General features: G+C 71.2%; 99 protein-coding genes and 1 pseudogene (1 of these 100 only partly in view). 50 read left to right on the top strand and 50 right to left on the bottom strand.

What is annotated here, in order from left to right; translation table 11 throughout:
- The 3 genes in view from LZ198_RS23435 to LZ198_RS23425 are tightly spaced (at most 1 nt apart) and all read right to left on the bottom strand, a layout consistent with a single transcriptional unit that may run on beyond the window.
- Positions 1-161 carry the 5' end (the start) of an NAD(P)(+) transhydrogenase (Re/Si-specific) subunit beta gene (locus LZ198_RS23435; protein WP_253974251.1) on the bottom strand. Its footprint begins 1,255 nt before the window's first position, so the window shows 161 of its 1,416 coding nt (coding positions 1-161); it begins with the start codon at positions 159-161; its stop codon lies beyond the left edge, outside the window.
- A complete protein-coding gene (locus LZ198_RS23430; RefSeq protein WP_253974250.1) occupies positions 158-451 on the bottom strand; it encodes an NAD(P) transhydrogenase subunit alpha in 294 nt (97 codons plus the stop codon). Before LZ198_RS23430 ends, LZ198_RS23435 begins: the two co-directional genes overlap by 4 nt.
- A gap of 1 nt (position 452) precedes the next feature.
- Positions 453-1,592 carry a Re/Si-specific NAD(P)(+) transhydrogenase subunit alpha gene (locus tag LZ198_RS23425; protein WP_253974249.1) on the bottom strand — a complete coding sequence of 380 codons (1,140 nt, stop codon included), beginning with the start codon at positions 1,590-1,592 and terminating at the stop codon, positions 453-455.
- A gap of 223 nt (positions 1,593-1,815) precedes the next feature.
- On the opposite strand from LZ198_RS23425, the gene LZ198_RS23420 reads away from it, so the two are divergent.
- The 18 genes from LZ198_RS23420 (at position 1,816) to LZ198_RS23335 (ending at position 22,054) form a co-directional block, all read left to right on the top strand.
- Positions 1,816-3,540: an AMP-binding protein gene (locus LZ198_RS23420; RefSeq protein WP_253974248.1), complete on the top strand. Its 1,725-nt coding sequence runs from the start codon at positions 1,816-1,818 to the stop codon at positions 3,538-3,540.
- A 192-nt stretch (positions 3,541-3,732) separates the two neighbouring features.
- Positions 3,733-4,119 (top strand): DUF4280 domain-containing protein, encoded by a 387-nt coding sequence (locus LZ198_RS23415; protein ID WP_253974247.1) that lies wholly within the window; start codon positions 3,733-3,735, stop codon positions 4,117-4,119.
- Positions 4,112-5,155 (top strand): type VI secretion system protein IglI family protein, encoded by a 1,044-nt coding sequence (locus LZ198_RS23410; RefSeq protein ID WP_253974246.1) that lies wholly within the window; start codon positions 4,112-4,114, stop codon positions 5,153-5,155. The genes LZ198_RS23415 and LZ198_RS23410 overlap by 8 nt, the downstream gene beginning before the upstream one ends.
- Positions 5,156-5,159: 4 nt before the next feature.
- Complete coding sequence (locus tag LZ198_RS23405) at positions 5,160-6,068, top strand: type VI secretion system baseplate subunit TssG (protein WP_253974245.1); 909 nt, start codon at positions 5,160-5,162, stop codon at positions 6,066-6,068.
- Positions 6,069-6,133: 65 nt separating this feature from the next.
- A complete protein-coding gene (gene tssB, locus LZ198_RS23400) occupies positions 6,134-6,748 on the top strand; it encodes a type VI secretion system contractile sheath small subunit (protein ID WP_253974244.1) in 615 nt (204 codons plus the stop codon).
- 43 nt (positions 6,749-6,791) lie between these two features.
- Entirely contained in the window at positions 6,792-8,282 is a 1,491-nt protein-coding gene (gene tssC / locus LZ198_RS23395) for a type VI secretion system contractile sheath large subunit (protein ID WP_253974243.1), read from the top strand.
- Between the two features lie 47 nt (positions 8,283-8,329).
- Complete coding sequence (locus LZ198_RS23390) at positions 8,330-8,908, top strand: hypothetical protein (RefSeq protein ID WP_253974242.1); 579 nt, start codon at positions 8,330-8,332, stop codon at positions 8,906-8,908.
- 22 nt (positions 8,909-8,930) lie between these two features.
- A complete protein-coding gene (gene tssK / locus LZ198_RS23385; RefSeq protein WP_253974241.1) occupies positions 8,931-10,181 on the top strand; it encodes a type VI secretion system baseplate subunit TssK in 1,251 nt (416 codons plus the stop codon).
- A 3-nt stretch (positions 10,182-10,184) separates the two neighbouring features.
- Positions 10,185-10,577 carry a GPW/gp25 family protein gene (locus LZ198_RS23380; RefSeq protein ID WP_253974240.1) on the top strand — a complete coding sequence of 131 codons (393 nt, stop codon included), beginning with the start codon at positions 10,185-10,187 and terminating at the stop codon, positions 10,575-10,577.
- A complete protein-coding gene (locus LZ198_RS23375) occupies positions 10,574-12,223 on the top strand; it encodes a hypothetical protein (protein ID WP_253974239.1) in 1,650 nt (549 codons plus the stop codon). The genes LZ198_RS23380 and LZ198_RS23375 overlap by 4 nt, the downstream gene beginning before the upstream one ends.
- Positions 12,224-12,253: 30 nt before the next feature.
- Positions 12,254-12,856 (top strand): hypothetical protein, encoded by a 603-nt coding sequence (locus LZ198_RS23370; protein ID WP_253974238.1) that lies wholly within the window; start codon positions 12,254-12,256, stop codon positions 12,854-12,856.
- A gap of 13 nt (positions 12,857-12,869) precedes the next feature.
- Positions 12,870-14,516, top strand: a complete 1,647-nt coding sequence (locus LZ198_RS23365) for a type VI secretion system baseplate subunit TssF (protein WP_253974237.1) — start codon at positions 12,870-12,872, stop codon at positions 14,514-14,516.
- 1 nt (position 14,517) lies between these two features.
- Positions 14,518-15,159, top strand: a complete 642-nt coding sequence (locus tag LZ198_RS23360; RefSeq protein WP_253974236.1) for a DotU family type IV/VI secretion system protein — start codon at positions 14,518-14,520, stop codon at positions 15,157-15,159.
- 8 nt (positions 15,160-15,167) lie between these two features.
- The gene (locus tag LZ198_RS23355) at positions 15,168-15,497 is read left to right on the top strand and encodes a hypothetical protein (protein WP_253974235.1); all 330 of its coding nucleotides are present in this window, start codon (positions 15,168-15,170) and stop codon (positions 15,495-15,497) included.
- 3 nt (positions 15,498-15,500) lie between these two features.
- The gene (locus LZ198_RS23350) at positions 15,501-19,373 is read left to right on the top strand and encodes a type VI secretion system membrane subunit TssM (RefSeq protein ID WP_253974234.1); all 3,873 of its coding nucleotides are present in this window, start codon (positions 15,501-15,503) and stop codon (positions 19,371-19,373) included.
- The gene (locus tag LZ198_RS23345; RefSeq protein ID WP_253974233.1) at positions 19,370-19,909 is read left to right on the top strand and encodes a hypothetical protein; all 540 of its coding nucleotides are present in this window, start codon (positions 19,370-19,372) and stop codon (positions 19,907-19,909) included. The genes LZ198_RS23350 and LZ198_RS23345 overlap by 4 nt, the downstream gene beginning before the upstream one ends.
- Positions 19,910-19,942: 33 nt before the next feature.
- The gene (locus tag LZ198_RS23340) at positions 19,943-21,604 is read left to right on the top strand and encodes a nucleotidyl transferase AbiEii/AbiGii toxin family protein (protein ID WP_253974232.1); all 1,662 of its coding nucleotides are present in this window, start codon (positions 19,943-19,945) and stop codon (positions 21,602-21,604) included.
- Positions 21,605-21,706: 102 nt separating this feature from the next.
- Positions 21,707-22,054 carry a hypothetical protein gene (locus LZ198_RS23335; RefSeq protein ID WP_253974231.1) on the top strand — a complete coding sequence of 116 codons (348 nt, stop codon included), beginning with the start codon at positions 21,707-21,709 and terminating at the stop codon, positions 22,052-22,054.
- A gap of 6 nt (positions 22,055-22,060) precedes the next feature.
- Here LZ198_RS23335 and LZ198_RS23330 read toward each other — a convergent pair whose 3' ends face one another.
- Both LZ198_RS23330 and LZ198_RS23325 read right to left on the bottom strand, forming a co-directional pair.
- Entirely contained in the window at positions 22,061-23,698 is a 1,638-nt protein-coding gene (locus LZ198_RS23330) for a hypothetical protein (RefSeq protein ID WP_253974230.1), read from the bottom strand.
- A 37-nt stretch (positions 23,699-23,735) separates the two neighbouring features.
- Positions 23,736-25,664, bottom strand: coding sequence for a hypothetical protein (locus tag LZ198_RS23325; protein ID WP_253974229.1), 1,929 nt, complete (start codon positions 25,662-25,664; stop codon positions 23,736-23,738).
- Positions 25,665-25,961: 297 nt separating this feature from the next.
- On the opposite strand from LZ198_RS23325, the gene LZ198_RS23320 reads away from it, so the two are divergent.
- Both LZ198_RS23320 and LZ198_RS43245 read left to right on the top strand, forming a co-directional pair.
- A complete protein-coding gene (locus tag LZ198_RS23320; protein ID WP_253974228.1) occupies positions 25,962-27,347 on the top strand; it encodes an OmpA family protein in 1,386 nt (461 codons plus the stop codon).
- Positions 27,344-34,864 (top strand): Ig-like domain-containing protein, encoded by a 7,521-nt coding sequence (locus tag LZ198_RS43245; protein ID WP_267145482.1) that lies wholly within the window; start codon positions 27,344-27,346, stop codon positions 34,862-34,864. The genes LZ198_RS23320 and LZ198_RS43245 overlap by 4 nt, the downstream gene beginning before the upstream one ends.
- Before the next feature lie 91 nt (positions 34,865-34,955).
- On the opposite strand, the gene LZ198_RS23300 is transcribed toward LZ198_RS43245, so the two are convergent.
- The 5 genes from LZ198_RS23300 to LZ198_RS23280 form a co-directional block, all read right to left on the bottom strand.
- Entirely contained in the window at positions 34,956-35,462 is a 507-nt protein-coding gene (locus LZ198_RS23300; RefSeq protein WP_253974227.1) for an STAS domain-containing protein, read from the bottom strand.
- On the bottom strand, positions 35,462-36,034 hold the full coding sequence (locus tag LZ198_RS23295) for a SpoIIE family protein phosphatase (RefSeq protein WP_253974226.1): 573 nt from the start codon (positions 36,032-36,034) through the stop codon (positions 35,462-35,464). Before LZ198_RS23295 ends, LZ198_RS23300 begins: the two co-directional genes overlap by 1 nt.
- Positions 36,025-36,714, bottom strand: a complete 690-nt coding sequence (locus LZ198_RS23290) for an ATP-binding protein (RefSeq protein WP_253974225.1) — start codon at positions 36,712-36,714, stop codon at positions 36,025-36,027. The genes LZ198_RS23295 and LZ198_RS23290 overlap by 10 nt, the downstream gene beginning before the upstream one ends.
- Positions 36,711-37,103: an ATP-binding protein gene (locus LZ198_RS23285; RefSeq protein WP_253974224.1), complete on the bottom strand. Its 393-nt coding sequence runs from the start codon at positions 37,101-37,103 to the stop codon at positions 36,711-36,713. The genes LZ198_RS23290 and LZ198_RS23285 overlap by 4 nt, the downstream gene beginning before the upstream one ends.
- A 337-nt stretch (positions 37,104-37,440) precedes the next feature.
- Positions 37,441-38,277 carry a class II glutamine amidotransferase gene (locus tag LZ198_RS23280; RefSeq protein WP_253974223.1) on the bottom strand — a complete coding sequence of 279 codons (837 nt, stop codon included), beginning with the start codon at positions 38,275-38,277 and terminating at the stop codon, positions 37,441-37,443.
- Between the two features lie 204 nt (positions 38,278-38,481).
- Here LZ198_RS23280 and dnaK point away from each other — a divergent pair, with 204 nt between their 5' ends.
- Genes dnaK through LZ198_RS23265 form a run of 3 tightly spaced genes read left to right on the top strand, consistent with a single transcriptional unit; the run spans position 38,482 to position 42,919 of the window.
- Positions 38,482-40,089 (top strand): molecular chaperone DnaK, encoded by a 1,608-nt coding sequence (gene dnaK, locus LZ198_RS23275; RefSeq protein WP_234063739.1) that lies wholly within the window; start codon positions 38,482-38,484, stop codon positions 40,087-40,089.
- 9 nt (positions 40,090-40,098) lie between these two features.
- Positions 40,099-42,123: a J domain-containing protein gene (locus LZ198_RS43240; protein WP_267145481.1), complete on the top strand. Its 2,025-nt coding sequence runs from the start codon at positions 40,099-40,101 to the stop codon at positions 42,121-42,123.
- Positions 42,124-42,151: 28 nt separating this feature from the next.
- Positions 42,152-42,919 carry a CvpA family protein gene (locus tag LZ198_RS23265; protein WP_253974222.1) on the top strand — a complete coding sequence of 256 codons (768 nt, stop codon included), beginning with the start codon at positions 42,152-42,154 and terminating at the stop codon, positions 42,917-42,919.
- On the opposite strand, the gene clpX is transcribed toward LZ198_RS23265, so the two are convergent.
- Positions 42,909-43,979, bottom strand: a complete 1,071-nt coding sequence (clpX, locus tag LZ198_RS23260) for an ATP-dependent Clp protease ATP-binding subunit ClpX (RefSeq protein WP_253974221.1) — start codon at positions 43,977-43,979, stop codon at positions 42,909-42,911. The two genes, LZ198_RS23265 and clpX, sit on opposite strands and share 11 nt — an antisense overlap.
- Before the next feature lie 227 nt (positions 43,980-44,206).
- Between clpX and speA the strand changes: the two genes are divergently transcribed.
- Positions 44,207-46,213, top strand: coding sequence for a biosynthetic arginine decarboxylase (gene speA, locus LZ198_RS23255; RefSeq protein WP_253974220.1), 2,007 nt, complete (start codon positions 44,207-44,209; stop codon positions 46,211-46,213).
- Between the two features lie 85 nt (positions 46,214-46,298).
- Here the strand turns inward: speA and LZ198_RS23250 are convergent, their stop codons facing one another.
- The 5 genes from LZ198_RS23250 to LZ198_RS23230 form a co-directional block, all read right to left on the bottom strand.
- Positions 46,299-46,829 carry a hypothetical protein gene (locus LZ198_RS23250; RefSeq protein WP_253974219.1) on the bottom strand — a complete coding sequence of 177 codons (531 nt, stop codon included), beginning with the start codon at positions 46,827-46,829 and terminating at the stop codon, positions 46,299-46,301.
- Between the two features lie 118 nt (positions 46,830-46,947).
- Positions 46,948-47,382 carry an OsmC family protein gene (locus LZ198_RS23245; RefSeq protein WP_253974218.1) on the bottom strand — a complete coding sequence of 145 codons (435 nt, stop codon included), beginning with the start codon at positions 47,380-47,382 and terminating at the stop codon, positions 46,948-46,950.
- A gap of 25 nt (positions 47,383-47,407) precedes the next feature.
- The gene (locus LZ198_RS23240) at positions 47,408-48,631 is read right to left on the bottom strand and encodes a deoxyhypusine synthase family protein (RefSeq protein WP_253974217.1); all 1,224 of its coding nucleotides are present in this window, start codon (positions 48,629-48,631) and stop codon (positions 47,408-47,410) included.
- A gap of 59 nt (positions 48,632-48,690) precedes the next feature.
- Positions 48,691-48,972 (bottom strand): hypothetical protein, encoded by a 282-nt coding sequence (locus tag LZ198_RS23235; RefSeq protein WP_253974216.1) that lies wholly within the window; start codon positions 48,970-48,972, stop codon positions 48,691-48,693.
- Positions 48,973-48,983: 11 nt separating this feature from the next.
- Complete coding sequence (locus tag LZ198_RS23230) at positions 48,984-49,454, bottom strand: RrF2 family transcriptional regulator (RefSeq protein WP_253974215.1); 471 nt, start codon at positions 49,452-49,454, stop codon at positions 48,984-48,986.
- An 81-nt stretch (positions 49,455-49,535) separates the two neighbouring features.
- On the opposite strand from LZ198_RS23230, the gene LZ198_RS23225 reads away from it, so the two are divergent.
- Positions 49,536-50,354: a PHP domain-containing protein gene (locus LZ198_RS23225; RefSeq protein WP_253974214.1), complete on the top strand. Its 819-nt coding sequence runs from the start codon at positions 49,536-49,538 to the stop codon at positions 50,352-50,354.
- Between the two features lie 177 nt (positions 50,355-50,531).
- Positions 50,532-51,500: a deoxyhypusine synthase family protein gene (locus LZ198_RS23220; protein WP_253974213.1), complete on the top strand. Its 969-nt coding sequence runs from the start codon at positions 50,532-50,534 to the stop codon at positions 51,498-51,500.
- 86 nt (positions 51,501-51,586) lie between these two features.
- Here the strand turns inward: LZ198_RS23220 and LZ198_RS23215 are convergent, their stop codons facing one another.
- Positions 51,587-53,152, bottom strand: a complete 1,566-nt coding sequence (locus LZ198_RS23215) for a methyl-accepting chemotaxis protein (protein WP_253974212.1) — start codon at positions 53,150-53,152, stop codon at positions 51,587-51,589.
- 257 nt (positions 53,153-53,409) lie between these two features.
- On the opposite strand from LZ198_RS23215, the gene LZ198_RS23210 reads away from it, so the two are divergent.
- Together LZ198_RS23210 and LZ198_RS23205 are read left to right on the top strand one after the other, a co-directional pair.
- Positions 53,410-53,781, top strand: coding sequence for an NADH-quinone oxidoreductase subunit A (locus tag LZ198_RS23210; protein WP_234063724.1), 372 nt, complete (start codon positions 53,410-53,412; stop codon positions 53,779-53,781).
- A 6-nt stretch (positions 53,782-53,787) separates the two neighbouring features.
- On the top strand, positions 53,788-54,351 hold the full coding sequence (locus LZ198_RS23205; protein ID WP_046712975.1) for an NADH-quinone oxidoreductase subunit B: 564 nt from the start codon (positions 53,788-53,790) through the stop codon (positions 54,349-54,351).
- Positions 54,352-54,437: 86 nt separating this feature from the next.
- Here the strand turns inward: LZ198_RS23205 and LZ198_RS23200 are convergent, their stop codons facing one another.
- Positions 54,438-54,914, bottom strand: coding sequence for a PaaI family thioesterase (locus LZ198_RS23200; protein ID WP_253974211.1), 477 nt, complete (start codon positions 54,912-54,914; stop codon positions 54,438-54,440).
- Entirely contained in the window at positions 54,859-56,931 is a 2,073-nt protein-coding gene (locus tag LZ198_RS23195) for a sulfatase-like hydrolase/transferase (RefSeq protein ID WP_253974210.1), read from the bottom strand. The genes LZ198_RS23200 and LZ198_RS23195 overlap by 56 nt, the downstream gene beginning before the upstream one ends.
- A gap of 182 nt (positions 56,932-57,113) precedes the next feature.
- On the opposite strand from LZ198_RS23195, the gene LZ198_RS23190 reads away from it, so the two are divergent.
- The 7 genes from LZ198_RS23190 to LZ198_RS23160 all read left to right on the top strand — a co-directional run bounded on the left by LZ198_RS23190 (position 57,114) and on the right by LZ198_RS23160 (position 65,010).
- Complete coding sequence (locus LZ198_RS23190; protein WP_253974209.1) at positions 57,114-58,346, top strand: adenylate/guanylate cyclase domain-containing protein; 1,233 nt, start codon at positions 57,114-57,116, stop codon at positions 58,344-58,346.
- 181 nt (positions 58,347-58,527) lie between these two features.
- Positions 58,528-59,046, top strand: coding sequence for an NADH-quinone oxidoreductase subunit C (locus LZ198_RS23185; protein ID WP_253974315.1), 519 nt, complete (start codon positions 58,528-58,530; stop codon positions 59,044-59,046).
- Between the two features lie 11 nt (positions 59,047-59,057).
- Positions 59,058-60,317 carry an NADH dehydrogenase (quinone) subunit D gene (nuoD, locus tag LZ198_RS23180; RefSeq protein WP_253974208.1) on the top strand — a complete coding sequence of 420 codons (1,260 nt, stop codon included), beginning with the start codon at positions 59,058-59,060 and terminating at the stop codon, positions 60,315-60,317.
- On the top strand, positions 60,314-62,197 hold the full coding sequence (locus LZ198_RS23175) for a 2Fe-2S iron-sulfur cluster-binding protein (RefSeq protein ID WP_253974207.1): 1,884 nt from the start codon (positions 60,314-60,316) through the stop codon (positions 62,195-62,197). The genes nuoD and LZ198_RS23175 overlap by 4 nt, the downstream gene beginning before the upstream one ends.
- A complete protein-coding gene (locus tag LZ198_RS23170; protein ID WP_253974206.1) occupies positions 62,197-63,630 on the top strand; it encodes a complex I subunit 1/NuoH family protein in 1,434 nt (477 codons plus the stop codon). Before LZ198_RS23175 ends, LZ198_RS23170 begins: the two co-directional genes overlap by 1 nt.
- A 30-nt stretch (positions 63,631-63,660) precedes the next feature.
- A complete protein-coding gene (locus LZ198_RS23165) occupies positions 63,661-64,428 on the top strand; it encodes a NuoI/complex I 23 kDa subunit family protein (protein ID WP_253974205.1) in 768 nt (255 codons plus the stop codon).
- Positions 64,429-64,656: 228 nt separating this feature from the next.
- Positions 64,657-65,010 (top strand): (2Fe-2S) ferredoxin domain-containing protein, encoded by a 354-nt coding sequence (locus tag LZ198_RS23160; protein ID WP_253974204.1) that lies wholly within the window; start codon positions 64,657-64,659, stop codon positions 65,008-65,010.
- A gap of 16 nt (positions 65,011-65,026) precedes the next feature.
- Here the strand turns inward: LZ198_RS23160 and LZ198_RS23155 are convergent, their stop codons facing one another.
- Positions 65,027-67,567: an adenylate/guanylate cyclase domain-containing protein gene (locus LZ198_RS23155; RefSeq protein WP_253974314.1), complete on the bottom strand. Its 2,541-nt coding sequence runs from the start codon at positions 67,565-67,567 to the stop codon at positions 65,027-65,029.
- 164 nt (positions 67,568-67,731) lie between these two features.
- Between LZ198_RS23155 and LZ198_RS23150 the strand changes: the two genes are divergently transcribed.
- Positions 67,732-68,598 carry a hypothetical protein gene (locus LZ198_RS23150; RefSeq protein WP_253974203.1) on the top strand — a complete coding sequence of 289 codons (867 nt, stop codon included), beginning with the start codon at positions 67,732-67,734 and terminating at the stop codon, positions 68,596-68,598.
- A 16-nt stretch (positions 68,599-68,614) separates the two neighbouring features.
- Here LZ198_RS23150 and LZ198_RS23145 read toward each other — a convergent pair whose 3' ends face one another.
- From LZ198_RS23145 to LZ198_RS23110, 8 genes are all read right to left on the bottom strand, one after another.
- Positions 68,615-69,523 carry a hypothetical protein gene (locus tag LZ198_RS23145; RefSeq protein ID WP_253974202.1) on the bottom strand — a complete coding sequence of 303 codons (909 nt, stop codon included), beginning with the start codon at positions 69,521-69,523 and terminating at the stop codon, positions 68,615-68,617.
- 107 nt (positions 69,524-69,630) lie between these two features.
- Entirely contained in the window at positions 69,631-69,924 is a 294-nt protein-coding gene (locus LZ198_RS23140; protein ID WP_253974201.1) for a YtxH domain-containing protein, read from the bottom strand.
- Positions 69,925-69,983: 59 nt separating this feature from the next.
- Positions 69,984-70,433 carry a hypothetical protein gene (locus LZ198_RS23135; RefSeq protein ID WP_253974200.1) on the bottom strand — a complete coding sequence of 150 codons (450 nt, stop codon included), beginning with the start codon at positions 70,431-70,433 and terminating at the stop codon, positions 69,984-69,986.
- Positions 70,434-70,469: 36 nt separating this feature from the next.
- Positions 70,470-70,670 carry a hypothetical protein gene (locus LZ198_RS23130; RefSeq protein ID WP_234063711.1) on the bottom strand — a complete coding sequence of 67 codons (201 nt, stop codon included), beginning with the start codon at positions 70,668-70,670 and terminating at the stop codon, positions 70,470-70,472.
- Between the two features lie 54 nt (positions 70,671-70,724).
- A complete protein-coding gene (locus LZ198_RS23125; protein WP_253974199.1) occupies positions 70,725-70,946 on the bottom strand; it encodes a DUF3618 domain-containing protein in 222 nt (73 codons plus the stop codon).
- Positions 70,936-71,397, bottom strand: a complete 462-nt coding sequence (locus tag LZ198_RS23120) for a phage holin family protein (protein ID WP_253974198.1) — start codon at positions 71,395-71,397, stop codon at positions 70,936-70,938. Before LZ198_RS23120 ends, LZ198_RS23125 begins: the two co-directional genes overlap by 11 nt.
- Before the next feature lie 143 nt (positions 71,398-71,540).
- Positions 71,541-72,305, bottom strand: coding sequence for an endonuclease/exonuclease/phosphatase family protein (locus LZ198_RS23115; protein WP_253974197.1), 765 nt, complete (start codon positions 72,303-72,305; stop codon positions 71,541-71,543).
- Between the two features lie 9 nt (positions 72,306-72,314).
- Positions 72,315-72,851, bottom strand: a complete 537-nt coding sequence (locus LZ198_RS23110) for a hypothetical protein (protein WP_253974196.1) — start codon at positions 72,849-72,851, stop codon at positions 72,315-72,317.
- A gap of 316 nt (positions 72,852-73,167) precedes the next feature.
- Between LZ198_RS23110 and LZ198_RS23105 the strand changes: the two genes are divergently transcribed.
- Positions 73,168-74,163 (top strand): M23 family metallopeptidase, encoded by a 996-nt coding sequence (locus tag LZ198_RS23105; protein ID WP_253974195.1) that lies wholly within the window; start codon positions 73,168-73,170, stop codon positions 74,161-74,163.
- 9 nt (positions 74,164-74,172) lie between these two features.
- Here LZ198_RS23105 and LZ198_RS23100 read toward each other — a convergent pair whose 3' ends face one another.
- The 11 genes from LZ198_RS23100 to LZ198_RS23050 all read right to left on the bottom strand — a co-directional run bounded on the left by LZ198_RS23100 (position 74,173) and on the right by LZ198_RS23050 (position 87,084).
- Positions 74,173-74,967, bottom strand: a complete 795-nt coding sequence (locus LZ198_RS23100; RefSeq protein WP_253974194.1) for an enoyl-CoA hydratase/isomerase family protein — start codon at positions 74,965-74,967, stop codon at positions 74,173-74,175.
- Positions 74,904-75,617, bottom strand: a complete 714-nt coding sequence (locus LZ198_RS23095) for a TetR/AcrR family transcriptional regulator (RefSeq protein ID WP_253974193.1) — start codon at positions 75,615-75,617, stop codon at positions 74,904-74,906. Before LZ198_RS23095 ends, LZ198_RS23100 begins: the two co-directional genes overlap by 64 nt.
- A 107-nt stretch (positions 75,618-75,724) precedes the next feature.
- A complete protein-coding gene (locus LZ198_RS23090) occupies positions 75,725-77,263 on the bottom strand; it encodes a hypothetical protein (protein WP_253974192.1) in 1,539 nt (512 codons plus the stop codon).
- Between the two features lie 157 nt (positions 77,264-77,420).
- On the bottom strand, positions 77,421-77,771 hold the full coding sequence (locus tag LZ198_RS23085; protein WP_141329836.1) for a helix-turn-helix domain-containing protein: 351 nt from the start codon (positions 77,769-77,771) through the stop codon (positions 77,421-77,423).
- Between the two features lie 59 nt (positions 77,772-77,830).
- Positions 77,831-80,509 (bottom strand): LPS-assembly protein LptD, encoded by a 2,679-nt coding sequence (locus LZ198_RS23080; protein ID WP_253974191.1) that lies wholly within the window; start codon positions 80,507-80,509, stop codon positions 77,831-77,833.
- Between the two features lie 46 nt (positions 80,510-80,555).
- Complete coding sequence (locus LZ198_RS23075) at positions 80,556-81,932, bottom strand: AMIN domain-containing protein (protein WP_253974190.1); 1,377 nt, start codon at positions 81,930-81,932, stop codon at positions 80,556-80,558.
- An 82-nt stretch (positions 81,933-82,014) separates the two neighbouring features.
- Positions 82,015-83,289, bottom strand: a complete 1,275-nt coding sequence (locus LZ198_RS23070; RefSeq protein ID WP_253974189.1) for an alpha/beta hydrolase — start codon at positions 83,287-83,289, stop codon at positions 82,015-82,017.
- Positions 83,290-83,434: 145 nt separating this feature from the next.
- Positions 83,435-84,739, bottom strand: coding sequence for a bifunctional folylpolyglutamate synthase/dihydrofolate synthase (locus LZ198_RS23065; protein WP_253974188.1), 1,305 nt, complete (start codon positions 84,737-84,739; stop codon positions 83,435-83,437).
- An 18-nt stretch (positions 84,740-84,757) separates the two neighbouring features.
- Positions 84,758-85,609, bottom strand: a complete 852-nt coding sequence (gene accD / locus LZ198_RS23060) for an acetyl-CoA carboxylase, carboxyltransferase subunit beta (protein ID WP_253974187.1) — start codon at positions 85,607-85,609, stop codon at positions 84,758-84,760.
- 64 nt (positions 85,610-85,673) lie between these two features.
- Positions 85,674-86,429 carry an MBL fold metallo-hydrolase gene (locus LZ198_RS23055; RefSeq protein ID WP_253974186.1) on the bottom strand — a complete coding sequence of 252 codons (756 nt, stop codon included), beginning with the start codon at positions 86,427-86,429 and terminating at the stop codon, positions 85,674-85,676.
- Between the two features lies 1 nt (position 86,430).
- Entirely contained in the window at positions 86,431-87,084 is a 654-nt protein-coding gene (locus LZ198_RS23050; protein WP_253974185.1) for a Crp/Fnr family transcriptional regulator, read from the bottom strand.
- Positions 87,085-87,224: 140 nt separating this feature from the next.
- Between LZ198_RS23050 and purM the strand changes: the two genes are divergently transcribed.
- From purM to LZ198_RS23035, 3 genes are all read left to right on the top strand, one after another.
- Positions 87,225-88,262: a phosphoribosylformylglycinamidine cyclo-ligase gene (purM, locus tag LZ198_RS23045; RefSeq protein ID WP_253974184.1), complete on the top strand. Its 1,038-nt coding sequence runs from the start codon at positions 87,225-87,227 to the stop codon at positions 88,260-88,262.
- On the top strand, positions 88,259-88,924 hold the full coding sequence (purN, locus tag LZ198_RS23040) for a phosphoribosylglycinamide formyltransferase (RefSeq protein WP_253974183.1): 666 nt from the start codon (positions 88,259-88,261) through the stop codon (positions 88,922-88,924). Before purM ends, purN begins: the two co-directional genes overlap by 4 nt.
- A 293-nt stretch (positions 88,925-89,217) precedes the next feature.
- Positions 89,218-89,655: a DUF523 domain-containing protein gene (locus tag LZ198_RS23035; RefSeq protein WP_253974182.1), complete on the top strand. Its 438-nt coding sequence runs from the start codon at positions 89,218-89,220 to the stop codon at positions 89,653-89,655.
- Here the strand turns inward: LZ198_RS23035 and LZ198_RS23030 are convergent.
- Positions 89,636-90,742, bottom strand: coding sequence for an enoyl-CoA hydratase/isomerase family protein (locus LZ198_RS23030; RefSeq protein WP_253974181.1), 1,107 nt, complete (start codon positions 90,740-90,742; stop codon positions 89,636-89,638). The genes LZ198_RS23035 and LZ198_RS23030 overlap by 20 nt on opposite strands.
- An 84-nt stretch (positions 90,743-90,826) precedes the next feature.
- Between LZ198_RS23030 and LZ198_RS23025 the strand changes: the two genes are divergently transcribed.
- The 6 genes from LZ198_RS23025 (at position 90,827) to LZ198_RS23000 (ending at position 96,771) form a co-directional block, all read left to right on the top strand.
- Positions 90,827-91,513 (top strand): HAD family hydrolase, encoded by a 687-nt coding sequence (locus tag LZ198_RS23025; RefSeq protein ID WP_253974180.1) that lies wholly within the window; start codon positions 90,827-90,829, stop codon positions 91,511-91,513.
- A gap of 103 nt (positions 91,514-91,616) precedes the next feature.
- Complete coding sequence (locus tag LZ198_RS23020; RefSeq protein ID WP_253974179.1) at positions 91,617-93,143, top strand: NAD(P)-binding protein; 1,527 nt, start codon at positions 91,617-91,619, stop codon at positions 93,141-93,143.
- Positions 93,144-93,248: 105 nt separating this feature from the next.
- Positions 93,249-93,440, top strand: a complete 192-nt coding sequence (gene rpmB, locus LZ198_RS23015; protein WP_234063689.1) for a 50S ribosomal protein L28 — start codon at positions 93,249-93,251, stop codon at positions 93,438-93,440.
- A gap of 16 nt (positions 93,441-93,456) precedes the next feature.
- Entirely contained in the window at positions 93,457-94,419 is a 963-nt protein-coding gene (gene murQ / locus LZ198_RS23010) for an N-acetylmuramic acid 6-phosphate etherase (protein WP_253974178.1), read from the top strand.
- A gap of 10 nt (positions 94,420-94,429) precedes the next feature.
- Entirely contained in the window at positions 94,430-95,584 is a 1,155-nt protein-coding gene (locus tag LZ198_RS23005; RefSeq protein ID WP_253974177.1) for an anhydro-N-acetylmuramic acid kinase, read from the top strand.
- Positions 95,581-96,771, top strand: a complete 1,191-nt coding sequence (locus LZ198_RS23000; protein ID WP_253974176.1) for a GTP-binding protein — start codon at positions 95,581-95,583, stop codon at positions 96,769-96,771. The genes LZ198_RS23005 and LZ198_RS23000 overlap by 4 nt, the downstream gene beginning before the upstream one ends.
- 21 nt (positions 96,772-96,792) lie before the next feature.
- Here LZ198_RS23000 and LZ198_RS22995 read toward each other — a convergent pair whose 3' ends face one another.
- A complete protein-coding gene (locus LZ198_RS22995; RefSeq protein WP_253974175.1) occupies positions 96,793-97,878 on the bottom strand; it encodes a DUF4388 domain-containing protein in 1,086 nt (361 codons plus the stop codon).
- Positions 97,879-97,909: 31 nt separating this feature from the next.
- Here LZ198_RS22995 and LZ198_RS22990 point away from each other — a divergent pair, with 31 nt between their 5' ends.
- From LZ198_RS22990 to LZ198_RS22980, 3 genes are all read left to right on the top strand, one after another.
- On the top strand, positions 97,910-98,845 hold the full coding sequence (locus tag LZ198_RS22990) for a metalloenzyme (RefSeq protein WP_253974174.1): 936 nt from the start codon (positions 97,910-97,912) through the stop codon (positions 98,843-98,845).
- A gap of 5 nt (positions 98,846-98,850) precedes the next feature.
- Positions 98,851-99,744 (top strand): gluzincin family metallopeptidase, encoded by an 894-nt coding sequence (locus tag LZ198_RS22985; RefSeq protein ID WP_253974173.1) that lies wholly within the window; start codon positions 98,851-98,853, stop codon positions 99,742-99,744.
- Between the two features lie 138 nt (positions 99,745-99,882).
- A complete protein-coding gene (locus LZ198_RS22980) occupies positions 99,883-101,751 on the top strand; it encodes a hybrid sensor histidine kinase/response regulator (RefSeq protein ID WP_253974172.1) in 1,869 nt (622 codons plus the stop codon).
- A gap of 9 nt (positions 101,752-101,760) precedes the next feature.
- Here LZ198_RS22980 and LZ198_RS43465 read toward each other — a convergent pair whose 3' ends face one another.
- The 4 genes from LZ198_RS43465 to LZ198_RS22960 form a co-directional block, all read right to left on the bottom strand.
- Positions 101,761-102,690, bottom strand: coding sequence for an OmpA family protein (locus tag LZ198_RS43465; RefSeq protein WP_253974171.1), 930 nt, complete (start codon positions 102,688-102,690; stop codon positions 101,761-101,763).
- Positions 102,691-102,802: 112 nt separating this feature from the next.
- Positions 102,803-104,479, bottom strand: a complete 1,677-nt coding sequence (locus LZ198_RS22970; RefSeq protein ID WP_253974313.1) for a TldD/PmbA family protein — start codon at positions 104,477-104,479, stop codon at positions 102,803-102,805.
- Between the two features lie 179 nt (positions 104,480-104,658).
- Positions 104,659-105,978 (bottom strand): nucleotide sugar dehydrogenase, encoded by a 1,320-nt coding sequence (locus LZ198_RS22965; protein WP_323382851.1) that lies wholly within the window; start codon positions 105,976-105,978, stop codon positions 104,659-104,661.
- Positions 105,979-106,048: 70 nt separating this feature from the next.
- Positions 106,049-108,040, bottom strand: coding sequence for an alginate lyase family protein (locus LZ198_RS22960; RefSeq protein WP_253974311.1), 1,992 nt, complete (start codon positions 108,038-108,040; stop codon positions 106,049-106,051).
- 360 nt (positions 108,041-108,400) lie between these two features.
- Between LZ198_RS22960 and LZ198_RS22955 the strand changes: the two genes are divergently transcribed.
- Positions 108,401-109,363, top strand: coding sequence for a histidine kinase dimerization/phospho-acceptor domain-containing protein (locus LZ198_RS22955; protein WP_253974170.1), 963 nt, complete (start codon positions 108,401-108,403; stop codon positions 109,361-109,363).
- Here LZ198_RS22955 and LZ198_RS22950 read toward each other — a convergent pair.
- The 5 genes and pseudogenes from LZ198_RS22950 to LZ198_RS22930 form a co-directional block, all read right to left on the bottom strand.
- Positions 109,349-111,889: a hybrid sensor histidine kinase/response regulator gene (locus LZ198_RS22950; RefSeq protein ID WP_253974169.1), complete on the bottom strand. Its 2,541-nt coding sequence runs from the start codon at positions 111,887-111,889 to the stop codon at positions 109,349-109,351. The genes LZ198_RS22955 and LZ198_RS22950 overlap by 15 nt on opposite strands.
- Positions 111,890-111,898: 9 nt before the next feature.
- Positions 111,899-112,432, bottom strand: a complete 534-nt coding sequence (locus LZ198_RS22945; RefSeq protein WP_253974310.1) for a chemotaxis protein CheW — start codon at positions 112,430-112,432, stop codon at positions 111,899-111,901.
- Between the two features lie 52 nt (positions 112,433-112,484).
- Complete coding sequence (locus tag LZ198_RS22940; protein WP_253974168.1) at positions 112,485-112,895, bottom strand: response regulator; 411 nt, start codon at positions 112,893-112,895, stop codon at positions 112,485-112,487.
- Positions 112,892-114,451 carry a methyl-accepting chemotaxis protein gene (locus tag LZ198_RS22935; protein ID WP_253974309.1) on the bottom strand — a complete coding sequence of 520 codons (1,560 nt, stop codon included), beginning with the start codon at positions 114,449-114,451 and terminating at the stop codon, positions 112,892-112,894. Before LZ198_RS22935 ends, LZ198_RS22940 begins: the two co-directional genes overlap by 4 nt.
- 78 nt (positions 114,452-114,529) lie before the next feature.
- Positions 114,530-115,041, bottom strand: a pseudogene (locus tag LZ198_RS22930) (CheR family methyltransferase); the annotation flags it as partial.

Here is a 115,041-nt window from a genome sequence, read left to right as displayed (position 1 = left end):
AGCAGCGTGCCCGCCACGGCGGCCACCATGCCCACCTCCGCGAGCAACACGCCCCGGCGCGCCGTCTGCGCGTCGCCCAGGTCGCGCAGGCCGAGCACGAAGAGGATGGACGCGGCCAGGTACAACAACTGGACGAACGTCTCCGCGAGCGAGAGCGTCATCGCGCACCGCCCTTCTTCTTGAACATGCGCAGCATGCGGTCGGTGATGAGGAAGCCCCCCACCACGTTGATGGAGGCCGCCAGCACCGCCACCGCGCCCAGCACCGTGGAGAGCCCCCCGTAGTGCCCCCCGGCCGCCAGCAGCGAGCCCACCAGCGAGATGCCGGAGATGGCGTTGGTGAACGCCATCAACGGGGTGTGCAGCAGGTGGGGGACCTTGGAGATGACCTGATAGCCCGTGAAGGCCGCCAGGAAGAAGACGTACAAGCCGAAGATGAGCGTCAGCGACATGTCACCCCTCCCGCATGGCCACGTCCGCCACGGCGGGATGGACGACCTCGCCGCCGCGGGTGATGAGCATTCCCTTCACGATTTCATCCGCCACGTCCAACACGAGCGCGCCGTCCTTGTCCGTCACGTGCGCCAGGAGCTTCTCCATGTTGCGCGAGTACATGGCGCTCGCGTGCACCGACAACTGGCTGGGCAGGTTCTTCTCCCCGATGATGGTGACGCCCGTCTCCGTGCGGACGCGCTCGCCCGCGCGCGTGAGCTCGCAGTTGCCGCCCTGCTCCGCGGCGATGTCCACCACCACCGAGCCGCTCTTCATCCGCCGCACCATGTCCGCGGGCAACAGCAGCGGCGCGCGCCGCCCCGGCACCTGCGCCGTGGTGATGACCACGTCCGACTTCGCGACGTGCGCCGCGAGCACCTCCGCCTGTCGCTTCTTCGCCTCCTCGCCCAGCTCCTTCGCGTAGCCGCCCGCCCCCGCCGCGTCCTCGATGTCGATGTTCACGAAGCGCGCGCCCAGGCTCTCCACCTGCTCCTTCACCACGCGCCGCACGTCGTAGGCCTCCACCACCGCCCCCAGCCGGCGCGCCGTGGCGATGGCCTGCAGCCCCGCGACGCCCGCGCCGAGCACCAGCACCTTGGCGGGGGGAATCGTGCCGGCGGCCGTCATCAGCATGGGGAACAGCTTCGGCAGCGCCTCCGCCGCCAGCAGCACCGCGCGGTAGCCCGCGATGGTGGCCTGCGAGCTGAGGACATCCATCATCTGCGCCAGCGTCGTGCGGGGAATCATGTCCACCGCGAGCAGCGTCACCCGCCGCTTCGCCACCTCCCGGGCCAACCCGGGTTGGGCCAGGGGATACGCCAGGCTCACCAGCACCGAGTCCGGCTTGAGCCGCTCCACCTCCGCCGCGTCCGGCGGCTGTATCTTCAGGAGCAGGTCCGCGCCGGAGTAGAGGGCCTCCACGCTCGGCTCGATGCGCGCGCCCGCGGCCTGGAGCTCCTCGTCCGAGCACTCCGCGCCCGACCCGGCCCCTCGCTCAATCACCACTTCGTGCTTCTTGCCGACGAGGCGTTTCACGCTCTCCGCCACGAGCGCGATCCGCCTCTCACCCGGCACCGTTTCACGGGGGATGGCGATGATCATGCCAGTGAGACTAGGCCAACACGGGTTGTCCTACTCAACCCCCTACGCCGGAAATCCCTCCAATCCCTGTCGCGTTTGCTCGCGCCCCGTAGTGGAGATCCGCGACACGCCCCCGGCTCCGACCGCTGGACGTCCGTCGAGGTTGGCCAGTCCCTTGCTTCCCGGGCGTGATGGACGGGCGTGGATGCCCGTCGCGTAGACTCCCGCCGGGAAAGCGTCCGACATGCCCTTCGACCTCCGCGACATCCTCCGACAGCTCGACGCCCCCACCGCCGAAGAGGGCCTTCCGGCGTGGCTCCAGGAGAGCTGGAGCGACCCGGAGGGCTTCGTCACGGCCCTGGCCAACCACCACGCGAGCCGGGGCACGCCCGCGCCGAAGAGCCGGCCCGGACAGCACCACGACTTCTTCCACGACCTGGTCGTCCGCCACGCCGACGCCACCGCCGTCGCGTTCCGGGGCTGGGAGCCGGTGCGCGGCTGGCAGGTGCTGGGCTACCGCGACCTGGCCGACCGCGCGTCGCGGCGCGCCGCCGAGTGGGCCGCCCAGGGCGTCAAACCCGGCGCGAAGGTGGCGCTCATCCACGCCCTGGGGCCGGAGCTGCTCGTGTCGCTCATGGCCTCCTTGAAGCTGGGCGCCTGCGTCAGCCTGCTGCCGCCCACCGGGACGCACTTCCTGTCGCGCCGGCTGGCGAAGCTGGCGCCGGACCACCTCTCCGCGGAGGCCCACCAGGCCCCCTTGTTCAAGGGCTTCGAGGCGCTCCTGCTGCGCTCCCAGGGCAACGTCGCGCCCTCGTTCACCTCGCACACCTACCGCCCCGGCGAGACGGTCGCCCTGCTCTTCTCGCCGCTGGTGGACCCGCCGGACGCGCCGGTGCCGCTCAGCGCGGAGCGCGCGTGGACCGCGGCGCTGTGCGACGGGCTGCTCACCTTCGCGCTGGGGCCCGGCGAGCACCTCGCGGCGCCGGGCTTCCACTTCCTCCAGCACCAGCCGGCGCTGCTGTTCGCCACGCTGCTGCGCGGCGCCACCTTCCTCCACGTGGAGCCCGCGGACCTGGAGCGCGCCCCCTCCCGGCTCACGGAGCACCCGCTGCGGGCGCTGGGCGTGTCCCCCGCCCTGCGGGAGACGCTGACGCGGGCGCGCGCGGGGGCGCTGCGCAACGTCGCCCACTGGTTCCGCAGCGCCGACGAGCCCCTCGACTGGGAGGCCTGGCGGGACTGGATGCGCCAGAGCGACCTGGGCGCGGTGCCTCGCAGCCACGTCCTCGTCGACGCCACCGAGGGCGGCGTGGTGCTCGCCTCCCGCCGGCGCGCGGGGGAGTTCAACGTCGGGCTCGCGCCCGCCCCGGGCCGCGCCTGGGCGCTGCGGGACGTCAACATGAGCGGCCAGGAGGCCGTCGGGGAGATGGGCCTCTTCACCCCGCTGCCCGACGAGGAGCGGCCCCCCGGCTACGTCATCCTCGCCCGCCAGCGCGGCCAGTACCTGTTCTCCGGCACCCGCGACGCGCGCCGCGAGGGCCGCGTCTACCCCGCCGCCGAGGTGGTCGACGCGCTCGGCGACCTGCCCTTCAGCCAGGGCGCCTCCGTGGCCGTGGCCCCCACGGGCGGCCCGTCCGGCCACCACCGCCACGTCCTGCTCGTCTTCACCGGCGCGGAGGAGGCCTCGCACTTCGAGAGCGAGGCGAACCCTCGCCGGCAGGAGATCCGCCGCCGGTTGGAGCTGCGCCTGGGCGCCGAACACCTGCCGGACCGCATCGAGCTGTTCCGGCTGCTGCCCCACCGCACCGAGGACGGCCGCGTCGACGACCCGTGGTGCCGGGCCCAGTACCTCACCGGCGCGCTCCACCAGAAGAACTCGGACCCGCTGTTCCAGGCGCTCACCGCCCTGCGGGACCGCGTCCGGGAGACCGCCCGCGCGCCGGGCGACGACGGCCGCTCCGGATCCACCTAGCCCGCCCCCCGTCGCGTACGGGGCGGACGCGACCGCGTCCCCGGGCAACGCGTACCCCCTCCCCCCTTTTCCGCTCCGGGCGCAACGTCCCGAGGGAAACACCGCGGAGGGGGCGCTGGCACGCGCCGCGCAATGTCGTGGATCAGCGTCCGAGCCCCATCCCGGGGCCGTCGACGCCCACGGGGTGCGCGCATGGGAGCCCAGGTCGTCATGGGAGCGGTGCTGCAATGCAGCTTCGGCGTGGCGCCGTCGTCACTCGTGGTGCTGCCGACCAACAAGGTCATGGCGCCCACGCCCGCGGCCAACATCCTCGACAACAAGCCCATGCTGAACATCCCGCCCTTCGGGATGTGCCAGTCGATGGCCAACCCCACCGTGGCCGCCGCGACGGCCGCGGCGCTGGGCGTGCTCACCCCCATGCCCTGCGTCCCCGCCACCGCGGCGCCGTGGGTCCCCGGCTGCCCCAAGCTGATGGTGGGCAGCGCGCCCGCGCTGGAGAGCAACTCGAAGCTGATGTGCTCCTACGGCGGCGTCATCCAGGTCGTCTCCCCCGGACAGATGAAGGTCATCGATGGCTGACGCCTCCGCCACCCAGGTGCCCTTCGACGGCACCCTGCTCGAGCGCGCGCTGAGCGGCGAGCCGCCCCAGGACACCTCGCCCGACGAGCCCGACGCGCGACTGGACGCCGTCACCGACGCCATCTCCAGCGGCGACTACGACCGGGCGGCGTGCGGCGCGGAGGCGCTGCTGCGCGCGGGCGTGAACGACGCGCGCATCATCGGCCCCTACCTCTTCGGTGCCTTCCGGGAGCGGGGACTGGTGGCGATGCCGAGCCTGTTCCGCTCGCTCCAGCAGGTCCTCACCACGAGCTTCCCCGCGCTGGGGCCCGTCTCCAAGCGCGACGTGTTCCTCGACACGGGGCTGCGCTGGCTGCTGCGCACGCTCAACAAGCACCTGACCTATTCGGAGCAGAAGAAGGACGCGGCCTGGCAGCGCTGGTGCGAGGCGGACATCCGCCCGCCGCTCGAGGCCGCGCTCGCGCTGACCGACGCCATCCTCACCGCGCTGCCCGTGGCCCTGCCGAAGAACGGCTGCGAGGAGCCCTTCCGCAACCTGGCCAACTGGCTCAAGCGCCACGTCGACTCGCTGCCCGCGGCCCCGGCCGCCGCGGCCGCGGCGCAGACCGCCGACCTGACGGCCGCGTCCAACGAGGACGCACCGCGCGCCGGCCAGGACGCGAAGCGCGACGCGCCGCCCACCCGCGCCGCCCCTCCGCCGCCGCCCGCGCCCGGCATCCCCCTCTCCCCCGCGCTCGAGCTGCTCCTGCGCAAGCTGGACGCATTCAGCGTCCTGCTGGCACGCGGAGAGATGACCAAGGCGGGCGTGGTGGCGGCCGACGTGCTCACCACCGTGGAGCGCTTCGACCCGCGCCTCTACCTGCCCACCCTCTTCACGCGCTTCTACGCAGGCCTCAGCACCCACGCGCGGGGGTTGGAGCCCTTCTTGCACAACTCCGACGCGTTGCCGATGCGAGCGCTGGAGCAGCTGTACCGCGTGGACCTGGACGCATTCCTCGCCCAGTCGGAGGGCGAGCCCGAGGAAGAGGAGGACTGACGCCATGCTCGACGCCACGCCCCTCCCAGAGGGAACGCCGCCCGCCGCGTCCATCGAGGAGCGCATCGCCGAGCGCATCGGCGCCTTCGACATGCCCGCGCTCGTGGAGCTGCTCGCCCAGGAGGGCTACGGCCCGGACGACCTGGAGCTGCGGAGCCACCGCGGCACCGTGCACGCGCCCCGGCTCATCCACTCCATCGAGTTCGCGCGCCAGCCGCGCCGCGCCATCATCACCGTCAACCTGGGCCTGCTCAGCGTGCAGTCCCCCCTGCCCTCCTTCTTCCTCAAGGCCATGGAGCGGCTGGAGCACGACTCGCTGGAGACGTTCCTCGGCTACTTCGACCACCTGCTCCTGCGCGCGCGCTTCGCGGGCCTGTTCCCGGAGCGGGACGCGTCGCTGCTGCCCGGCTGGGAGCAGTCCGCCGCGCACCGGCTGCGCCTGCTGCGCCCGAGCTGCCCCAGCACGCTGCACTGGCTGTTCTCGCTCGCGTTCCCGGAGGCGGACGTCCGCGTGCGCCGCTCCACCCGCCGCCAGCGCATCGACACGCGCGGCATCCGGCTGGGCGGCGCCGCGCTGGGAGACGGCACGGCGATGGGCGGCTTCGCCACCGTGCCCACCGGCGGAATGGAGGCGTGGCTCTACATCGACGAGTCCTTCAGCGGCACCGGCACGCCGTGGGCCATCGAGGCGCGCCGCCGGCTGCGCTCGCGCGTGCTGCCGCACCTGACGGACACCCCGGTGTTCCTCACGGTGATGCTGGTGCTCCGCGACCAGCACGGCCACGCCCGCATCGAGGACTCCAGCCACCTGGGCTACGAGCCCATCATCGGTGGCCCCGAGGACGTCGCCCGCCAGGTCGTCCTCTTCTCCGGCGACACGTCGCCGCCGCGCCGCGCACCCGCTTCGCAGTGACTCGCAGGACCCCGGTGTCACCACCGGGCAGGAAGGCCTTCCACCAGAGGGGAGAAACACAAGCCATGTCAATCCAGGAACAGTTGCCCAAGTCGCGCATCACGCTCACGTACCGCACCACCATCAACGGCGAGCAGGAGACGGTGAACCTGCCGCTGCGCCTGCTGATGCTCGGCGACTTCTCGCTGGGCTCCTCCGAGGACCGGAAGGTCGACCTCGAGGCGCGCAAGCTGCGCTCCGTCAACGGGCGCAACCTCGACGACCTGATGGCGGACATGAAGATGTCCCTGCGCTTCCAGGTGCCCAACCGCATCAACCCGGACGTGGAGGCCGACCTGGACGTCGAGCTGCCCGTCACGAAGATGAAGTCGTTCCACCCGGACGAGATCGTCAACCACGTCCCCAAGCTCAAGGCGCTGCGGCTGCTCAAGAAGCTGCTGCTGGAGATGCAGTCCAGCATCGACAACCAGAAGGCGCTGCGCAACCTGGTCTACCAGCTGTTCTCCGACAAGGACGCGCTCAAGGCGGTGCTCGCGGAGCTGAAGGACTACGAGTCGCTGCGCCTGCCGGCCAAGTCCGCCGCGCCCGCCAGCGACCCCCAGGGCGCGCCCGCGGCGAGCGGCGCGGCCGACGCCACCGCGAGGGCCCCGGCCCCCGCGACGGTCACCGTGAACTCGTGAGCCCCTTTCCTCCCAACCCTTTCCACTCAAGGTAATCACCACCATGGCTGAAACCTCTTATCTGCCCGGGTTGTTCAAGAGCGTGCGGCTGGAGCGTCCCGCGGACGCCAAGCCGATGATCTCCGAGAAGTTCGTCCCCGCCCTCGACGAGAAGCAAGTCACCATCGAGGCGCGCTTCATGTCCGCGCTCGCCGCGCTGGTGCAGAACGTGCCGGCGGCGCCCACGGACGCCGGCGACGCGGTGCGCTTCGACAAGGGCAAGGTGCTCGAAGTCGTCAGCCGCATCGACGCGATGATCGACGACCAGATGAACGAGATCCTCCACCACGAGGACTTCCAGAAGATGGAGTCGTCGTGGCGCGGGCTCGAGGACCTGGTCACGCACACCAACTTCAAGGCCAACGTCGCCATCGACCTGCTGGACGCGGCGCAGGGCGAGCTGGGCCAGGACTTCGAGAACAACTCCGCGGACGTGTTCGCGGGCGCGCTGTTCAACAAGGTCTACATCAACGAGTACGACCAGTACGGCGGCAAGCCCTTCGGCGCCATGGTGGGTCTGTACGAGTTCTCCTCCACGCCCACGGACATCAAGTGGCTGACGGCCATGGGCAAGGTGGCCAACGCCGCGCACTGCCCGTTCATCTCCGCGGTGAGCCCCAAGTTCTTCGGCTGCGAGAAGGTCGAGGAGATGGAGGCCATCAAGGACCTGGAGGGCGCGCTCGCCCACCCGCGCTACGGCCGCTGGAACGAGCTGCGCGACAGCGAGGAGGCCGCCTACCTGGGCCTGACCTTCCCGCGCTACGTGCTGCGCCTGCCCTGGCACCCGGACAAGAACCCCTGCGACGACCTGCACTTCACCGAGGACGCGTCGGGTGACTCCAACAAGTACCTGTGGGGCAACTCGGCCATCCTCTTCGCCCGCAACATGGTGAAGGCGTTCGAGAACTCCGGCTGGTGCCAGTCCATCCGCGGCCCCAAGGGCGGCGGCCTGCTCACCGGCCTGCCCGTGGACACGTTCATCCTCCGCGGCCAGGAGGAGCTCAAGGCGCCGGTGGAGATCGCCATCCCGGACTACCGCGAGTTCGAGTTCGCCCGGTGCGGCTTCATCCCGCTCGTGTACCGCAAGGGCACCAGCGAGGCGACGTTCTTCAGCACCCAGTCCGCCAAGGTCGCCAAGCGCTTCAAGGACCCGAAGGACTCGGAGAACTCGCAGCTGGTCACCAACATGGCCTACACGTTCTCCATCACCCGCCTGGCGCACTACGTGAAGTGCATCATGCGCGACAACATCGGCAGCACCGCGGACGCGCCCTACATCCAGCGCCAGCTGGACGCGTGGCTCGCCGGCTACGTCACCACGGTGGCCAGCCCCGACGACCTCACGGTGCGGCGCTTCCCGTTCAAGGCCACCAACGTGGTGGTGGAGCAGCGCACGGGGGAGATCGGCTGGTACGATTGCCGCGTCGCCGTCCTCCCGCACATCCAGTTCGAGGGCCTCAACGTGGAGCTGATGCTGGAGTCCCGGCTCGGCTGAAGCGGTCCTCCCCGTCGCACCATCCCCAACCCAAACAGGAGTGAGACATGCCTCAATTCTCTCGTGAGCTCGACGTCTACCAGGGCTTCAACTTCAAGAAGGACAAGCAGTCGGCGGTGGGCTTCATCCTGTCGCTCACCATCGGCGGCATCGCGCTGAAGGCGGACCAGGAGACCATCTCCGACCCGGAGCAGCCGGACAAGGCGCTGGCCACCAAGTGCGTGGCGGTGCTCAACCACTACCTGTGGGAGACGGGCGTCACCGACGCGCTGTACTTCTCCGGGCAGATCTCCACGGCGAACAAGCAGTCCATCGCGGAGATGCTGCTGGGGACGTTCTCCAACGTGGAGGTGGTGGTCAAGTACGCCATCTACGAGTACGACCCCATCGCGAAGAAGTACTTCAAGTCCAACTTCGTGGACGCGGACCTCAACGGCCTGCTCGAGAAGAACGGGGACGCCCTGAACATCGCCGTGGCGGACGACGCCTCGCGCGAGGTGCAGTCGCCCAAGAACTTCCGCTTCCAGTTCGGCGTGAAGCCGAAGACGCTGGAGCAGTCCATCAACGTCGCGGCGGCGTCGTCCAAGAACATCGTCAAGAAGTGGGGCGTCACGGAGACCGCCTAGTCTCCCCGCCCGAAAGCGAACCATGTCCCCCTTCAAGCTCGCCCGGGTCCGGTGGCACGTCGGTCAGACGCTGCTCCCGGAGCACTTCGAGGCCCAGGAAGAATCGCTGGAGGCAGACGTCCGCCTCCATGCCTCGTTGTCCGGCACGCCGGGTTACGGCGTGGCGGCCATGGCCTGGAGCGAGCCGTTGCTGGCCGGGGGGAGCCTGTCCGTCTCGACGTTGACGGCGGTGACCCCGGCTGGCTTCGTGGTGGATGTCCCCGGCAACGCCGTCCTGCCGCCCTTCTCCCTGGAGGGCACGGGCCGCGGCGAGGCCACCATCTACCTGCACGTCATGGGGGACACCGGGAACGCGGACGGGGTGCGGCTGTACGCGGAGGATCCGCCGGTGCTCGAGCGGGTCATGCGTCAGCTGCGCCTGTCCGCGGAGCCGGTCCTGGACGGAGCGAAGGACACGCTCCCCCTGGCCGTCTTCCGCCGGGACACCGAGGGCGTGTGGCAGTTGACGGAGGACCTGGTGCCTCCACTGCTGCTGGTGGGCCCCCACCCGTTCCTCGGCGCCCTGCTCCAGCGGCTGGAGGCGCTGCTCGAGCAGTCCCGGCACCAGCTCATCGCGCGGCTGTCCGACAGCTACCTGCGCACCGACCGTCTCTCCAACGCGCGCCGGGCGCTCTGCGAGGTCCACCGCCTCCATGCGATGCTCGGCGACATGCAGCGCCACATCTCGCCCCACCCGTACGAGTTCTTCGACGCCCTGCGCCGCCTGTACTTCGAGGCGTGCTGCTACCTGGAGCTGATGCCGGACGCGAAGCTGCCCGCGTACCAGCACGAGGCCCCGGGCAAGGGGCTCTCCCGGTGGCTGGAGCTGCTCACGCGCGCGCTCCAGCCGGAGTCCACCCGCGCCACGCACCGGGCCTTCACCTCGCGCGACGGGCAGTTCCTCTTCAACCCGCTGCCGCCGGAGGTGCGCGAGGCGGGCGAGCTGTACCTGCTGGTGCAGCGGCGCCAGGCGGGTGAGCCGTTGCCGGTGGACGGCGTGAAGCTCGCCGGGCCCTCGCGCCTGGCCACCGTGCGCCGCATGGCGCTCAAGGGCATCCCCTACCACCACGTCCCGCACCCGTCCTTCCCCCACGCGCTGGGGCCGGAGATCGACTGGTACCAGTTGTCCCAGGGCGAGGAGTGGCAGTTCGCGCTGCGCGAGGACGGCCTGGCCTTCTACGCCACCCCGGCGCTGCAGGGCGCCCAGGTGTCCCTCTTCTGGCGCAGGTCCTGAGCCATGGGGCGCGCGTCCTTCTTCGACAAGTTCGCCTCCCGCGACAGCCGCCCTCCCCGTGGAGGTCGCGGCGAGCTGGAGCACGTCATCCGCAACCTGGAGGCCGTGCTCAACACCAAGGAGGGCTACGGCTTCTTCCGCCGCGACTTCGGCCTGGGTGAGTACACGGAGAAGTACGGCACGCGGGAGCTGGTGGAGACGCTCACCCGCGAGCTGCGCGAGGAGATCGGCCGCAACGAGCCGCGGCTGTCCAACGTGGAGCTGACGATGCGCGGGCGCGACGCGGGGCTGTGGCTGCACTTCGGGCTGGTGGGCACCGTCGCGGGCGAGCGGCGCAAGCTGCACCTGCGCTTCGACACCCTCAGCGGACACGTCCGCGTGGAGGAGGAGCCATGACGCCGGCAACGTTCACGGACCGGCTGGTCGTGTCCGTCACCCTCACCGCGGGGGGCACCGCGCACGCCATCCCCGCCGGCGACGTGAAGTCCTTCTCGCTGGAGCTGCGCTCCTGGGGCTTCGACGGGAGCGTGTCGTTCGACATCGCGGACAACACGTCCGCGGGCGGGCTGGAGAAGGATCCGCTCAAGCAGGCCTTCCTCGAGCAGGACCTCATGGAGTGCCAGCTGGAGGTGAAGAGCGTCCACACGGACGCCGCGCCGCAGCCGGCGCTCACCTCCCTCAAGGTGAAGGGCCTGGTGGTGGAGCGCTCCCTGGTGGAGATGCCCGCGGTGCCCGGCCCCGGCGCGCCCCTGCTCCACCGCCGCTACGCCGTGACGTTCCAGGACGCGGCGCGGCACCTGTGGAGCCAGCACTTCCCCTGCGTGCTCTACACCCAGAAGACGATGAAGAACGTGCTGGACGCCCACAAGGGCTCGCACGTCGCCTTCACGTACGACTGGAGCGCGGGGCTGGACACCACCTGCCCCCAGTTGTTCCTCGGGCTGACGCCGGAGGAGGGCGCCAGCTTCTACGACTTCTTCATCTGGTACGTCGACTCGCGCAACGGCGTGCTGGCGTACGACTACGCGGCCGGCAAGTACACGCTGGCCGCCGCGAAGGCGGCCACCGGCAAGCCCGTGGACCTGCTGCCCCCGGAGGTGGACGCGCTCGCGCTGCGCTTCCCGGAGGTGCCCCGCCACGACCTGGCCATCCTCAACGCCGTGGCGGAGGGCCCCAGCAACAAGCCCATCACCCAGGAGCGCGCCGTCACCGGCATCCGCCAGGACGTGCTGGTGCGCACCCCCATCACCAACGAGGTGGACGCGCGCGTGTCCCTGGAGACCGCGCGCCTCAAGGTGCGTGGCAGGGAGGTGGAGCTGGGCTGGAAGCGCTTCCCGGCCACCGCCCTGGTGCCCGGCACGCTCGTCAAGCTGCCCACCCAGGAGGCCTGGGCGGCGGCGGGGCTGGCGGCGGGGGCCACGTACCGGGTGCGCACCGTCGCGTTGCGGGGGGACGCGGTCGCGTCCTCCCCGGACGCGACGCACCTGGCCAAGAACACCGCCTACAGCTTCTCCATGCACACCCTGCTGGAGGCCCAGGCGGAGACCTGGGTGGAGCTCCCCGCCTACACGCCCCCCACCTGGCCCCGGTACGTGGAGGGCCTCATCGTCAGCGAGGTGGGCGAGCAGAAGCACGAGACGTGGCAGGCCTACACCGACAGCCAGACGTCCCAGGACGGCTACAAGGTGAAGATTCCCCTCTGGGAGAATCAAATCGTCACCCTCCCCTTCAACCCCAACCTGCTGCCCGGCCACTTCTACTTCCCGGCCTACAAGGGGGAGCGGGTGCTCGTCGGGCTCGACTTCCAGAAGGCCTGGCTCAAGCGCTTCCTGGACTGGCGCGCCACCGGGCGCATGCCCGCGGACGGCCAGGGCACCCACCTGCTGGTCGGAAAGACACCGGAAAACGGGACGTCCATGAAGCACTCCTACGCGGAGGGCAAGCCGGTCTTCCTCTTGCAGAGGACGAACGAGAAGGACACGGCCCGCATCGAAATCAAGGAGGGGACGCTGACCATCCAGGTGAAGGAAGAGTCCGCGTAGGCACGTAGTCGGAGGCGTGAAGGACGACCCATGGGAACGCTGGTCTGCACCATCGAGCTGGACAAGGTGAAGGGCATCACCGTCACGGTGGACAACGCCGACGGGAAGATTCTGCAGACGATCACGATGGACGGCACCAGCATCACCACGAAGGTGGCCGGGCAGAGCGACACCAGCACCATCGTCCAGAAGGCGGACAGCATCGTCGTCACCGTCAAGGACTTCAAGGTGGACGCGCAGACCATCACCCTCCTCTCCAAGGGCACGTCGGAGTGGACGAGCCAGGACACGCTGAAGGTGGAGAGCACGAAGGACATGACGTTGACGACGCAGGCGAAGCTCACGCAGAGCGCCACGCAGGACGCGAGCCTGTCGTCCTCGCAGAAGGTGAACGTGGAGGCCACGGCGGCGCTGGCCCTGAAGGGGCTGTCCGCGTCGATGCAGGCCACCGGTGGCGAGGCGAAGGTGGACGGGCTGACGCTGAAGCTCGTGGGGCAGACGGACGCGGCGCTCAACGGCCTGAACGTGAAGGTCGCGGGCCAGGCGGCGCTGGACCTGGAGGCGCAGGGCATGGCGAACCTCAAGGCCTCCGGAATCACCAGCGTGTCCGGCGCCATGGTGAAGCTGGGGTGAGGAAGCACGCGTCATGACCGGCCCCACCGACCGCCTGCACCAGGACTTCCTCGAGGAGATGGCCTCGCTGGAGCGCTTCCGTCAGCGCTTCCACGAGCGCTACCCGGCCGCCCCGCTGGAGCGCGAGGACCCGGACGTGCGCCGCCTCATCGAGGCGATGGCCTTCTTCTCCGTGCAGACGCGCCACGCCACGCTGCACAACCTGCGCTCCACCTGGCGCCGCCTCTTCGCGGGCTTCTTCGACTTCCTCCTGGAGCCGCTGCCCACGCGCGCGGTGGTGCGGGCGCAGCCCACCGGGAAGATGGGCGAGCCGGTGGTGCTGCCCCGGGGCACGGAGCTGCGCCTGTCGCCCGCCGAGGGCGAGCCGGGCACCTTCCGCCTGCAGCGGGACCTGCGCGTGCTGCCGGTGGAGCTGGCCTCCACGGAGGTGCGCCCCCTGGCGCGCGGCGGGCACCGGCTCATCCTCACCTTCGAGTCGCGCCACGCGCGCGTGGACGCGGTGGGCACCATGAGCCTGCACGTGCGCCACCTGGACGAGTACCTGCCGTCGCTGGCGGTGTTCCACGCGCTGCGCCAGCACCTGCGCGGGGTGAGCGTCGTCTACGACGACCTGGCGGACGAGTACTCCACGGGGACCACCTGCGAGGTGTCCTTCGACCGGGAGCCGCCGGCGCCGGACGACTCGGAGGCGTACGCCCACCCGCTCCAGCGGCTGCGCTCGTTCTTCCTGTTCCCGGAGACGGAGCTGTTCATCCACGTCGCGGTGCCGCCCACGCGCGGGGAGTGGCGGCGCTTCAGCCTGTGCTTCGACCTGGCACAGCAGTGGAGCGTGGGCCGCTCCCACCGGCCGGACTTCCTCGTCCCCTTCGCGGTGCCGGTGGAGAACCTGCGCGCCGAGCCCGCCCAGGTCATCAACACGGACGGCACGCGCTCCGAACACCCCATCCGCAACATGAGCGCGGGCCGGGAGATGGCGCTGCACTCGGTGACGGGCGTGTACGAGATGACGAAGACGGGCCTTGCGCCCCTGCGTCCCGCGCACCTGCCGGGCACCGGCCCGGGCTACGAGGTGGAGGACGTGCCCGGCGAGAACGGCCCCTCCCCCCACCTGGTGCTGCGCATGCCGGAGGCCTTCACCTCGCCGCGCAAGCTGGTGGTGGAGGCGCTGTGGCACCAGCCGCGCTTCGCGTCGGAGGCCTCCGGCCGCATCAGCGTGGGCGTGCCGGCCCGCCACATCGAGGGCCTGGAGTGGAGCCTCGTGGGCCAGCTCCAGCCCCACCGGGACAGCCCCCTGCGCGACGACCTGACGGCGCTCACCCAGCTGCTCGCCTGGAAGGCCCAGGCCACCCTGGGCATGGACGAGCTGAGGGCGGTGCTCCAGCACCTGGGCACCCCCGCCGAGGGCCCCTTCCGCCGCGTGCTGCCGCTGCTGCGCGAGCTGAGCGTGTCGCGGGTGCCGGACAGCGCCATGCGCGGCTCGGGCCTGCGCAGCGTCTACGAGGTGGTGTTGGAGCCCTTCGAGCCCGGCTTCGAGCCGCTGGTGGTGTGCTTCCTCGGGCGGGTGAGGGACCTGCTCGACGCGTGGAACCACGAGGCGACGGTGGAGCTGCGAGCGACCATCGCGGGCGCAGGCCCGCTCACCCTTCCGGGAGCCAGCTGACATGAAGATGACGCACTGGAAAGCCATCCTCGTGATGTACCGCCAGGTGGAGGACCTGCTCGAGCGGGAGCTGGGCGTCTCCTCGCTGGCCCCGGAGCAGCGCGAGCGCCTGTCCTACGGCGCCATGGACGCGCTGTGCCGCAGCATCATCGCGGAGTTCGACCGGCTCCGGGCCACGCTGGGCGACGACATCCGCGCCGACGACGTGGAGAAGGTGCTGCAGCCCCTGGCCTTCATGGTGGACGAGAAGGTCCTGGGACGGCTGGCTCCCGACGACGCCCAGCACTGGCCGCTGGTCCAGCTGCGCCTGTTCGGCGCGGACGCGGGCGGCGACCTCTTCTTCGAGCTGGCCGACACCAGCCTGCGCCGCCCCGACACCGCGCCCCTGCTCTTCGAGGTCCTGCACTTCTGCCTCACCGCGGGCTTCACCGGCCGGCACGTGGGCCACCCGGCGCGCCTGCGCGAGTACCGCGAGCAGCTGGCCGAGCGCATCCCCCAGCCGAAGATCGCCGCGCCGGAGAGCCCCACCGAGATGGGAGGCCCACCTCCCCCCACGCTCTATGACTTCCCCTGGCGGTACTACGCGGTGACGGTGGGCGTCATCCTCGGGTTGCCCGTGGTGCTGTGGCACCTGTCGAACTGAGGCGCGCCATGCCCCCGGCCCCGGCACGAACGGACGCGGCTGCGTCTCGGAAGAACGCGGCGCCCCAGCCCCCGGCGAGCCCCACCGAGCTCCTGGAGCGGTTCGAGCGGACTCTGGCGACGTCGCTGGGAGGGCTCGCCGCGGGCCTGAAGCCCCTCCTGGAGACGGTGCGCGAGGGGGTGAAGGCCCTGGACCCCGGCCCCGGCGGCGCCCGCCTGTCTCGCAAGGAGCGCGAGGCACGGTGTGTGCAACTGGAGAAGGCTTTCGAGCGACTGGAGGACGTGATGGAGGGCCTCCAGCTCGCTGCCCGCGCGCAAGCGGGCGGGAAGAGGGACTGAGCCATGGCGGGCGAGAAGCAACCGGTCGCGGCGGCCGCGAGCGCGGCGGCGACGACGGTGGAGGCAGCCAAGCCCTACCTGACGTACATCCTGATCGGCCTCGGGGTGCTGCTCACGGTGGCCCTGGTGGTGGGACTGGTCTGGTGGTGGCGCAAGCGGCGGCGCAACGCGCCCCGGCCGGAGCCCCGGAAGAAGCTGGAGGCCCGGGCGCTCACGCGCATCCGCGAGCGCTTCCTGAGCGCGCTGCCGGTGCGCTACCGGCTGGCGGTGCTGGACTTCCCCACCGTGGTGGTGCTCGGGCCGGCGGGCGCCGGCAAGACGACGCTCATCGACCTGGAGGTGGACTGGCGCCGGCAGGAGCGGCAGTTCATGCCCAGCTTCACCGAGGATCCGCTGCTGCAGATCTTCCTCGGGCCGGACAAGGTGGTGCACGAGGTCTCCGCGTCGCTGCTGGAGGACGACACGCAGGAGGCGCGCAAGGCGCTGAGCGCGCTGTGGAAGTCGAGCTTCCGGCGTCAGCGCGGGCGGGTGGTGGTCGCGCTGGACGCGCGCTGGCTGGCGGAGACGCCGCCGGACGAGGTGCGCCGGGTCATCCAACTGATGCGCGGGAAGATCAACCTCCTGGCGGAGGTCACCCGCAACTCGGTGGAGACGCGCGTGTGCCTGACGCACATGGACGCGATGGTGGGCTTCGAGGACTTCTCCCACCTGCTGCGCAACCACGGCATCCCCCTGCACTGGGACGTGCCACCGCCGGGTGAGGAGGCCCGGCTGGCGACGGGGCTGCAGCCCATGGAGCAGTACTTCGCGCTCGGCCTGGTGTCGTTGTCGGTGGACGCGTTCGGGCGGCTGGAGGAGTTCTACGCGCGGGGTGGAGAGACGTTCGCGGCGCTCGCGCGCTTCGTCACCGGCTTGGGTGAGGGCGGCACGCTGTCGTTCCGTCCGGAGCTGTCGCGCGTGTACCTGTCCTCGCCCGTTCCGGACGCGCGCTCCGAGGGCGTCTTCGCCATCGCCCAGGAGAAGCGCAACGTCGAGCTGCGCGCCCGCTACCGGGCCAAGCACCTGACCCGGTGCGCGGTGCTGCTGGCGGTGGGGTGTCTGCCGGTGCTCGCGGCCTACGGGAACTTCTACTCGAAGCTGGAGGCCGCCCAGCGGCACATGGAGGACTTCGAGGCGACGGTGCAGCGGCTGGGGCAGCAGCACCTGACGGCCTCCGGCGAGGTGGTGGTGGAGAAGGGCCAGGGGGCGATGCAGGCCATGGACGCGATGCTGCTGGCCGCGCGCTACTTCCCCCCGCTGAGCCACAGCTTCACGGACGAGCTGGAGGTGCTGCGCGCGCAGCTGTCCAACACGGTGCGCCTGTCCTACCTCAAGCCACTGATGGAGAGCTGCCAGGAGCAGTGCCAGCGCTGCGGCACGCTCATCCCCGGCTGCGCGCCCGCGGAGATGGTGGGGAGCCGCTCGCTGTGGGCGCCGTCGCATCCGGACGAGCGCTGCGAGCGCGAGACGCTCTGCCGGCCGGAGCAGATGCTGCACCTGATGGCGGTGGCGCGCGCGTCGCGCAGCGACGACATGGGGCGCTTCATCCTCTCCGGGCTGAACGGGCAGTACCGCAAGCGCTGGAACTGGGCGGGCGAGACGCTCGGCCTGGTGGGCACGCGCGCCTCGGAGAAGGAGGCCAACTGGATGCAGGCCACCGGGCTGCGCGAGGAGGTGGTGGGCGACTACATCATCTCCAGCGACAACGCGTGGCGCGAGGGCATGCAGGCGCAGGCGCAGGTGCCGTGGATGCACTGGCCCTACGAGTGGCTGACGGCGGAGAGCTACCTGGGCCCGTGGCGCGACCACCTGCTGCGGCTCCAGATGGTGCTGGGCGCGCGCGAGCTGAACCTGGAGCAGTGGCGCACGCTCGTGGCGGAGCGCAAGCGGCTCCAGCTCACGCTGGCCCAGAGCGTCAGCTACACGTCCGCCAACAAGATGCTGGCGCTGCTGGACGCGTCCGGCGCGCCGGAGAGCCAGGCCACGCTCAAGGGCGTGGAGAGCACGCTCGACGCGCTCGACTGGCACCGGGAGCACCAGCCGATGCTGGCCGCGGTGCTGCGCATGGAGGAGGAGATCGACGCGGGCCTGAAGGCCTCCGAGGAGATGTCCACCGCGGAGCTGCTGACGCGCACCGGCGGCCTCTTCGTGCCCACCAACGGGGACGCGCGCCTGGAGGTGCGCGTGCTCCAGCAGTCCTTCGAGTTCCGGCCCAAGGAGCTGTCGCGCACGCTGCTGGACAAGCTGCTCCGGCAGATCGAACAGGGGCAGCGCCCCTTCAGCCGCCCCTCCGTGGGACTGCCTCCGGGCGCGGTGGCGTCCGCGTCGGAGATGGGGATGGGCATCTCGGTCGACGACGCGATGGACGTGGGCCGGGTGGACGCCATGCCCTCGCGCCAGGGGGTGGAGTGGCTGACGTTCGAGACGGACATCAAGCCGCTGGTGGACGAGTTCACCATGCGCATGACGGACTCGAAGCTGTCGCGGGCGGAGGCCGCGCAGCGCCAGGGCTACGTGCTGAAGAAGGTGTCCAACTTCGCGCAGCGCTACCGGCAGGACCTGCTGGTGAAGTACCGCGACTACCGCTTCACGGCGACGACGACGACGCTGGCCTCGGAGCTGTCCGCGGTGACGCAGCCCACGTCGGAGCTGGTGGCGATGCTGCGCGAGGTGTCCACGGGCGCGGGCATCGGCCCCATGGAGGGCCCCTACTACGAGCCGCTGCGCCAGGAGCTGTCCGCGTTCCGGCCCATCGTCCAGCTGATGACGCCGGACAAGGACGGGCAGACGCCGACGCTCGGGGCCTACCTGCTGCTGGTGTCGCAGCTTCACACGGAGGTGTCGGGCTTCAACGCCCCGCCCCTGCAGGGTGACCGGATGGTCGTCCCCGCGGCGCTGCGCGCCGGCGTGGAGGACACGTCCGCCTCGACGCAGGAGGGCGGCCGGCAGCTGACGGACCTGCTCACGCCGCTGGGCCGGCTGGGCCTGTCGATGCTGCTGGACGAGGAGGGCTCGTACCTGCGCAAGGTGGACGCGTGGCTGGACAAGCAGGGCATCCTCGGTGAGCTGCGGCGCCCGTTCCGCGAGCCCTTCCTGATGACGCGGGAGCTGGGCCGCGCGGAGCTGGAGCGCGTGCTGGAGGAGCAGTGGGACTGGCGCTTCCGCACGCTGCTGACGCCGCTGTTGCGCCGCTACCCGTTCACCGTGGAGGCCACGCAGGAGCTGGACCCGACGGAGCTGGAGGTCCTCAAGCGCAAGGACGGCGCCTTCTGGCAGTTCGTGAACCAGGTGCTGTCGCCGGTGGTGGAGGAGCACGGCACGGAGTGGATGCTGCGCCGGCCGCTGCGCCAGCAGCTCGCGGTGCCGCCGCGCATGCTGAGCATGATGGGGCGGCTGTCGAAGCTGGCGAAGCTGCTCTGGGACGACAACGGGAAGCCGCAGCCGCTCATGCTGCAGGTGCGCCCCCTGCCCCTGCCACCCTCGGGAGAGAACGGCTTCGTGACCATGTCGTTCCTCAAGTGCGGCGAGGCGGCGGCCTTCGGCTTCAACCAGACGCCGGCGTGGCAGGACTTCGCGGTGGCGTGGTGGGAGCCCCGCTCCGCGTCGGTGGGCGTCGAGCTGCGCGTGCCGGGCCGCGAGGGCAAGCGCTACCGCTCCACGGAGCTGTCGCGCTCCTCGTGGAACTGCTTCCGCATCCTGGACGCCGCCACCTTCGACGCCGAGCACAACGCCATCTGGCCGCTGCCGGGCCCGGACGGCTCGCAGTTGTCCGAAATCCGTCTGCGCTTCGGCATGCGCGGGGGCCCCTGGACCCTCTTCCAGGAGGTGACGCGATGAACGGGAACAGGCAGCCGGGGTGGCTCGCGCTGGTGCTGGCGGTGGGCCTGTCCGCCTGCGCTCCGACGCACCTGACGGTCAACGTGAAGTCCCCGCCGGGGACGAACCAGGGACGACCGCTGCACATGGTCGTCCGCGCGGTGGACGCCCAGCGGTACATGACGGAGTTCTACGCCGACGTGGCCGAGCGCGTGGTCCACCCGGACGACTCCGTGGTGCAGACGCTCGTCATCTACCCGGGAGAGAAGACGCAGACGCGGGTGAAGATTCCGGAGGAGATGCCGCTGGCCATCTCCTTCCTGTTCACCACGCCGGACGGCGCCTGGCAGGTGCTGCTCGACACGCCGATTCCGGGGCGCGTGGACATCGAGCTGGAGGAGAGCCGCATCCGCACGGACGCGCCCACGAAGAAGAAGAAGAAGTCGGGCAAGGGCGACGAGGCCAAGGCCGAACCGCCCAAGCTGGAGGCGCCCAAGCTGGAGGCCCCGAAGGTCGAGCCCCCCAAGGTGGAGGCGGCGCCTCCTGGCGGCAAGTGACGTTCCTCACGGCGTGACGACGGAGGGGCCGGCATGCGGTGCATCCACGGCGAGCCCGAGAAGAAGTGCGTGCGGTGCAACCCCGAGAAGGCCTACTGCAGCCACGGCATGCGGCGTTCGAGCTGCATGACGTGCAACCGGACCTCCCAGGGCAAGTCGTCCCCGGACCTGTGGCAGGGGCCGTCGCGGGGCAAGCAATCGAAGCATGGCCGGAAGGAGCGCTCCTTCCAGAAGCACCAGGAGCGCTCGAGCGACGAGATCAACCCGGAGCTCTTCCGCCTCTCCGAGCAGGTCGCCAAGGCCCGGAAGGATGGACAGCCGCTCGTGCCCAAGAAGGCCGAGGTGTCCGCGGAGCCGGACCTCATCGAGTCCGTGAGCAAGGAGGAGATCGCCCAGTTCTTCTACGAGAAGCTGATGGCGGAGGACATCCACGTCTACCTCTCCGGAGGCGCGGCCCTCTCGTGGCAGGGCGGGAGCCGGCCCATCTCCGACCTGGACTTCCGCGTCGTGGCCTCGGACCTCGAATGCGGCAGCTTCACCGAGCGCCAGGGGGCAGCCGTCTTCGACTACATCAACGAGGTGGTGCTCAAGCAGTTGCGCGAGAAGTTCAAGGAGGCCGCGAAGCGGCTCGACAAGGACAGCAGCGCCAACGAGTTCGAGGCCATCGGCGAGGACGTCATCACCATCGGCACGCCCAACTGGTTCGGCGTGGAGATCAGCCTCTCGCTCGTCCCCTGGGCTCCCTCGGAGACGATCACCCTCGAGGGTGACGACGTCCCCGAGGTCGAGGCGCTGCCGTTGCACGAGCTGCGCAACGACAAGTTCAAGGCGATGATCAGCCGCACCAAGCGCGGCGAGGACAGCATCAAGAAGGTCGCCCAGGACCTGTATGACTTCCTCGACGCCACCGTCCTCTTGGACGATGGGGGCGAGGGGCACGCGCTGAGCATGGCGGAGCACCTGGAGGCGGCCATCAGCGCCAGGACGCGGGAGTACCAGGTGGCCAACCTCGAGGGGATGCGGCTGGACCACCTGGACGAGGAGGCGCTGCGGGAGCTGATGCGCGCGCGCGCCGTGCTCACCGCGCAGGCCCACCTGGGAAGCCAAGGCAAGGGAGGGCCGCGCAAGCGGATGATGCACCAGCTCATCGAGAGCGCCCCCAAGCCGCTGAAGGCGCGGCTGTGGAAGAAGCTGGAGCGGCTGTGCGTGGTCTCGGTCCTCCCCGAGTCCAAGACGCGCCTGCGCCCCTGGATGGCGAAGTGGAACCAGGCCCCGCTCCAGGGCCCCCAACGGCAGGGCATGTCCCGCGTCAGCCTGCTCCCCAGCACCCAGGGACAGGAGGCGCACGTCGGCGACCTGCTCGAGATGTGCCCCGAGGACTTCCTGGTGGACCCGCTCGACGACTACCTGCCAGCCGCCAACGTGGACGGCGAGCTGCGGGGCCACATGCTCCAGATGATGCGCGTGCTCTTCCTCTCCGGGGGATTCCGGACGCTGGCCGACTCGAAGAGCACGGTGCAGACCCTCACCGCCGTCGGGCTCACCCAGAACCAGTTCGACAAGGCCTACAAGGCGCTGAAGAAGCACAAGCTCGTGGAGGGGCACGACGAGGGGCTGTTCCTCTCACCCACGGCCAAGGCCCTGCTCTATTCCCCCTCCGAGCAGCAGTTCCTCCGGGTCCCCGGGGAGCAATAGGAGGAGTACCGCCCGTCCTCGCGCGCTCAGACGATGCGGCGGGCCTCGTCGAACCCGAGCGCGCGTGGCTCGACGCCCACGAGCGGGCGACGGGAGTCCGGCATGAAGCGAATCGAGATCGTCTACGAGGTGACAGGCGACCTGGCCTCGCTGGACCTGGGCGAGTGGCCCACGCCCCTCTCCGTCTTCTTCCCGGAGGGCTCGCGCTGCGAGCAACTGAACTACGGGCAGGGCGAAGGACAGGTGGACATCGACGGCGAGGAGTGGGGCTTCTACTGGAGCCCCCATGGCAGCCTGCGCGTCGTGAGGCACGAGGGCCTCCGCTCCGTGGAGCAGACCCAGGAGGTGATGACGCGAATCCGCGCGCGGCTCGCAGAGCGGCTGCGCGGGGAGGTCACGTTCCGCCTGAGCTCGGTCAGCGAGGAAGCACCGTTCGACCCGCCCGCGTAGCGGACCTCACGTCGGCTTCCCGCCTCCCCTGCCCGGAGGTCCCCCGGTCCGGGGCTCCAGCTCCGCGCGCGCCGCGTCGGCTTCTCCGGCCGCCTTCTTCTCCAGCTCCGCGCGCATCGCGTCGGCGCCTCCCGCCGTCGCGGGCGCCTTGTTCTCCAGCGCCGCCCGCGCCGCGTCGGCCTCTCCAGCGGCCTTCTTCTCCAGCTCCGCGCGCATCGCGTCGGGGCTCCCCAGGGGCACCGGTGACGCCGCCGCGGCCTTCTTCTCCAGCTCCGCGCGCATCGCGTCGACGCCTCCCGCGGGCACGGGGGGAACGTTCATCCGCGCCTCGAGGTCGTCGAGCGCCGGGTTGACGCGGCCCACGGTGGCGTCCACCTGGGACTTCATCGTCGTGCGGGCCGTGGAGACCTGCTCCTCCGCGGAGGCGCTGGCCGTCTCGACCTGCGCCTGGGCGGCCTGGGCACCGGCATCGACCTGTTGCTCCAGCTCCGGCAGCCTCGCCTTCACCTGGGTCTTCACGGTGTCGACCTGTGCAGCCATCTGCTCCTGGAGGGTCGTCACCTGGGAGACGGCCTGCTCCTTCACGGTCCCCACCTGTGTGACGGCCGCGGCCACCGCCTGGTCGATCTGCGCCCCCGCCGGCTCGACTTGCTGGAGCACGGCCTGCTTCAGCGTGTCCACCTGCTGCACGAGTTGCTGCTGAATCGTCTCCACCTGCTGGAGGGCCTGCGTCTGCACCGTGTCCACCTGGGTGACGACCTGCTCCTGCAGCGTCGACATCTGTGTGGCCATCTGGCTGGAGAACGTCCCGAGCTGGGTGGTGATCTGCGTCACCACCTGCTGGATGGCCTGGAGCGCCGGGTTCACCAACGGCTTGGGGAGGTTGGCGGCGGGAATCGCGTCCAGCAGCGTACTGACGCGCGACAGGAGCGCCTCCAGCGAGCCGACCAGCGTCTGGTAGAGGGTCTGGAGCTGCTCGAGCACCGCGGGCAGCGGCGTGAACAACGCCAGGATCTGCTCCTTCACGGCGGCGAGCTGCCCCAGGACGGCATCCAGCTTCGACAGCGTGGTGTCCAGCGCCTGCTGCAAGGGCGCGCGGACGGACGTGACCTGGGTCGCCACGCCTTGCACCAGCGCATCGAGCGCCGCGCTGGTCTGGGAGATGATCGCCTCCACCCGCGCCTGCGCGGGGGCGATGGCCTTCTCGACCGTCTCCACCTGCGCCACCAGCGACTCCACCTGCCCGGACAGCGTCGCCTCCAGCGACCCCAGCGACGTCACCGCCCCCTCCTTCGCCGAGCCCAGCGACGACGCCACGCCCTGCTCCAGCGAGGTCAGGCTCGTGGACATCGACTGGGACGCCCCCTCGACCTGGGCGCGCAGCGGCGTCAGTTCCCCGCGCAGCCGCGTCACCTCCGGCGTGTCTCCGGCCGCGCCCAGCTTCGCGTCGAGCGCGTCCATCCGCCCCAGGAGCCCCGTCAGCGCGGGCTCCAGCTCCGGGCGTATCGAGGCGAGCAGCGCCTCCACCGGTCCCACGGCGCTCTCGACCGCGGTGCGCGCGACTCCGATACGGCCGACACATCCCGAGCCCGTGGACTCGACGTCTCCGCGCAGCTCCGCCAACGTGCCCAGCAAGGCCTTCACGTCCCCACCTCCTTCGACGCGCTGATTCCGGGGTGGCTCACTTCAGTCCCTCCAGGGCCGCGCGGGCCTCGGTCGCCGCGCTCGTGAGCGAGGACGTCCGCCCCTCCAGTCCGGCGAGCGCGCCGTCGAGCTCCGCGCGGGCCTCGCCGACCTTCGCGCTCACCGCGCCCTGCGCGGCCTCCAGCTTCGCCTGGGTCTGCGCCGTGGCGCCGTCCAGCTTCGCCTGGGACGTCCCCGCCGCGACGCGGTATGCGGCGGTCGTCTCCCCCATGGCGCCACCGACCCCGGCCGACAGGTCGGCCCGCGCCGTCTCCACCTGGGGCGAGACGTCGTAGGTGGACTCGGCGGAGGCGCCGCCTTGCAGCTCCTTCGTCTGGAGCATCATCACGCCCTCCGCCATGCGGACCGTCTCCGTGTCCGGGCCGGAGACGCGCCGCAGGTGCCACACGGGCCTGGCGTCCTGGAAGTCGTGGATGATGGAGGTCTGGCTGGTGTCGTTCTTCCCCAGGAGGATGCTGTCCCCCTGCCCGTCCTGCGGCAGCCGCGCGGCGTCCGCCCAGTCGAGGTGCCGGTGCAGCGCGGCCCGGTCGAAGTGCAGCGCCACCAGCACGCGCGCGTTCTTGTACGGCGGGAAGTAGAAGTGCCCGGGGAAGAAGCCGGGCTCCGAGGGCACGCTCACGACCTTGTTCCACAGCGGCACGGTGATGCGCCACGTGAGCACCGACGTCTTCTTGTCCTCCGACAGGAGGTAGATGCGGTCCTTCTCCCCGCCCCCGGGCGCGAGCATCTTCCCCTCGACGTGGATGGGGTAGCGCGGCACACGGTGCGGAGGCAGCGCCACCGTCAGGTCCGCCACGCGCTCGAGCAACACGGACATCGCCACGTCGTAGCCCGCGTCTTTCGTCTGGAGTCCCGCGTGGGGCCCCGGGTTGAGCGAGCGCGCCTCCAGGGACAGCTCCACCGAGCGCAGGTCCTCCCCCGTCCCCACCGCGACCCCGCCCCACCGGGCGCCCTCGAGGCGGATCCCCGCCCCCGGGTGCACGGCCACCGTGGGAAAATGGCTGAACGTGAGCCGCACGCGCCGCTGGGGTGCGCGCAGCCGCGCCTCCTCCAAGGTCTGACGCTGCTCCACCTGCGAGAGGATGGGCGTGCGCACCAGGTGGTCCTGGTGGACCCCCGCCACCGCGACCTTCGAGGTCAGCGGCTTCGTGGACGGCTGGACCGCGGAGGCATTGAGGACGCGCGCCCCATGACGGGGGACGGACGGGAACACCACCTCCGCCTGCCCGACCTTCTCCCGTGACAGCAGCACCGCCTTGCCCACGGGCGCCTTGCGCGCGGCCAGCGCGTAGCGGTCCTTCATGCAGTCATAGGTCCACACGCCCCCCCGCGAGGCCGCCAGCCACGCGACGAAGTCGTAGAAGCCCACGCCCGGCGCGTCCTCCCCCAACCCGAGGCAGATGAGCGGCCGCTTCTCGTCGAGCACGTCCCAGTCGCAGTCGAGCGTGAAGGCCCCGGCGGTGTGCTCCGTGAGCAGGTCGGCCAAGGAGGTATCCGTGCGCAGCTCGGTGGGACGGTGCTGGCGCCAGAGCACCCGGGCCGCGTCCTCGAACGCCACGGTGTAGCGCCGGAAGCGCACCGGGGCCCCCTCCACCACGCCGTGGGTCCGCGCCTCCATCTCCCGGGCGCGCGCCAGCCCGTGCAGCAACAGCGGCTTCGGAGGGGGCTCGGGGATGGGATAGCCCCCCGCGACGGTCAGCTTCACGTCGAGCAAAGCCGGCGTGTTGAACGCGGTGAACAGGGCCGCGTCGTCCTTCTCCAGCCCGGTCCAGAAGCTCACCGTCGCGGTGAACCCATGGGGGAGCAGCCGAACGGAGAAGGCCTCCACCTGACCGCCGGGAATGGTGAAGGACTGCCCGCCCACGGCCAGGGTGAGGGACAGCGAGAGTCGTTCCTGGAAGGCCATGCGTCCGGAGGCACTTGCCCGTTCCGTGCCAGCCAGGAGGCGGCGCCTTCCCCCGGGAGGACGCCGCCCGGGGCCACGGTTGCGGTCGCCTGGGACGCAGCCGCGTTCCACCGGCACGCACGGCGAGGGGCCCGGCCTGGGGGCGTCCGACGCGACCCCGGATGGTACGTGTCTTGCTCTCAGGCCGCCCCGGCGCGTGTCCGCGGGCTGTCTCCCGCATGAGCACGATTGGCTGTCGCGCGCCACGGGACGCGGATGAGCGGCTGGTGCGCCAGGTGGCGGCGAACATGGACGCTGGTGACCCTGCTGCTGGCACAGGGCGCCATGGCCCAGGAACCGGTGGCCTTGCCGGACTTCGTCCTGGAGCGGCTGGACGTGAATCCGGGCCCCGGTCCCCTGACGACCGGCGGTGGAACGGTGCTCCGTGGCGGCGAGCTGCGCGTGATGTTGATGGGCCACTACCAGCACCAGCCGCTGACCTTGAACACGAAGGAGGGGGAGATTCCCCTCCTGCGCAGCCGTTCGACGGGCCTTCTCTCCGTGGCGTTCGGCTTGAGCTCCCGGCTCCTGCTCGACTTCCAGATTCCGGTGATGACGCAGCGAGAGGGTGACCGGCTGGAGCGCCAGGGGCTGCTGGCGCCCACCCGGCACGGCGTGGGTTCGCCCCGGGTGGGAGCGCGGGCGGGACTGCTCAGCACGGAGAACGACGACTCCGTGGACCTGGCGGCGGAGGTGGACGTGAGCCTCCCCATGGGGACGGAGGGGACCCTGGCTCGCGGGAGGGAGACGAGCGCGCTGGCGAAGGTGATCGTCGCCGGTCAGTTCAACTCCATCCTCGCGCCCTCCTTCGAGGTCGGCGTGTTGCTGCGTCCCACGGTCTCCATCGAGTCCTCGGAGCTGGAGACGCGGGAGATCGGCAGCGAGCTGCGCCTGGGCGCGGGGCTCATGACGCTGGGCGCCCCGCTGCGCGCCGAGGTGGCCATCAACGCGGGGCTGTCGTGGAAGCAGTCGCGGACCGCCGCGGAGCTGCTCGCGGGCGCGCGCTATGCGCCGAGGGATGGCGTCGAGCTCTTCGCGGTGGGCGGCCTGGGGCTGGGCTCCGAGCCGGGCGTTCCGCTGTTCCGGCTGCTGGCGGGCGTGTCGTTCTCGTATCTGCTGGGTGAGGACACGCGGCCGGACTCGGACGCGAGCATCGTCCACGAGTCCGTGCCGCTGCCCATGCCCGACCCGGGACGGCGCGCGGGGGACTACCGGGGCGTGCAGTCCTCGCCGCTCGCGGGGCCGGACGTCTCCTCGCCCATCGCCAACGTGGCCCGGGACCGCTTCGTGTTGGAGAGCCGGGTGTACTTCACGACGGGCAGCTCGGAGCTGCCCGCGGAGTCACCCGACCTGGAGCGCACGGTGGAGATGATGCTCACCAACCCCTCCGTGACGCTGCTGACGGTGGATGGACACACCGACGATTCGAAGGCGGAGACGTTCAATCCCCGCCTGGGCCGCAACCGCGCCGAGGCGGTGTGGCGCTACCTCGTGGAGCACGGCGTCTCCCCCAACAAGCTGCGCCTGAGGAGCTTCGGGCCGGAGCATCCCGCGCAGAGCAACAGCACCCCTGAGGGCAGGGAGCGCAACCGCCGCGTCGAGCTCCTCCTCATGATTCCCTCCAACCAGGAGCCCACACCATGAAGTCCTTGGGCTGGAAGCCACTTCTCTGCTGCGCCGCCGTGCTGGGGGCGCTCACCGCCTTCGCGAGGGCAGACGTCTTCGGACTGGGCGACGGGCACGACGCTTCGCTCCTCGTCCCCGCTGGCGAGAGCCAGGTCATCAACCACTACACGGCCGTCGTGGCGCCGCTGCGCAAGGGGGACCGGGAGCTCCAGGTGGACACGCTCGCGGGCATCTCCGGGGGCGACCTGGTGGTGGTGTTGCAGACGACGGGCGTGGGTCCCCTCGCGGCCCCCGTGGACGCCGTGTTCAGCTTCAGCCCCTTCGAGCCCCTCCCGGTGGGACACTGGGAGTTCGCGCGCGTCGAGCGCGCCTGGGGCCGGACGCTGACGCTCACGCAGCCCCTGCAAGAGGACTTCGCGCTGCCCTATGCGCAGGTCATCCGCGTCCCGGAGTTCCGTGACGTCACCATCCAGCGCGGCGGTGAGATTCGCGCGCGCCCCTGGAATGGCGCCACGGGCGGGGTCGTCGCCTTCCTGGTCTCCGGAGAGATCCGCAACGACGGTGTCATCACGGCGACGGGCGCGGGGTTCCGGCCAGGGGGCGGCGGCGCCATCTTCTTCCGGGCGCAGAAGCTCCTCGGCACCGGACGCATCGAGGCCAATGGTCAGAGCTGGACCGAGGGCTTCGTGCCCGCGTTCGACTGGGAGGGAGCCCCTGGCAGCATCTCCGCGAGACTGGTCGAGGGCGCGGGCTGCGAGACGCTGACGGCCCGGCGCGGCGTCCTCCCGCCGGAGCTGGCCGCCTATTCGGGCTGGCGCGCGGAGCCGCCGAGCGGCTCGGTGCTGCTGCAGGCGGCGTCCTTCGAGGGCTGCTCGGTGCTGGTGGACGAGGGCTTCTCCTTCGACCGGGCGGCGCTCGGTGGCCCTCCGGAGGTCTTCACCTTCGTGGGCCATGGCCTGGTCATCCCGGGCGTGCCCACCCTCACCACTCCCGTCGAAGGGGCGTACCTGACCGCGGGCCACGCGCGAATCGAGGGGCTGGGCACGCGGGGCGCCACCGTCTACGCGAAGCTGGTCGACCTGGACCAGACGCCACCACGGGAGCTCTCGCTTCCGCTGACGTGGGTGAACGAAGCGGGTCGGTTCGCCATCGAGTTGCCGGCGCGACTCGCCTCGGGTCGCTACGTCGTCTCCGTGCACACGGAGCTCGAGGGGTTGGCCAGTCCTCCGAGCGCGTCCGTCCCGTTCGTCGTGGATGGCGTCTCCTTCCTGTCCCTGCTCGCGGGTGATGGCGGAGCGGAGGACGGGGGAACGGAGGACGGGGGTACGGGGACCGATGGCGGAACCCTGCTCGATCCGCCCGAGGTGACGTCGCCCACTCCCGGCCAGAAGGTGGGCAGCAACGGCGTCGTCTTCATGGGGCCTCTCGGGACCTACGCCTCGGTGGACGTCACGGTCGGTGGCGCCACCCACCTCACCACCCAACTCGACGGCGACGCGGGGACCTGGTCGACAGCCAGGTACACCCCAGGCTCGTCGGGCACCCTCGCAGTGAGCGTCACCGCTGTCGATGGTGATGGCAGTGCGACGGAGGCCAACGCGTTCACCCTCGACGTGAAGCTCGAGGCGCCTGCGCTCCCCACGGTGACGGCGCCCGCGGCCAACACCAAGGTAGGCGTCCATGGCGTCGTCCTCCGGGGCACCAACCCGGCGGGCACCACCGTCACCCTCGCCGTCAACGGCGTCGCCGTCAGCCCCGTCACCATCGATACGGCGACCTCGTGGTCGGTGGGCTCGTTCATCCCCACCACCTCGGGGCAGAACACCCTCGTCGTCACCGTCACCGACGCCTACGGCAACACCAGCACCGCCTCCCGCGCCTTCGACGTCAGCCTCACCGCACCCAGCGTCCCCACCGTGACGGCGCCCGCCGTCAACGCCAAGGTGGGCTCGAACGGCATCGTCTTCCGGGGCACCAACCCCACGGGCACCACCGTCACCCTCACCGTCAACGGCACCGCTTTCGGCCCCGTCACCGCCGACACCGCCACCACCTGGTCGACGGCCCGGTTCACCCCCACCACCACGGGCCAGAACACCCTCGTCGTCACCGTCACCGACTCCTACGGCAACACCAGCACCGCCTCCCGCTCCTTCGACGTCAGCCTCACCGCACCCAGCGCCCCCACCGTGACGGCGCCCGCCGCCAACGCCAAGGTGGGCACGAATGGCGTCGTCTTCCGGGGTACGAACCCGGCGGGCACCACCGTCACCCTCACCGTCAACGGCGTCACCGTCGGCCCTGTCACCGCCGACACGACCACCACCTGGTCGACGGGTACGTTCATCCCCCTCAGCTCGGGGCAGAACACCCTCGTCGTCACCGTCACCGATGACTACGGCAACACCAGCACCGCCTCCCGCGCCTTCGACGTCAGCCTCACCGCCCCCAGCGCCCCCACCGTGACGGCGCCTGCCGTCAACGCCAAGGTGGGTTCGAGCGGCATCGCCTTCCGTGGAACCAACCCCACGGGCAGCACCGTCACCCTCGCCGTCAACGGCACCGCTTTCAGCCCCGTCACCGCCGACACCGCCACCACCTGGTCGACCGGCACGTTCATCCCCACCGTCTCGGGACAGCACACCCTCGTCGTCACCGTCACCGACGCCTACGGCAACACGAATACCACGTCGCGCACCTTCGACGTCGGCCTCTCCGCCCCCGACGCGCCCACGGTGACGGCGCCCGCCGTCAACGCCAAGGTGGGCACCAACGGCGTCGGCTTCCGCGGCACCAACCCCACGGGCACCACCGTCACCCTCACCGTCAACGGCACTGCTTTCAGTCCCGTCACCGCCGACACCGCCACCACCTGGTCGACCGGCACGTTCATCCCCACGACCACGGGCCAGAACACCCTCGTCGTCACGGCCACCGACGGATTCGGCAACACCAGCACTGCCTCGCGCGCCTTCGACGTCAGTCTCACCGCCCCCAGCGCCCCCACCGTGACGGCGCCCGTGGTCAACACCAAGGTGGGCACGAATGGCGTCGTCTTCCGGGGCACCAATCCGACGGGCACCACCGTCACCCTCACCGTCAACGGCGTCGCCGTCAGCCCCGTCACCGCTGACTCCGCCACCACCTGGTCGACCGGCACGTTCATCCCGACCACCCCGGGCCAGAACACCCTCGTCGTCACCGTCACCGACGCCTACGGCAACACCAGCACCGCCTCCCGCGCCTTCGACGTCAGCCTCACCGCACCCAGCGCCCCCACCGTGATGGCGCCCGTGGTCAACGCCAAGGTGGGTTCGAGCGGCATCGCCTTCCGGGGCACCAACCCCACGGGCACCACCGTCACCCTCGCCGTCAACGGCACCGCTTTCGGCCCCGTCACCGCCGACACCGCCACCACCTGGTCGACCGGCACGTTCATCCCGACCACCACGGGCCAGAACACCCTCGTCGTCACCGTCACCGACGCCTACGGCAACACCAGCACCGCCTCCCGCGCCTTCGACGTCAGCCTCACCGCCCCCAGCGCCCCCACCGTGACGGCGCCCGCCGTCAACGCCAAGGTGGGCTCGAACGGCATCGTCTTCCGGGGCACCAACCCCACGGGCACCACCGTCACCCTCACCGTCAACGGCACCGCTTTCGGCCCCGTCACCGCCGACACCGCCACCACCTGGTCGACGGCCCGGTTCACCCCCACCACCACGGGCCAGAACACCCTCGTCGTCACCGTCACCGACGCCTACGGCAACACCAGCACCGCCTCCCGCTCCTTCGACGTCAGCCTCACCGCACCCAGCGCCCCCACCGTGACGGCGCCCACGGTCAACCAGCGCGTGGGCTCCACGGGTGTCGCCTTCCGCGGCACCAACCCCGCGGGCACCACCGTCACCCTCACCGTCAACGGCACCGCGTTCAGCCCCATCACCGCCGAATCGGCCACCGCCTGGTCGACGGACAACTACATCCCCACCACCCCGGGGCAGAACACCCTCGTCGTCACCGTCACCGACGCCTACGGCAACACCAGCACCGCCTCCCGCGCCTTCGACGTCAGCCTCACCGCCCCCAACGCCCCTTCGGTGACGGCGCCCGTCGCCAACACCAAGGTGGGCACCAGCGGCGTCGCCCTCCGTGGCACGAACCCGGCGGGCACCACCGTCACCCTCGCCGTCAACGGCGTCGCCGTCAGCCCCGTCACCGCTGACTCCGCCACCACCTGGTCGGTGAGCAAGTTCACCCCCACCTCCGCCGGGCAGAACACCCTCGTCGTCACCGCCACGGATGACTACGGCAACACCAACACCGCCTCGCGCTCCTTCGACGTCAAGCTCGCCCTGCCCGCGCAGCCCCAGGTGACCATCCCCGGCCCCAACGCCAAGGTGGGCGCGACGGGCACCCGCTTCGAAGGCACCAATGAGGCGGGCACGACCGTCACCCTCACCGTCGACGGGCAGAGCTTCGGCCCCATCACCACGGTGACGGCCACCACCTGGTCGACGCCCACCTACGTCCCCACCACCCCGGGAACGCACACCGTGACCGTCACCGTCACGGACGACTACGGCAACGTCAACACCGCTTCACGAAGCTTCGACGCCAAGCTCTCCCAGCCCGCGCAGCCTTCGGTCACCTTCCCCGAAGCCAACGCCAAGGTGGGCTCCACCGGGACTCGCATCGAGGGCACCAACGAGGCGGGCACGACCGTCACCCTCACCGTCAACGGGCAGAGCTTCGGCCCCATCACCACGGTGACGGCCACCACCTGGTCGACGCCCACCTACGTCCCCACCAGCCCCGGCCTCCACACCATCGTCGTCACCGTCACCGACGCCTACGGCAATGCCAACACCGTGTCGCACCCGTTCGACGTCAAGCTCTCCCAGCCTGACGCCCCCACGGTGACCTCGCCCGGAGTCGATGCCAAGGTCGGCTCGAACGGCATCGTCTTCCGAGGCACCAACCCGGCCGGCACCACCGTCACCATCCGCGCCAACGGGCAGAGCTTCGGCCCCGTCACCGCCGACACGGCCACCACCTGGTCGACGGCCAGGTTCATCCCCACCACGGCCGGGCTGAACACCGTCGTCGTCACCGCCACCGACGCGTTCAACAACGTCAGCACCGCCTCGCGCACGTTCGACGTGAAGCTCTCCCATCCCGCGACGCCGCAGGTGACCTCCCCCGCGAACGGGACCAAGGTGGGCAGGACCGGCATCACGTTCAACGGCACGAACGAGGCCGGAGCCAAGGTCACCCTCACGGTCAACGGCCAGAACGTCTCGCCGATCATCGTGAACACGGCCACCTCCTGGTCGACGAACACGTTCGTGCCCACGGCGTCCGGGACCAACAGGGTCTCCGTCATCGCCAGCGACGACTACGGCAACGAGAGCGCCCCCGCGACGCTCGACCTGGACGTGAAGATCACCGATCCGAGCGCCCCCATCGTGGTCCAGCCCGCGCACGGCGCGAAGGTGGGCAGGAACGGCACGCAGGTCCGAGGCACCGCCGACCTGGGCACCACCGTGCGCGTCACCATCGCGGGCGTCCTCGTCGGCGACAAGGAGACCAACTCCGGAAGCGAGTGGTCGTTCGGCGTCTACACGGCCGCCCCCGCCGGCTCGCCGCTCGTCAGGGCGGTCGCCACCGACGCCTACGGCAACACGAGCGCGCCCACCGAGTTCACCATCGACGTGAACCTGACGCAGCCTCTGGCGCCCGTCATCACCTCCCCCACCGTCATCGCCGGAACGTGGTGGGTGGGCAAGCAGGGCATCGACGTCAAGGGAACGACGACCCTCGACAGCACGCTGAAGCTCCTCCGGGAGACCAGCAGCGGTGACGTCACCATCGCCGAACTCCCGAAGGCCACGAGCGATCAGTGGGTCGTGTCGGTGAAGACCACGGACCCGACCGCTGCGTACTATCTGCCCGCGGGCATCCATGTGCTGAAGGCCATGGTGACGGACGCCTACGGCAACACCAGCGCCGTCTCCAACCGGGTCCCCGTCGAGGTGGACATCACGGATCCCACCGTCCCCGTCATCTCCACCCCCGCGCAAGACAGTTGGGTGGCACTCGCGCGGCCCGAGCTCGTCGGCACCGCCGACGGAAACACGGTCCAGGTGCGCGTCACCATCGATGGAATCGAGGAGCCGGCGCTCGTCCCCGTGACCACGGGGACCTGGCGGCACACGGTCTCGAAGACCCTCTCGGAGGGAGAGCACCGCGTGCGCATCAGCGCGCTCGACGGAGCCCTGAACGAGAGCCCCCTCTCCGCGGAGCGACGTTTCCGGGTGGAACTCACCAGGCCCATCGTCACCATCACCGAGCCCGCCAACGGCGCGCTCCTCATCATCAGCAGGCCCGTCTTCAAGGGCACGACGAACAAGCAGACCCAGCTCAAGATCACCCTGGATGGGAATCCGACGGTGACCATCGACTCGACGGGGGACCAGTGGAGCTACACGCCGCCCGCCGACCTGGATGGTGGCGGGCACGTCTTCACGGTGAAGGCGGTGGACCTCGCGCAACAGGAATCCGAGCCGAGGACGGTGTCGTTCAACATCGACCTCGAGGCCCCGTCCCAGCCGACGGTGACGTATCCCGGCAGCAACGAGTGGATCAGCACCCGGCAGCCGACCCTCCGCGGCACGGCGGACGCGGACTGCACGCTCACGGTGCTCATCGACAACGAGCCGCTGACCGCCAACCTCCGCCCCGGGGTGCAAGGCACCTGGACCTACCGCCCCTCGACGCTGCTGGCCCAGGGGACGCGGACCGTCCAGGTCCTCTGCAAGGACGCGCAGGGCCGCGACAGCACCCCGTCCGAACCGCGCACCTTCCGGATCGTCATCGATGGCCCCGCGAAGCCCATCATCGTCTCGCCGTTGGAAGGCGCCATCCTCGGCCCGGGCTTCAACACGCTCTCCGGCACGGCGGAGCCGGGCACCACGGTCACCGCGCAGCTCAACGGGGTGGACGTGGGCTCGTCCGTCGTCGCCGGCCCCGCCGGGGACTGGGAGCTGGAGATCCACCTGGCGCTCCGCACGGGCTCCCACGCGCTCGTGGCCCAGGCGAAGAACCTCGCGGGCATCGTGGGCGACAACTCCGATGCCCGTAACTTCCGCCTGGACTTCGACAAGCCGGTGACCCAGTTCGTGGACGCGCCCAGCGGCATCGTCAAGCGCACCTCCGTGACGTTCTCGCTCGGCGCGACGGAGGAGGTGGCCCAGTACGAGTGCTCGCTCGACGGCGCGGCGTTCGCGGCCTGCACCGCGTCCATCACCTTCCGCGACCTGGCCGAGGGCCCGCACTGGCTGGAGGTCCGCGCGACGGACCTGGCCGGAAACCTGGAGGACCCGCCGGCCCGGCGCGACTGGACCGTCATGCGCCCGAGCACCGTCGAGGGCGGCGGCGTGGGTTGCGCGGCGTCCGGCGCCGGAGTGCCCAGCGTCGTCGCGTGGCTGGCGTGGATCGGCCTGCTCGGCCTGCGCCGCCGTCGTCAGGGGTGACGCCCCCTGGCGCCGTGGCGCCCTCGGTCCGAGAGGGGGGCGCCACGCGGGGATGCGAGCCCGGGGGAGTCCTCCGGGCTCCAGCGAGCCCTCAGCTCACGGGGGAGCGGGACGTCCCCGTCGCCACCGGGGAGAGCCCGAGCATCTCGTCCGCGAGGTTCTGCGCGGCCTCGCGCTCGGACTCGACGGTGCGGGCGCCCACGGCGCGGATGCCCAGGAGCGCCAGCCCCTCCTCGAGGCCCAGCGCCGTCTCCACGCCCTCCAGTTGGATGCCCATGCTCTGGAGCGTCAGCGCCACGTCCGCGCCCATGCCGCACAGCACGGTGCGCGTGCCCATCAGTCGGGCGGAGCCCGCCAGCCGCGCCAGCACCGCGCACAGGTGGCTGTCCACCAGCCACAGCCCGGAGATGTCCACCACCATCCCCCTGGCGCCGGTGCGCTGGATGTCGCGCAGCACGTCCGAGCACAACTGCGCGGCCTGCGCGTCGGTGATGTCGCCCTGGAGCGGAACGATGAGCTGCCCCCAGAGGGGGATGATGGGGATGCGCGACAGCTCGCGCGGAACGGGAGGCTGCTCGGGGAACTCGGGGTGGCTCATCACGACTCCACGTCCGCCACCAACACGGTGGCGTCATCGGTGAGGCGACCATATCGCTCCAACAGGAGCGCGCACGCTTCTTCGGGGGACTGCATCCGCACCGACTCGAGATCGAGCCGGAAGCTCAGGCCATCCGAGAAGACGACCAGCCGGTCGCCCGGCGCCATCTTCGTGGAGACCGTCCGGAGCGAACGGTACGACTGGCCGAGGATGCCCGGCGTGGGCAGCACCGGCACGCGCGTGCCCTGGCTGCGCAGCTCCACGTTGCCCACCCCCGCGCAGTGCAGCACCTGGCCGTCGAAGAGCGCCAGCATCGCCGCGGCCCCTCGCACGTGCCGCAGCGAGGCGTGGACGGCCTCCATGAGCAGGTCCACGCCCGTCGCCAGGAGAACCTGGGAGAGGGAGCCGACCGCCACCGCGGAGGAGTGCGCCGCCGGGGCGCCGTGGCCCAGCGCGTCCACGACGGCGATCAGCGTGTACGGGCCTTCGCGGCGCACCAGGACCCCATCGCCGTTCTCCACTTCCCCTTCCTTGGGGCGACTGCGGTGGGCGACGGACAGCTTCACAGCCACACCTCGAACTCCACCTGCGTGCCGGTGGGGCCGGTGTTCACCTCGAACTTGTCCGCCAGCCGCTTGACGCCCAGCAGCCCCAGGCCCATGCCCGTCTTGCTGCGGTAGGTGCCGGACAGCACGCGCTCCAGTTCGGGGATGCCCCGCCCCTGGTCCTCGGCGCGCACCCGCAGGAGCTTGCGCGGCGTCTGCTGGGGGATGAGTTGGATGGTCCCGCCCCCCGCGTAGGAGACCTGGTTGCGCGCCAGCTCGCTCACCGCCGTGGCGACCTTCTGGCACTCGAAGCCGCGGCCCCCCAGCGCCTCGCACATGGAGCGGGCCGCGAGCCGCGCGTAGCTGGCGTCCGCCTCCGTGCGGACCAGGTACGTGGTGGGGCGCAGCTCCGCGCCGGTGACGGCCGGCATGGACTCGCGCGTGGGCGTCGCCGACAGCAGCGAGGAAGGCGCCTGGAGGAGCGTCTTCAGCTTGGAGGCCAGCTCCGGGCGCCGCAGGGGCTCGACGAAGTGCCGGGACGCGGGCTCCAGCGCCTCGAGGACCCGCGGGAGGTCCAGCGTGCTCAGCGACTCCGCCGACAGCCGGAGCGACTCCAGCGTCCCACGGAGCACCAGCCGCGCGGCCGTCTCCGACATGAACTGCTGCAACACCCCCAAGAGCTGCGCACTCGACACGCCCCGACTCACCCGGACCTCCTCGACTCGAACGTCATGCGCTTGCGGGCCACCACCTCCAGCCCGCCCCCCTCGCGATTGGAGACGTGGACGTCATCCGTCAACCGCCGCACCGCCGCGCCGCCCTCCCCCAGGCTCTCGCCGGGCAACGGCCCCGGGCGCCCCTCGCGGCCGGCGAACAGGCGCTCCGGAGAAGCCATCCCCGGGCCGCGATCCCTCGAGCGGATCATCAGCCACGCGTCCTCGCGCCACACCTCGAGCGTGCCGCCCTTGGGGGTGTGACGGATGAGGTTGGTGGCGAGTTCACTCACGACCAGCGCGACCTCCGCGCTGGAGGCCGCGGACAATCCCGCGTCCCGCGCGTAACGACGGGCCAGCGACGCGGCGACCACGGAGTCCACGGGGTGGCGGACCTCGATGGACAGCCGGGTCTCGACGGATACGGAAGCGGGCAACGGCAAAGGCAAAGGCAGTCCCAAGGACACGCTTGGAAAGACTGCGACATGAGGCAACAAGTGCTCGGGACTTGTAAAGCGGTTCACGACACACCCAGAGATTACGCTTCCCTTTCCAGGAAGTATCATCTCTGGTTCTTTGATTTCCCGGGTTGTCGATGTCTCGCATCCTGAAACCCGGGGATTGTCGCCGTGTATCACGGCGGTGTATCGAACCGAGGGTTTCACCAGACACCTGCGGGAGCCTCCGCCCGAGGGCGGACGTGCAGGCGTGAGACGCGGCTCAGACGCCGTGGAGATGGTGCAGTTGCAAGTCGGCCCCCACCGCCAGCGCGGTGCCCCGGGGCAGCTCCACCCAGCCCGCGGCGCGCTTCAGGTGGCTGGCGACGACCACGGTGCGACGACGGCGGTGCGCGCCCACGGCGGGCCAGGTCTCCGGGGTGCGGGACGTCACGCCGCACGGCTCGCACTCGGCGCAGCCCTCCAGGCGCGTGTAGAACAGGGGTGCCTCGCCGGACCGGCACGCGACGAGCAACGCGCCGTTGGTGGCCACCAGGTTGAGCGTGGGGGCCAGCGCGATGCCCGCGGCGGCCGCGCGCCTCGCCACGTCGCGGGCCGTGTCCATGAGCAGGCGTCCGGCGACCTCCGGCTCCAGCCGGGGATCATCCGTGCGCCCCAGGTCGCGCAGCCGCGCGAGGAAGCACGCGAAGAGCACCTCGCTGTCGGTGGCGCCCCGGACCATGCGCTGCAGGTGCTCCGGGAGCGAGGCGAGCAGCGGCGCGCGGAGCTGCTCGAAGCCGCTCACCTCCCCCTGGTGCGCGAACAACCAATGGCGGGCGCGGAACGGCTGGGTGTTCTCCTCCAACGACAGCCCCACCGGCAGCCGGCCGGCGTGGAACACCAGCGCCTCCGACTCGAGGGAGGGCGCGAGCGAGTCCACGGACAGCTCCCCATCCCCGCTGGCGAACCGGCGCAGCAGCACCTCCTCCTGCGCATAGACGCCCACACCCGCGGCGTTGGAGCGGGGGTCCGACTGGACGAGCACCTGCCCGGCGAGCCGGTGCAGCTCACACCCCAGCAGGTTCGGGTCGGACGTCAGCGCGGCGAGGACGACGGACATGAGGCGACAGCTCCCTTCCTGCCCTTGAGATAATGACGGCCCCTCCCCCCCTCAAGCCGGGCGGCCCGTTCTCCCGCCTCCTCGCTAAGTGCTTGAAATGGCTGGGATTTACAATGACGGAACATTGACACCTTCGCCGGAGGCTCCTAACCTCCGGGCGCTTCATCGACGGCCTCGGAACCAGAGGCCCTCACCGGAGACGGAATGTCGGACGACATCGCAATCGGCATCGACCTCGGCACGTCGTATTCGTGCGTGTCGGTGGTCCAGGACGGCCAGCCCATCGTCATCCCCAACGAGTGGGGTGAGACGACGCATGCCTCCTGCGTGTCCTTCCTCGAGGACGGTTCCGTGCTGGTGGGCAACGCGGCGAAGAAGAACATCATCACCAGCCCCGAGACGACGGTGTACTCCGCCAAGCGGCTCATCGGGCGCTACTACTTCTCCGACGAGGTGAAGAAGGCGCAGGCGGTGATGCCGTACCGGATCGTCGAGGGCGAGAACAACTCGGTGCGCATCGGCGTGCGGGAGCGCGCGTACTCGCTGCCGGAGATCTCCGCGCTGGTGCTCAAGGAGATGAAGGCGGTCGCGGAGACGTACCTGGGCCGCGAGGTCACCAAGGCGGTCGTCACCGTCCCGGCGTACTTCAACGACAACCAGCGCCAGGCCACCAAGGACGCGGGCCGTATCGCCGGGCTGGAGGTGCTGCGCATCCTCAACGAGCCGACGGCGGCGGCGCTGGCGTACGGCTTCGGCCGGGACGTCAACCAGCGCGTGGTGGTCTACGACCTGGGCGGCGGCACGTTCGACGTGTCCATCCTGGAGATCGGCAAGGACGTCTTCGAGGTGCTCGCGACGGCGGGCGACACGTACCTGGGCGGCGACGACTTCGACGACCGCATCATGACGTGGCTGGCGGATGACTTCCTCGCCAAGACGCGGCTGGACCTGCGCCAGAACAAGTATTGCCTCCAGATGCTGAAGGAGGCGGCGGAGAAGGCGAAGATCGACGTGGGCCAGACGGGCTCCGCGGACATCCTCTGCCAGGGCATCTGCCAGGACGCGCAGGGCAACGTGATGGACCTGCGCCACTCGCTCAACCAGGACCAGTTCAACCGGATGGTGATGGACCTGGTGCAGCGCACGTTCAAGGTCTGCGACGAGGCGCTGCAGAGCGCGCGCCTGACGGCGGCGGACATCGACGCGGTCATCCTGGTGGGCGGTCCCACGCGGCTGCCCATCATCCGCAACTCCGTGAAGCACTACTTCCAGAAGGCGCCGCTGGAGGGCATCAACCCCGACCAGGTCGTGGCCATGGGCGCCGCGCTCCAGTCGCACGCGCTGCTCGACAGCAAGACGGAGACGTTCCTGGTGGACGTCACGCCGCTGACGCTGCGCATCGGCACGGTGGGCGGCTACACCGAGAAGATCATCGACAAGAACACGCCGGTCCCCATCGACCGCTCGAAGGCCTTCACCACCAGCCGTGACGGCCAGGAGAAGGTGAAGATCCGCGTGTATCAGGGCGAATCCAACCGCGCGGACGAGTGCGAGATGCTGGGCGAGTTCGAGTTCGCGGGCTTCCGCATCGGCTATCGCGGCGAGGTGAAGATCGAGGTCACCTTCGAGATCAACACGGACGGATTGGTGAACGTGTCGGCGTGCGACACGGAGACAGGACAGAAGACGTCCACCACCATCACCCTGTCGTCCGGCATGACCGAGGCCGACATCCAGAAGTCCATCCAGGCGAACCGGAGCACCCGTCTGGCCGGACACAACCACAACGACCTGCCCGCCGTGGCCCAGTAAGCAACCGCGATGTCCGAGCCTTCCGACCCCAGCTCCGGCAAGCCGCCGGGAGCACCGCCAGGGCCGCCCGCCGCGCCCGCTCGACCGGCCATTCCCCGGATGACCGCGAAGACGCCCGGGCCGCTGCCCGCCGTCCCCGCGCCCGCCCCGAAGGCGCCGGGCACCGCGCAGCCGCCGGCAGGCTCGCGCTCGCCTGGAGTCGCGGCTCCGGCCTCGGCCGCCCCGCCCCGCCCCACCGTGCCGGTCATGCCCGCCGTCACGGCGGCTCCGGCCGCGCCCCAGCAGCCCGCGGGCTCGCGGCCCACCGTGTCGGCGATGCCCACCATCACCGCCCCCGGCACGCGCCCCACGCCCGCCCCGGTGGCGCCAGGAGCGCGCCCTCCCGCGCCGCCCCAAGCCTCTGGGGTGCCCGGAAGCACGGCCGCGGGCACGACACCGCCTCGGCCCCAGCCCGGCGCGCCCACGGGGCTCCCCCAGGTGACCAGCGCGGCCCAGCCGCCTCCGCCTCGCGGCACACCCGCGGGGCTCCCGCAGATGACCGGCGCGGCCCAGCCACCGCCGCCTCCAGGCGCTCCGCGCGGCACGCCCGCCGGGCTTCCCCAGGTACCGAGCACGGCTCAGCCTCTCCCAGTCACGCCCGCCGGGCTCCCGCAGGTGACGAGCGCCGCCCAGCCGCCGCCTCCAGCCGCCCCGCGCGGCCCCCCCGCCGGGCTCCCGCAGGTGACGAGCGCCGCCCAGCCTCCCCCTGGCACGCCGCGTGGCCCCCCCGCCGGGCTCCCTCAGGTGACGGGCACGGCCCAGCCGCCTCAGCCCCCTGGGACGCCTCGCGGCGTGCCCGCGGGCGCTCCCCAGGTGCCAGGTGGCGCCCAGCCTCCGCCGCCTCCCGCGGCGGCGCTCCGGCCCTCCGGCACCGTGCCCGCCGTCGCACCGGTCGCCGCGCGTCCGGGAACACCTCCCGTGGCGCCGAACGCCACCACGCGGCCCCAGGGCGTGTCCGTGCCCACGCCGCCGCGCGTCGCGCCGACCACTCCCGCCCCCGTGCCGCACCGCACCGCCCCGGAGGTCCCCCCGCGCACCACCGCGCCGGTCCCCACGGTCCCGAGCATCGCGCCGGCCGTCCCCAGCATCGCGCCCGCCACGGGCGCGCCGCCCGCCGCGGGTCGGACGCCAGCAGCGGGGACCCGGCCTCCCCCCACGCTCGCCGTGGGACAGGTGGCTCCGCCTCCGCCGCCTCCCTCCGCCGCGCAGCCCCGGCCGGGCGCCCGGCCCACCATGTCACTGCCGGCGCTCGCGCCCGCCGTCCCAGGCGTCGCCCCCGTGGCCGCGCCCAAGGTCCCGGCGATGGCCCCGGTCGTGCCCCCCATCGCCCCGGCCGTCCCCTCCGTGGCGCCCGTGGTGCCGCCGCCTCCGCCGCCTGGCGCGCTGTCCCCGCCGCCTCCACCCCCGGGCGCGAAGGGCGCGGGCCTGGACGCGAACCAGCTCGCCGACCTGCAATCGCGTTGCGCGAAGCTCGACCAGCTCGACTACTTCGAGGTGCTGGTGCTGGAGAGGTCGGCGAGCCCCGCGGACATCAAGAAGGCCTTCTACCGGGAGAGCCGCACGTACCACCCGGACCGCTTCTTCCAACTGGAGTCCAAGGAGCTCAAGGAGCTGGTGAACGAGCTCTACAAGCGCGTCACCGAGGCGTACTACGTCCTGCGCGACGACACGAAGCGCAAGAAGTACATCGTGGACGTGACGGGGCCGGAGCGGGCCCAGAAGCTGCGCTTCACCGAGGCCTCCGAGGCGGAGTCGAAGGCCGCCGTGAAGAAGGAGCAGGAGGAGCAGATCGGCACCCACCCCAAGGGGCGCCAGTTCTACCAGCAGGCCCAGAAGGACATCGACGGAGGCAACTGGGCCGCCGCCGAGCGCAACCTCAAGATGGCCCTCACCTACGAGCCCGCCAACGCGCGCTACAAGGAGGGCCTGACGGAGGCACAGAAGCGCCTGCAGGAAGAGTCCAAGGCCAAGGGCGACTCCTTCAAGATCCGCTGACGTTCCACGGGAGCGCCCTCGGGGCTTCATGGTCATCGACCTCATCATCCTGGGCCTGGTGCTGTTCTTCGGCCTCATCGGCGCCTTCACCGGCGCCTCCCGGCAGGTGGCCAACTGGGTGGGCCTGGGCCTGGGGTACTTCGCCTCGCACCGGCTGGGTCCCCTCGCCGCGCCCCGGCTCGCGGCCGCGCTGGACGGTCCGCTGCTGCTGGGCACGGTGCTGGGCACCTTCCTCGTCTTCCTCGTCGTGTGGCTGTCCGTGCGCTACGCGCTGGGGGCGCTGCTGCAGCGCTTCCTGGCCACGGGGCAGGCCAACGAGGACCGGAGCGTCGACCGCCTCCTGGGCTTCGTGCTGGGCGCGGGGAAGATGGCGGCCATCGCGTGGGTGGTGCTCAGCGCGCTCGCCTTCTTCGAGCAGCACGTCGTCGTCGCGGGGCGCCGCATCGACGTGTCCCCCCAGGACTCGCTCGCGGCGAAGGCGGCCCACCGCTACAACCTCTTCGAGATGACCCAGTTCGCCCCCATGGAGGACATGGTGGCGGTGGCGAAGGCGTCCGGGGACCCCAAGCGCGCCTCGCACCTCAAGGACGACCCGGCCTACAAGGCGCTGCGCAAGGACCCGCGCTTCCTGCGCCTGCTCCAGGACGACAAGGTGAAGCAGGCCATGCTGCGCGGGGACACCGCGGCGCTCCTGCGCAACGACCTGGTGCTCCAGCTCATCCAGGACCCGGACGTGGCCGCCCGCCTGGGCGCCGCCGCCCGGGCCTCCGAGGACGTGGACGACGTCACACGCTGAGCTGGACCGAGTCCAGGCCCGCCAGCCGCCCGCGCACCAGCTCCCCGTCCACCGTCACCTGGCGCCGCCGGCGCTCCGGCGCCTCGAACATGATGTCCGCCATGACGTGCTCCAGGATGGAGCGCAGGCCGCGCGCGCCCAGGCCGCGCGACGCCGAGTAGCGCACCACCTCGCGCAGCGCCGCGTCCTCGAACTCCAGCTCGATGTCGTCCATGGCCAGCAGCTCGCGGAACTCACGGACGATGGCGTCCGGCGGCTCCGTCAGCACGCGGATGAGCTCCGTCTCGCCCAGCAGGTCCAGTTGGACGACCACCGGCAGGCGCCCCAGGAACTCCGCCAGCATCCCGAACTCCACCAGCTGCTTCGTGCTGATGCGCCGGCGGGGGTGCCTCGCCCCGTCGTCCGCGCCGAAGCCCAGCCGCCGCCCCGGCTCGTCGCCGGAGTCGTGCAGGTCGCTGAAGGTCCCCGCGCAGATGAAGAGGATGTCCCGGGTGTCCACCTGGACGAAGTCACTTTTGTTCCACGCCTGTGTGACATTCAGGGGGACGTAGACCTCCCGCCCCTCCAGGAGCTTGAGGAGGGCCTGCTGGACGCCCTCCCCGCCGATGTCGCGGCTGCCCGCGCCGTTGCGGGCGCCCTGCGAGCGGCGGGCGATCTTGTCCACCTCGTCCACGAAGATGATGCCCCGCTGCGTGTCCTCGACGGAGTGGTTCGCCTTGAGCAGCAGGTCGGACACCATCACCTCCACGTCCTTCCCGTAGTAGCCGGCCTCCGTGTACTCGGTGGCGTCGACGGTGGTGAAGGGGACGTGGAGGATTTCCGCCAGGTTGCGGGCGATGTGGGTCTTCCCGCTCCCGGTGGGGCCGATGAGCAGGATGTTGGACTTCTTGATGAGGGAGTGGCGCCGGAGCTTTCGCGCCTGCACCCGCTTGAGGTGGTTGTGGGCGGCGATGGCCACCGCGCGCTTGGCGGCGTCCTGCCCGATGACGTAGCGGTCCAGCCGCTTGTAGATCTCCCGTGGGGTCAGCGGCGCTTCTTCCCTTCGTGCGGACGACTCCATGTACCCTTCCCTCCTGTCCACGCGTCCTCCCGACACTCCCCGGGAAGGGTAGGTATTGGATGGAAGGTCCGCCCGCCAGGACAGGGGCCCGGGGAGTCCGCCTGCTTGCAAGCTCGTCCTCCCTTCAGGCGGCTGTTGAATGCGGGGGTCCTTTCCTATAGTTCCCGCGCCCCTCCAGTGTTGACTGGAGTCAACCTCCTCATCCTTCCGGGAGCCTCGAACCACCGATGCCCGCAAACGCCCCTCCGCACCGTTGGACCCTCGCTGACGCCCACGAGCTCTATGGAATCCGGAACTGGGGCTCGCCCTATTTCGGCATCAACGACAAGGGCCACGTCTGCATCCATCCCGATGGGCCGCAGGCGCCCAGCATGGACCTCAAGGACCTGGTGGACGAGGTGCGGCGCCGCGGAATCGGCCTGCCCCTGCTGCTGCGCTTCACGGACGTGCTGCGCCACCGCGTCGTGCACCTCAACGAGGCCTTCCGCAAGGCCATGGCCGACCAGGGCTACAAGGGCGGCTACCGGGGCGTGTACCCCATCAAGGTGAACCAGCACCGCTACGTGGTGGAGACCATCATCGAGGCGGGCAAGGGCTACAACTACGGCCTCGAGGCGGGCAGCAAGCCGGAGCTCCTCGCGGTGATGGCGCTCCTGGAGAACGAGGACGCGCTCGTCATCTGCAACGGCTACAAGGACGAGGAGTACATCGAGACGGCGCTCTTCTATTCGCGCCTGGGCCGCAACGTCATCCTCGTGGTGGAGAAGCCCAGCGAGCTGCCCCTCATCGCCGAGGTGGCGCGCCGCACCGGCATCAACCCGCGGCTGGGCATGCGCGTGAAGCTGTCCACGCGCGGCGCCGGCAAGTGGGAGGCCAGCGGTGGCGACCGCTCCAAGTTCGGCCTCTCCTCGTCGGAGTTGATGAGCTGCATCAGCTTCATGAAGGACACGGGCCTGCTGCCCTCCTTCGAGCTGCTGCACTTCCACCTGGGCAGCCAGATCTCCAACATCCGCAACGTGAAGAACGCGCTGCGCGAGGTGGGCTGCTTCTATGTGGAGGTGGCCCGCCAGGGCGCGCCGCTGAAGTACCTGGACGTGGGCGGCGGCCTGGGCGTGGACTACGACGGTTCGCAGACGAACTTCGCCTCGTCCATGAACTACACCACGGACGAGTACGCCAACGACGTCGTCTTCGGGGTGATGGAGGCGTGTGATCGCGCGGGCGTGCCGCACCCCACGCTCGTCTCCGAATCCGGCCGCGCGGTGGTGGCGCACCACGCGGTGCTGGTCGTGGACGTGCTGGGCACCAGCGAGTTCGACCCCGCGCACGTGCCGGACAAGGTGGACGACAAGGCGCCGTCCGTCGTGCGCAACCTGCTGTCCACCTTCCGCGAGGTGACGAACAAGAACCTGCTGGAGGCGTGGCACGACGCGCAGGACGCCAAGGAGGAGAGCCTCACCCTCTTCTCGCTGGGCCACCTGTCGCTGGAGCAGCGCGTGGCGGCGGAGAACATCTACTGGGCCACCTGCCACAAGATCATGCGCATCGCGAAGGAGGCGGGCGAGATCCCGGAGGAGCTGGACACGCTGGAGAAGGCGCTCAGCGACACGTACTTCTGCAACTTCTCCGTGTTCCAGTCGCTGCCGGACTCGTGGGCCATCGACCAGCTCTTCCCGATGATGCCCATCCACCGGCTGGCGGAGAAGCCGACGCGGCGCGCGACGCTGGCGGACATCACCTGCGACTCGGACGGGAAGATCGAGCACTTCATCGACAAGCGCGAGGTGAAGGACGCGCTGGAGCTGCACGCGCTCAACGACGACGACTACTACCTGGGCATCTTCCTGGTCGGCGCGTACCAGGAGATCCTCGGCGACCTCCACAACCTCTTCGGCGACACGCACACCGTGCAGGTGTCGCTGGCGCCCAACGGCGGCTACCTCATCGACCACGTGGTGGCTGGCGACACGGTGACGGAGGTGCTCAACTACGTCAGCTACAACAAGGACGACCTCGTCGCGCGGCTGCGCAAGTTCACGGAGCTGGCGCTGCGCCAGGGCCGCATCTCCCTGGACGAGTCGCGCAACCTGCTGCGCATGTACGAGGACGGCCTGTCCGGCTACACGTACCTGGAGCGGGGCGTGGACGCGAGCTTCGCCTCCAACGCCAGCCAGCTGCGCCTGGTCCCGCAGCCGGACGCGAGCCGTCCGCCCGTCTCGCCCTCGGGCACCTGAGCCGCCCCGGGCCCCCGGCCCGGCCCCGTGGAAGCCCCCGCCCTCCGCCGCCCTCGCGCGTCGGGGGGCGCGGTGTTTCAGGGGGCTAGTAGCTGGCGATGGCGGGCTCCTCGCCGGAGCCCAGCGGCATGGGCTCGTCGGAGAAGGCCACGTCCGCGGCGAGCGCGCGCAGCCGCTGGAGCGCGAGCAGTTGCATCTCCCCCCGGGCGATGAGGGCCACGAAGTCGAAGCGCGCCAGCCGGGGGTCCTGTCCCTGGAGCCGCGCCAGCGTGCTCCACAGCGACAGCCGGCCCTCGATGGCCGAGCACAGCGCCTCCAGCTCCACCAGCCGGCTCAGGGGCGAGTAGCGCACCCACGTGCCGTTGAGCTTGAGCCGCGCCAGCTTCTCCAGCAGCCACGCGGCGCGCGACTTGAGGGCGTCCGCGCGCACCTCCAACACCTTCATCACCTCGACGAGCAGCGCCAGGTCCTCGCGCAGCTCCGGGAGGAGGTCCGCGAGGAAGTGGCCCACCGGGTTGCCGTGGTTCTCGCGCTCGGTGCGCCTCGCGAGCTCGAGGCCTGAGATCGCGCCCGCGTGGTGGTCACTGAGGTAGATGCCCAGCCGCTTCGCGTCCATGACGGTCCCCCAGGTCGCGCGGCGCCGCGGCGCTCGCTGGGGGAAGGGTGGACACGGGGGAGGCCCCCGGCAGCGACGGCCCGCCGGGACCTCCGTGGAGCGGCCGAGCGACCGGCCGTCAGTCCGGGTACGAGAACGACAGGGGCAGCTTCACGTCCGGGTGGAGGCTGCGCGCCACCGGGCACTCGCGGCCCACCTGCTCCAGGCGGGCGCGGTGCTCGGCGGACAGGCCCGCCGGCATCTGGATGTCCAGCACCAGCTCGCCGATGCGGCGCGGCGGCGGCGTCATGCGCTTCTCCACCCGGGCACGGATCTCCCCCAGGGCGATGCCCTCGCGGGAGGCGAACAGGTGCATCGTCGTCACGGCGCAGGACATGAGCGCGGCGCCCACCAGGTCCGTGGGCGAGAAGCTGCCGCCCGTGCCTCCGTTGTCGCGCGGCGCCTCGGTGGCGAACGCCGAGCCGGAGGGCCCGTGGGTGAGCTGCGTCTTGAACTGCGGGTGGCTGACCAGGGTCATCACCACGCCGGTGGCGGCAGGCTGCTGCTGGCTCATGTCGGTCTCCTCGCGGGGAAGCGCGTCAGCGGACGAACGCGTCGTGCTTCTTGGCGTCCTTCTGCGTGGAAGGCTCCGCCTCCTCCACGCTCCAGTCCAGCGTCTTCATGAGCGACTTGCTGCGCTTCTTCACGTCCGCGTCCAGGAAGGCGATGGCGTCCGTCAGCCGGTCCATCAGCCGCATGGGCTTGCGCTTGTTCTTCGGCTCGCTCAAGAGCGCGTGCGTCAGCCAGGGGAACACCGCCGTCACGTCGGTGTGGCAGTACACCGAACCCGACTCCACGGCCTCCACGGACACCTTGCCCCAGGTGTGGCCCTCGCCGGCCGGACAGCTGGACAGCGCGCCGTTGTCCACCGGGTCCACGCAGAACTGCACGTCGATGTCGAAGCCGGACGTGGGGACGTTGAGGATCTGATCCAGCAGCGGCTCGCCCTGGAGCGTGTAGTTCTTGGGGACGCCGCCGCCGAGGATCCAGATGGCCATCCGCTTGCTGCCGTTGTGCCGGCAGAAGTGCTGCATCGCGGCCATGGAGTAGACGTCGTCGTTGATGTCGAGCTCGAACTTGAATGAATCCCCGAGCAGGCGCTTGAGCTTGACGATGTTGAGGAAGATGGAGCCGTCCTGCACCGCGCCCACCCAGATGGGCACCGCGTGCTTGTAGCAGGTGGACAGGAGCGAGGGCTGCTTGACGCCCAGCTTGCGCTCGATCTGGTAGATGGCCTTGCCGAGCAGGTAGTGGAACTCCGGCGTGGTCATCTTCCGCTGGAACTCCGGGCCGCGGATGATGGCGGAGAAGAGGCGGTCGGTGTCGAGCAGCGCCTCCTCCCAGAAGCCCAGGTCGTAGATGCGGATGATGCGCGCCAGGCGGTACTGGAGGTCGCCCGCGTTGGGGTTCACCTCGCGGATGGCGTGGCCGATGATGCGGTGGGCGTCGTGGTACAGGTTGGCGCCCGTGGTGGTGATGGCGCTGATGACGCCCTTCTCGATGAGGGGAATCAGGCAGCTCTGGTGCAGGCCGGCGGGCGTCATCGCGCCGGAGAGCGTCAGGAAGATGGACGCGTCCTGCTCCATCGACTGGGACATGAGCTCGAAGGCCGTGCGCTCCTGGCGCCCCACGTAGGCACTGAAGGCATGGGCCAGCAGCTCCGCCGGCTTCTCCTTGCCGGTGATGGGGCGGGGGTCCGCCTTGCGAGCGCCGGAGTAGGCGGCGCGGAGGGACTTCTTCGGGTTCGAGGAGGTCTTGGCCATGGCGCTGCCATCTAGCACCGCCCGCCGGCCAAGGGGAGCACCGCTTGCTGCCCCGCCCCCTACTTGTCGCGCTTCCGACCCGGCGGCGGCGGAGGGGACGCGGGGCGCGGGGGCCTCGGCGCGCTCACGAGGCGGTCGCGGACCTCCTCCGGGGAGAGGTCCCCGGTGTCCGCCACCACACAGGAGACGAAGGCCAGCTCCGCGAGGACCCGCCGCGCGCGCTCGCGCTCCTCGGGGTCGTCGGAGCCCAGCGCCTCCGAGGCCGCCGCCACGTAGCTGCTGGCGAGCGACTCGAAGAGGTACACCCGGTTCTCGATGCTCGACGCGTCCTTCTTGCCCATGGGCGGGCAGTCTAGGCGCGGGCGGAGACGCCGGGCGAGGCGCTTTGCGTCGCGCCGCGCAGCTCCGTCATCGCCAGACGGTCCAGCGTGGTGCCCCGGTACACGTCCAGCATCCGCTGCTGGCCCAGCTTCCACACGCCGTACATGGTGCAGCTACCGGTCGCCCGGCAGCCGTCGTGCTGGGAGTCCTGGCAGACGTTGACGTTGACCGGGCCCTCCACGGCCTCGATGACGTCCAGGAACGTCACCTCGCGCGCGGGACGCGACAGCGCGTAGCCCCCGTGGGCGCCCCGGGTGGAGCGCACCAGCTTCCGGGAGACGAGGACCTTGAGGATCTTCGCCAGGAAGTCCTCGGGGACGTCCATCCGGCGGGCGATCTCCCGGAACGGCACCATGCGCTCCAGGGGCTGGGAGGCCAGGAACGTCATGGCCCGCAGCCCGTACTCAATCTTCCGTGAGATCTGGAGAGGATGCTGCGCCATCGCCCTTGACGTCGTGAGCAGGTTTGGCGCAGAGCCTAGGCCGCGACAGTGCGGCTTTCAACCGTCCGCCCGGAGCCCGACGTGATCGACCTGCACTCCCACACCACCGCCAGCGACGGGCAATACACGCCGGACGGGTTGATGTCGCGCGCCGCCGCGGCCGGCGTGACGGTGCTCGCCGTGACGGACCACGACACCGTGGCGGGGCTCGGGGCCGCGAGCGAGGCGGCGCGCGCGCACGGCGTGGAGCTGGTACCGGGCATCGAGGTGTCCGCGTTCGTGCTGGGCAAGGAGGTCCACATCCTTGGGCACTTCGTGCGGCCGGACGACGAGGACCTGGCGCGGTTCGCCACCCGGCTGCGCGCCGAGCGCGAGCAGCGGATGGAGGCGATGGTGGCGAGGATGCAACAGCTCGGCTTCCCGGTGCGCATGGAGCACGTGCGCCGCGTGGCCGGGGACGCGCAGCTCGGCCGGCCGCACCTGGCGCGCGTGCTGGTGGACCAGGGGTGGGCGGTGGACATGAAGGCCGCGTTCGACCGCTTCCTCGGCACGCGGGGCATGGCGTGGGTGGACCGCTTCAAGCTGGAGGGCGCCGCGGCCATCCGCCTCATCCGCAAGGCGGGAGGCACCGCCACGCTGGCCCACCCGGCCGCCTCCAAGGTGGAGCGGCTGGAGCTGCGCGAACTGGTGAAGGCGGGGCTCGCGGGGCTGGAGATGCAGCAGGGGGACCCCAACCCCGGCATCCGGAAGAAGTACCTGGGGTTCGCCCGGGAGTTCGACCTGGTCCCCACCGCCGGCAGCGACTTCCACGGCGAGGCCGTGGCCCCCGAGCACACGCTGGGTTCGGCGGACATGCCGCGCGAGCTGTTCGAGAAGCTCAAGGCCCGCGCGAGCGCCTGAAGCCGGCGGGCCGCGACGCGGGTTGCGGCCCCCGACGCGAGCGTCTATACCCGCCCCCAGCCGAGCCACCCGACGCTTCGATGGCGGTGCCCGTCTGGACCGTAGAGCGTTCAGGCGTGGTGTGTCCCTGGCGACAGCTCCCGTGCCTGTACCTCGTGGTCGCCGGGAGCATCGCTCGTGGGAATCAGGGACTTCTGCAGGACACACTTCCGCCACTTCAACGCCGCCGCGCTGGTGGACGCGGCCGAGGGCTACCGCCGCCACGTCGACGGCGGCGGGAAGATGCTGGTGACGCTGGCGGGCGCCATGAGCACCGCCGAGCTGGGCCGCTCCCTGGCGGAGATGATCCGCCGGGACCAGGTGCACGCCATCAGTTGCACGGGGGCCAACCTCGAGGAGGACTTGTTCAACCTCGTCGCGCACGACGCCTACGAGCGCGTGCCGAACTACCGGGACCTGACGCCCGCGGACGAGCTCGCGCTGCTCGGCCGGCACATGAACCGCGTCACCGACACCTGCATCCCGGAGATGGAGGCGATGCGCCGCATCGAGGCCGTGGTGATCAAGGAGTGGATGGCGGCGGACGCCTCCGGCGAGCGCTACTTCCCGCACGAGTTCATGTACCGGGTGCTCCGGAGCCGGAAGCTGGAGGGGGCGTATCAGATCGACCCGCGGAATAGCTGGCTCCTGGCCGCGTGCGAGAAGGACCTGCCCATCTGGGTGCCGGGCTGGGAGGACTCGACGCTGGGGAACATGTACGCCGGCCACTGCATCGGCGGCGACGTGAGGAACGTCCACACGGTGCGCACCGGCATCGAGGCGATGCAGACGCTCGCGGGCTGGTACACGCACACCGCGCCCCGGTCCTCCGTGGGCTTCTTCCAGATTGGCGGCGGCATCGCGGGCGACTTCCCCATCTGCGTGGTGCCCATGCTCCACCAGGACCTGCGCCGCACCGGCGTGCCGCTGTGGGGCTACTTCTGCCAGATCAGCGACTCCACCACGAGCTACGGCTCGTACTCGGGCGCGGTCCCCAACGAGAAGATCACCTGGGGCAAGCTCGGCGTCGACACGCCGAAGCACATCATCGAGAGCGACGCCTCCATCGTCGCGCCCCTGCTGTTCGCCTACGTGCTCGACCAGTAGCCGCGCGCACCAAGGCGCGGGCGGGCTCGTCGGGGAGGGCCCGTCCTCGCCCCGTGGCGCGTCGACGCGCGGGGGGAGCCGGGGCGTCAGGTGCGCGTCGTCTTGAAGCGGCCGGTGACGGCGGTGAGCCCCTCGGCCACTGCTTGCAGGTCCTGGGCGATGCGCGTGGTGCGCCCGGTGGCGTCCACGCCCTGCTTCACCAGCTCCGCCACGTTGCGGGCGCCCTGCACCGCCTGCTCGCTGGACTGCCGCTGCTGGCGGGTGGCGATGGTGATCTGCCGCGCCGCCTCGCTGGTGCCGCGCGCCAGCTCCACGATGCGCTGGAAGACGGAGGAGGCCTGCTCGGCCACCTCCACGCCCCGGTCGCTGGTGGCCATGCCCACGCGGGCCTTCGACGCCGCCTCCTCGCCGGAGTCCTGCACCTTCTCCACGATGCGGCCGATGTCGCGCGCGGACGCGGACACGTTCTCCGCCAGCTTGCGCATCTCCGCCGCCACCAGCGAGAAGCCCCGCCCCACCTCGCCCGCCTTGGTGCCCTCCAGCGCCGCGTTCAGCGCCAGGAGGTCCGAGCGCTCCGCCACCTGGTTGATGACGTGGGCGATCTTCGACACCTGCTGGAGGTCCTGGTTGAGGCCGACGATGGCGTCCGCCACGCCCTTTGACTCGGTGCGGATGTCGTTGATGCCCGCCACCACCTGCGCCACCACGGCCATGGCCTCGGCCACCGCCTCGTGCGTGCGCCGGGCGCTCGACTCCACCACCTCCGTGGAGCTGGAGATCTGCTCCGCCGTGCGGCTCAGCTCCTCGAACGTCGCGGCGATCTGCTGCGCGTACGCGGCCTGCTGGCTGATGACGTGCTCCTGGTCCGCCGACGCGCCCATGAGGCCGCGCGACGCGCCGGACAACTGCTCCGTGCGCGACACCAGCTCCAGCACCGTCAGCCGCAGCGTGCCGAGCATCTGGTTGAAGGACTGCGCCATCAGCCGGACCTCGCCCGTCGCGGGCACGTCCAGCTCCGCGCGGGACACGTCGCCCCGGGCCACGTCGCGCACCACGTCCGTCACCTGCGCCACCGGCTCGACGAGGGTCCGCCCGATGAGCGCCGCCAGCAGCAGGCCCAACAGGAGCGCTCCCACCAGCCCCACCACCACGGAGCCCTTCAGCTCCGTCACGGTGGCGTTGGCCTCGTCCAGCCCCAGCCCCATCACGAACGTGCGCCCGCCGCTGGCGCACCACACCACCACCTCGCGGTGGGGGATGAGCGAACTGGCGCACCCCTGGGCCAGCACCACCGAGGGCCCGCGCGAATGCTCGGGCACCCGGCCGAGCGGCTCGTAGACGGGCTTGCCGTCCGCCCCCAGGAGTCCCTGGTAGTTCACCGTGAAGCCACCGCCGCCCTCGAGGCTGCGGGACTCCAATTGCGCCAGGACCTGCTCCAACCGCTCCTTCGCGGTCGCGGAGCCGTCCCAGTCCTGCGTCGCCGGATGCGACGCGACGAGCGAGCCCAGCACCCGGGCGCGCCGCTGGAGCAGCTCCAGGGCCACCTCATGCTGCCGCGCGGAGAAGTTCCAGATGCACAGCCCCATCACCGCGAGGCAGGGCACGAGCACCGCGATGGCCACCTGCATCCGCAAGCCGAGCCGGCCCCACATGCCTGTCATCTCCCGGTGAGACTGATCGCCGGCGCCGCCGGCGTGCGCCGACGGTAGGCGTGTGTGGCCAGGAGCGTCAAACCCCGGGACCGGCCCCAGGCCCTGCGGGCGACCTGAATCCGGGGCCTTGGCGCCCGCCCGGCCGCCGTCGCGGAGGACAAGCCCCGCTTTTCGTCGTCATCTCAAGGGGTTGCGGCGCCAGCCAGGGGACTTTCCCTTTGACATGGCGCAGTCACTGTCATTAGGTTCCGCGCGCGATGACTCCCTCTCCCCTCTCGCCCTACCTGCCCCTGGCGGTGGTGCTGCTGCTGGCCGGCATCATGGGCGTCGCGATCCCGTTCATCACGTCGCTGCTGGGCCCCAAGCGTCCGAGCGCCATCAAGTCCACCAGCTTCGAGGCGGGCTCCGAGTCCAGCGGACCGGCGCGTCAGCGCTTCGCGGTGAAGTTCTACGTCGTCGCGCTGTTGTTCATCGTGTTCGACGTGGAAGCGGTGTTCATGTACCCCTGGGCGGTGAACTTCCAGGCGCTCGGCTGGTTCGGGTACACGGAGATGGTGGTCTTCGCGGCGACGCTCGTCGTGGGCCTCATCTACATCTGGAAGAAGGGCGCCCTGGATTGGGAGAGCTGAGACACCATGGCTGATGCAGACATCGCTCCAGTGCTGACGACCCGCCGCGACGAGGCCATGGGCTTCTTCCAGCGGATGGTCTCCAAGGGCCTGGGCTGGGCCCGCAAGTATTCGCTGTTCACCTACCCGTACGCGACGGCGTGCTGCGGCATGGAGTACATGTCCGTGGCGGCCAGCCGGCACGACATCGCGCGCTTCGGCGCCGAGTTCCCGCGCTTCTCCCCGCGCCAGGCGGACCTGCTGATGGTGGTGGGCACCATCAACCTGAAGCAGGCCCCCATCCTCAAGCGCGTCTACGAGCAGATGACCGAGCCCAAGTGGGTCGTCTCGTTCGGCGTGTGCGCGTCCTCGGGCGGCTTCTACGACAACTACGCGGTGCTCCAGGGCATCGACCGCATCCTGCCGGTGGACGTCTACATCCCCGGCTGCCCGCCCCGCCCGGAGCAGGTGCTGGACGGCCTCATGCTGCTCCAGGACAAGATCGCCAACCAGGTCCACCGCATCGCGGACCGCGAGCAGCCGAACCCCACGGCGGCCCGGCACGACCTGCTCATCTCCATGGGCAAGTAGTCCGTCACCTCCACGCCGTACCACCGAGGCCCCGCGTGCCGTCCCTCTCGAAGGGATGGCCACGGGGCTTCGGGCGTTCTTGACGACTACCAGCGGTGGTACGCGGGGTGCCCCTGCTTCACCGCGACGAAGGTGCCCCGGCACAGCGCGGTCACCTTCCCGCCCGCGGTGAGCGTGCCCTCGATGACGGCGCGGTCGCCCTGGATCTCCACCGGCTTCGCCTCCAGCCGCACCGGCCCCGTCATGGGCGTGGGCCGCTTGAGGGTGATGGCGTAGTCCGCCGTGACGGTGCACGGGGGCGAGGAGGCGCCCTGCCCCTTCATCAGGTGGTAGGCCGCCGTCCAGTTGCAGTGACAGTCCAGCAGCGCGCCGATGATGCCGCCGTTGAGCACGCCGGGGAACGCCTGGTGGTGCTCCGCCGGGGTCCACTCGGCGACGACGAGGTCGCCCTGCGCGAAGCTGCGGATGCGCAGGCCCTGCGCGTTGGCCGGGCCACAGCCGAAGCAGCTATTGTGTGGAGCGTACTCTTCCTGGAGCGAGGGGGCGTCTGGGGTCGTCGACATGGCCCGCCACCTTACGCGAGTCCCCCTCCTCCGTCCGGCCCCGCACGTCGTCCAGCCACGCCTCGAGCGCCAGCGCGTCCGGCCCCTCACAGTCGCCCTCGCACGTGCGCCGCAGCGTGCCATCCGCGCGAGGCCGCTCCAGCCACCAGCGCTGCCCGTCGTACACGCCCCGGTCCTTCTCCATCAGCACCGCGGCGTGGATGGACTCGCCCATCTCCACCACGCCGTCGGGGCGGATGCGGTACGCGTCGAAGGTGCGCGGCGCGCCGGGCCAGTGCTCCGCGTCGAAGACCTCCGGGACGACGTGGGTGAAGCCCGTCTCCGCGTACAGGCGCTGGGGGACCCAGTCCCCGCCCCGCAGCAGCGGTGAGAGCGACACCCCGTCCACGCGCCGGAGCGCGGGCAGGCCGGCGTAGTCCAGGAGCGTGGGACCCACGTCCACCAGGCGCACCAGCGCGTCGACGTCCCGGGGCGCCGCGCCCCGCCCGCCCGGCGGCTTCACCGCCAGGAGGATGCGGTTCTCCACCTCCGACAGCCGCGCGCCGTGCACCGGCGTGGCGCCCGCGAGGTCCGGCCGGTCCTCGTGGAAGCTCTCGCCGTGGTCGGACATGAGGACGATGAGCGCGTCGTCGTAGCGCCCCGTGCGCCGCAGCGCCTCGAGCAGCAGCCCCACCTGCGCGTCCGCCTGCGCCAGCAGCTCGTCGTACAGCGCCTCCGCGCCCGGCCGGTTCCAGCCCCCCTTCGCCCCCGGCGACACCGGCGCGAAGTGCATGCGCAGCCGGCGCTCCAGGGGCTCCGACGCGGGCACGAAGCGCCGGTGGAACGGGTGCACGGGGTCTCCCGGGAAGTGCGCCGCGGTGGCGTGGAACGCGAACAGCGTGGGCCCCTGCCCCGCCTCGTCCACCAGTCGCGCCGCCAGCCGCTCCGCGTAGCCCATGGGGTCGTGGATGCCCGCCAGCGCGCGGTTGTCGACGAACTCCGGCACCCAGGCCGCGCCCAGCGCCTGGTCCGCGAACGCGCCGAGCGCCCGGTAGCGCAGCTTCTCCAAGAGGAAGTTCACCGCGCCGCGCGGCGGCTGCAGCCTCGTGACGAAGCCGGACGCGGGCCCCTCCGTGTGGAAGCGCGAGCAGTCCGTGGCGAACACCGTGCGCCACCCCGCGTCGTCGAAGGCCCGCGCGAAGGTGGGCTGCAGCCGCATGCGCGACTCGGCCGTCAGCGGATAGCGCACGCCCGTCGCGTGCGGCCAGCGCGCGGTGAGCAGCGAGCGCCACGCGGGCTCCGTCTGGGCGATGGGCGTGTAGGCCCGCGTGAAGAGCGTGGCGTCCTCCAGGAAGCGCTCCACGTGCGGCGCCACCTCGCCCGACCCGCCCTGGGAGCGCAGCCGGTCCGGACGGAATGCGTCGATGCCGATGAGCACCACCAGCGGGTGCTTGGTCCCGCGGGACTCGGGCCACACCCGCGCCAGCGCGACCACCGCCAGCCCCGCGGCCATCACCAGCGCCGCGCGAAGCCGCGCGCGCCCCGTCCCCCGACGCGCGAGGAACACGCCCGCGTGCACCAGGAGGAGGACCACCGCCACCGCGCGCGGGTGCCAGGGCTCGCCATGGTCGACCAGCCAGGCCAACAGCGGCCGCGCCGCCGGCAGGTCGTCGAACAACGCGGGCCGGGAGATGGCGCGCTCCCACGCCAGCAGCGCGGCGAGCCCCCACCAGCCGACGAGCGTTCCCCCCACACCGCCCCGCCCCCACGCGCGCGCGAGCCCCCACGCGGCCACGGCGAGCGCCATGCCCGCCACGACGTAGACGGACGCGACGCGCGCGAGCAGCCCGGGCAGCACCGGCCGCACCGCCGCCATCAGCGCCGCGTAGGGGCCCTCCACCGGGATGTCCACGCCCACCATGCCGGAGCGCAGGAGCAGCCAGGACTCGGCCGCGAACAGCCCCAACCCCAGCCCCGCCCCCAGCGCCATGCGCCAGGCGAGGGGACGCCAAAGTGGGGACGATGCGGACTCGGACATGGGTCCGCGTGTATATCGGATGCGTCACAGCCGCCACCGCCGGGCATGGCCGGGGCCGGGGAGGTGCGCGCGTGGACGAGGCCGTGCAAGATGTCGCGCCATTCGAGCAGTCGGTTCCGGCAGTCCGGGGGATGGGGGATGTCGTCCTGAGGTCCATCACGCCAGAAGGCATCGAGGACTCGGTGAACCGGGCCCTCGACGACGAGCGCCTGCGCAACGCGCGCCAGCTGTCGCGCATCCGCTTCGTGGCCGTCACGGTGATGTTCGGCCTCGCCGCCGTGCTCGGCCTCGCCGCCGGGAAGCAGGACTGGGCCACCTACCTCCGGCCACTCGGCGCGTACTGGACCTGCACCGCGGGCATCCTCTGGGCCGTGGCGCGCTCGCGCCGCTTCGTGCGCTGGGCCGGCCTGTCCGTGGCCTTCGTGGACGTGCCCGCCGTGTACTGGCTCCAGAGCCACGCCATCCCCGTGTCCCCCTCCCCGGGCGGGGTGGCCGGCTTCACCCTGGGCATCTTCGCCGTGCTGGTCCTCCTGGCCGCCCTGTCCCTGCGCAACACCGTGACGCTGGTGGTGACGGGCTTCGCCATCGTCGCGGAGGTCGCGCTCCAGGCCCAGGCGGGCATCGGCATCGGGGCCCAGCTTTCCGCCGGGGTCATGCTGTGCGTCGCCGCCGCCGGGGCCCGACACCTGCTCAACCGCATCCGGGCCCTGTCCGCAGCCGTGTCCGAAGAAGAAGTCAAGCGCGCCCGCCTGGGCCGCTACTTCGCCCCCGCCGTCGCCGAGCGCCTGCAGACCCAGGCCTCCCCGGAACCGGAGCTGCGCGAGGTGACCGTCCTCTTCGCGGACATCCGCGACTTCACCGCCCTGAGCGAGCAGCTCCCCCCGCGCGAGGTGGTGGAGCTGCTCAACGCCTACTACGGCCGCATGGTGGAGGTGGTGTTCCACCACGGCGGAACACTCGACAAGTTCATCGGGGATTCACTCATGGTGTACTTCGGGGCCCCCCTGTCCGACCCGCAGCACGCGGTGAGCGCGGTGCGGTGCGCCCTGGCCATGGTGGGGGAGCTGGAGGCGTTCAACGCGGAGCGGGCGCGCCAGGGCATCCCCGCCCTGGCCATGGGGGTGGGCATCCACACCGGCCCGGTCGTCCTGGGCAACGTGGGCTCCACCGCCCGCCGCCTGGACTACACCGCCATCGGCGACACGGTGAACCTGGCCAGCCGCATCGAGGGGCTGACCAAGCGGGTCGGCGTCCCGGTCCTCGTCTCCCAGGCCACCCGGGACCACGCCGAGGGGTTGTTCGTCTGGGACTCCGTGTCCCAGGCCTCGGTCCCCGGCAAGAGCCGCCCGGTGACCACCTTCCACCCCCGCCCCCCGGGGTCGGCCCTGTCCCGGGGGCCCGGACCGGCGGCCTGATTTCCGCCCCTTCCGGCGATCCGCGCGGCCCCTCGGCCGCCACCCGGCCAACGCACGCTTCTGGGCCTTCTAAGTGGCCTACATGGTTGAGGGTTTACGTTGACGCCCCCCTTCGGGGGTCCTTATAAAGCCGCGGATTCTTCTCCCTCAGTCATTGGGTCCCCCCTTGAGCACTTTCGCGTTGGACAGGGTCTCCGCCCACTTTCCCGAGGCGGTGGTGGAACGCTACGTGGACCGGGCGGGCGGCGCCTGGGCCGTCATCCATGCCGACTCGCTCCCGAAGGTCGCCACGCTCCTGAAGAACGATCCGGAACTGGAGTTCAAGCTGTTCGGCTCCATGGACGGCGTCGATCGCCTGCACCTGGCGGAGAACGACCCGCGCTTCGAGGTCGTCTACATCCTGTACTCGCTCAAGCGGAACGAGCACGTGCGCCTCAAGGTGCGCGTGAGCGAGGCCCAGCCGTCGATCCCCTCCCTGACGCCCCTGTACCGCGGGGCGAACTGGTGGGAGCGACTGGTCTGGGACTTCTACGGCATCCGCTTCGACGGCCACCCGGACCTGCGCCGCATCCTCCTGTACGAGGAGTTCCAGGGCCACCCGCTGCGCAAGGACTACGCGCTGCGTGACCGGCAGCCGCTCATCCCCGAGCGCCCCATCAAGGACATCTTCCGCGGTCCCGGCACCAGCGGGCACTCCTGAGGACTCTCACCATGGCCGACAGCCACACGATGCCCGAAGCGAAGGGCCACAATCCGGACACCGACGGCTCCCTGCCGCCGGAGGGCGAGCTCGAATCGCATCTCCAGGCGAAGCACATGGTCATCAACATGGGCCCGTCCCACCCCGCCACGCACGGCACCGTGCGACTCAAGGTGGAGCTGGACGGCGAGACCATCGTCAAGATCGACCCGGAGATCGGCTTCCTCCATCGCGGCTTCCAGAAGAGCTGCGAGAACGTCACCTGGACGCAGTGCCTGCCGTACACGGACCGGCTCAACTACCTGTCCGCGATGATGAACAACTTCGGCTTCCTCAACGCCGTGGAGAAGCTCATCGGCCTGGAGATTCCGGAGCGCGCCCAGTACATCCGCGTCATCGGCAGCGAGCTGCACCGGCTGACGGACCACCTGACGTGCGTGGGCGCCACCGGCCTGGAGATGGGCGGCTTCGCGCCGTTCCTCTACGGCATGGAGGCCCGCGAGCTCATCCAGGACCGCGTCACGGAGCTGACCGGCGCGCGCCTGACGACGAGCTTCGGCCGCGTGGGCGGCATCAACCGCGACCTGCCGGACGGCTGGGCGGACAAGGTCCGCAAAACGCTGACGCGCACCGAGGAGCTGCTCGTCGAGATGGACGGGCTGCTCACGCGCAACCGCATCTTCGTGGACCGCACCAAGGGCACCGGCATCATCAGCGCCGACGACGCCATCGACTACGGCTGGACGGGCCCCGCGCTGCGCGCCTGCGGCGTGGCGCACGACCTGCGCAAGGCGCACCCATACTGGGTCTACGAGCGCTTCGACTTCGACGTCCCGGTGGGCGAGCACGGCGACAACTACGACCGCTACCTCGTCCGCATGGAGGAGATGCGTCAGTCCATCCGCATCATCCGCCAGGCACTCGACACCATCCCCACGGGCCCCATCATCGTGGATGACTGGCGCATCGCCCTGCCGCCCAAGCCGGAGGTCTACGGCACCATCGAGGGCGTCATGGCGCACTTCAAGCTGGTGATGGAGGGCATCCAGGTGCCCCCCGGTGAGGTCTACGACGCCACCGAGGCCTCGAACGGCGAGCTGGGCTGGTACCTCGTGAGCGACGGTCGCGGGCGTCCGTACAAGGTGCACGTGCGCGCCCCGGGTTTCCCGGTGCTGGCGGCGGTCCCCCACATCATCGAAGGCAAGATGCTGGCGGACCTCATCCCCACGTTTGACACCATCAACATGATTGGCGGCGAGGTCGAGCAGTGAGCGACAACGACACGAAGAAGCCGACCGGTGACGCGCAGCCGCCCCCCAAGGGCGCGCCCACGGATACCCCCGCGGCGAAGATCGGTCCCGAGCCCTCCAACCCGCCGGCCGGCGCAAAGCTGGACACGCCCCCCGCGGCGGCCAGCAGCGTGACGGCGCCGCCGAAGGCCCCCCCTCCGGCCGGCCCGCCGCCCAAGCCCGCGCCGAAGAACCCGGGCTTCGTCACCTGCACCATCGACGGCAAGGAAGTCGTGGTGAAGCCGGGGACGAACATGATCGAGGCGGCCAAGCAGGTCGGCTCGGAGATTCCGTACTACTGCTACCACCCGCGCCTCTCCATCGCGGCCAACTGCCGCATCTGCCTCATCGAGGCGTCCAACGCGCCCAAGCTCGTCCCGGCGTGCCAGACGCCGCTGGCCGAGGGCGTCGCCATCAAGACGACGACCCCCAAGGTCAAGGAGCAGCAGCGGTCGGTGATGGAGTTCCTGCTGCTCAACCACCCGGTCGACTGCTCCATCTGCGACCAGGCCGGTGAGTGCAAGCTGCAGGACTACTACATGAAGTACGACTACCGCCCCTCGCGCCTCGAGGGCGGCAAGGCCCTGAAGAACAAGCGCAAGGTGCTGGGGCCCCGCGTCGTGCTGGACCAGGAGCGCTGCATCATGTGCACCCGCTGCGTGCGCGTGATGAACGAGGTGGCCAAGGAGCCGCAGCTGGGCGTGTTCGGCCGCGGCAGCCACGAGCGCATCGACGTGTTCCCGGGCAACGAGCTCGACAGCGACTACTCCATGAACACCGTGGACGTGTGCCCGGTGGGCGCGCTGCTCAGCCGCGACTTCCGCTTCAAGGCGCGCGCGTGGTTCCTGTCCGCCACCCCGTCCATCTGCACGGGCTGCGCGAAGGGCTGCAACACGTACGTGGACTGGATGTCGCAGGACACCTACCGCATCCGCCCGCGCGAGAACGAGGACATCAACAAGAGCTGGATGTGTGACCAGGGCCGGCTCATGTACAAGTCGTTCAACCTGGGCCGCGTGCAGCAGGCCCGGGTGGGCCGCCAGTCCGGCAAGGCCGCGACGGACGCGGTGCCGGTGGTGACGCGCAAGGAGGCCGTGCAGGCGGCGGCCCGGGCGCTCAAGCCGCTGGTGGGCGACAAGTCGCTCGCGGTGTTCGCCTCCCCCGTGTCCTCCAACGAGGACCTGCTGGCGGGCCTGAGCTTCGCGAAGAACACGCTGGGCGCCTCCACGGTCTACGTGGGTGGCCGTCCGGCGGGCAAGGCCGACCACTTCCTGAAGACGGCGGACAAGAACCCCAACCGCAAGGGCCTGGAGTCGATCGCCAAGGGCCTGGGCCTGAAGGTGGAGACCTTCGAGTCGCTCACCGCGGCGCTGGGCAAGGGCCAGGTGAAGGGGCTCTACGCCATCGGCACGGAGATTCCGGGCGACGTGGAGGCCTTCGCGCAGACGCTGGCGCAGTTGGAGGTCTTCGTGGTGCAGGCGACCAACGAGTCGCCCATCACCGCGCAGGCCACGGTGCTGCTGCCCGCCACCCTCCACGTGGAGGACGAGGGTTCGTTCACGCAGATGGACGGCATCACCCAGCGCTTCCGCAAGGCGTACCCGCCCAGGGGCGACACGGTCCCGGGCTGGAAGTGGGCCGCGGAGCTGACGCGCGAGCTGGGCGGCGAGGCCGCGTGGGCCTCGGCGCGCGACGTGTGGCGCGAGCTGGCCGGCAAGGTGGCCGAGTTCGCGGAGTTCAACTGGGACAAGGCCTCTCCGCCGGACCGGGAGAAGCCGGGCATCAATCCGCTGCCCACGGGCGCCGACGGGCGTCCTCCGGGCTACCGTGAGTTCGGTTCTCCCCGGGTGAGGGGTATCTGATGAAGCGCGTACTGACTGTCCTCGTGGCGATGGCCACCATCACTGGCGCCCTGGCGGGAGTCTCCGCCGCGGCCTACGCGGTGGCCGGCCTGGCCGAAGAGCACCTGTTCACGGGCGCCAGCCGCCTGTCGAACATCGTGTTCCTGATGCTCGTCTTCGTGATGATCATCGCCACGCTCCTCACGCTCGCCGAGCGCAAGTGGAGCGCGCTGATGCAGGACCGCGTGGGTCCCAACCGCGCGCGCATCAACCTGCCCGGCATCCGCAACCGCTCCCTGGCCGGCATCCCGCACATCCTCACGGACGTGCTGAAGATGCTGACGAAGGAGGACTTCGTCCCGGGCGCGGCCAACCGCTTCCTGTTCAAGCTGGGTCCCATCCTCGCGTTCGCGCCGGTGTTCGCGCTGTTCGCGGTGGTGCCCGCCGGCCCGTCCGTCACCGTCTTCGGGCACCGGGTGGACATGGTGGTGGCGACGCCGGACTTCGGCGTGCTGTACCTGCTGGCCATCGCGTCGCTGGCGGTCTACGGCACGGCGCTCGCCGGCTGGTCCTCCAACAACAAGTTCGCGCTGCTGGGCGGCGTGCGCGCCTCCTCGCAGATGATCTCCTACGAGGTCGCGCTGGGCCTGTCCCTCATCGGCCTGTTCCTGGCGTTCTCCTCCGTGCAGCTGCCGGCCATCGTCGGTGACCTGGCGGTCGCCGGCGCGGACGCCACCGGCCAGGCGCGCTACCTGTGGCGCACGGACGGCCCGTTCGACCTGGGCCTGCCGGCCTGGGGCATCATCCTGCAGCCCATCGGGTTCATCGGCTTCTTCGCCGCGTCCTTCGCGGAGACCAAGCGCGCCCCGTTCGACGTGCCGGAAGGCGAGTCGGAGATCATCGGCTACTTCGTGGAGTACTCCGGCATGAAGTTCGGCATGTTCATGATCTCCGAGTTCGTGGAGGTCGTGGTGCTGGCCGGCGTGACGACGGCGCTGTTCTTCGGCGGCCACCACCTGCCCTTCGGCGGCGAGTGGCTGGCGAGCCAGCCGCTGATGCAGGAGCACGGGTGGCTGTACGGCACCCTGCTGGGCACGGTGTTCTGGCTGAAGGTGCTCTTCCTCATCTGGGTGCAGCTGGTCATCCGCTGGACCTTCCCGCGCTTCCGCTACGACCAGATCCAGACGCTGGGCTGGAAGATCCTCCTGCCGCTCGGCCTGGCGAACGTGTTCGTCTCCGGCGCGCTGGTGCTGTGGGATCCGTCCCTGCGGGCGCTGGGCGTGGTGGGCCTGCTGGAGATTGGGGTGCTGATGGTGCTGACGATGACGAAGCAGGAGTCGGCGGAGCACGGGGCGCATGGCGGCGCGCACGGGGCTCACGGCGGCCACGACCACGGCCACGGGCATGACGCCCACGCGCTGCCCTCACACGCCAGCGCGGCGTCCTCGCACTAGCCTCGGGCGACCGGGAATCGAGACATCACCATGGCGATCAAGGTTACCAAGGTCACCCAGGATCCCCGCACGGACGTCCGCGAGCGGATCTACATCCCGGGCCTGCTGCACGGCCTGGCCATCACCACCAAGCACTTCTTCCGCAACCTCTTCGGGACGCGGGACACGAACACGCAGGTGCTGGACCGTACCGGCAGCAGCCTGATGACGACGGTGGAGTACCCGGAGGAGAAGCCCATCTACCCCGAGGGGTACCGTGGCCTCCACCGCCTGGTCCCGCGCGAGGACGGCAAGCCGCGCTGCGTGGCTTGCTACATGTGCGCCACCATCTGCCCGGCGCAGTGCATCTACATCGAGGCGGGCGAGTACGAGGAGACGGACGGGGAGTCGGAGTCCCGCGTCATCGAGAAGTACCCGACCCAGTTCGTCATCGACGAGCTGCGCTGCATCGTGTGTGGCCTGTGCGTGGACGCGTGCCCCAAGGACGCCATCCGCATGGACACGTACATGCACACGCCGTCCGAGTACACGCGGCAGAACTTCGTCTACGACATCCCCAAGCTGCTCAAGGGGCCGCCGGTGTCGCACCCGTCGGACCCGTGGAACAAGCGCGAGGGCTCCGAGGAGCCGCACCACGTCCACAAGGAGGCCCACACGCGCATCGGCGAGGGCCTGGTGCAGCTCAAGACGCCCGCGATGGGTGCGGGGCACGACCACGGCCACGGCAAGGCCGGCGCGCATGGCCACGCGGTGGTGACGCAGCAGGGTCCCATCCAGGTGACGAAGTTCATCAAGTAGATCCATTCCCATCCCCCGGCCCGTAGGGGCCTGGGAATGCCGGCCCGCCTCCCCGCTTCCACAGCGGTAGGCGGGCCGGATGCGTTTGAGGGTGCTGGTGGTGACGCTGCAGCTCTTCAATCCCGGCGTGGGGCGAAGTGCAGTCAGGCGCACGGTGTCCGGGGCGCGTGGCTTTTCCCCACGGTGGGGACTCCGTAGGGTGGTGTCGTGGTGACGAAGCGCTACCGCTTGTCAGTGTGCAAGGGCTCCTCCTGCAAGGCGGGAGGCGCGGACGCGGTGTACGCCGCGGCGCGGGACGCGCTCTCCGCCCGGGGCCTGGTGCCGCGCTGCGAGCTGTACCGGGGCGGCTGCTACGGCTTCTGCCACATGGGGCCCAACGTCGTCGTCCGCGAGGAGACGGGCCGCAAGAAGGATCCGCTGTCGCCCGAGGACTACCAGCTGATGGGCTGGGACGGCGAGGTGTACTACTCCGCCATGACGCCGGAGAAGATGCAGCGGGTCGTCAGCGAGCACATCGAGCGGGACTCCCCGGTGACGGAGCTGTTCGGGCAGCCGGACACGCCCGCCCCGGACGACGACTGAGCCCCTCCCCTCCCCGTCAGGCCGCGACGACGCCGGGCCCCGGGTCCTCCAGGGCGTGGACCCCATCCCAATCCGCGGGGGGCGCGGCGGAGAGGAAGCGCGCGCAGCGGCTGGCGTAGACGGCGGCCACGGGGTCCTTCAGCTCCGTGGCGGCGCGCTCGAACAGGACGTGGGCCTCCGCGAAGCGGCGCTGGTGGTAGGCCGTCAGCGCCTTCTCGTGCATGGTGAGCAGCGCCTGCACGGGCGGGCCGAGCTCTCCGCGCCGCCCGACCAGCTCATGCACCTTCAGCGGCTCGGCCCTCCCCTTCAAGCGCACCCGGTCCACCAACCGGAACACGTAGTTGTCCGCCGCGAGCGCCACCGTGTTGTCCCCGACCAGCGCGAAGGTGCCGTACACCTTGTTCAGCGTCTCCAGGCGCGCGGCCAGGCCCACCGCGTCGCCGAGCACGGTGTAGTGCGACTTCAGCTCGCTGCCCATGTCGCCCACCACCACCTCGCCCGTGTCCACGCCGGCGCGGAAGCTCAGGCGGCGGCCGTACTTCTTCTCCCAGGCGTCCTGCTTGTCGGCCAGCACGGCCTGCATCTTCAGCGCGGCCTCACAGGCCAGGTGCGCGTGGCGGTCCGTGCGCACGGGCGCGCCCCAGAAGGCCATCACCGAATCGCCGATGTACTTGTCCACCTGGCCCGCCGTGGAGCGCACCACCGCCGCCATCTCCAGGAGGTACTCGTTGAACAAGCCCACCAACTGCTCGGGCGACAGGCCCTCCGACATGCGGGTGAAGCCCTCGATGTCGCAGACGTACACGGACATGCGCCGACGCTCGGGGTGCATCAGGCTCAAGTCGCGCGTGACGAGCCGCGCCACCTCCGGGCTGACGTAGCGGCCCAGCGCGGACTGCACGAAGTCGCGGATCTGCTGCTCGTTGCGGAAGGCGTAGAGGGTGGTGACGACGAAGGCGCCCACCATGGCCAGCAGCGGGCCCGCCATGGCGATCCACAGGCGCTGCTCGACGAAGACGTAGGCCGCCGCCACGGTGTAGCCCACGCTCGCCACCGCCAGGCCGCCCACGTAGAGCACCACGCCCCGCACGGAGCGCAGGAGGAAGCTGAGCGACAGCGCCATGAAGGCCCCCGCGAAGGCGAGCCCCATCGTCACCATCAGGTCGAAGTCCGGCGCGGCCCGGGTGATGCCCTCCGAGCGCAGGAGGTTCACCAGCGCCTGCCCCAGGATGGCGCCCCCCGGCGTCTCCGGACCGATGGGCGTGGGCTTCAGGTGCCCCGGCTCGCCCGCGGTGCGGGTGAGGACGACGGTGCGCCCCTCCAGGTCGTTGTCGAAGCGCGCCGGGCGCTCGTCCGCCACGTCGAAGACGTTGAGCAGCACGTTCCAGGCGCGGATGGAGCGGGCCAGCGACCCACGCGAGCCCCGCCCCGCCGTGGGCGCGTTCCAGCGCAGGAGGCTGTAGCCCGACGCATCCATGGGCACGGAGTAGGCGTCGCCCACGTACAGCCGGCCGTCCGCGTACCGGAGCGCGCGCGTGTTCGCCAGCCGCATCGCCGCCGCCAGGGGCAGCGACGGCAGCACGTGGCGCCCGCCCCGCGCGGCGTAGGACACCAGGTGGGGGATTCCGCGCACCACGCCATCCGGGTCCGCCGGCAGCGTGACGGCGCCGAAGCCACCCGCCTCGCCCTCGAGCAGCGGCGCCACGGGGTGCTGGAGCTGGCGGACCTCCACCAGCCTGGAGGCATCCAGCCCCTCCACCTGCACCTCCGCCAGCGACACGAAGAGGTCGGTCGTCCCCAGGCGGAAGGTGTCGTCGGATGCGCGGCGCTCCTCGACGACGGCGCCCGAGACACCCAGCCGCGCGCCCAGCACCTTCGCGTCCGCCGCGTCCGTCGCGCCGCCCCAGACCTCGGACTGGCGCCCGGCGGGAATCACGTAGGCGGGGCGCTGCACCGTGAGCACCGCCTGCGCTCGCGCGCGCGCCTCGGCGGTCGACGGGTAGGTGCCCACCTTCACCCGGTACGGCCACAGGCGGTTCGCGGGGGGCAGCACGCGCGAGCCCTGGGCCTCCCACGAGAAGGCCAGCAGCGACCGGCCCGCGTCCCGCGTGAGGAGCTCGCCGAAGGCGGCGTCGTCGCTCGACGACGCCGGGGAGGAGAGCTTCGGGTCGATGCAGGCGTTGGGGCTCAGCTCCGTGAACGGCAGGTCCAGGAGCACCAGCAGCGCCCCCTCCTGCACCAGCCGGTGCACCATGCCGCCCACCAACTGTCGGGGCCACGGCTGGGTGGCCACGCCCGGCCGGTCGTCCTGCCGGGCCTCGGCCAGCGTCTCGTCGTCGATGGCCACGACGACGGCCTCGTCCGGACGCTCCGAGCGCGCGCCCAGCTCCAGCACGCGCCAGTCGTACGTGGAGCGCTCCAGCCCCTCCAGCCAGCCCTGCGCCAGCTCCACGGCGCCCGACGGCATCCACGCGGGCGAGTCCCCTCGGGGCGCCGCGGGCTGCGGCGCGCGGAGATACACGAGCAACCCCAGCACGCAGCCGAAGAAGATGGCCATCGCCAGGGAGAAGCCGAGCCGCTTGAAGAAGCGCCGACTCGCGGAGTGGACACGGTGACCTTGCACGGTTGCGCGGAGGATACCCCGAGACGTCCAGCGCGCGGGCCTCGCGTCACGGGCCCCTGCTATGCTCGGCGCATTCGACGCAACCCGGGGAAATCTCGATGAAACGCCTCCTGTTCGCCGCCCTCCTCACCGCCACCTCACTTGCCCCCCTGGCCTGCGACCTGGAGAAGACAGGCGCCCAGCTCACCGCGGACCACGTCATGGTGGGCACCCTGCTGGCGACGCCGGAGGTGGCCATCTCCCCGTCGGCGACGGCGGGCTTCGACGGCGGGACGTGGGACGGTGGCGACACCCTCACCTTCCCCGCCCAGACGGCGGCGCTCGTGTTCTTCGGCTCGAAGAAGGGCGAGAACTCGCAGCCCTCCGGCGTGGGGGGCGCCAAGGCGTCGGTCCAGCCGGTGGGCGGCGTGGCCACGGTGTTGGAAGAGGACGGCTCCGGCAGCTACAGCCTCACCAGCGTCGGCGGCGAGGACGAGGAGCTGACGTACCAGTCCGGCGCCACCTACCAGTTCATCGCCAGCAAGGACGGCAAGCGCTACGTCGGACAGGTCGAGGACGCGCCGGTGAAGGAGTCCATCGCCGCGTTCCGCCCCAGCGGCGCCGCGTTCGTGACGCTCGACGCGAACACGGCCCTCACGTTCGACCGCACCGCCCCGCCCGCCAACCAGGAGCGCACGCTGGGCTTCGTGACGGTGGTGCCGCTGAGCTCGGACGGCGAGAAGGGTGAGCCGACGTACTCCAGCATGCCCACCACGCCGGTGGAGCTGTTGCAACTCGTCGCGGTGCCAGGCGCCCATCGCGAGGCGCGGATGACGATTCCGGGCTCCGCCTTCCCCTCGCGCAACGCGCTGTACATGGTCATCTTCCAGTCGGTGCGCCTGGGCGGCGCCGAGTCCGACAACCTCTTCATCGGCAGCGCGCTGCTCGCGGGCACCGCCGACGTGGGCATCGTCCGCACGCGGTAGGCCCGCGCCCGGGCGCTCACCCCGCCTCGAGGTCCAGGTCGATGCGGCCGGACAGCTTGAGGCGCAGGAGGTGGCCGGCGAAGCGCTCGGACTCCTCGCGCGAGAGGACGTTGCGGAACGACGTCCCTTCGGCCACCTCCACCTCCAGGACGGCGCCGCGCTGGAGCAGCCGGAAGAAGTCCTCTCCGCCGCCCGGACGCGGCACCCTCAGCGGCAGCATGCCCTTGAGCGGCACCACCTCCTGGGCCTCGCTGACGCGGGCCTCGAGCCCCGCGGCGTCGGGGCGCACCTGCGAGGGCTCCACGCCCTCGTCCGGGTAGAGGGGCGCGGGCGCCAGCGCGACGTCCTCCGTGGAGTCGTCCAGCAGGAAGCCGTGGCGCGAGGGGATGCGTCCGGAGAACAGGAAGCACAGCAGCACCGGTGTGTCGCCCGACAGCCGCTCGACGTGGAGGATGGAGCGCTCGGTGCCCACGCGGCGCAGCAGCAGCGTCAGGCGCGGCCGGTGGACCGCCAGGTGCCGTTGGACGCGCTCGCGCAGCGTGCCGCGAATCTCCGCGAAGGCCTCCGCGTACCGCGCCTCGGACGCGGCCTCCCGCTCCGCCAGCGCGGCGCGCGTGGAGGCGAGGCGCCCCTCGGCCTCGCGCAGGAAATCACCGGCGGAGGCGGACGCGGCCACCAGCCCCGGCTCGGTGGAGGGCGCGGGCTCCACGCCCGCCGCGCGCACCGCGCCCAACAGGAACGAGCCCTGCTGGTCCAGCTTCTCGCGCTCCTCGAGGAACCTCGCGCGGGACGCGGCGTGCTCCAGCTTCAGCTCCAGCCACGCCTCGTAGCCGGACTCGAGCGTCTCCAGCGCGCGCAGGCGCGCGAGCGCGCTCTCCGGCTCCACCGGCCCCAGTCCACCACCACCCTTGGTCGTCTCGCTCACGGCGGCGGAGTCTACACCCGCCCGGCAATCACGCGGGCCCCCACCCGACGCCCGAGAGGGACGTGGATGGAGGCCCGGAAGGTGGAGCCCGAGTCCGCGCGCGGCGCTCAGGCCGTGCGGGACACGGACGCCGGGGGCTGCGACGCGGCGCTCTCGCCCCGCGGCTGCAGCGTGTTGGAGAGGTAGTCCTGGCCGCTCTGCAGCTTCTGCCTCAGGTCGTCACGAAGCTGGTTGCCCGGCTTGGGCGCCAGGAGCAGGCCCAGGCCCGCGCCCACCAGCAGGCCGGCGGCGAACGCGCCCAGCACGGGCAGCACGTCCTCGGCCGCGCTGCGGCGGGTCTCCAAGCCGATGAGGTTGAGCAGGTCGTCCTTGTCCATCTTCTTGAGGGAGTTGAGGTTCATTGGGGACTCCGGAGTTGACGGTGTTGGGGTGGGAGGAGGAACGCGAGCGTCGCCGCTCGCTAGTAGGAAGGAGGCCGCGGAATGCCGGCGGCGTTGGCGTCCGCGGACGCGGTGCCCTCGCGGTGCGGGGGGTGGGTGAAGCCACCCCGGCCCGTCTGGTAGCCCTGGAAGGCGGCTTCGGCCATGCCGAGCAGTTCGTCCTTCACGAAGGGGAGCGCGGCCAGCCGCACCCCCAGCCGGAGGACACGCGCCGTCAGCGGCGTGAAGAGCCCACCGCCCAGCACGTAGCCCACGCCCAGCGCGGCCACCATCATCCCGTAGGGATTGCGCTCGACGCGGCCCCGCAGGTCCAGGGTCTGCCCCAGGTCCTCCATCGCCCCGCGCGCGTCGGTGAACAACTGCTGCGCCTCCGAGCCCAACTGGTCCACCCGCTGACCGAAGCCCGCGTCGGCGTCGCGCTCGCGGCCCGGGGAGTCGCCATTGCCAGTCGCCCCTGGATAGTTCGCCATGAATGCCCTCTCTCGTGTTCGTCCGCGTCGGACGTGCTAGCGGCGCGACGCAATGCGGCCGATGAGGAAGCCCACCGCCACCGCGCCCAGCAGGCACGTGCCGGGGTTGGCCCGGATGAAGCTCACCACGCGGTTGTTCATGTCGACCAGGTTCTGCCGGGCCTCGTCGATCTGCGGCACCACCCGATCCTGGAACTGCCGGGCCCGGTCGGCCATCTGCTGTGCGTTCACGTCCATGAAATGCGTCTCCTTCAATCGAAAGCGTTCGTCGAAAACCGTCCGGGCCGCGCCTCAGCGCCGCGAGCCCAGCAGATAGCCCACCGCGAGCGCCGCGCCCACGCACGTATAGGGATGGCGGCGCACCCACTCGCGCCAGTCGGCCGCGACGGCGACCTCCTCGCGCAGCGCGCTCACCGACGTGGCCAGCTCCGCGCGGGTGCGCTCGATGTCCGCGCGCAGCATGGCGCTGGTGCGCGGGGTGACGGGCTTGGGATGTCCGTTGCTAGCGCCCATTCGGGGACTCCTTGAACAGTGGCCGCTGCGCGCCCTGGAGGGTGTTGCCCACGGGCACCGGCGCGGCCGAGGTCAGCGCGGCCATGCTACGGGACAGCTCGTCCGTCGTGTCGTCCATCACCCGGCGCGTCTTGAGCCGGTGCAGCGCCCACCCCACCCCGCCGCCCCCGCCCACGAGGTTGAGCAGGCCCACCGCGCCCAGCGCGCCGGCCCACCCCAGCCACGGCGCCAGCACCGCCGCCAGCGCGCCGCAGAGGAAGGCGTAGCCCACCAGGATGAAGGGCACGAAGGCGGCGATCATCGCCACGTTCATGCCCATGGACTTCACGTCCTCCGTGAGCTCCAGGCGCGCGAGCTGAAGATGCTGCGTCACCAGACGGCTGAAGCTGTCCGCCATGCGGCCGACGAGCGCGGCGATCCCGCGCTCCGTCTGTTCGCTCCCCACGTGCATGCCTTCTCCGGCCAGCGCTCACGTCCTCACAGAAGTGGCGCCAACCTAGGCACCCCTGCCCTCCAGGACAACCTCCGCTCCCGGAACTTCTGTCCGGCGGCCGCAAGCGTCGGCCATTCAACGCGCCCGCCGGTGGCCCCAGGCTAACCGATGAGCTGCACGGGCGCGGAGAGGGGGGCCGCCACCGCGATGGGCGCCTCGAAGCGCAGCACCAGGGGCAGATGGTCCGACGCCACCCGGCTGAGGGGCGTGCGGTGCGGAAAAATCGCGAGGGGGCGGACCCCCGAATCCACGTAGATGCGGTCCAGGCGCAACAGCGGCACGCGCGTGGGGTAGGTGCGCGCGGGGGCGTGCAGCGCCAGCGCGGCGTCGTGGATGGCCTTGCGCACCAGGGAGGGCACCGCCCCGTTCCCCCAGTAGTTGAAGTCCCCGCACACCACGGCCGGGTCCTTGCGCACGGCGTCCCGGAGGATGTCCGAGCCGAGCAGGAGCGCCTCCTGCCGCCGCCGTTCGGACACGCGCAGGCCCAGGTGGAGCGAGAAGACGTGGAGCTGCTGGCCGTCGCCCAGGTCGAGGTCGCAGCGCAGCGCGCCCCGGGGCTCGCGCCGGCCCACGCTCAGGTCGTAGTTCTTCGAGTGGAGGATGGGCAGGCGCGTGAGGATGGCGTTGCCGTACCTGCGTCCGTTGAGCACGACGTTGGGGCCGAACGCCATGTGCATGCCGAGCATCCGCGCCAGGTGCTCGGGCTGGTCCTCCCGCGCGGTGCGCCCGCGGAAGTCACCCACCTCCTGGAGGGCGACGATGTCCGCGCCCACCTCGTGGAGCACTCCCCCCACGCGGTCCAGGTCGAACCGGCCATCCGTCCCGATGCCGCTGTGGATGTTGTACGAGACGAGTGTCAGCTCCACGCGGTGGACTCACCCATGGAGGGGATTGAGGCGACGGGCCGCCAGGCGCACCACCTCCAGGGGCAGCGTCGCCAGCCGGGCCATCGCCTTCGCGGCGTCTCCCAGGCCGCCCCGCAGCGTCTGGAGCTGCCGCCCCGCCTCGTCGATGAGGTCCGGCAGCCGGCCGCGCGGCGGCTGCTCACGCGTGGGCGGCAACGCGCCGATGGGTGTCGTGCCGCCGACGACGGGCGCGGGGGCCGGACGGGCGCGCCGCTCGACCTTGTCCGCCTTGCGCGTCGGGCGCGAGCCGCCGGGGGCGGGGCCGTGCGCGAACTTGCGGTCCGGCTCCGGGCGCGCGAGTTCCTCGAGCTCCGCCTCCATCTGCCGCGCCTGGTAGTACTCCTCCGTCTCCGAGAAGGGCTTGCCGTAGTGGACGCCCTCCTCGCGGGCCGCGGGCGGGTGGCTCCGCGACTGGGCGAGGCGCTCCTTGTCCCGGCGGCGCATGCTCCGGCTCTGCGGCAGCGTCTTCGGCACCTGGAAATGGTCGAAGCTGTAGGGACGAGGCATCCGCAAATCTCCCTTGGGTCATCGGGTCCGGAGAGAAGCTAGGGAGCGCGGCGGCGCGCCGGTACGCCTTGACGTCGCCCGACGCCGGGCACGGGGCCCGGTCGCCTGCCCCACGAGCCGGCGGACGGGCCTTCGCGACGCGGAGACGTCCGAATCCCCACGAAGTCAGGCGCGCGCCGCTCCCTCGCCGTGCGGGCGGGCGGCCTGGGGCGGCGGACGGGCCGGCGTGCGCTTCGGGCAGTGGGGCCAGGCATGCGGCGCGCCCGCATCCACACACTGGGAAGAGTGGAGGAATTCATGGTGTAAAGAAGCGCCCATGCCCGCGCATCCCGCCCGCCGGAAGTATTCCGCTCCGACCTGCCTCCTGCTCTCGCTGCTCGCTGTCGGTGCGAAGGCCCGGGCCGCCGAACCGACAGCGGCCCTGGCGGCGCCGCCGGTGGAGTCGCGCACGGGACGGACGACGCGCCCGCTCCTCACCCTGCAGCCGGGGTCCGCGCGTCCGGGGGATCCGGTGCTCGTCGAGGTGCGGGGCGTGGGAGAGCTTCCGCAGGGCACGCTGGCGGGCAAGCCCCTGCGCTTCTTCCCGTGGGGCGAGGGCTTCGTCGCGCTGACGGGCCTGCCCGTGGAGATGCAGGCGGGCCAGGCCGCGGTGACGGTGGCGGCGCCGAAGGTGGCCGGCGAGCTTCCCGTCGTCCTCACGGGGACGCTGGACGTGGTGGAGCCGGGCTATCCGTCGCGCGAGCTGAAGGTGTCCGGCAAGTACGTGGAGCCGCCCGCGTCCGTGAAGGCGCGCATGGCGGCGGACCGCAAGGCCTTCGCGGTGGCCTTCGCGCAGCCGTTCGCCGCGCCCATGTTCTCGCGCAACTTCGCGTGGCCGCGACAGGACCGCATCACCGCGCCCTTCGGCGACAAGCGCACCTTCAACGGGAAGCTGTCCAGCCAGCACTTCGGCGTGGACATCGACGGAGATCCGGGCACACCGGTGGCCGCGGCGAACGAGGGCACGGTGGTGATGGCGCGCGACAACTACTCCGCGGGCCGCACCGTCATCGTCCACCACGGCGGCGGGCTGTACACGTCGTACTTCCACCTGTCGCGCATCCTGGTGAAGCAGGGCATGAAGGTGAAGCAGGGCGAGCGGCTGGGCCTGGTGGGCAGCACCGGCCGCGTCACCGGCCCGCACCTCCACTGGGGCGTGAAGGTGGATGGGATGTGGGTGGACGGCGAGTCGCTGCTGAAGCTCGACTTCTTCCCGTCGTCCGCTCCGCCCGCCATGGCCAGCGGCGACTCCGCCGGCCTCGCGGCGCCGTGACGCGCCGCCTCAGCGGTCGTTCCACTTGGGCGGGCGCTTCTCCATGAACGCCGCCACGCCCTCGCCCGCGTCGTCCGCGAGCACGTTGAGCGACAGTTGCGACGCGAGGAACTCCAGCGCCGCGGGCAGCGGCAGGTCCTCCGCGGTGAAGTAGGCGCGGCGTCCCAGCGCGAGCACCGCCTGGCTCTTGCCGGCCAGCTTCCCCGCCAGTGCCGCCACGGCGCCGTCCAGCTCCGCCGCGGGCACCACGCGGTTGACGATGCCCAGCGCCAGCGCCTCGCGCGCCGGGAGACGATCCCCGGTGAGCACCAGCTCCAGCGCGCGCTTGCGGCCCACGTGCCGCTGCAGGAGCGCCATCATCATCATGGGGAACAAGCCCACGTCGATTTCGGGCGTGCCCAGGTCCGCGCCCTCCACCATCACCGCCAGGTCGCACGCGAGCACCAGGCCCATGCCGCCGGCCAGCGCGTGGCCATTGACGCGCGCCACCGTGGGCTTGCGCACCTCCTGGAACCGGGCGAGCAGCTTGCCGTAGGAGCGGCGCCCCTCGTGGGTGGAGAGGAAGCCCCCGTCCCCCGTCATCTGCCCCAGGTCGCCTCCCGCGCAGAAGACCTTCTCGCCCGCGCCGGTGAGCACCACCACGCGCACCGCGGGGTCCGCGTCCGCGCGCTCCAGGCCCTCCACCAGCGCCTTCACCACCGACGGCGACAGGGCGTTGCGCGCCCGGGGCCTGTCGATGGTCAGGTGCGCTTGGGCGCCTTGGACTTCGTAGCGGACTTCTCCGACGACTTCTCCGGCTTCCATGTGCCTGCCTCCGCGCCTGGCGACGCGGCGGCCAGGACGCCATGAAGGAACGAGTCGGCGATCTGCGCCTTCGCGCGCTCCAGCGCGGACGCGTCCCGCGAGTCCGCCAGCCCCGTCACGAAGGCCGTCAGCCCCATCTCGATGGCGCCGAACAGCAGCGCGGAGCCCAGCAGCGGATCCAGGTCCTCGCGCAGCTCGCCGGCCTCCTTCGCCTGGGCGAACAACTCCGAGCTCAGGCGGATGGCGTCCACGAAGGCCGTCTGCCGGTTGATGCGGGAGCCCGCGGGGCTGCGGGCAATCTCCAGGATGAGGACCTTCACCGCGCGCGGGTCCACCCGGTACGCCTCGAAGGCGACGTCGACCACGCCCTGCACCTTCTGCGCGAGCGACCCCTCCCCCTCCACCACCGCGCGCACCCGCGTGACGAAGCCGCTCCAGCCGGTGTCGAACACCGTCTCGAGCAGCTCATCCTTGTTCTTGAAGTAGTGGTAGACGAGGCCGTAGGCGACACCGGCCTCCTTCGCCACGTCCGCGATGCGGCACCCGTGGTAGCCCTTCCGGGCGAACACGTCGATGGCCGCCCGCAGGATGGTCCGGCGGCGCTCGCTCTCGCGGCTGCCGTTCTCCGTCACCGTCTTGCTCTGGGCCACGACGTCCTCCAGCGGCGGGTTGATTCCTCAATCAGCCGCCGCGGACCCTACGGACGCGGGCTCCCGGGGTCAATGGGTACTTGGACCAGGAGCCCGCGAGTCCGTCATTACTCGACGGTGCCGGAGACGACCGGCGCGGCGATGACGACCTGATGGCCGGACAGCTGGGCCGCAGTGTACTTGCAGGACGCGTTCGCCCTCCAGGGGATGGGCGAGCTGAACGCCGGAGGCGGCGGATCCTGCGAGGGGTCGTGCGCGTCTTTGATGAGGTACGACTCCACGTTGTAGGACGCGTAGGTGAACGCCTTGCTCGCGGCGAACGGCTCGATGGCCACCGGGCCCTCGGCGCCGCCGATGCAGCCGTCACCGTCGCCGTTCTGCGCGATGCGGTTGAACCAGGGGTCGGACACGAGGAAGGTCGCGCGCGACGAGCCGAAGTGGGCGATGGCGACGTTGTTCGCGGGGGGCAGCGGGAGGATCTGCCGCACCGTGTCCGGGCGGTCGCGGTCGTGCGGCCAGCCCGTCCACAGGATGCGCTCCTGGACCCAGATGAGGGTGGAGCTGTCGTGCTGGCCGTTCTTGCCGTTCCACTTGCCGTCGCCGTTGGTGTCGACGAAGCGCTCGTGCGGGTCCCACGTGCCGTTGTCGTTGTTGTCGACGAAGGGCTCGGTCAGGTCCTCGAACGGCTCGCCCTGATCCCACTGGCCGTTGTTGTTGTTGTCGTCGTAGGCCTCCTCGCCCGTGGTGACGGCGATGATGGAGACCAGGTTGTCGCGGGGGTTGTTGATCTTCCCGGGGCGCAGCGGGTCGTTGCGGCGCGGCTCCGGACGGGGAACGAACGGATCCGGCGCGGCACCGCCATACGCCAGCACCGGGTTCACCTCCCACAGGAACGGGTGCATCCACAGCGGCGCGAGGTACTCGCCCGTGTGGGTCGCGTCATTGACGGGCGTCCAGGTGAACTCCCCCGGCTCCACGTCGTCCGGCAGCGGCAGCGAGGTCTTGTAGAGGACCTGCGCGTTGCCCACCACGTCCGTGACGGACGTCGCCGTCGGCCCGATGGTGCCGGCCTCCGTGAGGAAGGACACCTGCGCGCCCTCGAGGCCGTCGCCGTTGCGATCGCCCACGTGCGCGATGCAGTTCACCTTCACGCCGGCGATGAGGTTGCGCGTCTCGTCCCAGGCGCCGACGGCGTGGTGCGCGCCGGAGCCGTCACCGGAGAACGAACCGCACTGGAAGGTGAGCTGGCGGGCGCTGGAGTTGGTGCCCGCGAAGCTGATGACCGGCGAGATGGCCGTCTTGGCCTCCGCCCCGTCACCCGCCGTGGCCACCACCACCGCCGAGGCGACACGGCCGCCCCGGGCCACCACCTGCACGGAGACGATGCCGTCGCCGGGGTTGGTCGTCCCCTCGGTCGGCGACAGCTCCACGCCCGGGACCTCGGACTGGAGCGAGAACCGCACTTGCGTGCCGGCTTGCGCCTGGCCACGCGTATCCACGGCGCGGAAGCGCAGCGTGGTGATTTCTCCCAGCCGCGGTCGAGCCGGAGACTGATCCACGAACTCAAGCGTGGCAGGAGCCGGCGATGAGCACGCCAACAACACCATGCTCGCGAAGGCCACCCACGAGGCCAGACCCGAACGCATCAGCGGAGACTCCTTGACGAAGAAGGAAGCACGCTGTGCGCGAGCAGCGCACAGCGCATCTTCGCCATCTTCCTGGTCAACCTGCCGTCCAGTCAAGGACAGGACAGGAGGACCTGGTGCCGACTTGCATCCGGACGGGGGGATCCGGATGTGGGTGTCAGGCGATGGTGCCGCTGAACATCACCCGGGCAACCCCGAGCAGGCGGTCCACGTCACGGGCAGTGAGGCCCCGGGCGCGCGCGAAATCAGACAGGGGACGCAACAGGTCCTCCGTCTGGGCAAGGGTCTGCTCCGTTCCCGTGAACAGCTCTCCCAGGCTGACGCCGAGGGCGTTGGCCAGGGCCGCGAGCGTCTCCACATGGGGGACACGCTCGCCACGCTCGATCATGGAAAGGAACGAGACGCTGATCTGAGCCCGTTCTGCGAGCTCTTCCTGCGTCCACCGCTCCGGCCTCTGCGTACGAAGCTCGCGGATGCGCTGGCCGATTCGTTTTCCGAGGTCCGACACGAAATACTTCTCCTGGCTGCTTGGGGGTTGTTGGAACCACCTGGGACACCGGGGGATTCCTAGCCGCCTGAACCGAAGGCTCCGAACCCAGTGACAATGAGGTTGACACCGGAAAATTCCAGTCCGCTGTCACGCCGCTTCGTCACCACCCCTTCGATGCGCCAGCAGTTGCAAGCTGGCCCATAGGACACGCCCAGTGTCTGCTGGGCGAAGGGCTTGTACTCTTGGTTTGTAGAATCCTGGTAAAGCGGCTGCACCAATGCTTCGTACCGCACCCCGAGGCCAAATCCGAGCGTCAAACGCGTACCCACGATGAGGGCCTGAGCTCGTTTGGCAGGAGGGAGGCCGGGTGTTTCCCTGGATACACTGCCTACCAAGGCATCCAGTGGCCTTCGGATGGCGTCCGGACCGCTCAAGAACGGATTTTCCCCCAAATCGATCGCGTCCTGGCTCGTCGACAAGATGTCGTCGTAGCGCGCGTAGAGCGCGTGGCCCTTGCCGTCATCCAGGTTGAGGTCGGCGCTGAGCTGGGTGAGCCGGCCCTCGTTGGGGTCGAAGCGCACGAGCCCGCCCGCGGTGAGCCAGCCCGCGCGCGCGGAGAGCCGCGCGAAGGTGTCTCGGAGGATGGGCTGATCGTCGTCGGGCCTGCCGCCGATGATGGGCGCGTAGTGGGACAGGTCGAAGCCCTGTCCGACGCGCAGGCGCAGGGGCTCGACGGAGTTCGTCCCCGTCTTCACCCGCAGCGTTTGATCGACGGCGAGCACCGCCTGGAAGAAGCCCTGCGTGCGCCCGTCGAAGCGCAGCGGCACGGCGCGGTCGATCTCGTCGTAGGGCTGCGCCTTCGCGCCGGGCTCGTGGTTCCACCCCGCGGACGGCACCCTGCCCCACCCGCCCGGCACGTAGCGCAGCTCCAGTGACGGCGAGATGGCGTGGCGGAACGAGGACTTGCTGCCGGTCCACGTGCGCGCAAGCTGGCTCTCGAGCATCAGCCCCGCGACGGGATAGCCGCGCTGCCACGTCCTCCCGGACACCTCGCCCAACCACACGTCCTGGCGCAGGCCGAGCGACGGCGTCAGTTGCGCCACGTCGCCCAGCGCCACCGACGTGGTGAGGCGCGGCGTGAAGTCGACGCGGTCGCGCGACTCGCGGTCGTCGAAGTCGAAGATGCCGTTGGACTGGCCGGGGTCCGCGGGCCGCTTGCCCGGGTCGGCCGGGTCGGGCACGAAGAAGAACGGCGTGTAGGTGCCGTTGGCCCGGAAGACGTCGATGCCGTCGTCGGCGAAGCCTCCCGTCATGGGTGCCTGACGCGTGTACTCGGCGCGCAGGCCACCGACGAGCCCGCCGAACAGCGGCCGCTCGGGCAGCGCCGCCACCAGCCCGGGCAGGCGCTGGAACGTCTTCGGCGTGGGGACCTCCGGACGCGCCGGGTCGAGCTGGGACGGGACACGGTTGGTCTGGAAGAAGCGGTAGGCCGTGCGGATGTCCTGGCGGAGGGACACATCCAGGCCCACGTACGAGTCCTCCTTGCGGCGGAACACCGTGGCGGTGCTGCGGATGTAGTCGAGCTCGCGCGCGATGACGTCGGCGGTGAGGTCGCGCGTGTAGAACCCGTCCGAGACGAAAGCCGCGTCGACCCGGTCCACCCAGCCGTCCCCCAGGTCCTGGTAGTGCTGCCAGGACGCCTCGCCACGCAACCCGCGCGGGGCGTTGACGTAGCGTCTGGGCTGACCGTCCACCTGAGGGTAGAAGTAGAAGTCGCTGGCGGTCGGGTCGATGAGCGGCCGGCTGTCGTGGAGGAGGCCCAGCGTGGCGCGGCCCCGTGTCTTCTCGCTCGGGACGTAGCGGAACTCCGTGAGCAGCCGTGGCCCGCGCACACCGTTGATGTGGGGCTGCGTGTACTCGATGACCGGCTGTCCATCGACCGGAGGGTTCGGGAAGGTCAGGTCCTGCAGCGGCTTGCCCACGTAGAAGCCGGGCGTGAACGTCAGGTCGTAGCTGCGCCCCAGCGTGAGGAAGACGGGCTGGCTGAGGGTGAGGCCGTTGACGCCGGAGAAGGTCGGCTGGGGCAGCAGCAGACCCGAGCGCCGCTCCGCCAGGGGCAGGTAGAGCCAGGGCAGCGCGAACACGGGCACGGACTGGACGTACACGACGGGCCAGGACAGCGTGGCGCGCTCGCCGAGCACGACGTTCGCGGAGCTGGCCTCCACGCGCCAGCTCGGGTCCCCGGGGCCACACTCGCACGGGGTGAAGGCGAGTTCGTCCACGACGAAGGCGTTGGGCCCGGTGCGGCGGATGCGGCTGCCGCTGAGGAGCACGGGCGTCTCGCCCATGGCGCGCAGCTCCTGCGGCGTCTTCGCCGTGAGCAGCGCCTCGAACGTGACGCCCTTCTTCTGCATGAAGAGGCCACCCTGGAGCGTGGCCTCGAAGCTGCGCAGGTCCACCCGGACGTCGTCCGCCACCGCGGCCATGCCGCCGGGGCCCACGAACATGACGTTGCCGGTGGCCGTGGCCACCTGGTTCGCCTCGTCGTACGTCACCTCATCCGAGCGCAGCAGCATCTCGCCGGTGCGCAGCTCGCAGTGGCCGCGCGCGGTGAGGACCTGCTTGTCGGCCTCGTAGGTGAGGAAGTCCGCCGCCAGCTCCACCGTCTCGCCCGAGGGGAGCTGGACCTGGGTGGCGAGCGGAATCTGCGCCGACGACACCAGCAGCGCTGCGGCGAGCGGGACGAGGAGGCTCATTCAGGGGTGCAGGGTATGCCGCGCCACGGCCGCGCGGCGGCCCTTATCACCGACCCGTGCGCTGAAAATCCAACGAAATGACGTTGCCGTCCTGGTGCGCCTGCACCGGCGACTGCTGACGCAGTTGGACGGTGACTCGCACGTTGCGGCCGTCCGCGTCCGCGTCCACCCGCGTGACGGGCGAGTTGAAGTAGGACGTGTCCAGCGGACGGGTGTTGTTGCTCAGGTCGATGCGGCTGTTCTCCAGCTCCAGCACCACCGCGTTGCCCTGCTCGCTCACGGTGTAGCGGGCCGGCTCGTTGGTGCGGATGAACACGCGCGAGGAGCCCTGCTGCTGCTGGAAGCCCACGAGCGTCATCGTCTTGCGACGGGACGAGACCTCCACGGAGCCACCGCTGGACACCTCGCGGCGCGGCTGGGACGCCATGGCGAGGCGCTCCTGCTGACGACGCTCGCGCTCGGCGCGGGCCTCCTCCTCGCGTTGACGACGGGCATCGGCGGCCTCCTCGGCGGCGGCCTGCGCGGCGGCGCGCTTCTCCTCGGCGGCCGTCTTCGCGGCGGCGCGGGCATCCTCGGCCTGGCGCTTCTTCTCCTGGGCGGCCTCCTCCGCGGCGGCGCGCTTCTCGTCCGCGGCGGACTGCGCGGCGGCGGCGCGAGCCTCCGACTCCTGGCGCTTGCGGTCCTCGACGGCGGCCTTCGCGGCGCGGGCCTCCTCCTCACGCTGGGCGGCGGCGCGGGCCTCCGCCTCGCGCGTCTGGCGCTGGCGCTCCTCCTCATCGGCCCGGGCGGCGGCAGAGGCCTCCGCGGCGGCCTTCTCCTGCGCCTGACGCTCGGCCTGGGCGGCGGCCGCGGCCTGGGCGGCGGCCTTCTCCTGCGCTTGCCGCTCGGCCTGTGCCGCGGCGGCGGATTCGGCGGCGGCCTTCTCCTGCGCCTTGCGCTCGGACTCGGCGGCGGCCGCGGCCTGGGCGGCGGAGCCATCCGTCGTGGGCTGCGCGGCGGCGGCCTCCGGCTGGGTCGGGGCCTGGGCCACGGCGGCACCACCGGCACCCGCGACGCGGATGACGAGCTGGCTGTCGTTGGCCTGGATGTCGGTCTCCACCTCGCGCTCGAAGCCGATGAGCACGCGGGCGATGGCGGACTCATCCGAGCCGTAGCTGGCGGTGCGGATGCCCGTCACGGTGCCGTTGCCCACCTGCAGCTCCTCGGGCACGCCGGAGAAGACGGCCTCGGAGATGTCGATGACGAGCCGCGGCGGGTCCGTCATGGTGAAGGTGGTGAAGTTGGGCTTCTTCGAGCCGGAGATGGTCACCGTCCCGCCATTCACCTGCACGTTGGTGATGGTGTTCAGGCCCGCAGGAGCTTGCGCGAGCGCCCAGAAAGGCACGAGCACGACACCGAGCAGCCACACCGCTGAGGCCTTCATCGACCACTCCCGTTCATGTTGACAGAGGGCGCGGATGGTAGCACGCGCGCATCCCCCTCCAACTTTCCAGCCAGACAGGCCTTCAGCGCAGGCGCGGCAAAGCCGGCGAGCGATTCCGGTGCGTCCGGGCGTACTCGATGAGGTTCTTGATGTCGTAGCAGATCTGCCGGATGTCGTGCCCCATCGTCAGCTCGATGTGGCTGTTGCCCTTCACGGGCCGCCAGAGGAGGTATTCACTCTTCGCGGCCCGGTACACACTCCGGGTGGACTCCACCGAGGCCAGGGGGTCCATGTCCCCGAAGATGATGGCCATGGGGATGGCGATCTTCTCGAAGCCGCGCTTGAAGTCGTACCCGGTGCGGTAGCAGACCATCTCTCCCCGGCGGATCCACCGGGCGAACTGCTCCAGCACCTTGCGCGGCTCGCGCTCGCCGCCCTCACGCAAGAGCCAGCGGATATCGTCGGTGCCCACACGTTCCGGGTTGATGAGCCGGTTCAGGCGCGTCTGCAGTTGCTGGTAGACGGGCGAGTCCTCCGCCTTGCCGATCTGCCGCTCCACGAACTTGAGGATGAGGTCCACCGGCACGGCCTTGAAGCGCAGCGCCCGCCGCTCCTCCGGCTCCAGCTTGCGCCCCAGCCCCGCGTTGAGCGTGCCCAGCCCTCGCGACAGCAGCCGCTGGCCGAGGCCCCCCACGTCGCCGCCCAGGTTGAGCCCGGCCAGCGTCATGTCGATCATCCCGCCGACCAGCGGCGCGCCGTGCGCCAACAGGCGCAGCAGCATGAAGCCCCGCCCCAGGTCCGCGGGCGAGCCGATGGTGATGAGGCCCTCGAAGTCGTCGTGGATGCCGGCGTAGCCATAGCCGATCATCCCGCCCATGGAGTGGCCACAGTAGAAGACGCGCTCGCGCCGGGTGATGCGCTTCACCCCGGAGACGGCCGCCGGCAGGTCGTAGAGGAAGTAGCTGTCGATGTCCCAGCCGTAGTCCAGGTCCGGCGGCAGCGGGCGCTTGAAGCGCTCGGCCCGCTCCCGCTGGAAGGCGATGGAGCTCTTGCCGTGGCCGCGCAGCTCGAGGATGTGGATGTCCACGCCGAAGAAGAGCAGGTTCTTGACGAACTGCCCCGCCGTCCACGTGTGCCGGTTCTGGGAGAAGCCGTGGACCAGCAGCAGCGGCTCACCGAACAGCGGTTGGGCGAAGGGCTGCTTCACCGGGCGGTAGCGCGTGATGACCAGCGACCAGCCATCCGCCGTCTCCACCACGTACTTCGTCTTCGAGTAGAGCGCCCGGAAGTCGACTTCGTCGATGGAGGGTGTGGGTGGCCCCGAGGTCGCGGGGGCTCTCCAGTCCGGCAGGCGCATGTCTTGAATCTACGGCGGCTGATGCAACGCGCCAAGGATTCAGACCGTTTGCCCTCGGGACTCGGCCGCCGTGCACCCGGTCTCCGCCCCGCCGGGTCTCCTGTATCGAGCCGCCGTTGAAACGTGAATCAGCCGGCGCCATGTTTCACGACACGCCCTGGGGGGCGGGGGCTCGGGCCACCCGGGCACGCACCATGCCCACCAGGAACAGCGAGCCCGTGCACAGGACGACACCCGCCTCGCCCGCCCGGGCACGCGCGGCGGCCAGGGCCGCGTCGAGGTCCGGCCAGGCCGACACGTCCGGACACAGCGAGCGCGCCTCCTCCAGGTAGGTCTCGGGCGCCAGCGAGCGCGGCGTGTCCAGGGGGGTGAGCTGCACGGAGGCGCATCGGGGGAACAGCGCCCGCATCATCGGCCCCCGGTCCTTGTCCGCCACCACGCCGAAGACGCAGTGCGGGCGCCTTCCCGGGTACAGGGCCTCGAGCGACGCCAGCAGCACCTCCACACCCGCCGGGTTGTGCGCGCCATCCAACACCAGGGTGGGCCGCGCCCCCACTTCCTCCAACCGCCCCGGCCACCGCGCCGTGGCCAACCCCCGCCGGGCGGCCTCGGGGGTGACGTGGATGCCCCCCGCGTCGAGCAGCTCGAGGCAGGCGAGCGCCACGGCCGCGTTCTGCCGTTGGTGGGGCCCCCGCAGGGAGAGCGAGAGGTCGTCCAGGCGCCAGGAGGCTCCGTGGAAGGACAGGCGACCTGACGAGGAGACCGCCAGCTCGAAGTCTCGCCCCTCGAGCCGCAGTGGCGCGCCCACGGCGTGGGCCCTCGCGGCGATGGCCTCCAACGCCTCCGGGGCCTGGCGCGACACCACACACGGCACGCCCGGCCTCAGGATGCCGGCCTTCTCCCCGGCGATGGAGGCCAGCGTGTTCCCCAGGTACTCCATGTGGTCGAAGGACACGGGGGTGATGGCCGTCACGCGCGCGGGCGAGGCCGTGGTCGCGTCCAGCCGCCCGCCCAGGCCCGTCTCCAGCACGACGACGTCCACGCCCACGCGAGCGAAGTGCCACAGCGCCACCACGGTGCCGAACTCGAAGTACGTCATCGGCTCGGAGAGGGCGGAGGGGTAGCGCTCCAGCACGTCGAGGATGGCCTGTCCGAAGTCCGCGTCGGAGATGTCCACGCCGTCCACGCGGATGCGCTCGTTGACGCGCACCAGGTGCGGTGACGTGTAGAGCCCCACGCGGTGGCCCGCGGCCTGGAGCGCCGTGGCGGCGAAGGCGCAGGTGCTGCCCTTGCCGTTGGTGCCCGCGACGTGGAGCACCGGGGCGAGTCGCTCGGGATGACCGAGCGCCTCGAGCGCCTCCCTCACCCGCTCCAACCCCAGCTTGATGCCGGAGGGGTTGAGCCGGGCGAGGAAGGCCAGGGCTTCAGCGGGCGTGCGGGGCGCGTCCATGACTGCCACCCCGCCCGCTCAGCCCAGCAGGCCGAGAATCTGGCCCAGCTTCGCGCGCAGGTCCTTGCGGTTGATGATGTTGTCGATCATCCCGTGCTCGAGCAGGAACTCCGAGCGCTGGAAGCCCTCCGGCAGCTTCTGGCGGATGGTCTGCTCGATGACGCGCGGACCGGCGAAGCCGATGAGCGCCTTGGGCTCCGCGAGGATGACGTCCCCCAGCCAGGAGAACGACGCGGCCACTCCGCCCGTCGTCGGGTGCAGCAGCACGGAGATGTAGGGCTTGTTGCCGGTGCGGAAGCGCGCGATGGCCGCGGACGTCTTCGCCATCTGCATCAGCGAGAAGATGCCCTCCTGCATGCGGGCGCCGCCGGACGCGGAGAAGATGAGCGCGGAGCACTTCAGCTCGTGCGCGCGCTCGAACACGCGCGTCACCTTCTCACCCACCACGGAGCCCATGGAGCCGCCCATGAACTCGAACACGAAGGCGCCCACGGACACCTGGTGCCCCATGATGCGGCCCACGCCGGAGATGAACGCGTCGTTCTCCTCCAGGCTCTTGCGCGTGGACTTCAGGCGGTCCTTGTACTTCTTCGAGTCACTGAACCCGAGCGGGTCCTGCGGCTCCAGCTCCTTGTCGAACTCCTCGAAGCTGTCCGGATCCAACAGCGTCGCCAGGCGCGAGCGAGCGGGCCACGGGTGGTGGTGGTCGCAGTGCGGACACACCATCCAGTGCTTCTCCAGCTCCTGCCGGTAGATGATCTCGTCGCAGTTCTCGCACTTGGACCAGAGGCCCTCCATGCGGGACGGACGGGGCTCGGCTTGCTGCTCGGTATCGACGGCGATGCGGGGCTTCTTCGAAAACCAGGCCATTGGCGGCGGGGGTTAATCCGACCGCTCCCGCCCGTCAACCGTTCCGTGTGGCGCGGCGCGCCACCTACAGCTCGAACTGGTCACCCAGCTCCAGGACCTCCACCGGCATGGACGCCAGCTCCTTCTTCAGTTGCGTCACGAAGGCGGGCTTGAGGTGGTACAGGAGCACGGAAGCCCCGTTGCGCTGGAACTTCTGGAGCTCCAGCCCCAGGGTGTGCGGCGTCAGGTGGCCGGAGATGTCCGCCAGGGACTGGAGCTTGTTGGGGAAGGAGGTCTCCAACAGGAGCGCCTTGAGGTTCTTCGTCTCGTTGAGCGCCTTCCAGAGCTTGTCGGTGGGCCCGGTGTCGCCGCTCATGGCGAGCGCGCTCTTGCCGTTGGAGATGATGAAGCCGCACGACTCCACCGGGTGGCTGACGGGCACGCTGCGCACCGTGTAGGGCCCGACCTCGAAGGTGCCCCCGGCGCGGAACGTCTTGATGCGCAGCACGGGGTTCGACTTCGTGGGGATGCGGGTGAAGTCCGGCCAGAGCGCGTTGTTGAACATGTTGTCGCGCAGGGCCTTGGCGCACTCGCGCGACGCATGGATGGTGACGGGCTTGTCCCGGCGGCCGATGACCAGGTCCGCCATCAGCGGCAGGTCCTTGACGTGGTCGAAGTGGCTGTGGCCCACGAGCACGTGGTCCACGCGGCACAGCTCCTCCAGCGACAGCGTCCCCGTCAACGCCCCCGCGTCGAGCGCGAGGACGTCGTCCACGAGGAAGCACGTGCTCTTGCACGTGGGGAGCTCGCCACCGTGGCAGCCGAGGACACGCAGCTTCACGCTAGAGGTCTCCGAACTTCCACTTCATCTCCAGGTATTGGAGGAAGTCGTGGAGTCTGGCCGTGTCATACACGGTGACTCTGTCACCACTGGTCGCGACGAGGCCGGCGCGGGCCAACCGGTCGAGCACGCTGCGGACGGCGGGCTCGCCCACGCCGATCTGGCGGGGCATCTCGCGCACGGGGAAGTCGACCTCCGTGCTGCCGCCCTCGGAGGCACGGCCGCGCGTCTGGGCGATCTGGATGAGCTGGTGCACCACCCGGCTGGCCGGGTCGTTGTGCAGCAGGTTCTCGATCTGTGCGTCGGCCTCCGACAGCCGCTCCGCCAGCTTCTTGATCATCCGGACGGCGATCTCCGCGTTGCCGCGGATCATCGCCTCGAACGTCTTGGGGTCGATGACCAGCAGCCGCGCGTCCTCGTTGACCACCGCGGACGCGTTGCGTGGCTTGTTGGAGATGATGGCCATCTCCCCGAAGAACTCGCCTGGCCCGAGCACGGCCAGGACCTTCTCCACGTCGCGCACGCGCTTGGAGATGGAGACCTTGCCCGCCTGGATGACGAACATCTCCTTGCCGGCTTCTCCCTCGCGGAAGAGCTCGGTGCCCTTGGGGAATTCCTTGCCGAAACGTTGAAAGAGGGTTTCCTCGGCGCCCATCCTGCGGCGAGTCAATCAGTCCCCTCCCCCCTGGTCAAATTCCCTTTTGGCCACGACGGGCGCCCGCTGTAGCCGCAAACCCGACACCTCCGAATCAGGAGCCGAGACAACGGGGGCGCTGGCCGGTACAAGGCCGGCCCGTGGGAACGACCTACAAGCAGTCCGGAGTGGATATCGAGGCCGGCGACGCCTTCGTCGACCGAATCAAGCCCTACGCCGCGCGCACGATGCGCCCGGAGGTCCTCGCGGGGGTCGGCGGCTTCGGCGGCCTGTTCGCCCTGCCCCCGGGCAAGTACCGGGAGCCGGTGCTGGTGGCGGGCACGGACGGGGTGGGCACCAAGCTGAAGGTGGCCTTCGCCGCGGGCCGGCACGGCACGGTGGGCATCGACCTGGTGGCGATGTCGGTCAACGACATCCTCACCTGCGGCGCGGAGCCGCTGTTCTTCCTGGACTACTTCGCCACGGGGCGCCTGGAGGTGGACGCGGCGGCCGAGGTGGTGAAGGGCATCGCGCAGGGCTGCGAGCAGGCGGGGTGCACGCTGCTGGGCGGCGAGACGGCGGAGATGCCGGGCTTCTACGCGCGGGGCGAGTACGACCTGGCGGGCTTCTGCGTGGGCGTGGTGGAGCGCTCGGCCATCATCGACGGCAAGGGCATCCGCCCCGGTGACGCGCTCATCGGCCTGACGTCCTCGGGCCTTCACAGCAACGGCTACTCGCTGGCGCGCAAGGTGCTGCTCGAGGACGCGAAGCTGGCGCTGGACGCGACGCCGGAGGGCCTGGGCCGGCCGCTGGGCGACGCGCTGTTGGAGCCCACGCGCATCTACGTGAAGGACGCGCTGGCGCTGGCGCAGGCCGTGAAGGTCAAGGGCATGGCGCACATCACCGGCAGCGGCATCCCCGGCAACCTGCCCCGGTGCCTGCCGGACGGCACGCGGGCGGTGCTCAGCGAGCGCGCCTGGGTGAAGCCGCCCATCTTCGACCTCATCGCCCGGCTGGGTCAGGTCGCCCGGGACGAGATGTTCAACACGTTCAACATGGGCCTGGGGCTCATCGTCGTCGTGGCGAAGGAGGACGTCGCCCGCGCGCTGGAGGTGCTGACCCAGCGCGGCGTGCAGGCGTCTGAAGTGGGCCGCGTGGAGGCGGGCCAGGGCGAGGCGACGGCGGTCATCGAGCCATGAGCGCCTCCCGGGCGCGGCTGGGCGTGCTCGTCAGCGGCAGCGGGAGCAACCTCCAGGCGCTGCTCGACGCGTGCGCGCGCCCGGACTACCCGGCAGAGGTGGCGTGCGTGGTGTCCAACGTCGCCACCGCCTACGCGCTGGAGCGGGCTCGCGCCGCGGGCGTGCCCGCGGTGGTGGTGGACCACAAGGCGCACGCATCCAAGGTGGATTTCGAGCAGGCCCTCCTCGGCGCGCTGCGCGAAGCCCGCGTCGAGTGGATCTGCCTGGCGGGGTTCATGCGCCTGTTGAGCGCGGACTTCCTGGGCCGCTTCCCCGGACGGGTGCTGAACATCCACCCGTCCCTCCTGCCGTCCTTCCCGGGGCTGCATGCCCAGCGGCAGGCGCTGGAGCGTGGGGTGAAGGTCGCCGGCTGCACGGTGCACTTCGTCGACGCGGGCACCGACACGGGGCCCATCATCGGCCAGGCCGCGGTGCCGGTGCTGCCGGACGACGACGAGAAGAGCCTCGGCGCGCGCATCCTCGTCGAGGAGCACCGCCTGTACCCGCTCGCCGTGCGGCTGGCGGTGACGGGGCAGGTGTCTCTCGAGGGGGCGCGCACCCGCGTGGCGGCGCGGGCGACCACGGACGCGCTGGCGCTTCGAAGCCCCGGGGCGATGGAGTGACGAGAGGGCCCCCGCCCTCGCCGGACGCGAGCGGCACCGAGCCCGTCGAGTCGCGCGGCGATTCCGAGACGGCTCTCCACCTCTCTTCGCCGGACGGAGGCGCGGGCACCGCCCCGCGTCCCGGGAGCGATGACGAGGCAGGGGTTCGCGCGCAGGCATCCGACCGGCGCGGAGCAGCCGCTTCGCGGCCCCTGAGAGAAGATGAAGTGGCGGGGGCTCTCCCCAGGCCCCCCTCGCAGGCCGACACGGCAGCCGCCCGTGAGGAGCGGCGCGCGGCGCTTCGTGAGGCGCGGGTGGTCCTCGTGAGCGCGTGCCTGCTGGGCGAGGCGGTGCGCTACGACGGCCGCTCGCAGCGCTCGGAGAAGGTGCTCGCGGCGCTGGAGGGCAAGGAGGTCGTCCCCCTCTGCCCCGAGGTCGGCTCGGGCCTTCCGATTCCGCGCCCGCCCGTGGACCTGAGCGGCGGCACGGGCGTGGACGTCTGGGCGGGACACGCACGCGCCCTCGAGCGCGAGGCCCGAGTGGACCGCACGGAGGACTTCCAGCGTGGCGCGCGGCTTGCGCTCGCGGCCACGCGCCGGTTCGGCATCACCGTGGCGCTGCTGAAGGAGAAGAGCCCCTCGTGCGGGAGCCAGCGCGTGTACGAGTCCGGAACGCTCCGGCCCGGGGAAGGCATCACCACCGCCCTGCTCCGGGCCGAGGGCGTCACCGTCCTCAGCGACGAGGACCTCTAGCGCCCTCGCGCGAGGGCAGCACGAACGGGTCGCCCTCCAGGGGCGCGAAGCACGCCTCCACGTCCGCCTCGGAGACATCGCCCAGCGTGCCCGGGTGCCAGCGGGGCTTGTTGTCCTTGTCCACCAGCACCGCGCGGATGCCCTCACGGAAGTCCGCGCGCGCCGTCATCGCCTGGCTCAGCCGGTACTCCACCAGGGCCATCTCGTCGTAGCCGCGCGTGCGCCCCATGCGGAGCTGGCGCAGCGACACCTTGAGACTCGTGGGGCACATGCGCAGCAGCGTCGCCCACGTCTCCTGCGCCCAGGGCGAGCCCTCCGACTCGAGCGCCTGCTGGATGTCCTCCACGCGCTCGGCCGCGAAGCACCGGTCGATCGCCGCGTGCTGCGTGCCCAGGACCGACGTGCCCGCGTCCGCGTGGAAGTCCGCCAGCACCTGGTCCACCACCGCGCTCGCGCTCCCCATCCCCCACGGCGCGTCCACCAGCGCGTCGAGCACCACCTCCAGCCGGGCCGACTCGACGAAGTGCGTGCCGTAGCCGAGCCACATCGCGTCGGCCGCGTTGCAGCGCGCGCCCGTCAGGCCGAGATACGTCCCGGACTCGCCCGGGAAGCGCGGCAGGAACCAGCCGCCGCCCACGTCCGGGAACAGGCCGATGGCCGTCTCCGGCATCGCCAGCACGAGCCGCTCCGTGACGACGCGGTGGGAGCCGTGCATGGACAGCCCCAGGCCCCCTCCCATGCAGATGCCATCCACCAGGGAGATGTACGGCTTGCCGAGGTGGTGGATGCGGTGGTTCAGCGTGTACTCCGCGCGGAAGAACTCGCGCGACAGCCGCTCGCCGCTCCCGGTGGGCGCCGCATCCACCACGGACGCGGCCACCGCGCGCACGTCGCCCCCCGCGCAGAACGCCCGACCGCCCGCGCCTCGGATGACCACGGCCTTCACCTCCGGGTCCGCCGCCCAGGCCTCCAGCCGAGGGAGCAGCACCCGGCACATGTCCAGGCTCAGCGCGTTGAGCGCCTTGGGGCGATTCAGCGTCACCACGCCCACCGCCCCACGCGTCTCCCACAGCACGTCATCGCTCATGGAAGCGGGGATATCAGCCATGCGGCCCGGGCGCGCGGTTTCCGTGGACCCGCCCTCCCCCCAGCGCGTTATGGGTGGGAGACCATGACACTCTCCGACACGCCCCTGCGCGCCGCCATCTTCGACATGGACGGCACCCTGGTCGACAACATGGTGTTCCACAACCAGGCCTGGGTGGCCCTCGCCCGGAGGCTCGGGCTGTCGCTCACGGCGGACGACTTCCAGACGCGCTTCGCCGGCCGGAAGAACGAGGAGATCCTCCCGGAGCTCCTGGGCCGCCCCGTCGACGCACGGGAGCTGGAGCAGCTCGCGGACGAGAAGGAGACCCACTACCGCACCCTCTACCGGCCCCACCTGCGGCTGCACCGGGGCGCGGAGGCGCTCATCACCCGGCTGCGCGCCGCCGGCATCCCCCTGGCCATCGCCACGGCCGCGCCCCAGGGCAACCGAGAGCTGGTCATCGACGGGCTGGGGCTGCGCCCCACCTTCGACCGCATCGTCGGCGCCGAGGAGGTCTCCCGCGGCAAGCCCGCGCCCGACATCTTCCTCGCCGCGGCGAAGGGCCTGGGCGTGGAACCCTCCCGGTGCCTCGCCTTCGAGGACGCCATCCTCGGCGTGCAGTCCGCCCGCGCCGCGGGCATGGCCGTGGTGGGACTCACCACCACGACCTCCGGCGCCCAACTGCGCGAGGCCGGCGCGGCCTGGATCCTCGAGGACTTCGTCACCCTGCCCCAGGACCTGGAGGCGCGGCTGTTCGGGCCCCGCGCCTGAGTCACCGGCGCATCAGCTTTGGGGGGACTTCCGCCGGGCCTGGAATCGACCCCGCGCCAAAAGAGCGCCAGCGGCGAGGACGTTGTGTAGTGTTGCCCGCCGCATGACGTCCGCAGCCAAACTCAAGCTTCCCTCGGGCCCGTCCCGGCACGTGTACGACGTCATCGTGCTGGGCAGCCAGCTCGGTGGCGCGCTCACCGCGGCGCTGCTGGCCAAGCGCAACCACCGCGTCCTCCTGGTGGAACACGACGGCATGGGGCCGGGGTACGAGCACGGCGGCTACGTGCTCCCCTACGCGCCCTTCGTCGCGCCCCCGCTCAAGGCCATGCCCGCCGTGGAGGAGGCCCTCACGGAGCTGGGCCTCACCACCGCCGTGCAGCGCGCCTTGCGCCCCCACGCGCCGGAGCTCCAGCTCGTCCTGCCCCGGAACCGGATGGACCTGCACGGGGATGCCGCCCGCCGCAAGGCCGAGGTCACCCGCGAGCTGGGTGAGGACGGCGAGGCGCTCCTGGGCGCCATCGCCGGCACCGCCGCGCAGCACGAGGCGAGCGACGCCTTCTTCAAGGACAAGCCCGAGCTGCCCCCCGACGGCTTCTTCGAGGGCTGGGGCCTCAAGAAGCTCATCAAGTCCCACCCCGGCCTGGAGTCCGCGCCCCGGCTGGTGTCGGACGCGCCCGCCGCCGCGCTCGTGCGGGGGCTGCGCCCCTTCATCTCCCACCTGGAGAAGCCCGAGTCGCCGCTCGCGCTCACCCGCCCCCTGTCCCAGGTGCTGTCCGCGCCGTCCACCTTCACCGGCGGCCACGAGGGCCTGCGCGAGCTGCTCACGCGGCGCGTGTCGGAGCTGGGCGGAGACGTGCTCAACCGCGACAGCCCCACGGGCTTCATCGTCGAGGAGATCTCCTTCGACGGGAACAAGTTCGCGGGCGTGAAGCTGGTGCGCTCGGACACGCTCTACCGCGCCTCGTGCCTCGTCGCCGCGACGGACTCGGGCGCGCTGCGGCGGCTGGTGAAGACCGACAAGAAGCACCACCGCGACCTGCTCGAGCACCTGGACCAGTCCAACACCCGCTCCATCCTCTTCACCGTCAACTGGGTGGTGCCGGAGACGGCCCTCCCGCGCGGCATGGGCGAGCTGACGCTGGTGGACACCGAGGACCCCGAGCTGGGGGCCATGCTGATCCAACTCCACCCGGCGCGCACCGCCCCGGGCAACGCCAAGGAGAGCAAGGACGTGGAGGGCGTGCGCGTGGTGTGCGCCGGCGTCTTCGTCCCCGCCTCCGCCCGCGACCTGGGCGAGGAGTACCTCCACGGCGTGGCCGCGCGCATCGACGCCCGGCTCGACGCGGTGATGCCCTTCACCGCCCAGCACCGGCTCCTGCGCTCGGCGCCCTACCTGGACGCCGGGGACGTGCGCGGCAGCCGGCTCATGCCCCACCCGCTCTACAGCTTCGAGTCCGAGGCCTTCCTGGGCGTCACGGGACTGAGCCAGCGCACCCCGGTGAAGAACCTGCTCCTGGCGGGGCGGGAGGTCCTCCCTGGCCTGGGCCTGGAGGGCGAGCTGCTGGCCGGCGCTCGCGCGGCGAGGCTGGTTCAGGACATGCTGAAGAAGAAGGATCCGCTCAAAGGCTGATCCAAAACGGCCGAAAGGCTGGATTTCCAAGCGGCTTTCTGGCAGGTTCCGCCGCTCTTTTCATGGCAGGCGTCCAACGCCCCAGTTTTCAAGGAGTTAGAGGTCATGGCGTGGAAGTGTGACATCTGTGGCAAGCGTCCGCTCGTCGGCAACAACGTCAGCCACGCGAACAACAAGTCCAAGCGGCGCACCCTCCCGAACCTGCAGAAGGTCCGGGCGAGCGTCGAGGGCCGTACGGAGCGCGTTCTGGCCTGCACCCGCTGCATCAAGGCGGGCAAGGTGACGAAGGCCGCTTGAAGCATGGCGCTCGAGGGTGGGGACCTCACGCGCTTCATCGTCGAAGATCCCTCCCACCGAGCGGCTCCATCGCCGCGCGGACGACCTAGATCTGCTCTCCGTCAGGTCGGTCGTCCGCCGGCTGCATGATGAAGATATCGCCGCCGTTCAGGCGGTCCGGCCAGCGCTCTCCGCCATCGCGGATGCGGCGACGGCCGTCGCGGAGGCATTGCGGGCCGGTGGACGGCTCCTTTACGTGGGCGCGGGCACCAGCGGTCGTCTGGGCGTGCTCGACGCCAGCGAGTGTCCTCCCACCTTCGGGAGTGCTCCCTCCCAGATCCAGGCACGCATCGCCGGCGGACGCCGCGCGTTGACTCGCGCCGTCGAAGGCGCCGAGGACGACACCGACGCGGGCACCCGCGACGTGCGCGAGTTCCAGCCGACGGCGAGGGACGTGGTGTGCGGCGTCACCGCCAGCGCCTCCACCCCCTACGTGCGCGCCGCGCTGCGCGAGGCGAAGCGACGCGGAGCCCACACGGTGCTCGTGTGCTGCAACCCGCCCCGCGCTCGCGAGGACGTGGACACGCTGGTGCTGGCGCGCACGGGGCCGGAGCTGGTGGCGGGCTCCACGCGGCTGAAGGCCGGCACGGCGACGAAGCTCGTCCTCAACGCCATCACCACCGCCGCCTTCGTCTCCCTGGGCAAGGTGTACCGGGGACGGATGGTGGACCTGCGCCCGGCCAACGCGAAGCTGCGGGCGCGCGCGGCGCGCATGGTGGCGGAGCTGACGCAGCTCCCCCCCGACGCGGCGACGAGGCTGCTCCAGGACGCCGGGGGCGAGGTGAAGCTGGCGCTGGCCATGCACTTCACCGGGTTGGACGCCCGCCAGGCACGCAAGCGTCTGGCGGAGAACGGCCTGCGAGCGCTCGAGCCTTCGAGACGTAAGCATGCGCACGCCCCGCCCGCCCGGCCACGGCGGCGTGTGGGGGGTGGGACCTAGACTTGGAGGCATGCGCCTCCCATCTCCCCTCTCGGATTCCCAGCGCGCCCGCCTGTGCGTGGGCCTGCTGTCGGGCACCAGCGCGGACGCCGTGGAGGCCGCCCTCTGCGAGGTGACGGGCACCAGTGACACGGCGCGCCTGCGGCTGCTGTCCCACGTCTCCGTCCCCTTCCCGTCCGCGCTCGTCGCCCGGATGCTGGGCCCCCAGGACGCGGCGAGCCTGAGCCGGCTCGACTTCGAGCTGGCCGAGCACTTCGCGCACGCCGCCCTCCAGGTGCTCGCGAAGGCCCACGTGGCGCCCTCGGACGTCGCGGCCATCGGCTCGCATGGCCAGACGATGGCCCACCTCCCGCCGGGCACCACGGACCTGCCCTCCACGCTCCAGATTGGCGAGCCCGCCGTCATCGCCGAGCGCACCGGCCTGCCCGTCGTGAGTGACTTCCGCACACGCGACGTCGCGGTGGGCGGCCAGGGCGCGCCGCTGGTGCCCTACCTCGACTGGGTGCTGTTCCGCGGCGCCGACGCGCCCCGCGTGCTGCTGAACCTGGGAGGCATCGCCAACGTGTCCGTCGTGAGCCCCCGGCTGGAGGACACCCTCGCCTTCGACACCGGCCCCGGCAACATGGTGCTGGACGGACTGGCGCGGCGCGTGACGGATGGCACGCTGCGCTGCGACCTGGACGGCTCGCTGTCGCGCCAGGGCGCGGTGATTCCCGCGCTGCTGGAGGAGCTGCTCGCGGACCCGTTCCTCGCCCAGCCCCCGCCCCGCTCCACCGGCCGGGAGCGCTACGGCGACGTGCTGGTGGATCGACTGTGGACGCGCTTCCCGGGCCAACCCCACGACCTGATGGCCACCGCCCTCGAGTTCACCGTGGAGAGCGTCGCCCGGGCCTGCGAGACGTGGATACGCCCCCACGCCGCCGCCCTGGAGGCGGTGTACGCCTCGGGAGGAGGCACGCGGAATCCGCACCTCATGGAGAGACTGGGAGCGAGACTGAATCCCCTCCCGGTGCGTCCGCTGGACACGCTCGGTTTCCCGGAAGGTGCGAAGGAGGCCGCGTTGTTCGCCCTGCTGGCCGCCGAGTACCTGGTGGGGACCGCAGCGAATGTCCCGTCGGCGACTGGCGCGAAACGCCGAGTCGTTCTAGGTAAGCTGACACCGTGAGCAGCGTGAACCTGATGGCCCGCGAGGTGGCCGCCAAAATCGTCTTCTACGGGCCTGGCCTGTCGGGGAAGACGACCTCGCTGCGAAAGATCTACGAGACGGTCCGCCCCGCGCACCGAGGCGAGATGATGTCCATCGCCACCGAGGGTGACCGGACGCTCTTCTTCGACTTCCTGCCCGTGAAGGTCGAGCGCGTGGGCGACTGCTCCGTGCGCCTGGCGCTGTACACAGTGCCCGGACAGGTCTTCTACAACGCCACGCGCAAGCTGGTGCTCCAGGGCGCCGACGGCGTCGTCTTCGTCGCGGACTCGCAGCCGGAGGCCATGGACGCCAACCGCGAGTCGCTCGCGAACCTCGAGGAGAACCTCTTCGAGCACGGCATCCGCCTGGACCGCTTCCCGCTGGTGATGCAGTGGAACAAGCGGGACCTGGAGAACGTGCTGCCCGTGGAGGAGCTCCGCAAGGAGCTCAACCCGCGCAACGTCCCCGAGTTCGAGACGGCCGCCACCAATGGTCGCGGAGTGCTCGACGCCCTCAAGGCCATCACCCGGCTGGTCATCAAGGACCTGCGCGCCAAGCGCATCGTCCCGCCCCCGCGCCCCGTCAATCCGGTGGGCGCGTCACAGCCGGCGGGCCTGGAGGCGCAGCTCACGCAGCACCTGCAGCACCGCCAGCAGCCCGCGCCGCCTCCCGCCGTCGCCCCGGCGGGCCACGGCGCCGTCGCGGCCGTGGCGCCCGTGCCCCACCGACCCTCCGGCTCCTTCGCCGCGGTGGCCCCGCCTCCGCGCGTGGAGCCGCTGCCCACCGTGGCGCCCGTCGTCGTGGTGCCGCCGCCCGTCGCCGCCGTCACCCAGCCCGCATCGAAGCTGCTGGGCGCCGCGAGCGCGCTCGCGCCGGGCGACCTGTTCGACCACGCGCGCGCCGCCGAGGCCGCCTTCTCGGCCGGCAACTACTCCACCTGCGTCACCGCGTGCACGGACGCCATCCGCCGCGCGCTGGCGTATGCCGGCGAGGGGACGCTCGCGCAGCAGGCGTTCCTCCTGCGCGTGGACGGCACCGACCTCCTCCGCGTGCAGGGGCTGGCCACGCAGCCGCACCTGCGCGTGGACGACGCCGCCTTCGCCCTCTACGTGCTGATGCAGACGCTCGTGCGCCTCAACGCGGTGGGCCTGCCCGCCGCGGAGTAACCCCGGGCGGGCCGCCCCGCCTCAGCGCGGGGCGGTGAGCTGCAAGAGGCCCATGCGGTGCAGCTTCGCCAGCGTCTTGAGCGTCTCCAGCTCACGCGCCGGGCTGGCCAGGACGATGGTGGACACGTCCCACGTCCCGCTCACGAGCCCGGCGATCTGCCGCTCCTCCGGCTTGAGCAGCGACATGCCCTGCGGGTCGTGCACCACGAGCGGGATGAGCAGCGGCGGCATGTCCGCGTAGAGCGCGGCCACGTGCTCGCGCTGGACCAGCCGGGCGAACTCGCGCACGCGCCGGTCCGCGGGGTCGCTCGCCAGGAGCGACGCACACACGATGCCCGCCGCGTCGAACTGGCCCTCGCGCATCAGCACCGCGCCCTTCTCCAGCATCTCCGCCACCGGGTCCGCCTCCACCTGCGGCGCCCCCTCCACCTCCACCAGCTTCGCGCGCAACAGCTCGTACACCCGCCGCGTCACCGACGAGCGGGACACGCCCATGGACAGGCGCAGACGTCCCAGGTTCTGGGGCGTGGCGCACAATCCCAGGATGATGCGGTGCATGAGCGGCTGGTTGGGACTGGGCGGCGCCAGCGCGCGGACGCTCAACGCATCGATGGGGAGCGCCTTGTCCACGTCCGGCTGCTCGTCCACCCAGCGCAGCGACTCGAAGAGCAGCTCGCGGATGCTCATGTCCGAGGGAACCCAGTCCTCACCGGAGCGGTCCGCGTCCTCCGTCCAGTGGAACGTGCCACGCCCGGCGATGGTCAGGTCCGTCATCGCCGCGAACAGCTCCTCGCGCCCCAGGTCACGGACCCACTTGGAGTGCACGCCGTGGACGTCGAAGGCGGCGTCCACGTCCGGCGTGCGCGACAGCTCGTCGAAGGCCGCCAGCACCTTGGTGCCGGACGCCAGCTTCGACAGCGCCAGCAGCCGCGCCACGCGCCCGCGCAGACCCTCCGAGGCCGTGGCGCCCACCTGGCCGGACAGCAGGAAGAGCTTCCGCTCGCCGGCCTCCCAGGAGAGCTGGAGCGTGCCCGTCTTGCGGGAGCTGTCCAACCATTGAAGGAACTCGGGAAGCGGATAGCTGAAGAGGTCGCCGTGGAGGGCCATGCGTTCGGAAACGAGGATACAGTCGCCAGCCGTGCGCGTCGCGCTCCTGTTCATCGATGGCGTGGGCATCGGCCGGAAGGACCCGGCCCTCAATCCGCTCGCCCACCGGGAGCACCTGCTATCCCGCTTCCAGGACGCCCCCGGTCCGCCCCTGCCGGAGGACGGCCGCTTCATCGCCGTGGACCCCACGTTCGGCGTGGGCGGCCGCCCGCAGTCCGCGTCGAACCAGACGGCCATCCTCACCGGTGAGCCCGCGCCGGCCCTCGTCGGGAGCCACGTGCTCGGCTATCCCAACGCGGCCCTGCGCGCCCTGCTCGCCGAGCGCTCCATCATCAAGCGCCTCCAGGCTGCCGGGCGCACCGCCACCTTCGCCAACGCCTACCCCGCCGCCTACCTCGACGCGCTCGGCGTGCCCCGCCGCGAGACGGACCGCCCGCCCGAGTTCACCTTCCCGCCGGAGGCCCTCCGCCGCATGAGGCCCTCCGCCGCCAAGCTGGCCTTCGCCGCGGGGGACGTGCCCCTGCGCACGCTGAAGGACGCGCGGGCCGGGGACGGCCTGGTCCACGACATCACCAGCGCCACCGCCCGGGCCCACGGGCTGGAGGTCCCCGAGCGCTCCCCCGAGAAGGCCGCGGACATCTTCTGGCACATCGCCTCCGGCGCGGACTTCACCTTCTTCGAGCACTACCTCGCGGACGAGGCGGGACACGCGCAGGACCTCGCCGCCGCGCACCGGGCGCTCGACACGTTCGACGCCTTCCTGCGCGCCGTCGTGGCCCGGCGCCCGGCCGACGCCCGGGTGCTGGTGTGCAGCGACCACGGCAACGTCGAGGACCTGTCCACGCGAGGCCACACCCTCCACCCCGTCCCCGTGCTCTACTTCGGCCCGGACGCGCCGGAGGTGGAGGCCTTTCGCACCGTCGCGGACGTGGGCCGGGTGGTGCCGCGCTGGTTGGGAGTGGAGTGAGGCTCGTGACGACGGGATGGACGCGGCGGACCGGGGCGCCCCCCCGCGCGCTGGCGCTGCTGGTGCTGGGGCTCCTCGCCGGCTGCGCGGCGCCGCTGCGCACCCGCGTGCCCGCGGCGGAGGTGGCCGAGAAGATGGGCTCCGCCGTCGCCAGCACGACGCCCGGCGGGGCCGTCATCACCGTCGAGTACCGGGAGCGCGACGCCAACGCCGCCGCCCAGGTGCGCCTCGCGGTGGAGCGCGCGCTGCCCCGGCTCGCCCGCTGGGGCACCTTCGACGACCCCGTCACCATCATCGTCCACCCCAACCACGCCGCCCTGGAGCGCGCCGCCAACCGCTCGGGCCACGACTTCCTGCGCGCCTGGGCCCGCTACGAGCAGATCGAACTGCAGAGCCCCCGCACGTGGACCCTGCTCGGCGCCAGCCAGCCCCAGGTGGACGAGCTGCTCCTGCACGAGCTCACCCACAGCCTCATGTACCAGGTGGCCTCGGACCGGATGGGCTGGACGCGCAAGCGCATCCCCCTGTGGTTCCGCGAGGGCATGGCCTCCTACACCGCCGAGCAGGGCTACCGCGTCCCCAGCCTGGAGGACCTCGCGCGCTTCTGGGGCAGCCCGTCCGGCGCGGACCCCATCGCCCAGGCGGACACCCTCTACCGAGGCGACAGCGACATCGTCTACGGCGCCGCCCACCACGCCTTCACCTTCCTCGTGCGCCGTTACGGCGAGCCCGCGGTGCGGGGCATCCTCCACGCCATGAGCCAGGGCCCCGACTTCCCCGAGGCCTTCGTCGAGGCCGTGGGCCTCCCCCCGGACGCCTTCCTCCGGGACTTCCGCCACTACATCCTGTGGCGGGGCTTCAAGGGCGGCCGCACCCTGAAGCCCCCGCCGACCCGCTGACACCCTCCGGGCCCGGCTGAACTTTTCAGTATCGGACACTGGCAGGCGGAAACAACCTGATGGCAGAATTCCCTCCGAGCTGAAATCTCCGACCCGGGAATTGGGGTTCCCGGCGCCGGACCGAGGGGGTTGCATCCAATGGCCGAGCAGCAACGGATCAGCCCTGGGCTGATCGCCGAGACCACTGACTCCGGGACCCTGCTGGAGCGCCTGCAGCGCTCCGCGGACGTCCTCGCGCGGCTCAGCGCGCCGGAGGTCTCCACGCTGTCGCCCTCCGAGCGCGAGGTCCTGCGCCAGGAGGCCTCGAGCCTCCAGGCCGTGCGCGGCGAGGTGGAGCTGCTGCTGCGCAGTTGGTCGCTGCTGACGGACACCTCGCGCAAGCTGCTCAACCTGCCGCCCAACGAGCTGGGCGCCGGGGTGCGCGCCGCCATGGAGGTGCTGGGGCGGCACATCGACGCGCAGCGCGGGTACGTGAACCTCCTGTCCGACGACGGAGAGCACCTGGCGGAGACCTACGAGTGGTGCGCCCCGGGCGTGCGCTCCTACGGCTTCGAGGCGTACCGGGGCCAGTCGGTCACATCGCTGCGGTGGACGCTCGCGCAGCTTCGCGAGGGGCGCATGGTGACCATCCCGGACACCGCCCGGCTCCCGCCGGAGGCCGCCTTCGAGCAGCGCGCCTGCGAGGGGCTGGACATCCGCTCCTACGTCAACACGCCCCTGCTGCTCGCGGGGCGGCTCATCGGCTGGATGGGCTTCGACGCGGTGGGGGTGGCGCGGGACTGGACGCTGGAGGAGCGACACCTGATGGGGCTGACGGGCCACATCCTGGTCAACGGCGTGGAGCGGATGCGCCGCGACGCACAGCTCCTGCTGGAGAAGGAGCGCGAGCAGCGGGCCCAGTCGCTGGGCATCCTCGCCGCCAGCCTCGCGCACGAGATCAACAACCCGCTCGCGTTCACCACCGGCAACCTGGAGTACCTCAAGGAGCGCCTGCCCGCCCCCGGCACGGCCATGCCCCAGGGGCTCGACGGGGAGTGTCACGAGGTGCTCGACGAGGCGCTGGAGGGCGCCACCCGCATCCAGCGCATCGTCGCGGACCTCAAGTCGATGGCCGCGCCCGCCGACGAGGCGGTGGAGCCGGTGGACCTCAAGGCCGTGACGGAGAGCACGCTGCGCATGGCGGCCAACCAGTTGCGCCACCGCGCGCAGGTGGTGCGCGACTACGCGCCGGAGCTGCCCCGGGTGCGCGGCACCACGACGAAGCTGGGCCAGGTGCTGCTCAACCTCCTGCTCAACGCGGTGCACGCCATCCCCGAGGGCCACGTCTCCAAGCACCGCATCACCGTGGCGCTGCGCGCGCGCGCCGACGACGTGCTGCTGTCCATCACCGACACCGGCTCCGGCATCGCCCCCGACGTGTTGCCCCGCATCTTCGACCCCTTCTTCACGACCCGCCGGGAGAGCCACGGCATGGGAATGGGGCTCGCCATCTGTCGCAACATCATCACCGCGCTGGGTGGCCACATCGGCGTGCGCAGCGCGCAGGGCCTGGGCACCACCGTGGAGGTCTCCCTGCCCCGCTCCGAGCACGCGCAGGCGGAGGTCGCGACGCGCAAGCCCGTCCCTCCGACGGTGGGCAAGCGCCTCCTGGTCGTGGACGACGAGCCGCGCGTGCTGGACCTCCTCAAGCGCCTGCTGCGCGGCCACGAGCTGGTCACCGCCGCCAACGGACTGGAGGCGCTCGAGCAACTGCGCGCCGACCACCGCTTCGACCTCATCCTGTGCGACTTGATGATGCCGGAGCTGACGGGCATGGACGTGTACCACGCGGTGCGGGAGACCTGGCCCGGCCTGCACGAGCGCATCGTCTTCCTCAGCGGCGGCGCCTTCACCCACGAGACGAAGCGCTTCCTCGCCGAGGTCCCCAACCGCGTCGTCACCAAGCCCTTCGAGGCCAACCACCTGCGCGAGCTGGTGACGGCCACGGACGCCTGGACGCCCCGCTGAGGCGAGGCGTCAGGGCGGGGACGGCTCCGCGACCAGCTCCACGCGCCGGCTTCGCGCGAAGCACTCGGGGGTGCTCTCGTCGCAGGGAGGTTGCTCCGCGCCGCGCGTCTCGAGCACCAGCCGCGCCCCGGACACGCCGAGCGCCTGGAGCCGCGCCGCGACCGACTGCGCGCGCCCCTGACCGAGCGTCGCGTTGACCGACTCCGGCCCCTTCACGTCCGCGTGCCCGCTCAGCCGGACGCGCAGACCGGGGCGCTGGAGCAGACACTCCGCCGCGCGGCGCAGCTCGGCCTCCGCCTCCGGCGACAACCGCGTGTCGAAGAACGCGAAGTACACCGGGCCCAGTCGACAGCGCTCCGGCATGTCGACGTCCCCCGGCGCGTGCGCCACCGACGCACCCGACAACCGGCGCGCCTCCGCGAGCACGTCCTCCACGACCCGCGTCGCCACGTCCATGTCCCGGGGGGAGTCCATCTCCGGGCCGTACTCGATGCCGATGATGGCCTCCGCGGGCTGGCCACGCACCAGGAACGCCGGGCGCCGCTCCCACTCCACCGTCATGCCCTCGACCTCGTAGGCCGAGGAGACGACGCGCACCGTGTCGCCCGCGCGCGCGTCGAGCGTCACACGCGCGCGCATGACGAAGCGGTAGCCTTCCACGTAGGAGAAGAAGGCCGAGCGCCCCTCGTACACCGCCCGGACGTCCAGCGAACTCAACCCCACGGGCAGGGGATGGAGCGCGCCCTCCGCCTCCTGCTCGAGCGGCTTGCCGTCCAGCAGCCACTCGACGGAGCGCAGGAACCAGGCGCCGGAGGTGCCGAGCGCGTCCTCGTGCTGGACCTCCAGCCACGCGCCCGCCGCGTCCGCCCGGGCCGCCGGACCGAGCAGGAGCACCAGCACCACGCAGCCCACGGACACGAGCCGCCCGAGGGCCGTCACACGGCGAGGGACACACCACGACCGGGTCCACCCGGGCGCGCCCTTCGCGGATGCCCCGTGCCCCGGCGGCGCCGGGGAGTGTTCGTGCCATGCCCCCCGCATCGGCGCTCCTCTAGGGTTTCTCCTGGACCGCGGGCGCCTGCGCGGCCGCGGGGCTGGAGAGGATGGGCGGACGGTCCTTGCCTTCCACGGCGCGCTGCAGCTCGATCTCCTGGAGCAGCGCGGCCGGCGCCACGGTGGACACGGGCACGTTGCCGCTCTCCGCGCCGCAGAAGCCGTTGAAGATGCCCTGCTTCTGTCCGGTGGCCAGGATGCGGTTCACCGCCGACAACGGCGTGCCGACGATCTCCACCCCGCGCACCAGCGACTCCTGGCCCGTCTTCACGTCCACGCGGTACACCATGCGAGGCACGCCCTTGAAGGCCTGGTAGCCGTAGTTCGACGTGTTGGTGTTGCCGCCGGTGATGTCGCGGATGATGAGCCCGTAGGGCTTGCCCTGGCGCTTCGCCTCGTCGATGAGCATCTGCTTGAGCTTCGCGTCGCTCACCTGCTTCGTGCTCTCCACGATGAGGTTCGCCATGCGCGCCACCGGCTTGAGGTTGCCCTGGCTGCGGCCATGGCCGTTGGACTGGAGGAAGCCCTCCACCGGGCGCCGTCCGAGCAGGTAGTTGCGCAGCACGCCCTTCTCCACCAGCGCCACCCGCTGCCCCTTCACGCCCTCCTCGTCGAACAGGTAGTAGCCGTTGAGCGGCTCCCCGGCCAACGCCCGCTGGGTCGGGTCGTCGACGATGGTGAGGAACGACGGCAGCACCTGCCGCCCCACCTGCCCCTTGAAGGTCTTCCCCTCGTTGTCCCCGTCCTGACGGTCACCCTCCAACCGGTGGCCCACTGCCTCGTGGAACAGCACGCCGGACGCCTCCGGCGCGAGGATGGCCGGGCCGGTGTACGGGTCGATGGCCGGCGCCTGGCGCAGCGCGAGCAGTTCCTCGATGACCTTCGCCGCGGACTCCCGCACGCGCGTGTCGTCCGGCAGCCCCGCCTCCGTGGGTGCGTAGAAGTCACGCGAGTCGTCCAGCAACTGGCCATCCGGCGCGCGCGTCACCGCCGACACGTGGAGGCCATACAGCGTCTCCTCGGTCACCAGCTGGGTGCCCTCCGTGGAGACGAACAGCCGCGTCACCTTGTCCGCGGTGATGCGCACCTCCGAGTCGAACAACTCCGGGTGCGCGTTGAACTGGGCGGAGATGTCGCGCGCCAGCTTCAGCCAGCGCTCCCGGTTGAAGGGGTTGGTCACCGGGGGCTGCACGAAGGTGGTCGACTTCTCCTTCGTGAAGGACGGCGGACGCTTCGGGTCCTCCACCGAGTAGACGTCCTCGCCCTTCTTCTTCAGGTACTGGAACAGGGCGGACTTGTACTTCTCGTCGGTGATGAGCCACAGCGCGGTGCGCAGCGCCAGCGGCGAGTCGTCCAGCGGCCCCTCCTTGCGGGAGGTGTAGCTGGTGCCCTTGGTGGAGAAGCTGAACTCCAACCCCTCCGCCACGGAGCTGTCGAAGTCGTAGCTGCCCACGCGCGAGTCGACGTACAGCCGCCGCTCGCGGTAGCCGTCGTCGAGGAAGATGGCGCCGTAGCGCGCGGCGATGACCTGCTGGTCGTAGTCCTTGAGCTGGTAGCTCAGGAAGTACGGAGCCTCGTGGGTCTGGAGCTTGAGCTGCTGCTGGCTGCGCGTCAGCTCGCTCGCCATGGCGTCGAGCAGCAGCAGCCGCGGGTCCTGCGCGGGGGCCGCCGCCATGAGCAGGGCCGAGGCCGCCAGCAGGGGAAGGACGGGTCGGGTCAGGGAATGCACGCCCCCACTGTACCCAAACCGCCCCGCAAGACGAGCGGGTCCCCGCCTCCAGGTGCCCCTCCCGACACCTGGAGCCGAGGACCCCTGCCCGGAGGGTCAGCGTCCGGGCCTCGTTCCCGGGCGACCTACGCCTTGGTCACCTTCTCCCGGCCCTGCGCCACGCCCTTGGTGGCGTTGCGGGTGTCGATGACGCACTGGGCGCTCGCCACCACCATGCCGTAGTCGATGCTGGAGTGGTCCGTCAGGATGATGACCGCATCGTAGCCGCGCAGCATCTGCGCGCTCAGCGGCACCGACTTCATCTCCATGTTGAAGCCGTGGCCCTTGTGCAGCTCCGGCACGTAGGGGTCGTGGTAGTCGATCTCCGCGCCCTTCTCCGCCAGCAGCGTCATGACGCGCAGCGAGGGGCTCTCGCGCATGTCGTCGATGTCCTTCTTGTACGCGGCGCCCAGGCACAGCACACGCGAGCCGTTGAGCGTCTTGCGGCTCTTGTTGAGCGCCTCCATCGTCCGCTGCACGACGTAGTAGGGCATCTGCCAGTTCACCTCGCCGGCCAGCTCGATGAACTTGGTGTGGAACTCGTACTCGCGCGCCTTCCACGTCAGGTAGAACGGGTCGATGGGGATGCAGTGCCCGCCCAGGCCCGGGCCCGGGAAGAACGGCTGGAAGCCGAAGGGCTTGGTGCTCGCGGCCTGGATGACCTCCCACACGTCCACGTTCATCCGGTCGCAGAGCATCTTCATCTCGTTGACCATGGCGATGTTCACGCAGCGGTAGATGTTCTCCAGGAGCTTGGCCAGCTCCGCCACGCGCGTGGAGGACACCGGCACCACTTCCTTCAGCGCGCTGCCGTACAGCGCCGCCGCCACCTCGGCGCACTCGGGTGAGAAGCCGCCGACGATCTTCGGAATCGTCTTGGTGTTGAAGTTCTTGTTGCCCGGGTCCTCGCGCTCGGGGCTGAAGGCCAGGTGGAAGTCCACGCCCGCCTTGAGGCCCGTCTTCTCCAGCAGCGGCTTGAGCACCTCCTCCGTCGTCCCCGGATAGGTGGTCGACTCGAGGATGAACAACTGACCACGACGCACGTGCGGCGCGAGCGCCTCACCCGTCTGGATGATGTAGCTCATGTCCGGCTCACGCGAAGCCGTCAGCGGCGTGGGCACGCAGATGATGACGCAGTCCATGTCCTTCGACTTCGCGAAGTCGGACGTGGCCTTCAGCTTGCCCGCCTTGCTCAGCTCGGCGATCGGCGCGCTGGGGATGTGCTTGATGTAGCTCTCCCCCTTCTCGATCTTGTCGATCTTCCGCTTGTCGATGTCGAGACCCATCACCGGGAAGCCCGCCTCCGCGAAGGCCATTCCCAGCGGAAGCCCGACGTAACCCAGCCCCACCACACCGACCTTCGCTTCCCGCCGACGAATACGCTCCAGCAGCGGGCTGCCCACCATCACCCTCATCGTCCTCACCTCTCCTGATGCGACGTGCCGTCGTCCGACGGTCACGCCCCGACCCGACCATTCACCTGAAGACCACGACCCACTTCAAAGCCAAGGGAGGCGTCACCCGCCTCCGGAGCTCCACTGCCACCGCGGGAACCACGCGCCCGTACCCCGGCGAGTAGCGCGACGGCACCAGCTCGCACGCCAGGCCCGCCTCCACGAGGAGCCACGCCACCGGGGCCGCCGCCGGGCCCAGCTCCACCGCGAGCGGCTCGAACTCCACCGGGCCCTCCACCCCACGTCTCGCCCGCGCGAGCACCTGCGCGTCCGGAACCAGCCGGCGCGCCTGCTCGTCGGGGAGGTGGAAGCGGCCCACCACGTCGTGCCGCCCCGTCCCGATGAAGCGATCACACCCCGCCAGCACCCGCTCGCGCCGGTCCAGCCGGAACGCGCGCTCGATGCCCACCGGCGCCTGCAACAGCCGGTAGCCATCATGGCGGACCCGCAACCTGTCCACGTCCATGCTCGGGAGGAAGGCCACCACGCGCGCCTTCGCGTCCTCCGGCAGCGCGAACAGCCGCGCCGCGTCCAGGGGCGACTGCTCCATGCCATCCACCTGCACGGTGTTGTGCATGGCGGTGCCCCGGAACGCGTTTCGCGCCGCGGGGTCCCGCGTGTACGAACCCGTGCCTGGATCCACGATGACGGGGCGGCCCCCCAGGTGCAGCTCGAACGACAGCTTGTCGTTGTGGCTGTGTCCGCCCACCCCGCGCTGGCCCTGCTTGCCCGCGCTCACCGTGACGACCGCGCCACCGCCGCGCAGGATGTGGAAGCCTCCTTCCGGGAGGCTGACGGACATGGGCGCCACCGCCGGCGGCAGCCGACGCCACCGCTCCAACCCATGACGGCCGAGCAGCCACGCCGCCTCGTCGGGCAGCTCTCCGCCGCCCAGCCCCGGGTCGGCGAAGAGCGCCGCGCCCAGGCCCACGAGGTAGCCCTGTTCGGTGTCCCCACGCTCGCGCCACGGGAAGACCCGGCCGGAGTCGTTGTCGCCAATCTGCGGCGCCAGCCCCGTCTCCGAGCACCACGCGCGCACGACGTGGAACATGCGACGCAGGCGGTTCTCGTAGGCGAAACCCAGCGGCACCCCCGCGCCCCTCGCCACCACGTGGGCCAGGGTGAACAGCTCCACCGACAGCCGGTGATAGGGAATCGACCCCTCGAAGGACGTCCCCTCGACGTGGACCTGGGCGGCCATCTGTTCGCACAGGCCACGCACCGCGAGCGCCACCTGGCGGGAGGCGCCCGGCAGCTCCGGGAACAGCAACCCCACCACGAGCAGCCCCACGTGGTTGGACACCAGGTGGTTGTTGGGCACCGCGCCCCGGTCCTCCAGGTGGGCCTCCACCCACGCGGAATGGTCCGCGAGCGCACCCAGCACGGGGACGAGGAACTCCGGCCGCCGCACCTGGGGCGCGTCGGCGAGCATGACGAGCGCCTGCGCCAGGTTCGCCGCGCGCAGCCCCACCTCCATGGCGCACGTCCAATGCACACCCTGCCCCACGGGATTGGCCTGGAGGAAGTCGAGCACCTGCATGACGAACGCGGAAATCAATCGCGCGCGCTCGTCGCCGGGGCCGGCCACCCACGCGCCCTGGGCCAGGGCGATGACGCTGTCGAGCCGGCCCAGCACCCACGGATACTTCGGATCGTTGCCGGTCGAGTGCAGCGGCAGGCGCTCCACGGGCGCGAGCGGATAGCGATGACCGCTCATCACGTCGAGCGACCAGTCCACCGGCCGGCCCTCGCCGAAGGAGACCGGCGTGCCGAAGACGTCCCATTCCTGACGGAGCGCCGCGTGAGCGCGGGCCAGGACGCGCTCACGCGCCCCGGGGATGGAGGTGAGGGCCGCGAGCGCGGAGTCGCGCTGGGACACCTCGCACCACACGCGCGACGCGCGCTGCTCCAGCGCCCGCGCCACCAGCTCGTCGGCGCTCGGGACACTGAAGGACTGGAGGAGCACCGCCTCGTCGGCGCGCTCCCGTCGTCGGTATCGCGCCTGCCGTGCCACGCCTTGCACCCGACGCATCGCGCTCAGGGCCAGGGCCCCGGGAGCCAGTCGAGCGATTGCAGCGTAGTAGTCGAGAGTCCCCATCTGTCCCTTCCGCCACCCGTCGCACTCGCCGTTAGCAAGGGCCCGGCCAAGGGCTTCGCGCGAGGAGTTGAGCGGGGTTGGGCGATCAGCTCGTCCTCGGGGGCAGTAAAAAGTCGGGGGACGTCACACGGGCGTGGGTAAAGGATTGCCGTCAAGCATCCTCTGGACTTCCCACGCTGGGGAGCGTTGCGTCCCCAAGGGGCCATGCCCATACCTCTGCGCGTGCAAGCAGGGGCATGGAGTGGGCGGCACGTCGCAAGCGACCTGGACGCCGGGATGGAAGCGGCGCTCGCGGCGGTCGCCGAGCGCGCGCTGCGCTGTGGCGCGCGGGCCGGCATGGACGCGCTCCTACAGCAGACATTGCATTGGACCGGCGCCTCGGGCGCGGCGCTCTTCGATGGGCGCACGTGCGTGGCGCGCATGGGCACCGGCGTCGCCCGGCTGACATCCGGCCCGGGCGGCCCGCATGTGCTCGAGGTCTGGCCCGACCGGGCGACCCAGGCGAACGGCGCGGTGCTCGACAGGCTGGCCGCGCTCGGTGGCGTGCTGGTGTCCGCGCACGCACGCGAGACGGCCGCCGGCGCACGTCAGGCGCGGCTCCTGGAGCAGCTGCGGGCCCAGGAGCGTGAGCTCGCCAACTGGGAGCGCCGGCGCTCCCGGGCGGCCCACGACCTGCGCACGCCGCTGATGGTCATCAAGGGCTACCTGGACATGATGGTGAAGGGCACCGCCGGCCCGCTCAACGCGACGGTGAACCGCTACCTGGAGCGCATGGTCCGCGTGGCCCAGGACCAACGCGACCTCATCGACCGGCGCCTGGGTCGCCAATCCCTGGCCTGTGTCGAGGACGTCCGCCCCCTCCTCCAGGAGGTGTTCCGGTCGCCCCGCTTCGTGGCGGCGCTGGCCTTGCCGGACCGGCCCGTCTCCGTCCGGGGCGGCGCGCAGGAGGTGGAGTCCTGGGCGCGGGAGCTGGCGCGGGGCATCGCGTCGTCGGGCGCCACGGAGGTGAGCCTGCGCGTGGACGCCGAGGAGGCCACCGCGCGCTGGCGGTTCCACGCGCGGACCCATGGGGGCCGGGGCGCGTCCGAGGCCACGACGACGCGACTGCTGGCGCTGACGCGACGGCTCCGGGGAGAGCTGCTGCTCCCCGGTGCGGGCGAGCAGGTGTGGCTCGCCCGCCTGCCCTCGGAAGAGGCGCCTCGGGAGGAGACGCCGGCGCGGGACTCAGGCCGGCAATAGCTGGCGCACGAGCTCCAGGAGCTTCCCGCGCTCCACCTCGCGCTTGACGAGGTAGCCATCCGCCCCCGCCTCCAGGCCCGCGGCGCGGTCCTCCGGACTGTCGAGCGAGGTGACGAGGATGATGGGCGTGCTGTGCAGCGAGGCATGCGACTTCAGGCGGCGCGCGAGCCCCACGCCGTCGAGGCGCGGCATCTGCCAGTCGCTCACCACCAGTTGGCACGGCGTGCGCTCCAGGATGTTCCAGGCCTCCTCGCCGTCCGCGGCCGTGACCACCGGGTAGCCGGCGATCTCCAGCAGCGACTTCATGGCGAAGCGCGTGGTGAGCGCGTCGTCGCACACGAGGATGCGCGGACGCTGCGCCTCCGGGCCGGACGAGCGCGTCTCCGGCCTGGCCGCGCGCACCAGCTCCGGCGCGTTGAGCACGGGCACCACGCGGCCGTCGTCCAGCACCGCCGCGCCCGCCAGGTGCCGCACGCCCTGCAGGTGACGCCCCAATGAGCGGACGACGATCTCCTGCTGCCCCACCACCTCGTCGATGGCGTACAGCACCTTGTCTCCGCCGACGACGACCAGCGCCGCCGTCTGCACGCGCCCCGACTCGATGGCCAGGGGCAGCCGCGGCATGCCGATGGCCTCCGCCAGCGGGAGGAACGTGAGCTGCGCTCCGTCCACCCGGGCCACCACGCGGCCGGCCACGGTCCCCACGTCGTCCGGCTTCAGCCGAAGCACGCGCTCCACGCTGTCGGAGGGGATGGCGGACACCATGGTGCCGGAGCGGACGAGCAGCCCCAGCGCGGCGGCGAGCGTCAGCGGCAGGTCCACCGTGAAGCGCGTCCCGCGCCCCGGCCAGAACTCCACGTCCACCGACCCCTGCAGCCGCGCCGCCGTGGCCTGCACGACGTCCAGCCCCACGCCCCGGCCCGACGTCGCCGTCACCTGCTCGCGCGTGGAGAAGCCCGGCTGGAACACCAGCCGCGCGGCCTGCGCGTCCGAAAGCTGCGCCGCCGCGGCCTCCGTCAGGAGCCCCTTGCGCACCGCCGTCGCGCGCACCCGCTCCGGGGAGAGCCCTCCGCCGTCATCCTCCACCACGACGGCGATGCGCGCGCCCCGCGGCTCCACGCGCACGGACAAGCGCCCCGTCTCGGGCTTGCCCGCCGCGCGCCGGTCCGCCGCGGACTCCAGGCCGTGGTCGATGGCGTTGCGCACCAGGTGCAGCAGCGGATCCTTCAAGGCATCGAGGATGCGGCGGTCCAACCGCACGTCGCCCCCCGTCAGGTCCAGCGTCACGTCCTTGGCCAGCCGCGCGGACACCTCGCGCACGGTGCGGCGCAGGGGCTCCAGCAGGTTGGACGACGGCACCATGCGCAGGTCGCGCAGGTCGTCGCGCGCCACCTGGGCCACCAGCGCCAACTGCTCGCCGTCGCGGTGCGCCTCGCGAGCGACCTCCAGGAGCCGCTTCTGCATGCCGCGCATCAGCGCCACCCCGGAGCGCAGCGAGTCGAGCGCGGGCCCACCGCCCGTGAGCGCCAGCTGCGAGGCGGCGCGCTCCAGGTGCAGCAGCACCTCGTGCGTGTTGTCGGACAGCGCGCGGTACGCCTCCGCGCGGCGCGCCTGCTGCGCGCGCCCGGACACCAGCAGCTCCACCTGGAGCGTCAGCGAGTCCAGCGTCTTCACCGCCACGCGCACCGTCTGGTCCACCGACGACGCGCTCCCCCGCGACTCCGGACCGGCCGCCACATGGGCCACCGGGGCCGCGGTCTCCACGACCACCGGGGCCGGCGCCGCGCGGGGTGCCTCCACGGCCCGTGGCGAGTCCGGAGACCGGGGACTCGCGACGCCCAGCGCGCTCCGCACCTCCACCAGCGCGCCCGCGACGTCCGACGCGGCGAGGCTCGCCGGGTCGCCCCCGGGCTCCATGCGCGTGAAGCCCAGCGCCGTCGCCTCCGCCAGCGTCGCCACGCGCTCGGCCCCCGTGCGCAGGGCCAGGGCCTTGAGCGCCCGGGCCCGCTCGACGGCGTTGCGGACCACCGCGGCTCGGTCCGGCACGTCCGGCGAGCACAGCGCGCCGAGCGCCGCCTCCAGGAAGTCCAGCGCGTCCAGCGCCTCGTCGGACACGCCCGTCGTCGCGGGGGCCACCTCGACGTCGCGCCCGAGCGAGCGCAGGAGCGCGTCCAGCCCGTCGACGTGGGGCTGCTGGCCGGCGTCACCCCGGGCCATGGCCGCCTCGATGCCGGACAAGCCCCGCAGCAGGACCTCCACCGCGTCGCGGGGCAGGCCCTGCTCGGAGCGGATGGGCCCCAGCGAGTCCTCGATGGCGTGCACCACCTGCTCGATGTCGTCCAGTCCCAGGCTCGCGGCGGAGCCCTTGAGGCTGTGGACCAGCCGCTTCAACGAAGGCAGCAGGTCCCCGTCCCGCTCACGAGAGGGGCCCTCCAGGCCGAGCACCTTGGCTCCAATCGCCTGGATCTGCTCACGCGTCTCCGCGGAGAACACCGGCCAGATGCTGCGCAAGAGCTGCGGATCCATGTCGCGCCCCTATCCCTGCTCCTGCTGCCCCGCGCCCGGGCCCCCGAGCTGCTCCAGCTCCAGGACCGTCAGCCGGTCCGGGGTGAGGAACAGGAAGGGCCCCGGTGGGGGCTGTGACAGCTCCGACTTCGGCAGCTCCTTGCGCCCCTCCACCGTCTCCGCCGCCAGGCCGAAGCACTCCTCCCCCACCTCCACGACGACGATCTTCCCCAGGTCGGACATGCCCCCGCCCTCCAGCCCCAATAGCTGCCGCAGGTCGAGCACCGGCACCACCCGCGAGCGACTCGCCAGGGCACCGATGACGTGCCGGGGCGCGCCGGGCAGCGGTGAGATGCCGCGCGCCTCGATGATGTGGTCCACGTCCTGGATGAGCACCGCGTAGCGCTCGCCTCCCACCTGGAAGGCCAGCACCGACAGCACCTCCTGGTGCGTCTCGTGGCGGGACTCCGCCAGCGCGCGAGCGCGGGCGCCGAGCACCTCGCGCCGCTTCTGCGCGACGGCGTCGACCACCGCCCCCGTCGGGGAGGAGGGGGGCGACGTCATCGCCCCCGGGGATTCGCTGTTCACGGACGTGTCGTCGCCTGGCATTCGAGCGTCACCGGTTGGTCGCGGGCAGCTTCAACATGTCCCGCACCTTCGAGCGCAGGTCGTCCACCGACACCGGCTTGTTGAGGAAGGCGCTGGCGCCCACCAGCTTGCCCTTCTGGCGGCTGGCGTCGTCCTTCAGGGACGTGAGCATCATGAAGGGCGTGTCGTGCAGTTGGGAGTCCGCGCGCACCGCGGCGCACAGCGCGAAGCCATCCATCTCCGGCATCTGCACGTCGGAGATGATGAGGTCCGGCTTGAGCTCCCTCGCCTTGTTGAGCCCGAGAACCCCGTTGGGCGCGTCGAAGAACTCCAGGCCCCAGCCCATCAGATAGACCTGGAGCAAGTTGGTGATGGTCTTCGTGTCCTCGACGATGAGGACGCGCAGGACCTGTCGTGCTGTCGCCACGTTTGCGTTCATAACTGGTACCTACCCACCAGGTCCGAGAAGCGCTTCGAGAGATTGGTCAGGTTTCCAGCCACCTGTTCGATGCGTCGCGTCCCTTCCACGGAGTCTCCCATGGCCGAGGTCAGCTCGCCCATGGCCGCGGCGATCTGCTCCACGCCAATCGTCTGCTGCCGGGTATTCCCGGCGATCTGCCGCGCCGCGCCCGACGACTCCCGAATGACTTCGGACAGTCCGAGGATGGCCGCGCCCGCGCCGCGCGCCAGGTCCATGGCGGCCTGCGCCCGGCGGCTGCCCTCCTCCGTCGCGCTGACCGCCGAGCGCGTCCCCTTCTGGACCTCGTTGAGCAGGCCCCGCACCTGTTCGGCCGCGATGCGCGACTGCTCGGCGAGCGTGCGCATCTCCGTGGCCACCACCGCGAAGCCCCGACCGTGCTCGCCCGCCTTGGCCGCCTCGATGGAGGCGTTGAGCGCCAGCAGGTTGGACTGCTCGGCCACGTCCTTCGACGTGCTGATGATGTCGCCGATCTGGTGCGTGCGCTCGCTCAGCTCCGTGATGGACATGGCGATGGTCTTCACCTGTTCGCCCAGCTTGTCCATGGCCGCCACGCTCTCCGCGACGACCTTCTGGCCCTCCGTGCTGAGCGACTCCGACCGCTGCGTCTGCGCGATGACCGAGTCCGCGTACTGCGTGGCCTGCTTGGACGTCTGGGCGATCTCCGCCACCGTGGTGCTCGTCTCGCTGATGGCGGACGCCTGCTGGTGGGCCATGGCCGACTGCTGCGACGACGTGGCCAGCACGCCCGTGGCCTCCCGCTCCATCTCCGACGCCGCGCCGCGCAGGTCCTCGAGCAGGTGCGCCAGGCCCTCGGACATGGCCGCGAAGCTGCGGGACACCTCGCCGATCTCGTCCGAGCCCTTCGTCTCGAACTGCTGGCGCAGGTTGCCCGCGGCGATTCCCGACGCCGCGCGCGCCAGCCGCTCCAGCGGCATCACCAGCACGCCCGACAGGAACCACGACGCCACCAGGCATCCGCCCAGGATGAGCGCGCCGAGCACGAGGGAGAAGCGCGTGGTGGACCCCAGCGCGTTCGTGAGGGCCTCCTCGTTGAGCGCCACCTGCACCGTCCCCACCCGCTTCGCGGACGCCGCCTGCGAGGAGAACAGCGGCGTGGTCGTCTCCACCACGGCCTCGCCGTTGACGACGAGCCGCCGGTCCTCCGCGTCGTCCGCGCTGGAGGCGGACTGGTCCGCGCCCGCGAAGCGCTCCGCGGCGACCTCCGCCAGCAGGTCCCCCTTCGCGTCGCGCACGAGCACGTAGGCCACGTCGGGCACGTGGCGCAGCACGCCGTGCGCCGTCGCCTGGAGCTTCCCGGCGTCCTGGTTCGACACGAGCATGGGCGTCAGCGTCTTGGACAGCTCCATGCTCACCGAGCGGGTGCGCCGGGCCAGGTCCTCCCGCTGCGCGGTGTTCATCTGCACCCAGAACGCCATGAGCAGCACACTCGCCACCAGCACGCCCGTCACGCCCGTGACGGCGACGATCTTGAAGCGAAGGCTGAGCCGGCCCATCGCGAGCCGCTCCGGCAGTGTCAGCTTCGTTTCTCTCGACTCCACGGTACCTCCCACGGCGGGGCGCGCGCCAAACCGCTAGCGCGCCCCCTGCCAACCAGCCTGGGTTCTCGGTGCCAGGGCCTGCCGCAGGCCCCCCGCCGTCATGGCTTCCACGCCCCGAAGGGGCTGCTCGTCATCCAATCCATCCAGCGCGCGGAGCGCGTTCTGCCGCGACCGCTCCGCGTCCTCGCGCCGCTCCATGCGCCCGTAGAGCGCCACCAGCGTCGCGTGGCCGAGCGCCAGCCTCGGCTCCAGGTACAGCGCCTTGCGCACCGCCTCCACCGCCCCGTTCAGGTCCCCGCGCCCCTCGGCCACCATCGCGAGCAGCAGGTATGCCTCCGGCACCAGCGCCTTCGCCGCCTCACGCGCCAGCGCCTCCGCCTCCACATGGCGCCCGGCGCGGGCCGCCTCCACCGCGCGCGCCAGGGGCGGCGGCTCCGTCGCCTTGTCCTCGTTGGCGGGCGCGACGTCCACGGGCGTCGCCACCACGACGGGCTCCGGGGGCGCCACGCGCGGCAGGGCCAGCGGCGTGGGCCGGGGCGCGGGGG

Source organism: Myxococcus dinghuensis, from assembly GCF_024198235.1.
GTDB classification, from domain to species: domain Bacteria; phylum Myxococcota; class Myxococcia; order Myxococcales; family Myxococcaceae; genus Myxococcus; species Myxococcus dinghuensis.
This window is presented reverse-complemented; position numbering and strand designations above follow the sequence as displayed.

Coding starts and splice junctions, on each gene's coding strand:
- LZ198_RS23240 (WP_253974217.1), bottom strand. CDS start 48,631: ATGGCCAAGACCTCCTCGAACCCGAAGAAGTCCCTCCGCGCCGCCTAC.
- LZ198_RS23430 (WP_253974250.1), bottom strand. CDS start 451: ATGTCGCTGACGCTCATCTTCGGCTTGTACGTCTTCTTCCTGGCGGCC.
- LZ198_RS22940 (WP_253974168.1), bottom strand. CDS start 112,895: ATGAACGCAAACGTGGCGACAGCACGACAGGTCCTGCGCGTCCTCATC.
- tssK (WP_253974241.1), top strand. CDS start 8,931: ATGTCCCCCTTCAAGCTCGCCCGGGTCCGGTGGCACGTCGGTCAGACG.
- LZ198_RS23365 (WP_253974237.1), top strand. CDS start 12,870: ATGACCGGCCCCACCGACCGCCTGCACCAGGACTTCCTCGAGGAGATG.
- LZ198_RS43245 (WP_267145482.1), top strand. CDS start 27,344: ATGAAGTCCTTGGGCTGGAAGCCACTTCTCTGCTGCGCCGCCGTGCTG.
- LZ198_RS23340 (WP_253974232.1), top strand. CDS start 19,943: ATGCGGTGCATCCACGGCGAGCCCGAGAAGAAGTGCGTGCGGTGCAAC.
- LZ198_RS22945 (WP_253974310.1), bottom strand. CDS start 112,432: ATGACGTCGCCCCCCTCCTCCCCGACGGGGGCGGTGGTCGACGCCGTC.
- purN (WP_253974183.1), top strand. CDS start 88,259: ATGAGCGCCTCCCGGGCGCGGCTGGGCGTGCTCGTCAGCGGCAGCGGG.
- LZ198_RS23200 (WP_253974211.1), bottom strand. CDS start 54,914: ATGTCGACGACCCCAGACGCCCCCTCGCTCCAGGAAGAGTACGCTCCA.
- LZ198_RS23165 (WP_253974205.1), top strand. CDS start 63,661: ATGGCGATCAAGGTTACCAAGGTCACCCAGGATCCCCGCACGGACGTC.
- LZ198_RS23390 (WP_253974242.1), top strand. CDS start 8,330: ATGCCTCAATTCTCTCGTGAGCTCGACGTCTACCAGGGCTTCAACTTC.
- LZ198_RS23355 (WP_253974235.1), top strand. CDS start 15,168: ATGCCCCCGGCCCCGGCACGAACGGACGCGGCTGCGTCTCGGAAGAAC.
- LZ198_RS23025 (WP_253974180.1), top strand. CDS start 90,827: ATGACACTCTCCGACACGCCCCTGCGCGCCGCCATCTTCGACATGGAC.
- LZ198_RS23210 (WP_234063724.1), top strand. CDS start 53,410: ATGACTCCCTCTCCCCTCTCGCCCTACCTGCCCCTGGCGGTGGTGCTG.
- LZ198_RS23105 (WP_253974195.1), top strand. CDS start 73,168: ATGCCCGCGCATCCCGCCCGCCGGAAGTATTCCGCTCCGACCTGCCTC.
- rpmB (WP_234063689.1), top strand. CDS start 93,249: ATGGCGTGGAAGTGTGACATCTGTGGCAAGCGTCCGCTCGTCGGCAAC.
- LZ198_RS23245 (WP_253974218.1), bottom strand. CDS start 47,382: ATGAGCCAGCAGCAGCCTGCCGCCACCGGCGTGGTGATGACCCTGGTC.
- LZ198_RS22955 (WP_253974170.1), top strand. CDS start 108,401: ATGGAAGCGGCGCTCGCGGCGGTCGCCGAGCGCGCGCTGCGCTGTGGC.
- tssB (WP_253974244.1), top strand. CDS start 6,134: ATGTCAATCCAGGAACAGTTGCCCAAGTCGCGCATCACGCTCACGTAC.
- LZ198_RS23070 (WP_253974189.1), bottom strand. CDS start 83,289: ATGCGCCTGCCGGACTGGAGAGCCCCCGCGACCTCGGGGCCACCCACA.
- LZ198_RS23140 (WP_253974201.1), bottom strand. CDS start 69,924: ATGAACCTCAACTCCCTCAAGAAGATGGACAAGGACGACCTGCTCAAC.
- nuoD (WP_253974208.1), top strand. CDS start 59,058: ATGGCCGACAGCCACACGATGCCCGAAGCGAAGGGCCACAATCCGGAC.
- LZ198_RS23120 (WP_253974198.1), bottom strand. CDS start 71,397: ATGCACGTGGGGAGCGAACAGACGGAGCGCGGGATCGCCGCGCTCGTC.
- LZ198_RS23135 (WP_253974200.1), bottom strand. CDS start 70,433: ATGGCGAACTATCCAGGGGCGACTGGCAATGGCGACTCCCCGGGCCGC.
- LZ198_RS23360 (WP_253974236.1), top strand. CDS start 14,518: ATGAAGATGACGCACTGGAAAGCCATCCTCGTGATGTACCGCCAGGTG.
- LZ198_RS22965 (WP_323382851.1), bottom strand. CDS start 105,978: ATGGTGGGCAGCCCGCTGCTGGAGCGTATTCGTCGGCGGGAAGCGAAG.
- LZ198_RS23410 (WP_253974246.1), top strand. CDS start 4,112: ATGGCTGACGCCTCCGCCACCCAGGTGCCCTTCGACGGCACCCTGCTC.
- LZ198_RS23005 (WP_253974177.1), top strand. CDS start 94,430: ATGCGCCTCCCATCTCCCCTCTCGGATTCCCAGCGCGCCCGCCTGTGC.
- LZ198_RS23125 (WP_253974199.1), bottom strand. CDS start 70,946: ATGGGCGCTAGCAACGGACATCCCAAGCCCGTCACCCCGCGCACCAGC.
- LZ198_RS23280 (WP_253974223.1), bottom strand. CDS start 38,277: ATGTCCGTCGTCCTCGCCGCGCTGACGTCCGACCCGAACCTGCTGGGG.
- LZ198_RS23020 (WP_253974179.1), top strand. CDS start 91,617: ATGACGTCCGCAGCCAAACTCAAGCTTCCCTCGGGCCCGTCCCGGCAC.
- LZ198_RS23205 (WP_046712975.1), top strand. CDS start 53,788: ATGGCTGATGCAGACATCGCTCCAGTGCTGACGACCCGCCGCGACGAG.
- LZ198_RS23380 (WP_253974240.1), top strand. CDS start 10,185: ATGGGGCGCGCGTCCTTCTTCGACAAGTTCGCCTCCCGCGACAGCCGC.
- clpX (WP_253974221.1), bottom strand. CDS start 43,979: ATGGAGTCGTCCGCACGAAGGGAAGAAGCGCCGCTGACCCCACGGGAG.
- tssC (WP_253974243.1), top strand. CDS start 6,792: ATGGCTGAAACCTCTTATCTGCCCGGGTTGTTCAAGAGCGTGCGGCTG.
- LZ198_RS23265 (WP_253974222.1), top strand. CDS start 42,152: ATGGTCATCGACCTCATCATCCTGGGCCTGGTGCTGTTCTTCGGCCTC.
- LZ198_RS23370 (WP_253974238.1), top strand. CDS start 12,254: ATGGGAACGCTGGTCTGCACCATCGAGCTGGACAAGGTGAAGGGCATC.
- LZ198_RS23080 (WP_253974191.1), bottom strand. CDS start 80,509: ATGAGCCTCCTCGTCCCGCTCGCCGCAGCGCTGCTGGTGTCGTCGGCG.
- LZ198_RS23325 (WP_253974229.1), bottom strand. CDS start 25,664: ATGGCCTTCCAGGAACGACTCTCGCTGTCCCTCACCCTGGCCGTGGGC.
- LZ198_RS23030 (WP_253974181.1), bottom strand. CDS start 90,742: ATGAGCGATGACGTGCTGTGGGAGACGCGTGGGGCGGTGGGCGTGGTG.
- LZ198_RS43240 (WP_267145481.1), top strand. CDS start 40,099: ATGTCCGAGCCTTCCGACCCCAGCTCCGGCAAGCCGCCGGGAGCACCG.
- LZ198_RS23350 (WP_253974234.1), top strand. CDS start 15,501: ATGGCGGGCGAGAAGCAACCGGTCGCGGCGGCCGCGAGCGCGGCGGCG.
- LZ198_RS23230 (WP_253974215.1), bottom strand. CDS start 49,454: ATGGCGCAGCATCCTCTCCAGATCTCACGGAAGATTGAGTACGGGCTG.
- LZ198_RS23130 (WP_234063711.1), bottom strand. CDS start 70,670: ATGGACGTGAACGCACAGCAGATGGCCGACCGGGCCCGGCAGTTCCAG.
- LZ198_RS23375 (WP_253974239.1), top strand. CDS start 10,574: ATGACGCCGGCAACGTTCACGGACCGGCTGGTCGTGTCCGTCACCCTC.
- LZ198_RS23155 (WP_253974314.1), bottom strand. CDS start 67,567: ATGGCCATCTTCTTCGGCTGCGTGCTGGGGTTGCTCGTGTATCTCCGC.
- LZ198_RS22950 (WP_253974169.1), bottom strand. CDS start 111,889: ATGGATCCGCAGCTCTTGCGCAGCATCTGGCCGGTGTTCTCCGCGGAG.
- LZ198_RS23425 (WP_253974249.1), bottom strand. CDS start 1,592: ATGATCATCGCCATCCCCCGTGAAACGGTGCCGGGTGAGAGGCGGATC.
- LZ198_RS23250 (WP_253974219.1), bottom strand. CDS start 46,829: ATGGACGCGAAGCGGCTGGGCATCTACCTCAGTGACCACCACGCGGGC.
- LZ198_RS23335 (WP_253974231.1), top strand. CDS start 21,707: ATGAAGCGAATCGAGATCGTCTACGAGGTGACAGGCGACCTGGCCTCG.
- LZ198_RS23300 (WP_253974227.1), bottom strand. CDS start 35,462: ATGAGCCACCCCGAGTTCCCCGAGCAGCCTCCCGTTCCGCGCGAGCTG.
- LZ198_RS23150 (WP_253974203.1), top strand. CDS start 67,732: ATGAAACGCCTCCTGTTCGCCGCCCTCCTCACCGCCACCTCACTTGCC.
- LZ198_RS23065 (WP_253974188.1), bottom strand. CDS start 84,739: ATGGACGCGCCCCGCACGCCCGCTGAAGCCCTGGCCTTCCTCGCCCGG.
- dnaK (WP_234063739.1), top strand. CDS start 38,482: ATGTCGGACGACATCGCAATCGGCATCGACCTCGGCACGTCGTATTCG.
- LZ198_RS22970 (WP_253974313.1), bottom strand. CDS start 104,479: ATGGCGGCGGCCCCCGCGCAGGACCCGCGGCTGCTGCTGCTCGACGCC.
- LZ198_RS23420 (WP_253974248.1), top strand. CDS start 1,816: ATGCCCTTCGACCTCCGCGACATCCTCCGACAGCTCGACGCCCCCACC.
- LZ198_RS22935 (WP_253974309.1), bottom strand. CDS start 114,451: ATGGGCCGGCTCAGCCTTCGCTTCAAGATCGTCGCCGTCACGGGCGTG.
- LZ198_RS23415 (WP_253974247.1), top strand. CDS start 3,733: ATGGGAGCCCAGGTCGTCATGGGAGCGGTGCTGCAATGCAGCTTCGGC.
- LZ198_RS22995 (WP_253974175.1), bottom strand. CDS start 97,878: ATGGCCCTCCACGGCGACCTCTTCAGCTATCCGCTTCCCGAGTTCCTT.
- LZ198_RS22980 (WP_253974172.1), top strand. CDS start 99,883: ATGGCCGAGCAGCAACGGATCAGCCCTGGGCTGATCGCCGAGACCACT.
- LZ198_RS23050 (WP_253974185.1), bottom strand. CDS start 87,084: ATGGGCGCCGAGGAAACCCTCTTTCAACGTTTCGGCAAGGAATTCCCC.
- LZ198_RS23090 (WP_253974192.1), bottom strand. CDS start 77,263: ATGCGTTCGGGTCTGGCCTCGTGGGTGGCCTTCGCGAGCATGGTGTTG.
- LZ198_RS23195 (WP_253974210.1), bottom strand. CDS start 56,931: ATGTCCGAGTCCGCATCGTCCCCACTTTGGCGTCCCCTCGCCTGGCGC.
- LZ198_RS23215 (WP_253974212.1), bottom strand. CDS start 53,152: ATGTGGGGCCGGCTCGGCTTGCGGATGCAGGTGGCCATCGCGGTGCTC.
- LZ198_RS23100 (WP_253974194.1), bottom strand. CDS start 74,967: ATGGAAGCCGGAGAAGTCGTCGGAGAAGTCCGCTACGAAGTCCAAGGC.
- LZ198_RS23345 (WP_253974233.1), top strand. CDS start 19,370: ATGAACGGGAACAGGCAGCCGGGGTGGCTCGCGCTGGTGCTGGCGGTG.
- LZ198_RS23170 (WP_253974206.1), top strand. CDS start 62,197: ATGAAGCGCGTACTGACTGTCCTCGTGGCGATGGCCACCATCACTGGC.
- speA (WP_253974220.1), top strand. CDS start 44,207: ATGCCCGCAAACGCCCCTCCGCACCGTTGGACCCTCGCTGACGCCCAC.
- LZ198_RS23235 (WP_253974216.1), bottom strand. CDS start 48,972: ATGGGCAAGAAGGACGCGTCGAGCATCGAGAACCGGGTGTACCTCTTC.
- accD (WP_253974187.1), bottom strand. CDS start 85,609: ATGGCCTGGTTTTCGAAGAAGCCCCGCATCGCCGTCGATACCGAGCAG.
- LZ198_RS23075 (WP_253974190.1), bottom strand. CDS start 81,932: ATGAAGGCCTCAGCGGTGTGGCTGCTCGGTGTCGTGCTCGTGCCTTTC.
- LZ198_RS23405 (WP_253974245.1), top strand. CDS start 5,160: ATGCTCGACGCCACGCCCCTCCCAGAGGGAACGCCGCCCGCCGCGTCC.
- LZ198_RS23110 (WP_253974196.1), bottom strand. CDS start 72,851: ATGCCTCGTCCCTACAGCTTCGACCATTTCCAGGTGCCGAAGACGCTG.